Raw genomic sequence first — 81,402 nt, forward strand, 5'->3', positions numbered from 1 at the left:
GAGACCGTCCAGGACAGGAACTCCCAGGCCGCGTCGGCGTGCTCGCTGGTGGCGGAGATGCCCACCGAGTCGCCGCCGACGAACGTGGACTCGCCGCCGTCGGGGCCCGCGATCGGGGTGACGCCGATCTTCATCTCCTTCGGCATCAGGCCGAGCGTGGTCGAGGGCATCGGCATGACGCCGATCTCGCCCTTGGGGAAGAAGCCGGTCCAGGTCGGGCCCTGCTCCTCCTTGGCGGTCGGGCCCGTGGCCTTCTTCTCGTACAGCTCGCGCCAGATCTTGAACACCTCGGTCATGGCGGGCTGGTCGTTGAGCGAGGCCGTGCCGTCGTCGTTCATGACCTGCGCGCCCGCGGCCCAGACCGACGGCCAGAAGGTGAAGACGTAGCAGCCGCCGCAGTTGCCGCCGAAGAAGGTGCCGTGCACCTTGCCGTCCTTGCCCAGCTTCTCCTGGATCGTGGTGGCGTGCTGGGCGAACTCCTTGAGCGTCTTCGGCCCCTGCTCGGGGTCGAGGCCGGCCTTCTCGTACAGGTCCTTGTTCCAGAACCAGACCGACAGGTCCAGGGTGTGCGGGAGCGTGTACTGCCGGTTGTCGAGCGTGCCGAGCTTCATGTGCGAGGGGGCGAGCTTGTCCTTGTACGGCAGCGCCGCGATGCGGTCGGTGACGTCCATGAACAGGCCCTGGGAGGTGTAGTTCGGGACGAAGATGACGTCGGCCGCGAAGACGTCGGGCAACTGCTTGGCCCCGGCCGCCGCCGCGATGCGCGGCTGGTAGTTGTCGGTCGGGATGACGGTGAGCTTGACCTGGTTCTTGTGGCTGCTGTTGTAGGCCTTGACCAGGCGCTCGGTCTGCGTCTGGGTGGCCGCGCGGGTCCACATGGTGATCGTCACGGGACCGTCCGCGGGCGTGGCGCCGTCGCCTCCTCCGCCACCGGGGCTGCCGCAGGCCGCGGCTGTGAGCGCTAACACACCTAGGAGGGAGATCCCGGCCAGCCTTCGTCTCATGATGTGCTCCTGGACTTAAAGGTTTTCGGAAACGTAGAAGAAACGTGGGGCCCTGTCAATGGGTGCTAAGGTGCACAGTGGTTCACCATTCACCGAAAAGGGTTTCGACGTATGGCGGTTAAGCGGGCGACCATCAACGATGTGGCCTCGCTGGCGGGGGTATCGATCGCCACGGCCTCCAAGGCGCTCAACGGGCGCCAGGACGTGCGGGCGGCCACGCGCGAGCGGGTGCTCGCCGCCGCGGCCGAGCTCTCCTTCCAGCCGAACGCCCTGGCCAGAGGGCTGCTGTCCGGGCAGACGCGGACCGTGGGGCTGCTCACCTCCGACAGCGTCGGCCGGTTCGGCATCCCCGTGCTCCTCGGCGCCGAGGACGCGTTCGGGGCCGGGGAGATGGCCGTGCTGCTCTGCGACGCGCGCGGCGACGCGATCAGGGAGCAGCACCACATCAGGGCGCTGCTGTCGCGACGGGTCGACGGGCTGATCGTGGTGGGCGAGAGCACCAACCCGCGGCCGTCGATCAGCAAGGACCTGCCGGTGCCGGTCGTCTACGCGTACGGGCCGTCGGAGGACCCCGCCGACGTGTCGTTCGTCCCCGACGACGTCGGGGCGGCGGCGATGGCCGTCAACCACCTGCTGGCACTCGGCCGGCGGCGGATCGCCCACGTCACCGGGCCCGGCCACTACAAGGCGGCCCGCGACCGCGAGGAGGGGTTCCGCCAGGCGCTGGCCGAGGCCGGCGTCGCCCAGGCGGGGCGGACGCTGTCCGGGGTGTGGTCGCAGCGGTGGGGGCGGCACGCGGCGGAGATGCTGCTCATGGCCGAGCCGGAGATCGACGCCGTGTTCTGCGGCAGCGACCAGATCGCGGCTGGGTTCGTCGAGGCGGTGCGGGAGCGGGGGCGGCGGGTGCCGGACGACGTGGCCGTGGTGGGCTACGACAACTGGGAGGTGCTGTCCACCGAGACGCGGCCCGCGCTGACGACCGTGGACATGAACCTGGAGGTGCTGGGGCGGACGGCGGCGCAGCACTTGTTCGCGGCGATCGACGGCAAGGCGACGCCCGGCGTGCACACCTTGCCGTGCCAGCTCGTCATCCGCGACTCCACCTCACCCCCCGGGGTGTCCTGACACTTCCGGGGGGTGGTGGGGCCGCGTCCGGGGCTGGACCTCAGCCCATCGCGGTGGGGCGGGTCAGGTGTGCGTCAGGAGGCGGCGCAGGTGTACGAGCTCACGGTGGCGGTGCCGCCGGGCCGGGTGACCTGGAAGCCGAAGCCGGTCGAGCCGCCCGCCCCCAGGTTGCCGTTGTAGCCGGCGTTGCGCGCCGTCACCGTCTGCCCGCTGGACGTGAGCGTAGCGTTCCAGGAGCCGGCGATCGTGTGCCCGGACGGCAGCGTGAAGGTGACCGTCCAGCCGGTGACCGGCGCGGTGCCGGTGTTGGTGACCGTGGCCTGCACCACGTACCCGCCGCCCCACTGGCTCTGCACCGACCCGGCGGCCGTGCAGCCGCCGCCCCCGCCCCCGCCGCCGCCGCCGAAGAACGTGGCCTCGCGCGAGGTCGCGGCGATGCCGTTCGTGCCGTTGAAGATGCGCTGCCCCCATGAGGTCAGGCCGGCGGCGTTGAAGTCGGTGACCATGTCGAGGTATTCGACGCCGCCGCCGTTCCCGCTCCACGACCAGCCGATGTAGCCGAGGCCGCGTGACTGCGCCTGAGCCATGATCGTGTCCTCGTCGGGGTCGCCGTCGGAGTGGTTGTGCCCGAACTCCCCGACGACCAGCGGCAGGCCGGCGCTCTGGAAGGCGTTCAGGTAGGCGTTGATCTCGGCGGCCGTGTCGAAGACGCCGTACATGTGGATGGAGAAGACGGTGTTGCGCTGCGGGTCGGCGGCGGCGACGGCCTGGGCGTTGTCGCGCATGGTGAACTGCCAGTCCTGGCCCCAGTTGGGCGCGTCCACCATCAGCAGGTGCTGGAAGCCGAGCGCGCGCATCCGGCCGATCGCGCTGGTGGTCGCGGCGGTCCAGGAGGAGGCGTTGTTGTTGCCGATGGGCTCGTTGCCGATGTTGACCACGATGAAGTCCTCGGTGCCGGTGAGGGCACTCTTGACGCTGCTCCAGTAGTCGACGGCCTGGTCCAGCGTGTACGCCCCGCTCTGCTCGCCGTACCCGGTGGTGTCGTGGTTTTCGAGCACGCATATTAACCGGTTCTGCCGGCACAGGGAGACGACGTTCGCCACGTCGGACGCCCCGTTGGCGGGCCACCGGCCGCCGCTCAGCACCACGCGCACGGTGTTGGCGCGCAGGGCCTTGATGTCGGCGAAGGAGCCGGTCTGGCCGGTGTACCAGGTGTGCGCGTGGCTGACGCCGCGCATGACGAACGCGTTCCCGTTGGCCTCCAGGATTCTCGTGCCGCTGACCCGTAACCCGACCGCGGCGTGCGCGGGAGCCGGGGAGATGAGCATCGAGATCAGGAGCGACAGGAGCGCCGCCGTGGCGAGCCCGAGTCGGTGGGTCATGAGGTGCCCTTCTACTGCCGTTAACCGGTTAGGTCCTGCACGGGCACATGCTCTGCGGAATCAGCAGCGACGTCCAGAAAGTCACCCGAGGACGGTCAGGAACGCCTGGACCGGGGTGAAAGTTTCACTTCGCCGGCTCGTCGGTGCGGGCCGGCGACTCGCCTCCGAGGGCCGACGGCTCGCCCCTGAGCGTCGGCAGGCCCGCCGCCAGAGCCTTGAGCCCGCGGACGAGCGTGGGCAGCAGCACCGGGCAGAGGGCGGCCAGCTCGGGGTCCTCGGCGTAGACCTGGATCACCGTGGGCGGCGGGTTGGCCGCCGGATAGAGCGTGCCGGCCAGGCTGCTCGCGGCGGCGACCAGCTCCATGCCCTCGCGCTCGGTCAGGTCGGTGACGGCCGCGACCTCGGCGCCCAGCTCGGTGGCGATGGTGATGACCGCGCGCTTGAACGTACGGGCGGCCTCGACGGAGACGTTGTGTTCGAGGCTGGTGGAGGTGTGCCCGAGCAGGTCGCAGAGCAGCGGCCGGTCCGTGATCGTCTCGGCCAGCACGGTCGCCGCCTCGCCCGCGCCGGTGGCCGCGCGCAGGCGCGGAGCGGCGCTGTCGGCCCACTGCCGCCACTCTTCGCCGGCCAGCTCCAGGTAGATCTCCTCGCGGGTGCCGAAATAGCGCACGATGTTGGACTTCACCAGCCCGACGGCCTCGGCGACCGCGCCCAGGGTGACATTGCGTACGCCGGAGGTGCGGGCCAGCTCGCGGGCGGCGTCGAGGATCGCCTCGCGCCGCTGCTGTTTGTGCTCGGGCCGCCTGGCCCGGCGAAATGCCGCCCTCGTCATGTCCGTCTCAGCATACTGGTCCTACTTAAGGGAACGCCGTTCACTTGTTAAGGGTACGGTGTTCTGTTAGCGTCCCGACTACACCGGCACAGAAAAGAGATGGCGAGTGACCGAGATCAGGATGAAGGTGAACGGCGACGTCGCCGCGCTCGACGTCGAGCCATGGGTGAGCCTGCTCGACGCGCTGCGCGAACGCCTCGGCGTGACCGGGCCGAAGAAGGGCTGCGACCAGGGCGCCTGCGGCGCCTGCACGGTGCTGGCCGACGGCGTGCGGATCAACTCCTGCCTGGCCCTGGCCGTCCAGTACGACGGCCGCGAGATCACCACGATCGAGGGTGTGGACCATCCGCTGCAGGAGGCGTTCGTCCGCAACGACGGCCTCCAATGCGGCTACTGCACCTCCGGTCAGATCTGCTCGGCCATCGGCATGCTGGCCGAGCACGCGGCCGGCATGCCCAGCGCGGCCGGCGGCTCGGGTGAGCTCAGCCAGGACGAGGTCAGGGAGCGGATGAGCGGCAACCTGTGCCGCTGCGGCGCCTACAACGGCATCGTGGACGCGATCATGGAAGTGGCGGGGGAGACCAGGTGAAGCCGTTCGCGTACGTCAAGCCGGTGGACGTCGAGGCCGCCCTGCGGGCCGTCGCCACCGAGCCTGGCGCCAAGTTCCTCGGCGGCGGCACCAATTTGGTCGACCTGATGCGCGAGGGCATCGAGCAGCCGCAGACCGTCGTGGACGTCTCCGGGCTGCCCTTCGACACCGTGGAGGACCTGCCGGACGGCGGGCTGCGCATCGGCGCACTCGTCCGCAACAGCACTTTGGCCGCCGACCCGCGCGTGCGCGACCGCTATCCGGCGCTGTCGCAGGCGCTGCTGTCGGGCGCCTCCGGCCAACTGCGCAACATGGCCACCGTGGGCGGCAACCTGCTCCAGCGCACCCGCTGCCTCTACTTCTACGACACCACCTCCGCCTGCAACAAGCGCGAGCCCGGCAGCGGCTGCGACGCGCTCGACGGGTTCAACCGGAGCTGCGCGATCCTGGGCGTCAGCGAGAGCTGCATCGCCACCCACCCCTCCGACATGTGCGTGGCGCTGGCCGCCCTGGACGCCGTCGTCGAGGTACGCGGCACCGGCGGCACCCGCCGCATCCCGGTGACCGACCTGCACCGGCTCCCCGGCGACACCCCCGAGATCGAGACCGACCTGGCCCCCGGCGAGCTCATCACCGCGGTCGAGCTGCCGCCGGCCCCGGCGAACTCCCGCTACCGCAAGGTCCGCGACCGGGCTTCGTACGCGTTCGCCCTGGTCTCGGTGGCCGCCGCGCTGGAGGTGAGCGACGGAACGGTGACACTGGCCCGGCTGGCGCTCGGCGGCGTCGCCCCCAAACCCTGGCGCGCCCGCGAGGCCGAGCGGCTGCTGACCGGAGGCCCGGCCGACGAGGCGGCGTTCCGGCGCGCGGCCGAGGCCGAACTGGCCGCGGCGAGTGTCCGCGACGGAAACGCGTTCAAGACCGCACTCGCCACCTCCACGATCGTGGCCACGCTGCGCGAGCTGAGCAAGGAAGGGGCCGTGCGATGAGCATCAAGTACGCCGAGGCCGAGCCGGCGACGACGGACGCGACGAAGTACGTCGGCCGCGCGGTCGACCGGATCGACGGCCCCGCCAAGACCACGGGCGAGGCCCGCTACGCCGCCGAGCACTCCTACCCCGACCTGGCCTACGCCGCGCTCGTGCATGCCACGATCCCGCGCGGCCGCGTCACCGCCATCGACACGGAGGCGGCGCGCGCGGTGCGCGGCGTGATCGACGTGCTCACCCACGAGAACGTCCCGGCCATGAAACCGCCGCGCAAGCCCAGCGTCCTCGACCTCAGCTCGATGGTCTCCGGCACCACGGTCAACTACCTGGGCACCGACGAGGTGCACTGGAACGGCCAGCCGATCGCCGTCGTGGTCGCCGAGACGCTGGAGATCGCCCGGTACGCGGCGTCGCTGGTGCGGCCCTTGTACCAGGAGCTGCCCGCCGCGACCTCCTTCGAGGCGGAGAAGCACAATGCCGTCCCGCAGAAGAGCAGCCTGATCGCCGAGGCGTCGGCGAACAAGGGGGACGCGCCGGCCGCGCTGGCCGCAGCGCCGTACGCGGTGGACCTGACCTTCTCGACGCCGCCGCACAACCACAACGCGATCGAGCCGCACGCCACCACCGCGGTCTGGGACGGCGACCGGCTGACCCTGCACGAGGGCACCCAGAACATCGCCTGGACGCGCCGGCACCTGGCCCTGCGGTTCGGCGTGCCGGAGAAGTCGATCAGGATCCTGTCGCCCCACGTCGGCGGCGGTTTCGGGGGGAAAGGCTCGGTCTGGGCGGGCACCCTGCTCGCCGTCCTGGCCGCACGGGTGACCGGCCGGGCGGTACGGCTGGCGCTCACCCGCGAGAGCGTCTACCACACGGTCGGCGGGCGCACCGCCAGCACCCAGCGGGTCGCCCTGGGCGCGGACGCGGACGGCCGGCTGACCGCGCTGATCCACACCAGCGTGTCCAGGACCGGCCGCACCGGCGGCTCGGGGGAGCAGATCACCGCCGGCTCCCGGCACCTCTACGCCGCGCCCAACATCCACCTGCAGCAGAATGTGGTCCAGCTCGACCTGCTGGCCAACACGTTCATGCGGGCCCCCGGCGAGTCCATCGGCACCTTCGCCATGGAGTCGGCCGTGGACGAGCTGGCCTGGAAGCTGGGCATGGACCCGATCGAGCTGCGCATGCGCAACGAGCCCGAGCGTGATCCGCTGGGCGGGCAGGAGTTCTCGGGGCGGCGGCTGCGGGAGGCGTACGCGCTGGGCGCCGAACGCTTCGGCTGGAGTCGGCGCGATCCTCAGGCCGGGGCCATGCGCGACGGGAAATGGCTGGTCGGCATGGGGGTGGCCACGGCCTACCACCCGTCGCTGCAGATGATGGCGAGCGTGACCGTGCGGCTGGAGGCCGACGGTACGCTCGTGGTGCGCTGCGGCCTGCACGAGATGGGCATGGGGACGGCGACCGTACAGGCTCAGATCGCCGCCGACGAGATGGGCGTGCCGCTGGACAGGGTACGCGTGGAGTACGGCGATTCCGACCTGCCGCCGGGCCCGGGGGCAGGCGGCTCGATGCAGACCGCGACCGCCGCGGCGGGCGTGACAGCCGCCTGCGCCAAGCTCAAGCGCACGCTGACCGGCCTGGCCCGCCGCGCACCCGGCTCACCCCTGCGCGGCACCCGCCCCGCCGACGTACAGGCCCGAGACGGAGGACTCTACGCCGGGGACCGCGGCCTCACCTACAAGGAGATCCTCTCCGCCGCCGGCCGCGACCACGTGGAGGCCGGGGTCAAGGCGAACACGCTGACGTTCATGACCAAGTTCCTGCGCGAGCGCAGGAAGTGGGTGAAGGCGGCGACCGGGGCGCACTTCTGCGAGGTGCGGGTCGACCCCGACACCATGGAGGTACGGGTGTCGCGCTGGCTCGGCGTCTTCGACGCCGGCACGATCATCAACGCCAGGACGGCGGCCAGCCAGCTGCGCGGCGGGATCGTGATGGGCATCGGCATGGCGCTGTCGGAGCACACCCTGATCGACCCGCGCAACGGCCGTGTGGTCAACCCGAGCTTGTCGGAGTACCACATGCCGGTGCACGCCGATGTCCCGCACATCGACGTGGAATGGCTGAACGAACCGGACCCGACCATGCCGCTGGGCCTGCGCGGGATCGGGGAGGTGGGCATCACCGGGGTCGCCGCGGCCGTGGCCAACGCCGTCCGGCACGCGACGGGCAAGCGCGTGGCGGACCTGCCGATCACCCTCGACAAGCTGCTGTGACTCTAGGCTGCTGTGTCGAGGATCTTTGAGGAGGCATCCGCCATGTCACGTCCGCCGTTCCCGCCGTTCACCGAGGAGAGCGCCCGGCTCAAGGTCCAGGCCGCCGAGGACGCCTGGAACACGTGCGACCCCGACCGGGTCGCGATGGCGTACACGGAGGACACGGTCTGGCGCAACCGCGCCGAGTTCGTGACCGGGCGCGACGAGGTGAGGGCGTTCCTGCGGCGCAAGTGGGACAGGGAGCTGGACTACGCGCTGCGGAAGGAGTTGTGGGGCGTGCTCGGGAACCGCATCGCGGTGCGGTTCCAGTACGAGTGCCACGACGCTTCCGGGCAGTGGTGGCGCAGCTACGGGAACGAGCAGTGGGAGTTCGACGAGGCGGGGTTGATGCGGCGCAGGGAGGCCAGCATCAACGACGTGCGGATCACGGAGTCGGAGCGCCGCATCTTCGGCACCCGCCCGGAGTCGGAGCACGGCGTGGACGTACTACCGCTCAGGTGAGATAGCGCAGCCAGAGGTAGGGCGTCGACAACGCCACGGTGACGAACGTGACGACCAGCCCATACCGGGTGAACTGCCAGAAGGAGATGGGCGTGCCGTTTCGGGCGGCGATGCCGATGATCACCACATTGGCCGCCGCCCCCACCGCCGTCGCGTTCCCGCCCAGGTCGGCTCCGATCGCCAGGGCCCACCAGAGCACCTGGGCGTGCTCGTTCCCGCCGTTGGCCTGGACGAGGTCGGCGACGATGGGGCTCATGGTGGCCACGTACGGGATGTTGTCGATCACCGCCGACAGCCCCGTCGAGGCCCACAGCAGCGACATCGTCGCCAGCCCGAGCTGCCCCTGCGTCGCCTGCGCCGCCGCCTTCGAGATCTCGCCGATGACGCCGGTCTCCACCAGTGCCCCCACCATGACGAACAGCCCGGCGAAGAACACCAGCGTCGGCCACTCCACCTCGCGGATGGCGTCCTCGGTCGTCACCCTCGTCGCCGCCACCAGTACGCCGGCTCCCAGCAACGCGACCACGCTCGGCTCGTAGTGCAGCACGGAATGCAGCACGAACGCCGCCATCACCAGCGCCAGCACGACCAGCGACTGCCACAGCAGCCGCCGGTCGGAGATGGCCTCGCGCTCGTTCAACGTCATGATCTCGGCGGCCAGCTCGGGGTCGTACCTGAACGACTTCCTGAACAACCACCTGCACAACACCGCGAACACCGCCACCAGCACCACGATCAGCGGCGCCAGGTGCACGAGGAAGTCGTTGAAGGTCAGGCCGCCGCGGCTGGCGATGATGATGTTCGGCGGATCGCCGATCAGCGTGGACGCGCCGCCGATGTTCGACGCCATCGCCTCGGCGATCAGGTACGGCGCCACCGGCAACGCCAGCCGTTCACACACCAGGAACGTCACGGGCGCGATCAGCAGCACGGTCGTCACGTTGTCCAGCAGCGCCGACGCGCTCGCCGTGATCACCACGAGCAGCACCATCAGCCGGTACGGCCGCCCCCGGGCCCGCTTGGCCGCCCAGATCGCCAGGAACTCGAACACTCCGGTCTGTTTCAGCACGCCGACGATGACCATCATGCCGAGCAGCAGGAAGATCACGTTCCAGTCGATGCCGGCCCGCTCGTCGAAGAACGCGGCGCCGGCGTCGGTGGCGTGGATCAGCAACATGATCCCCGCCCCGCCCAGCGCCGCTGCCACGCGGTGCACCTTTTCGGTGGCGATCAGCGTGTACGCGCCCAGAAAGACGGCCACCGCCACCCACGCCGTGATCGTCACGCGCGCAACCTATCAACCACCAGCCGACGACCCGCACACCACCCGCACGGCGCCGTGGATCACCGCGTAAGCGTCACCGGAACCCCTACCGGGGTCGAGCTCTATCGGGGGACGCGAATCCACCGGGGATCGTCATAACGCTGCTCCACCCCATCCCCCGGCAGAAAATCGGGCGCCGTACACAACACGATCTCCTCCCGAACCTCCAGATACCGAATCAGCCCCGCCGCCACCGACAGCACCGCCTCGACCCCGCCACTCCCTTGCGGCATACGCCCTTCCAGCACCCCCACCACATCAGTGAGCCCGAACTCCTCAGGCAGCAACTCCGCCACCTCCCGGATGAAGCCCTCGGTCACCCGAGCGTGCACCATGACCGTCCCCTTCTCCGCCTCCGCCCCGGCCTGCCCCGACCCGCCACAACTCCCACAGCCACCCGTGTCGCGAGGATTGATGGAGATCTCCCCGGTGCCGAGACACATCACGCACCGGCCGTACTCGGCGGCGTGCCTCGCGGCGGCGTCCCGATCGGCCAGCGGCAGCCCGCAACTACAGGAGAAGGAGTTGTAGGTCCCTTCGGCATAGTCGTGAAAGGCGATCTCGTCGGGTGCGTCAACCCACCCGATGCTGATGACGTGCTCGTCCATAAGGGGTGTCAGCGCTCTCGTTTCCGGCGGTACGGATGCCACGAGGCACCCAAGATAGCCCGCCCCACCACGCCGGATCACCCATTCGCACAAACCCGTCACCCTCGGTGAGCACGATCGAGCTGCGGCTCCTCGTGCGGCCTGCCCTTCAGCTCATGGAACCCCGGAGTGCCCGCCACCAGCAGCGTCCCGTCCCACAGCCGGCCCGCCTGTTCCCCGGTCGGGAGACGCGAGACGACCGGCCCGAAGAACACCACCCGCTCGCCGCCGCCACGGGTGACCGCCACGATCGGGGTGCCCACGTGGTCACCGCCGATCAGAGCCATGCCCTCGGCGTGCGAAGCCCGCACGTCGCCGTCGTACGCGGCGCTCATCCCCGCCTCGGCCAGCTCGACCGGCAGCCCGGCCGTGGCCAGCGCCGTCCGCAGGTCGCCGAGCCAGTCGCCGGCGCCGGTCGTCCACAGGGCTGTGTACAGCCGGCCGAGCGCTTCCTGGCCGTGCTCGCGCAGGGTGGCCGCGCAGACGCGTACGGGGACCCAGAGATAGCCCTCCGGATCCCCTTCCGGATCGTCGTCGCGGCCCTCGTTGAGCACCGACAGGCTCATCAGATGCCAGCGCACCTCGACCTCCCGCACCTCCCGCACCTGCAGCAACCAGCGCGAGGTCAGCCAGGTGTAGGGGCAGGAGGGATCGAACCAGAAGTCGGCGATGTCCATCACCTCAGCATGCCACTCCCGATCTTCCCCACACCGGAACCAGAGCCCTCGAAGCCTCACGGCCCCTCAGCCCAGGCTTCCCCAGCAGACCGCCTTCTCTACAGTTGAGAAGTGCTGACAGCAGGCATCGACCTCGCCGCAGAACCTCCACGCACAGCCGTGGCCTGGCTTACCTGGTCATCCAACGGCGCCCAAGTCACCCGCCTCGAACTCGGGGCAAAAGACGACCTCCTCATCGAAGCCATCACCGCAGCCACCAAGACCGGCATCGACTGCCCCTTCGGCTGGCCGGTCAAGTTCATCGACTTCATCACCGCCCACCGAACAGGCCACGTCACAGTGCCCCAGGACGTACCCGCCCTGATCTGGCGCCACGACCTGACCCACCGCGTCACGGACCAGGCAGTGGAGGCCCGAACCGGCCGCCGCCCCCTGAGCGCCTCGGCCGACCGCATAGGCCACACCACGATGCGCTGCGCCGCCCTTCTCTCCACCCTCGCCGCCCAAGGCCACCCGGTGGACCGCCGCGGAACCGGCGCGGCCGTGGAGGTCTACCCGGCCGCCACCCTCAGACTCTGGAACCTCCCACACCAAAGCTACAAACGCCCCACCGAACTGAACGTGCTCGTAGACCGCCTCAAGAGAGAGGCCCCCTGGCTGGACCTGGCCGGCCACGAAGCCCTCTGCCGCACCTCCGCCGACGCCACCGACGCCGTCATCTGCGCCCTGGCCGCCCGCGCCGCCGCCCTCGGCCTCGCCACCACCCCACCCCCGGAACACTCGGAAACCGCAGCCGCCGAAGGCTGGATCGCCCTGCCCACCACACCCCTGAACGACCTCATCCAGGCGCCCTGACCAGCGCCGCTTCTGTCAGTCCCACCTGCCACCATGCCGAGATGACACCAGACAACGACTACGAAGCCCTCGCCGAAACAGGCGGTTGCATCACCTATGTCCGAGGCCTCACACCGAAGCAGGTCATCCTCAGACTCGGCGGCCACCCCGAGACTTTCACCTCGGCGTCGTTCCACGATCTGTACGACACCGTCCCCGGCTCGTCCGGAGCGCGCCTCGGCATCACATCCATCGGCGACTGGTCAATGATCGTCGAGATGAACTCGGAGTTCGGCCTCACCGGCAGCGTCATCACCCGCTTATCCGCCGGCACCCGCCTCGTCTCCCACTACTGCCTCGACACCAAAGCCCTCGACTACTTCTACTGGCTGGAGGACGGCGACCTCCGCTTCTGCTTCATCGCCCAGGAGGGCTACATGCAGCCCGTGCCCGACGAACTCGTACCGCTAATGCGCGAGATCGACACCCGCTACCCCAGCTTCCCCGACCCCCATGAAGGCCCGATGTTCGTCCTGGCCGAACACCTCACCGGCATCAACCTGACCCCGAGCCTCCTGGAACAGGCCACCTACCTCTCCGGCGTCGTCCCCGCCCAAGAGGAGGACCTCCTGACCTGGTGACCAGCAGCCGTCAGGCCCGACGAGGAGGAACCGCAGAGTCACGGCCGGCAGGAACGACCCAAGCGACATGGGCGCGGCGGACAAGCGAGGGGCCCGCCCGCCGCGCACTGTCACGCGATTCTCCCGCTCAGAATCAGCTCGAAGACCCGCCTCGCGGCAGCGGCCGCCATCCAGGCGGTCTCGTGCACGGTCTTCTCCGCGCGATCTGTACGCCGGACAAAGCCCTGTCCACCGGCAGCACACAGCTCGTACACCACCGCCTGGCAGCCGCAGGTGTGCACGGAAACCCGGATCCGCGGCACCCGCCGAGCCGGCGTGTACCAGGCCACCTGGGCGTGATCAGGTCGGGGCGGCTGGACGTGCCAGCCGTGATAGTCCGGAATCTCGTCGGAAGCGCTCATCAGGTCCTCCCCTCGAAGATCTCGACGAGGTTCCTGAGCGCCAAGTCGACCCGCGCCACGACGAGCCTGCGCACGTGATCGCCTTCATCCGGCAGCCGATAACCGTGCCTCTCCAACACGGCCCGCACTTCTGCCACCAGCAGGGGCGTGAACCGAACTTCTGTGGTTGTGTTTCCCATGGGTCGGACCTCCTCTGTCCGATCAAGGGCCCGTCTCGACGGTCGCATCGCTGAGGCGGGCCCGTTGACTTTGATGAAAACGTCCTTTGACCAGCACGTACGTCCCGTATCCAACGTGCGGTCCTGGCAGAACGTCCTTACTGTGTGTCGCGTGACGATTGATCAGCTCGATCCCATACCGATCTACGAGCAACTCGCGCAGATCATCAGGGAACGTATAAAGGCCGGCGACCTGGAGGAGCGGCACGTGGTGCCCTCGGAGAGCTCCCTGCAGCAGGAGCACGGCATCGCCCGCGGGTCCGTACGGCGCGCGATGGAAGTGCTGCGGGAGGAAGGCTGGGTTGTCACGATCCAGGGCCGCGGCACGTTCGTAGCCCCGAAGGTGGCTTGGCCGGAGAGGTGATGGCGCCCCGCCAGCAGCAGGCTGTGGCAAGGCAAAGCCTGGGACTCACTTAGCCACGGCTTGCTCGTAGGTTCGACATCGGACTGCACTGCGGCCACCAGCAGAGGTGTGAACCGAACTTCTGTGATGACCTTCCTCAAGGGTTGACCTCCTGCTTTCGAGCGCAGCGGCAGGCCCTGGCAAGCATCAGAGCCGCATAGAGCGGGCTCGTCGTCGTGACGCGGAAGGCCTGGCCCTTGCCAGGGATGAAGGGGAACTACGAAGCAGGGTCGCATCTCTACCCTTGTCCATAGGCAGAGGCAAACGTTAGGGGGTAAGGGCGGGCTCCTACAGTTCTGGGTATGGAGGATGAGTGGCAGTTTGATCCCACGAGCCCCAAATCAGCGCAGATAGCTGAGGAAGTGGAGAGGCGCATACGGGCAGGAGAGTATCCGCCGAAGCATCCCATTTACGAGGTGCGCCTCGTGCAGGAGTTCGGGGTGGCGCGTGAGACCGCCCGTAAGGCCACGATGATTCTTCGGGGACGAGGGCTCATCTTCACCGTGCGCGGCATGGGCAGCTTTGTGGCGGAGTCGAGCCAATGGGCTGACTAGCCTGTCCCCACGGATACCCTGGTCAAAGCTGCAACGCAGGATATTTGAGCCGGTCAACTGCCGTGCATTGTAGGAGCCCTCGTCCAGTTGGTTTCTCACTTATCGAAAAGCTGCCCTACAGCTGCGTCTTCGTGCCCTCTTCTTCGCCGGCGCCATGCAGCGGCTCTTCGGTTCGCAGGTCGTTCCAGTGATAGCCACAATCGGCGCAAGGAACACCTTCGAAGGTGTAACGAGGGACGAGCTCCAGATCGCACACTCGTTCCTCCTGGGAACGTGCATGGTAAGCCGTTGCCTTGCTGATCGCGCTGGTCATATCGGAAGCCTCCACGACCCACGTGTAAGGCTCCTCACCATCCTCACGCTCCGAGCCGGCGATAGTGACAGTGAATGCTTTGAGTCGCCCTACTCCGCCGGCAGCTTTGTCGCGAGTGGCATCGAGGCCGTCGCCGAGTGCTTCTTGCATGGCCGCAGGTTACGCCAAGTGGCCACGCTGAGAGATGCCGCTTCCGAACTGCCCCGTCCCGCAGGGAGGCGGCACCCGTAGCAGTCATTTGGTCCAATAGCTTCGGTGCTGCCGAACGTATCGGAGGTCGATGGAGTGCCTCGGGTGAGTTCTCAGCGCACCGATGGCTTGCCCGGTTTTGGCATCTATGACCTTCAGATCATCGGTCAGGTAGATTGCGCCGTAATCGAATCGTAGGTGGTCGTTGGGGCAGAGACAGAGCGCGTTCTCCTCGCGGTCCGGGCCGTTGTGCGGCTCGCCTAGACCCTGGATATGGGCGACTTCGCTGGCAGGGCCACCGGGCAACTCGATTGTTGTGTGGCAGACCTGGCAAACATTGTTGTGCCACTTCTTGATATTTCTCACCACGCTTGCTTTCCGATTCAGTTGCCTCGTGACTCGCTCGGTGCGACTCACGGGATCCGCAGTGGCGGATTTCAACTCCGGATCGTCGGCGCCGATGTCTTGTGGCCTATCAAGTAGGGTCTCTGCGTCGGTGATTTTCTCTAAGCGAAACTGAACCACGCGAAATCCGTCATCGCTTTTTTTGAACCAGTGTCGCACTACACGGTATAAACCGTCGTATCGATAGCCTTTAGTGGGGGAGAATTTGGATTTCGCCTTGTATCCGCGGATCACTCGTACCGGCAGTCGCTCCATTTGGCTTCTGGCGAGGCCTGCGTTGCCCTCGATCAACTCCTGGTCGGCTACCTGGCGTCAGTCCTCTTGCCCGCCATGTCCTGTATAGATTATAATATCCCCTTCATCTCGATCATCCGAGTATCCGCCGTTTAGCACGATGGCATCAGCGCCTTCATCTTCCGTGCCGGAGATCCCGTTCTGGTTGTGTGCGTGGAGCCCGGCGAGACGCAGAGCTTTTCGGCTGACGTAAGGCGTGCCTTCGGGGTTGCCGGGGATCTCGCCGAATGTCCTGATATATGCCATTGCATGATCATGCCATTTGGGCGCGGTGGAGGAGACGGTGACACTGATGTCGGCCCGCTCGCCCAAGCTCGGCCAGGCACTGCGCCAGGCGAAGCGGGACGGGCCGCACTACCTGGTGCTGGACGGCACCCTGATCTGCACCGAGCAGATCAAGGCCGACCGGCCGTACTTCTCCGGCAAGCACCGCGTGCACGGCATGAACATCCAGGTCATCGCCTCACCAGATGGGGCGATCCTGCGGACCTCCGGCGCTCTGCCCGGCAAGGCCCACGATCTGACCGCCGCCCGCATCTGGGGCATCCTGCGCGCGCTGGAACAAGCCGGGATCATCACCCTGGCCGACAAGGCGTATCAGGGAGCCGAGGGCTCGGTGCTCACCCCGTACAAGGGCAGGGGAAAGCCCGAGTCCCAGAAGCAGGCCAATTGCTCCCACGCCAAGCTCCGCGGATCCGGCGAACGCGCAAACGCCCAGCTCAAAAGCTGGAAGATCCTCCGAAAGCTCCGCTGTAGCCCGTCAAAGGCCGGCGACCTCTGCAAGGCCATCGCCGTCCTTCAAACCATTGCGTCACTCAAGCCGTGTGAGCCTGAAATAGGTTCCAGGATGGTCGAAGCATGGAGTATTCAACTCCCCGCCGAGCCGCCGGAACCGAGAGTGTGATGCTGGCGATGATAGCGAAGATGCTCACGATCAACATCATGCTTCAGCACAAGCTTACCGATTGTCTCGCCATCCGTCCGATCAATTACGCTGTAATCATCCTCAATGGTGATCGCCCCATATTTAAAAAGGTCTCGATGGTTGGGGCACAGGCAAAGCATGTTGTCTTTGCTATCAGGCCCCAAGTGAGGCTGCTCTCGCCCACGGATATGCACGGTGGCGGCAATGCGTAGGCCACCTGGTACTTCTAGCACGGTGCCGCATACCTGACATGCATGGTCGTAAACTTGCTTTAGTTCCGTCGCGATCAGCCTGTCCGCATAGACTCCTGGAGCGACCTCTTCCCTACGCCCGGGGGAAAGTTTGCGACTCAGATGGCGTGCCTTAGTCTTTTTGGGCGACCCGTCATCTATCTGCTCAAGCCGGAACTGGAGGACGGTAGGCCCATCGACGCCGCGTTTGGTCCAGTAATCGGCTACCGTGAAGATCCCGTCGTAACAATAGCCAACTGGCGGCGAGAAATCCTTGTGGCCTCCAGCACCACGAATGACCCGAACTGGCAGTCCAGTCATAATGCTCTTGATGAGAGCAGCATTGCCCGAGTCGTCTGCCGACTGGTCTTTGACCTGCACGCCAGTATTAGGATCACGCCCACCATGTCCGGTGTAGATGATCACATCCCCGTAATCCTCATCGTCCTTGTAGCCGCCCGAAACGACGATGGACTCGGCGCCGCCTCGCTCAGCAGTGCCGCAGATGCCTGCCTGCAACGGGCGGTGAACACCTGCGTCGTGCAGAGCTCGACGGCTCTCGAAAATGGTCCCCGGTCGGATCCCTTCGATGACACCGTAAAACTCTTTTGTCGTGATACGTTGCTGGCTTTTATGTGCGCAGTTACGCACCAAGGCGAGTTGCGCTGCAAAGTTCGACTCGCGCTTCTGCGGGATAGGAAGGCCCTTATCCCGCAACGACTCGCGCGCATGTTGGAAAATTGTATCCAGCTCTAGAAACTCAGGCTGTTCCGGGATTCCATTGCTAATGAGATGTATGAGCTCACCAGTGAAGGCTGTATAGGTGTCGAGACCGCCGAGCGCTGTCTTATTTTCGGCCGTCGCCGTCATCAAGTATGTGCCGGTAACACGGGCATTATTAGCGACACGCTCCGTGCTATCTTCGGCGCCCATTAGCGATAGAGCAAGACCACTGTAGCAACAGTCTAGGATGACGATTTTGCGCCGTGCGCGACTCGCTCGCAGCTCGTTTCGTACCGTGTCATAGGCCACCGCACTGTACATGCGGTCCTTATGCGAGTCTACTAGAGTGAGATACAGATCACTCTCCACGGAATGCATCAATCCATGGCCGGCGAAGTACACGATAAGAGTATCTTTCGCCTCTTCTCGAGCCTGCCACAGTGGATCCATCATGGCATCTACCGTGGTGGGATTATGGACAATCGTGCAGTGTTCCGCCGGCAGTCCCCACAGGTCGGATCTTTGAAGGAGACCGCCCAATGTCGTCAGGTTGTTTTCAACGGCAGGGAGAGACGCTAGATAGGTGTACTTGCTCGTGCCAATCAGCACGGCACGCGAAGTTAAGGGATCAGGGAGATTCAATCGTTCTCCTCCAACGCCTTGAGAATCTGAACCACGAGTTCCGACTCCGCTTCAGATACCACGACAGTGGTCCCCCCACGTTCAATGGTCACCTGTGGGCGATGCTGCCGCGTTCCACGCCACCGCGATAGCGCCTCGATGAAGGCGGGCCATTGCAATGCGCTTGTCACGGCCAGTGCGATGAGATCGAGAGTGTCACCCATCTCACCAGGCTCCGGATCCTTAGACTGCAGGCGCACATCCATATAGTCAAGAGCATCGAGGTCCCTCATCAGCCAATCGTAGAGCGACCGGAGTTCCTGCTCGGCAAAATCTCCGCTCATCCGAAGCTTCACCGTTTCATCCATCACAATCCCCACCAATCCACGACGAATCCTCATCCGGGATACTACCGGCACCCACCTCACATGAGCATCAAAACGAGAAAAACGGGCACCTCGCGCAACCCGGCAGTTAGACAGGCTGCGTGACGGCGTCTTCGAGCGTCCACGACGCAGGCGCGATGGCCCTAACATCCTCCCAAATGCAACTACGTATGTCTGTGACAAGGTTGTATTCTGGCAGGCTGGTCGACGCTAGCGCTGCAGGTGATCCCGTGAACATGAAACTGAAGGGGATCTGTGACCAGGAAATACGAGAACGGTTCACCTGGCTCACTGCCAATCGCGCCGAATTTCTTTGAGGTCGGTGGCGTGCACGATGGCTTCTTCGGAGATCAGGCCGCGTAGACAGTCCCGGTCCTGTGGCTCTCGGTGATCACTGCCTGCTCAGTGCCGAGGCGGCTACAGGTTGTACCGGCGGGTGATCTCCAGCGCCTGCTGCTCAGGTACCTCGGCTGGGGTGCGTGTGATCAGCCATCGGAGATCGTTCGGCATGGTTTCGCTCGCATGCATGACCCGCCCGTTGTGGCGATCAAGCTCGCCGTCGAAGGCTTTCGCAACCGGCCCCGTCCAGACCTTGCCGGTGTGGAAGTTCTTGAAGGGCGTATCGAGCGCGTTTCTCATCTCATGGAGTAGGGGCTCGATCGTCTTCAGCGTGTCCTGCAGCACCTCACGCAGCGGATTTGGCACCATCTCGGGCATCGGCTCAGCTCCCCGTCTTCTGGGAGGGGTTGGAGGACGGCGTGCCGGTGACGGCGAGGAGTTTCGGAGCTATCAGCTTCAGGAACGCCACCATGTCGCCGGCGCTATCCCTGCCGGTGGATCCTTGACCGAGGTCGACCAAGAGGCGCGCCTTTCCCCTGACGAGAATCGCGGCGATGTGCGTTTCCTGCTCGGGGTCCTTGATGTAGACCCCGTAGCCGTCGGGCACGATCGCAGGTAGCGGCTTCCCGCCGTCTTTGAGGTACTCATCGACCTGGCCGCGGATCCCCCCGGTATCGAGGGTGATACGCAGTAGCTGTACCCGTTCACCTGCCGGCTGGTACAGGCCGCAGGTGCCGTGGCCGGCCTCGTCGCGCGGCTCCGTGAGAGCGCCAACCACGATGGGATCGCGCACACCTGTCATCAGCCTGGCCGCAGCCTCCGGTACGTGGTTGCAAAGGTAAGGAGGGCCGGCCACTGACGGCAGAGGAGCTGTGTCCACGGCCAGCGGCCTGCCCTGCTGGCATGCCGCTATCAAGATCAGTGCGCAGGCGAGGAGGCCAGCCATCCGTGCGAGGGGTTCATGACTTCTCGAACGGATCCAGCCTTCGACCTTTCGCATGGCGTTCAGGGCTGAGGCGTCCAGTCCAACTTTCTCCATCGCAGGCCGGAGCAGCGGCTCGTTCCTGCGGAGCAATTCTCCAGCACGGCCCATCGCTTTCTCGAACTGGTCTATCAAGACGGGCGGATCCTGGAGAGCTTCTCGCCGAACGGCTTCGGCGATAGATCGCTCGGCTGCGTCATGGGGATTTCCAGCATCTTCGGGGAACAAGTCCGGACCGCTGATCAGCCTAACCTCAGCCCGGTATTGAGCCGAGGATGATTGTGGTACCGGTATGGCGATCGCAGTTGCCGCCAATAGTACGAGAGCCGCTGCGCTACAGGGCGAAACACCGCTTCACGGATGCAGTTCCCCTTTTCATCCGCAGGAGCGGGGTCGACAGTAGCGCCACTGCCTCCTCCGCATACTGCCATGTGGGCGCCGTTGTTCTTTGGGTGGCTAATCGGTGAAGTTGAATTCCCCCGCGTGGACGGCGGCCAGGAAGGCCTGCCACTCGGCCTGGGTGTAGATGATGACGGCGTCCTGGTGCTTGCTGTGTCGGACGGCCACCCTGCCCGAGCCGTCCTGAAGCGGACCGGCCTCGACGCAGTTTCCGCCGCCGTCGGCGCTGAATGTGCTGATGTGCCAGGCGATCTCGGGGGTGGTCATGATCGAGTGGCTCCGTCCCTAGACGTTGGCGAGGCTCTCCGTGACCGTTGCGATCAGCTTCAGCGAGTCCTCGGTGCTGAGAGCTTTGCGTCGTATGCGGTCGTATTTCAGCTTAAGCCTGTCGGCGGCATCTCCCTCGACGTAGATCGCGCCGGCCGGGGTTGGGACGTACGCGACCGCAGGGAAGGGGTGGGCGAGTTGGAAGATGCGGAAGGCGCCGTCCGGGCTGGCGTGGGCTCCCGCGGCGAGCGGTAGGACGCGTATCTCGACGTCGGCGGTCAAGGCGTACTGCGCGAGGTATGTCAGCTGGTCGCGCATGATCTCCGGCCCGCCGATCGAGCGGCGGAGTACGTATTCGTCCAGGATCGTGGAGAGGTGTGGGCCGTCGTCGGTCAGGATCTCCTGTCTGGTGCGGCGGAACTCCAGCCAGCGCTCGACCTGCTCGTCGGTCGCGTCCGGGTCCTCCGCGCGAATGATGGCTTCCATGTAGGCGGGTGTCTGGAGTAGGCCGGGGAGCACCAGGGCGTCGAAGGACGTGATGCTCTCGGCGCGGGCCTCCAGCCAGGCGTAGTCCACGATGCCATGGGACACGTCTCCCGAGTAGTCGTCCCACCAGCCGTTCTGCCATACGTCGCGGCTCAGGCGGACCAGGCCGTCGCGTTCCTGGGGTGCAGTGACGCCGTACAGGTCGAGGAGGGCGAGCACGTCGGAGGTGCGGGCCGGGTACAGGCCGGCCTCGAAGCGACTGACCGTTGAGCCGTCGCGTTGGAGGTACTCCCCGGTCTCCTTGAGCGTGAGGCCCGCGTGTTCGCGTAGTTCTCGCAGATGCTTACCGAGCCACTGGGCCCGAAGCGTCACCCCGCGCTTCCCGCTCATGCTCACCACCTTGATCGGCTGTCCCGAAGGTTACACCTGCACCATGCATCTCAGAGGTGTGCAGGTTTTCGCTGTGCAAGTTTGCACAGCGCATGTCAATATCGAGCTGGTTGCTCTGCGTGACAGGACGCCTGCGGACTGGTGGATGGGTGCTGCCGTGTGACGGTGGAAGGGGCGGGCGATGAACGGGATGACGTGGCGGGGCGACTTTCCCGGCGAGTGCGAGCAGTTGGCGAACGTGCGGCGGATTGCCGGCGCGCTGCTTGAACACTCGCAAGTTCGCGATGATGCGATCGCGTGTCTGGTCGAGCTGGCCGGCAACGCGATTCTGCACAGCAGGTCGGCGCGGGGTGTCTTCACTGTCGGCATTTGGTCGGCCGAGGGTGTGGCGCGGGTCGCGGTGCAGGATGCTGGGGGCTGGGATGAGCCCGTGGTTCGTTCGGGTGGGGAGGAGCTTCTGGCGGAGGGTGGGCGAGGGCTGGCTATCGTCGTCGCGCTCGCTGACAGGCTCGGAGTCGCGGGGGATGAGGATGGGCGGGTGGTGTGGGCGGATCTGTCGTACGCGGGTGCTCAGGGCGGTGGCGTGCTGTGGGAGGAGGTTCCGCTGCTGGAGTCGGTCTGTGGGCGCTGTTGGCTCATCGCAGGGCGGTCGTCGCAGACTGTTTTCTCGGCGGTGGATTGGAAGGGCTGATCGGGTTATTGCTCGCCGGTTGTCAGCAGGATCGGTTTGAGGTGGCGGACGAACTCGATGGCGTCCGCGCGGTGGTCGCGTCCGGGGGCGCCGGGTGTGATCCAGATGGAGAGGCGGCGGCGGGTGTCGGGGGTCCAGGCGTAGGCGTACGTGCGCAATCCGTTGTCGCCCTCGATCTGCGCGGTGTAGCCGGGGCCGAGGTCGGCCGGCAGGTCCACCCCGCGATCGTGTTGTTTCGTGCCTTCCAGCTCCTCCAAAGTCAAGGCCGACGGGTCGTCGAGGGTGATCGACAGCTCCGCTCCGATGTCGTCACCCCCCTGCTTACGGACGACGCAGCGGTCGAAACGTTCTCCCGGACGGCTTCCTGTGGCGAGGAAGTCATCGAGGCCGGTGACTCGCGCGATGGCCTGTCTGGAGATCAGACCGCACTCCAGCGGTTGCGCCGTCACGTCTCCCAGAGGGCGCGTGTCGGGAGGTGGCGGAGAGGAACAACCCGAGATCGAAAGGGCCACTGCTGCGAGCAGCGCGGGGATTGCTGTTCTCATCAACCTTGTCCTCCCGTGCGGGCCGCTTGGGCGAAGCCCTCTTGCACGGCGTTGGAAGGATCGCGGAAGACGGCTCCGGTGTCCGGATGGGTGATCCATTCCGTGTACGCCTCGCGTTGCTCCTCGGTCATCTTGCCCCATGGGATGATTTTGTCGCCGTCCATGAAGTCGCCTGCCGAGCCGCGCGGGAAATTCACGGAAGCATGCGGGTGTGTTCTCGCGGGCACCTCTTTGTCGCCGAAGAGCCCGTGTCGCGTCATCACGTCCGCCGTGATGTCGGTGAACATGTCAATGGTCTGGCCGATGGTCGAGGCGGCCTGACTGCGCGCCGCAGCTCCCTGCTTGCCGGTGAACTGGCCGTACACCTGAGCCTTGCCCTTGTCGAAGAGCATTCCGGCGATCGCCCCCTGAGGGCCGGGAACCAGATCGGCCACACTGGTCACGGCCTCCTTGAAGGCGCCGAACGCCTTGTCATGCTGATCCGCCTTCGTGATGTTGGCGATGTTCCCCGCGTCGGTGATCACATAGAAGGTGCGGCTGAGCCGGTCGATCGTCTGGCCGAAAATCGCTCCATCCGAGCTGGTCATTCGCTTCTCGAGAATCTCCTGACGCTGCTCGTTGATTTCGGCGGTCGTTGCCTCCGGATGGGTCCTGCGCCACTTCTCGAAATCGGCACGGTTCTGCTCGGCGATCTTGGCGGCCCGCTCGTCGAGCACTTCGATGCTGTACTGCCCTTGCGCCGTCACCACCGTCTTGAGCACGCCGGGGTCCGCGAAGGCCCACTTCATCACGCCCTTGAGGCCGTCGCGGTCGAACAGGGCGCCGAAGGGTTGCGTGCCCGCGAGGTTCGTGTCGGGGTCGCGGGTGACGACACCCGGTTTGTGTGCCACTCGGTCCCCCGAGGTGCGATTGACGTCGCTCATGTAGGAACTGAGGATGTTGCCCACGCTCTGGCGGGTGTTGCGGAGGTTGGATTGGACGGCGGGGTTGGACCAGAAGCGCATGGTCCAGGAGGCGATCAGGGCTGAGGTGTAGCCGCGGGACTGTCCCGGTGGCAGGTCATGGTCGCGGAACGTGGTCGTTGCGGCTTCGAGGGCGTGGCCGAGGTCGCTGTCGGTGGCCTCGTACCAGACGCGTTCGCGCATGAGGTAGTCGAGCGGCTTGCGCTTCGGGTCGGTGAAGAAGTCCTGGGCGGCCCGCGGGTTGTTGGCCAGTGCGGCGGCGACGGCGGCCATCGGGTCCTTGTAGGCGGCCGGGAGGTGGTTCGCCGGTTGGGTGGCGGGCATGATGTTGCGCCAGTAGAGGGAGTCCTGCGGCTGCGCGCGCTCGTGGTCGTAGACCTTGGTGGCGACCTCGCGCAGGAAGGCGTCGTCGAACTTGCCGGTGCGCAGGAGCTTGTTGAGGGCGAACGTGGTCTCCGGCGTGTCGAGATGCTTGAGCAACTGGTCGACGTACCCCTTGGGGAGCTTCATGTCGCCGGCGCCCCGCGAGGCGGTGCCGAGGATGGTGCTGAGGGCGGCGGACAGTTTGTCCAGCTCGGCGAGCACTTCCGGGTCGGCGCCCGAGGCCGTGTTCTGGCGGCGGTAGAGCGACGAGAGCAGCTGCTTGAGCTCATGCGGCGGCATCTGGGTGGCGAACGCGACCGCGAAGTACGGGTCGTCCTGGTGTTTGCGCAGCTCGTCAAGGGTTTTCTGGTCGATGGTGCCGTTCTTCATGCCGGTGCGCAGGGCGTCCGCGAGCCGCTTGGCCGTGGCGGCGCCGGCGGCAGGGGTGTCGGAGAGCCATTTCGACTCGTCCGCCCAGAGTGACCTCGACGCGTCGAGCGCGACCTTCTGTGCGGCCAGCATGAGATCGAGCCGGCGTTGCAGGTCGGGGACCTTCGCGCCGATCTGGTGGCCGACGTCGCGGGCCGTGCCCGGGCCGTACAGGGTGAGCTGAACAGTGTTCAACGCCTTGTCCACCTGGGCGCCCACCTCGGGGACGGTTCTGCTCAGCCGCTTCATCAACGAGATGAGCTGCGTCATCAGGGCCGGGTCGATGCCGAGTGGTGTCGGTTCTGGGCTCATCATGAGGCACCGTCCGGGCGGAGGGTGTCCAGCAGGCCGAGGGCGCGGGTGAACATGCCCTTGTACGTCTGGTCCCAGGTCTGGGCCTCGCGGGCCAGTTTGTCGGCGGCTGGGCCTTTCATCGCGCCGGCGTCGAGGAGATGGAGGAGGCCGCGGATGTCGCCGTCATGTTGATCGCGCAACCGTTCGATCTGCCGGCGAGCGGCGTCGATCTGCTCCTGCGTCGCCATCCTGGTCCCCTGCGGCTGCCGACGGGCGAGTTGACCATACGAAGCGTAACGAGGTCAGGGGGCGTGCAGCGGGAGTTCGGCGGGTTGTACACCGAAAAGGGCATGGAGACGCGGTGAAAGGGCGATACGGGTTGTTGCTATCTCAGATTATGGCTGTGCGTTATTGAGTGATTCCGTTCCGTGGTGTCTCTCGTTTCTTGAGCGTGCGGGTTTCCTCTGGGAGTGGACGGCGGGAGACTCCGGGTATGGATGCGAACCCGCTGGTGCGTCAGGTTCTGGATCAGATCGATGGGGACGATCCCCGAGTCAACGAGCTCGTCTCCGCGCTCGTCCGTCATCTGCACGCCTTCGTCGAGGAGGTGCGGCCGACGCCCGAGGAGTGGCTGGCGGGGCTTTCGTTCCTCGTTGAGACGGGGAAGATGTGCAGGCCCGAGCGCAACGAGTTCATTCTGGTGTCCGACATGCTCGGGCTGACCAGTGCCGTGGATGACGTCAACAATGTCGGGCCGGCGAACATGACGCCGTCGTCTGTGGAGGGGCCGTTCCACTCGCCTGCTCCCGTGCGGGAGCTGGGCGATTGGGTGAGTGACGGGCCTGAGCGGGAGCGTGGGGTGCCTACCGTCGTGCACGGGCGGGTGTTCGACTGTGACGGGACGCCGCTCGCGGGGGCGACCGTGGAGGTGTGGCAGGCCAGTGATGCCGGTCTGTATGACAGTCAGGATGACGCGCAGGATCTTGGGAATCTGCGTGGGGTGTTCAGGGCCGATGGCGATGGGCGTTACTGGTTCCGGACTATTCGGCCGAGTAGTTATCCCGTTCCTACTGATGGCACGGGGGGTGTGTTGTTGCGGGCGATCGGGCGGCATCCGATGCGGCCTGCTCACCTGCACTATCGGGTCGCTGCCGAAGGGCATCGGCCGCTGATCACGCATGTGTTTCTGGCGGGGGATCCCTATCTGGGGTCTGATGCGGCGTACGCGGTGAAGGAGGAGCTCGTCCGTAGTCCGCGGGCGCGTACGGAGGGGTGGGGGATGGAGGTGCCGTACGAGGAGATCGAGTTCGATGTGAATCTGGTGCCGGTGGGATGGAAGGAGGGCGCCTGACGCCGCCGGTCGGGTTTGGGGGGTGGCGGGTCGCGGTAAGTGATCTGCGGGTGCGTGCAGAGACTGCGTGGTGGCGTACGGTAATCGTGGGTGCGGCGGGGTGGGAGTAGCGTGCGCCGGCTGGGGGTCGGGGCGGTGGGATCGGTTGGTTGAGGGTGGTTTGAGGGCACGTTCCAGGTCGGTTTGAGGGGCACGTTCCAGGTCGGTTTGAGGGTGTGTTTCAGGTCGGTCTGAGGTGCTTCCGGGTCGGTCTGAGGGCCCGGCGTCCTGGCGGTGTGCGGTCCGGTCGTGGGAAATGCGGTGGGAAACTGTCGTAGCCCGGTGATAGAAAACAGTTTCGAAGCCCGCTCACCGCCTGCATCGGGGAGGCCACGGTCGTGACCGGTAACAGCTCGGAGTTCTCCGTCTCCGGTCAGCGCTACGACCGGCGTGGGCCGGTGCGCTGGATCTGGTCCCACATGCGCGGCCATCCGCTCGTCCTGCTGGGGTTTCTCGGCGGCACCCTGGTCAACACCGTGCTGAACGCCTCCGTGCCGCACTTCACCGGCGCGGCCTTCGACGCCGTGCTCGGCGGGGGCGGGGGTGCGGCGTCCGCGCTGGGGTTCATCGCGCTGATCCTGCTGGTCGTCATCGTGGCGCGCGGTCTGACCGACGGCGTCGCGCGGATGTCGAGCGAGGTGCTGGCCAAGCGGCTCGAACGGGACGCGCGCGACGAGCTGTACGTGAGCCTGCTCGGCAAGAGTCAGACGTTCCACAACCGGCAGCGGGTCGGCGATCTGATGGCGCGGGCCGCCAACGACATCAGGCAGTTGTCGATCATGGTCACGCCGGGCATCGACCTCATCGCCGACTCGGGGCTGACCGGGATCGTGCCGCTGTTCTTCATCGCCGCGATCGATCCGAGGCTGCTGCTGGTGCCCGGCATCTTCGCGGTCTGCTTCGCCTTCGCGCTGTGGCACTACATGCGTCAGCTCAACCCGGTGGCGACCCGTATGCGCGAGCAGTTCGGCGACCTCAACGCCGGGCTCAGTCAGGCCGTGCGGGGCATCGAGGTGATCAAGGTGATGGCGCAGGAGGGGCAGGAACGCGGACGGTTCCGCTCGTACGCGCGCCTCTACCGTGATTCATTTGTCCGCAACGGCCTGGTGCAGGCTCGTTATCTGCCTACGTTGCTGTTCGCGGGTGCGGTCGCCGGGGCCCTTTGGCATGGCCTCTACCTGCAGAGCACGGGCGCGATCTCGGTCGGTGACCTGGTGGCGTTCATGGGGCTGGTGGTCATGCTGGGCTTCCCCACCCAGATGTCCATCTTCACCTTCTCCCTGGTGCAGATCGGCATCGCTTCCGCGCGCCGGATCCTCGACATCGTCACCTCCGACACCGAGCTGCAGCAGCGCGACGACGGACACGCCGCGCCGATCACCGGCGAGATCGTCTTCGACGACGTCACGTTCGGCTACGACGACGGCGGCGAGCCGGCGGTGCGCGGGCTGTCGTTCACCGTCAAACCGGGCGAGACGGTGGCGATCGTGGGGGAGACGGGATCGGGCAAGAGCACGCTGACGAAACTGGTGCCGCGCATCTACGACGTCACCTCGGGGCGCATCCTGGTCGACGGCGTCGACGTACGCGACTGGGACCTCGACTCGCTGCGTTCCCAGATCTCCACGATCGAGCAGGACATCGTGCTCTTCTCTCGCTCGGTCGCCGAGAACATCGCCTTCAGCCTTGGCCAGCGGGCCGACCGGGAGGCGGTGATCAGGGCCGCGGAGGACGCGCAGGCCGCCGAGTTCGTGGCCGAGCTGGACGACGGCTACGACACGGTGATCGGTGAGCGGGGCGTGACGTTGTCCGGCGGGCAGCGGCAGCGGCTGGCCATCGCGCGGGCGCTGCTGACCGATCCGGCGATCCTCGTGCTCGACGACTCCACCAGCGCCATCGACTCGGCTACCGAAGACAAGATTCAGCAGGCCATCGGGCGCATCCTCGACGGGCGGACCACGTTGCTGATCACCCATCGGCTCTCCCAGATCAGGTGGGCGGACAAGGTGCTGTTGCTGCGGCGGGGTGAGCTGGTCGACTGCGGGACGCATGACGAGCTGATCGAACGGAGCCGACTCTATCGGCGGATCTTCGCCCATTACGACGAGGCCGGCGTGGGGGCGGACGGCGGCACCGGACGGTCGGACGAGGTGGGGGCGGATGGCGGCGGCGGACGGTCGGACGAGGTGAAGGCGGAGGTCGGCGCGGGGCGGCCAGCGGGTGTCGGGTCGCAGAACGGCGCACCGCCTGAGGACGGGGCCCCGATTCTGGCGAGTGAGCAGGGAGGTGCTCGCTGATGGGCTTCATCATGGACGGCCTCGACGCCGAGGACTACGACCGCACCTACAACGACCGCGACCTGCTGCGCCGGATCGTCACCTACTTCCGGCCCAAGGCCGGGGCGATGGTCCTGGTGGCGGGCATGATCGTGGCCGCCTCGCTGAGCAACGCGGCGATGCCGCTGCTGGTCAGCTACGTCGTCGACGCCGTCGCCGACGGCACGATCGGCCAGGTCGGCTGGATGTTCGTGGTGGGGGTGCTGCTCGCGGGCGGGCTCGGGTGGGTGTTCAACTTCGTCCGCCAGTGGTTCAGCTCCAGGGTCACCGGTGACGTGGTGCTGCAGTTGCGCGAGGACGCGTTCGACGCCGTGCTTGAGCGTGACATGTCGTTCTATGACGAGACGCCGTCAGGCCGGATCGTCAGCCGGGTGACCTCCGACACCGACGACTTCGCCACCGTCTCCACCCTCACCATGGACCTGATCAGCCAGGTGCTGATGGTGGCGTTCGTGACGGTGCTGCTGTTCGTGCGCAGCGTGGAGCTGGCTCTGCTCACGCTGCTCGTGGTGCCGATCGTGGTGGGCCTGGCGCTGTTGTTCCGGCGGCTGGCCAGAGCGAGCACCCGGCGTGCGCAGCGCTCACTGAGCCGGGTCAACGCCAATCTGCAGGAGACCATGGGCGGCATCGCCGTGGCCAAGAACTTCCGCCAGGAGCAGCAGGTCTACGACGAGTTCCGGCCGATCAACCAGCAGAGTTACCAGGTGACGCTGCGGCAGGGGTTCGTCTTCTCCGGGATCTTTCCCGTGCTGTTCTTCGTGGCCGGGCTGGCGACGGTCGCCCTCGTCTATCTCGGGGGTTCGGCGGTGCTCACCCGTGGGCTGTCCGCCGGCGACTGGTACCTGTTCCTGCAAGGGGTCGCGCTCTTCTGGATGCCGCTGACGTCCATCGCCGCGTTCTGGTCGCAGTTCCAGCAGGGGCTGTCGGCGTCGGAACGGGTCTTCGCACTGATCGACGCTCCGCCCCGGGTGGTGCAGAGCGACGCGCGGCCGGCCGGGGAGCTGGCCGGGCGGATCGAGTTCGAGGGGGTCACATTCGGCTACGACGCCGCGCATCCTGTGTTGCGTGACTTCGATCTGCGGATCGAGGCGGGGGAGAGTGTCGCGCTCGTCGGGCATACCGGAGCGGGTAAGTCGACGCTGAGCAAGCTGATCACCCGGTTCTACGAGTTCCAGGAAGGTCGCCTGCTGATCGACGGCCGCGACATCCGTACCCTCGACCTGACCTCCTACCGGCGGCAGATCGGCGCGGTGCCACAGGCTCCGTTCCTGTTCAGCGGCACGGTCGCGGACAACATCCGCTATCCGCGGCCGGAGGCCACCGATGACGAGGTGCTGGCCGCCGCGTCGGCGGTCGGCGGGGGTGACTGGATCGAGGCGCTACCCAACGGTCTGTCCACTGATGTCGGCGAGCACGGGCGTGCGCTGTCGATGGGGCAGCGGCAGCTCGTCGCGCTGGCTCGGCTGCTCATTCAGGATCCGGCGATCGTGGTGCTGGATGAGGCTACGGCGAGTGTCGATCCGCTGACCGAGGCGCAGATTCAGGAAGGGCTGGACGTGGTGCTGGCCGGGCGGACGTCCATTGTCATCGCCCACCGGTTGTCCACGATCGAACATGTCGATCGGATCATCGTGCTGGACCATGGGCAGATCGTGGAGGAGGGTGATCACGCCACGTTGCTGGCTAAGGGCGGTCGTTACTGCCAGGTCTACAACACCTACTTCCGGCACCAGTCGCCCAACTACCGGGCGGGGGCCGGCTTCGTTCCGGTCAGTTCGGGGTGAGCGGCGGGCCGGTCGGGTTCGGGCCAGGGGGAATGCGGGTCGGCAGGCCGCTCATTCCATGACCAGGAAGCGGCGGTCCAGCCCGGTGATGAGCAGCAGCCGGGCTACGCGCGGGGGAACGCCGGTCAAGGCCAGCGTGATGCCTCGGGCCTTGGCACGGTTTTGCACGCCGACCAGCACGCCCAGCCCTCCCGCCCCGCAGAAGGTGATCTGGGACAGATCCAGGACGAGCAGGCCGGTGCTGTCACCGAGGGCGTCGATCAGCCGCTGGCGCAGCCGGGCTGTGGTGAAGATGTCGATGTCCCCCGACAGATGCACGAGGGTCGGCGCTGAGGCGGTCACCTCGGCGGGCGGGACTGTGTCGATGACGGTCATGGAAGTTCTCCTCACGGGAGAAGCCGAAAAGTGATGAGATGCCTGCCGGCCGAAGATCGGCCCGCCGCCAGTACGGGCGGTACCAGAGCCGCTCAATCCGGCCGGCAGGCGGCACCGGGGTCATGGCGACGTCGTCGGCCGTCCCATGGATGGCTGCGTCGCCTGCCCGATGACCGACCCGCCCTCGTCCTCCCAGCGGGCCGAGCTGTCGGCCGCGGCACGCGGAGGGGGGCCGGCGGGCAGACGGGCGAGGGTGAGGATGGCGTCGATGCTCATACCGGCGATGTCCTGGGTGGTGAGCTTGAGTGTGGCCTCGGCGGCGTCGGCGGCGGTGCCCGAAGGGACGATCAGCAGGACGACCGGCTCGCCGGTGCCGAAGCTGAGAGTGATCACCCGCGGGTCGGCGTGGCGGAACCAGCCGACGCGGACCCGACGCCCGCGCGCCGGGATGCGGCGCGGGATGTTCTGCCACACATCGCTATGCAGGCCGATGCGGAGCGTGACCCGATCCAGCAGCCGGTCCACGGCGGCGATGAGGCCGGGCAGTTCGGCGGTCGCGTCATTGGAGAAGGGCCACCAGGCCCCGTCCACCACAGTCAGCCGGTTCGGCACTGGGCGGAGACTGAGCCGGAGCGCGGAGTCGACCCGAGGAATCGCGGGCGAGGCGCCGCTGAGCGGTGCGAGTTGAGAAAGGAGCGTCGGCGTCATGGTCGCCTGACCTGTCCGGGCCCCCGAAGGAGCCGGTGGTGGTTCGCCGGGGGCGACGCAGACCTGAATGCCAACGTTCGAAAAAGCCTCGGTACCTTCAGTGTACCTCATGACGTCTTTCGACTGGTGGACGTGCGCCTGCCGGTCCGCAGGGGCGAGCCACTCATTGTTTGAGCGGGATCACCCGGTCTGTTCGGCGAGGGCGACGATGATGCCCGCTGGGCCGCGGAGGTAGCAGAGGCGGTGGCTGGTCCCGAATTGCACAAGCTCGCCGACGAGTTCGGCCCCGTGCGGCCGCAGGCGGTCGAGGATGTCGTCCATGTCCTCGACGGCGAACATGACGCGCTGGGTGCCGAGCGTGTTCGCCGGAGCGTGCGGGTCGCCGGCCGGGCTGGACGGCGTGTGGTACTTGGTCAGTTCGAGCCGGCCGTGGCCATCCGGAGTGCGCATCATCGCTACGTCCGTTCGAACCCCCTTGAGTCCTACGATGCGATCCACCGCGCTGTCCTCGAGTGTCGCCTCGCCTTCCAGCTCCAGCCCGAGCTCGGCGAAGAACGCCTTGGCGGCCGGGAGGTCGTCGACGACCATGGCGACATTGTCCAACCGCTGGACCGTCCCGCGCCCAGTGCGGGGGTCAGTGTTCTCCATGATGGTCCTTCCGGGGGTGGCGGGGGTCGGGTTCAGGTGTTCTGGCGTTCCTGCTGCCGTTGCATGAGTTCCGCGATGGCGGTGGGCAGTGTGGTCTCGAAGTCGATCAGCTTGGCCCAGGTCGGCTTCACCACGATCCGGACCATGCCGTCGTAGAGCGCCTTCACGCCCACCTCCCACTCGGCCCGCTGCTCCGGCGTCATCTCGTACGTGCCGTTCCACTGGAAGTACTCGTCCGGGATGCCCTCGACGACGTCCAGCTCCGCGTTGCCGCGAAGGAGCAGGACCCTCGGCGGGTGTGACTCCGTGTCGATCGTCAGCGCGACCGCGGGGTTGCGGCGCAGCGCCGGCAGTTTGCGGGCGTTGGTCGCGGTGCACATGACGATCTCCGTGCCGTTCCAGACGATGCCGATCGGGATCGCCCGGGGGGTGCCGTCCAGTGCGACGAACGCCAGCCTGGCCAGGTCGCGGGCGAGCAGTTCCTGGCTGAGCGGGCGGTTCAGTACCTCGTCGATGGCGTGCTGGTCCATGGGTGGAACCTCTCAGTTGTAGTAGCGGCGGGCGCTGGAGCCCACGCGGGAGATGTCGGTGCCGTAGATGTGCAGGCTGATGGCGATCTCGTCGCCGATGTTGCGGATGCGGTGAATGTCGCCGGGCGGCGCGAAGCCGCTGACCTCGCCGGGCGGGTTGTCCCGCGTGCCGATGGGGGTGAGGGCTTCGTCGAACAGTTCCTCGTGCTCGACGCCCGACAGCACGCCCACGACGCACCAGGTGATGTGGTCGTGGATGCGGGTGGTCTGCCCGGGGCGCCAGACCAGGCCGAGGATGGAGAACGCTCCGTCGGGTTCGACGTGCAGCAGGTGGCCCGCGACCCGGTCGGGCTCGCCGAGGCGCTGGCCGGGGGTCAGGATCTCGGGGCCGGGGAGGTGTGTGCGGAGCCTTTCCGCGACCAGTTCCGCGGTGTCCGTCCAGTCGGTCCGTACGGCCACCGCTTGGCGGATGGCGGCGGCGAGATCGGTGAGCGGCGCCAGGGTGCGGGTCATGGCCACGGTCTCCTTTTGCGGAGTGAGTTCGTCCTGTTCAAGGGTCCCAAGTGGCGACTTATACGTCTAATGACAATGTTGGGAGTAACCCATGCGTATTGTGGATGCATGCTGGATATCCCGAGGTTGAGGGTGCTCGCGGCGATCGCCGCGCAGGGCTCGGTCACCAAGGCCGCCAAGCAACTGAACTACTCCCAGCCCGCGGTCAGCCGTCATCTGGCCCGGTTGGAAGCTGAGACCGGGGCCAAGCTCGTCCAGCGGGTCGGCCGGGGCATCCGGCTCACACCGGAGGGTGAACACCTCGCCCGTCGCGCTGCCGAGATCGTCGGCCGGGTCGACGCCGCTGCCTCGGAACTGTCCGCGATGGTGGGCTTGCGTACCGGCCGGGTGCGGGTCGCCGGGTTCCAGTCGGCGCTCGCGGCGCTGGTGCCGCACGCGGCGGGCACTCTGCGTCGTGAGCATCCCGGCATCGAGCTGCACCTGGTCGAGGCCCATCCGCGGGTGGCGCTCGATCTGCTGCGGGCCGGGGAGGTCGATGTCGCGGTCGTCTTCCGTTACGACGATGCGACCCCGGATGACATCCGCGCGACGCATCTGTTCGACGACCCGATGTACCTGCTCAGCCTGGAACCCGGCCAGACGTTGGGCGGCAATCGCGACGCCGACTGGATCGCGGGTTGCGAGAACTGCCGGCGCGACTTTCTGGAGGCGTGCGCCACGGTGGGGTTCGTTCCGGCCATCGCGTACATCACCGACGACACCATCGTTCAGCAGGCGCTGGTCGCGGCGGGGATGGGGGTGACGACCATGCCGGGGCTGACGTTGCGTACCCACCATGCGCCTGGGATCGAGGTCAGTGTCCTGAGTGACTTTCGGCGGCGGGTTTATCTCGCTTCTTATGGTGATCCGCCGGATCCGCCGGCGACCGCGGCCTTCATCGACGCACTGCACCAGGCCGTTGAGCAGGTCCACCCTGACGAGCCGTCCCCAGCGGATTGACGCATCATGGTCAGGGGTCGTCGCGTAGGGCGCGGAGGGTTTCGGCCTGTTCGGCGGTGACGCCTCTGGCGCGCTGGTCGACGGCTTCCTGAGCGGTGAGGCCGGCGCCTGCCCAGGACGCGGTCTCCTCGAACGGGATCCCGGCCTGCCACCATTCGCGGGCCACCGCCATCGGGGTGAGGCCGCGCTGGATGTAGCGGCGCGCCTCGGCGGGTTTGAGGCCGAGTTCCTGCCACATGCGTGCGGTGGAGGCGTCGATGCCGTAGCCGGCCCAGGCGATGGCCTCGTCGTCCACCCAGTCGGCGTCGAGGTAGCTGTACATGACCAGGGCGCCGGCGTTGCCCGCGCGGCGGATGAAGCGCTGGGCCCGGTCTCGTGGGTCGTCGGTGCCGAAGGACATGAGGCTGGTGAAGGCGTCGCCGGGGGCGGTGGGGTCCTCTGTTCGGCGTGGCTCACGGCCGTGTTTGATGTCGAACGCCTGGTCCGGGGTGAACCCTTTCTCCCGGTACGTCAGTGCTTCGTCCAGGGTGAACTCGTACTCGTGCCAGAGCAGTGCCTCCGCTGCGCCGAGCCCGGCGGCGCGGCAGGTGGCGACGGCTTCGGGGGAGATTCGGGCGGTTGACCACTGCGTGGCGAGTGCGGGGTCGGTGATCCCCGCGTGCCGCCAGGCGGAGGCCTGCGCCGCCGTCAGCCGCCATTCCCACCAGCGGCGGGCCTCGTCGTCGGGGATCCCGGCCGCGCGGTAGGGCGCAGGGTCGAAGTGGTGGGTCATGCTTCTCCGATCTGTACGGTTCGCGCCCACGAAGGGGCCTGCCCGCCTGTGTCGAGCAGCCCGACGAGGACGCGGCTTCGGGCGGGAGGGCGGTCGGGCCACGGGGTGCGTCCGTCGGTGAGTGCGATGATCAGGTCCGGCGGCCCCGACGTGAGTGCGGCGGTGAACCCGGCCCGGAGGTCGGTTCCTCCGCCTCCGCCGAGTCGCAGGTCGGAGATCCGGGCGAGGGGCTGGGGGCGGTACGCCTGCGCGTCGCAGGAGATCACCGTTACGTTGCGTCGCCCGACGCCGACGGCTCGCAGGATGCCCGTCACCTCGGCCAGCGCCTGGCCGAGCATGCTCTCGGTGACCGAGCCTGACGTGTCGATCAGCACGGTGACCGATGGGGTCGGGCGGCGCAGGCTCGGCAGTACGACGCCGGGGAGGGCGGCGGCTCTGCGTGACGGGGTGCGGTAGGTGTAGTCCACCCGGCCCGCTGCCTGGGCCAGGCCGTGGCGGATGGTGGTGGACAGGTGACGCCGCCAGTTGATGGTGGGTTCGAGCATCTCGTCGGCCCAGCGGAGCCAGCCGGCCGGGACGTCGTCGTGGGCGTCGAGGCGTTCGCGGATGCGGCGGGCGGTGTCGAGCGCGGTGAGCCGGGCGCCGGTGGCGGACAACCCGGGTCTGTCGGTCTCCCATGGCCGGGACTGTCCGTCGCATCCGCTTCCGCAGCTGCCTTCCTGCGGCCGTACGGTGTCCGTTCGGTCGAATAGTGCGCGGTGGTACTGCTCGGCGGGCCAGCCTTCCGGGAGCCGCAGCCGTGCCGGTGTGATCGCGTCCGGTGGTAGCGGTAGATCCGTGAGGTCGTCGTTGATCTCCGCGTCGGCGGCCAGGTTCCAGTTCCGGCGCTCCAGGCGTCCGTCCGAGCCCGGGTAGCGGCGGGCGTGGTCCCGTAGCAGGTGGCCGGTCTGGTGAATGAGCCAGAAGCCGACCTCGGGCACGCTCCGACGGTCCAGTTCCTGCACCCCGACGTAGACGTGCCAGGCCGTGTCGACGGGGAAGCGGGCGAGCCCGCCGGGCACCACGATCGGGTCCAGCGCCAGCAGCGCTCCGCTCAGGTACGGCGCTTGCGCCACGGCCCAGACCCGAGCCGCGGCCCACTTCTTCCACAGCTCTGGGGACAGCGACTCACTCATGGAGCAGCCCGGCCGCGCGCAGGATCGGCGTCAGCTCCAGCAGTGCCACGGGGAGCCGTGCCCCGGGTGGGCGGCGGTGGGCGAGGGCGCGGGCGGCCAGGGTGGCGACGTCGGGTGCGGTGCCGGCAGCCTTGGCGATCACCCGCCAGGCGGCGTCCCACAGTTCGCCGCTGCCGTCGGCCACCGCTACCGCCACCACCGACGTCAGTACGGCGAAGGCCCGGTCGCCGCGTCTGGGCAGTTCGAACGCGTCCGGGTCGGCGAGCACCGCCATCGGGTCCGGCAGGTCGAGGCGTTCCAGCCAGGACAGGAACTCCAGCGCCGCCCCCTCCCCGACGGCGCCTGCCACGAGCACGGCCAGCACGTCGGGCGAGGCGGCGATGGCCTGGCAGGCGGCGAGCAGGCGGGCGGCGGCCTCCCAGGATCGGGGGCTGGGCCAGCCCTTGCCGGCGGCGTCGCCCGAGGGCACGTGTAACGCCAGCGTGGGCCGTACCTCCAGGAAGGCCGCCACGACCGCCCGCGCCCGCGCGACCTCCTCAGGTGAGGCCGGTCGCTCGAAGCCGGACAGCGGCGGACGGGGGAACCCGATGGCCAGGCCGCGTGCGATTCGCCTGCCGTCCACCGGCCAGTCGAGGTGTACGAGGCGGTTGGCCAGCGGTGCGGCCAGGTCCCAGCCGTCGGCGGCCTCCTCGGGTGGGTTCGCCGCGGCGACTATACGTACTTTGTCGGGCAGTCGTACGTCGCCGACCGCCCGTTCCAGCACGACCCGGAGCATCGCCGCCTGTACGGCTGGGGGAGCGGTGGTGAGTTCGTCCAGGAAGAGCAGGCCGTGTCCGGCGGCGGCGAGGCGCTGGGCCCAGGCGGGAGGGGCGAGCCGTACCGTGCCGTCGGCGATCACCGGCAGGCCGGCGAAGTCGCTCGGCTCGCGGATCGATCCGATGACGACCTCGACCGGCCAGTTCAGCGACTCGGCCAGGGCCAGGACGGCGGACGTCTTGCCGGTGCCGGGACTGCCCCACAGCAGGACGGGCACCCCGGCCGACACCGCGATCGACAACGCCTCCGCCGCCGTCCCGCCGTGCTCCTCGGCGGTCGGCCGGTCTCGCTCCTCAGGCGCCGGCTCGCCGTGCTCGTCAGGCGCCACGTCCCATGCCTTCCCTCTGCCAGAACGCCCCGAGCCCAGGCACGCCGAGCTGCCGTTTGAGCAGCTCCAGCTCGTACGTGGGCAACTCGCGAAGGACGAGCTCGGCGTTGTCCCGCAACGGATGATCGGTCATCCGCACCTGCCCGGCAGCCGCACAGAACGCCCCCACATCCCAAGGAACGCCAGGGTCCACGACCGTCCCGTCCGCGATCCCGGCCAACTCCTCGGCGGTGGGCCGCGTGGTGATGCCAAGCCTGGTGGTCAGCCGGTCGCCGACCAGTAGCCCGGCCAGGTAGCTGAGGCCGTCCCGGGCGCGGCGGCGGCGCGGATCGGTGCCGTGGACCCAGGCGGTGACGATCTCGGCGACCAGCCGGGCCGCCGCGTGGCTGGGACGGTCGGACGTTCCGAAATCGCCGAGATCCAGCTGGTTCGCGGAGATCACCAGCGCCACCCGGTCCTCGGTCCAGCCGCGGGTGAAGTGGCTCCAGCCCCACGGATACTCGCCGCCGTGCCCGATATAGGGGTGTCCGCCGCCGAAGACGTTGAACACGAACCCGATCGAGACGTCCTGGCTCGGCCCGAGGAGGGTGCCGCCGGACGCCTGGGCCGTGATCATCTGCCGGGCGCTGCCGGGTGACAGCACGCCGCCGCCCCCGCCGAGCAGGGCGAGGACGAACCTGGCGTGGTCGGACGGCGTGCTCAGCGCGGACCCCGCCGGGTAGTCGCCCACGTAGAGCTGGGGGAGCGGCAGGCGCAGGCCCGGCAGGGTCGCGTACCCGGTCGAACGGCGCGCGAGCAGCTCCGCCGGGACGAAGTCGGGATGTTGCGCCCTGGGGAAGACGCTCGACGACATCCCCAGCGGCGCGAACACGTGCTCGCCCACCCACTCCGAGAACGTGACGCCGTCAGGGTTCAGCAGCTCCACGAGCCGCCCGACCACGGCGATCCCGACGTTGCTGTACTGGTACGCGGCCCCCACCGGCCCGGCCCAGAACGGCGTCAGCGCGCCCCCGTACGCGTCCGAGCGCCCGGCCGCGAACACCCGCCGCAGGTGCTCCTCCAGCGGCGGAGGCGGCTCGCGGTGGAAATTGCCCAGGTTGATGCCGAGCCCGCTGCGGTGGGTGAGCAGGTCGCGCAGCGTGATCGGCCGCGGCCCGTGCGGGTTGACGATCGGCAGGTGCTTGTCGATCGGGTCGTCGAGTCCGATCAGGCCCCGCTCCACGAGCTGCAGGGCCGCGACGCCGGTGTACGCCTTCGCGTCCGAGCCCGTGGGGCCGATCGTGTCCGTGGTCATGGGGCGGCCGGTGGCCAGGTCGGCGAGCCCGTACGCCCTGCTCAGCGCCACCTCCGTGCCGACGCCTACCGCGATCGAGAGCCCCGGCGTGCCGCAGTGATCCATGATCTCCGGCACGAACGCGTCCAGCGCCTCGGCCAAGCCATCGATGTTCATGCGTCAATGCTTGCCTTGACGCTCGAACAATGTCAAGGCAAGCCTTGACGGCATAATGGTACGGTGCCCGAGCTACCCGACCTCACCGCCCTGCTGTCGATCGTCGAAGAGCGCGACCCCGACGCCGACCCCCTCACCCGCCTCACCGTGGCCGAAGGGGTGCTGTCCGATCTGCAGGGCATCGGTGACCGGCTGCTCGGCTACCTGGTCGAGCTGGCCAGGGCCGAAGGCTGCTCGTGGTCCGACATCGGCGACCATCTCGGCATCAGCCGTCAGGCCGCCCAGCAGCGTTACGGTCGCCGCTGGTCCAGCCTCACCGTCGCCGACCTGGCGCAGTCGGGGGCGTTCGACCGCTACACGGCCCGTGCCAAGCAGACGCTCGAACGCGCCGAGGCCCACGCCCGCCGCCTGCGGCAGTCCGCCGTCGGCGCGGATCACCTGCTGCTCGCCATCCTGGACGATGCCGACACTCTGGCCGTACGCGCCATCGCAGCCCAGGGCGTGGATCCGTCCGTGATGCGCGCCGACCTCGCCCGCAGCCTGACTGCCGGTTCGGAGGCGTCGGCGACGAGCCCCGCCGGGCCCGGGGCTTCGGAGACGAGCCCCACCGGGGCGTCGGCGGCGGTTCCCATCGGGTCCGAGGCCCGGCGCGTCCTGACGGCGACGCTGGCCGAGACGGCCGAGTTGCGGCACAACTACGTCGGCACCGAGCACATGCTCCTGGGCCTGCTGCGCGACCGGTCCAGCACGTTCCTGCGCGATCACGGGATCGACCTGGAGCCGACGCGGGCGGCCGTTCGCGCGGCCCTGGAGGCGTTCCTACGCTCACGGGAGTCGTGACCGTCACGGCGGCGGCTGCGGATCCGGGTGTGAGTGCGCCAGGCTAGGGTCATCGATAGGTCCGGCCTATGGGAGCGGAGCAGCGTGTGGACGTCCGGCAGCTCGAATACTTCCTCGCCGTCGTCGATCACGGAGGGTTCAGCAAGGGCGCGCGGGCGCTGTTCATGGCGCAGCCCTCGCTCTCGCAGGCGATCAAGGCGCTGGAGAAGGACCTGGGCAGCCAGCTCTTCCACCGCGTCGGCCGCCGCGTGGTGCTCACCGACGCGGGGCGGGCGCTGATCGAGCCGGCCAGGCAGGTCGTGCGCAGCATGGAGGTGGCCAGGGCGAGTGTGGCCGCCGTCCAGGGGATGGTGCGCGGCAGCGTCGCGATCGCCGCGATGCCGTCGCCGGCCGTGGAGCCGCTGAGCAGCATGATCGACGACTTCCGTCGCCTGCACCCGGACGTGCGGGTCGTCGTCAGGGACGCGCCGGTGCCGCAGGCGGTGATCGAGTCGGTACGTACGGGCGTGACGGAATTGGGTCTGCTGTCGGCCTGGGAGCTGCCCACGGTCTCCGACGTGCGCCTGCACCCCGTGGAGGAGCAGCGCTTCGTGCTCGTCGCCGCGCCCGGCGGCCCCTTCGCGCCGGCCCGTACGCTGCCCCGGGAACGCCTGGCCGGTCAGCGTCTGATCGTCGGCGAGCACGGCACCGGCCTGCGCCGCCTGGTGGAGGAGATCCGCGCGTCGGGCGTGGAGGTGTCGATCGCGGTCGAGTCGGAGCACCGGGAGTCGTTCCTGCCGTTGGTGCTCAAGGGGGTGGGCGTCGGCGTGCTGGCCGAGGCGTGGCGGACGCTGGCGGAGCAGGCGGGCGCGCTGGTCTTCGACCTCGACCCGCCGGCCTCGCTGCACCTGGCCATGGTCAGCAGGCAGAGCTGGCTCACCCCGGCCGCCACCGCGTTCCTGGAGACGGCTCGCGCTTATAGGCGCGGCCTATAGATCGGATCGGTGGCTCATCTTGGACGTTTGCGTCGCCCGCCGCTTGAATCGACCCATGACGACGCATGACATCGCCGTGATCCCCGGAGACGGCATCGGGCTCGAAGTCACCCCGGCGGCCCTGGAGGTGGCGCGAGCCGCGGGCCGGCGGCACGGATTCGAGCTCCGGCTCACCGAGTTCGACTGGTCGTGCGAGCGCTACCTGCGCGAGGGCACGATGATGCCCGCCGACGGACTGGAGCGGCTGCGCGGCTTCGACGCCGTCTTCCTCGGCGCGGTCGGCTTCCCCGGCGTGCCCGATCACGTCTCTCTGTGGGGGCTGCTCATCCCGATCCGCCGTGCTTTCCAGCAGTACGTGAACCTCCGCCCGGTACGCCTGTTCGACGGCATCGAGGCCCCCGTACGCGCGACTGACATCGATTTCGTGGTCGTCAGGGAGAACACCGAGGGCGAATACAGCGAGATCGGCGGCCGGATGAACCGCGGCTTCCCCGACGAGATGGCCGTCCAGGAGGCGGTGTTCACCAGGAAGGGGGTGACGCGGGTGCTCGACTACGCCTTCGGGCTCGCCGGTCGTCGCGGCGGATACCTGACCTCCGCCACCAAGTCCAACGGCATCGTGCACACGCTCCCGTTCTGGGATGAACTGGTCAAGGAGCGCGCGGCCGAGCACCCCGGCGTGCGCTGGGACCAGGAGCACATCGACGCGCTCTGCGCAAAGCTGGTGCTGGAGCCGTCCCGCTTCGACGTGATCGTGGGCTCCAACCTGTTCGGCGACATCCTCAGTGACCTGGCGGCGGCCGTGACGGGCAGCATCGGCATCGCGCCGTCGGCCAACCTCAATCCGGAACGCGAGTTCCCGTCGATGTTCGAGCCCGTGCACGGCTCGGCTCCCGACATCGCCGGTCGCGGGGTGGCCAACCCGATCGGGGCCATCTGGTCGGCCGCCATGATGCTGGACCATCTGGGTCACGCCGAGGCGGCCGAGCAGATCGTGGCCGCCATCGCGACCGTGCTGGCCAAGGGTGACGTATGGACGCGTGACCTGGGCGGGACGGCCGGCACGGACGAGTTCACCCAGGCCGTTCTGGCGCTGCTGGTATAGCTGGCACTACCACGGATCTCCCGGCTGCGGGATCGATGACCTTCCGGGAGTTTCCGTAAGTTTGACCACATGATCCCCGTACGTACTCGCCGGTGGACCGGCGCCTCCGCCCTTGCCCTCGCCGTCCTCTACGGCCCGTCCATCGCCCCGGCGCAGGCCGACACCGCCCCCGCCCCGCTCCAGGACGTGCTGGATGACCTGGTCGGCAAGGACAAGTTCCCCGCCGTCCAGGCCTCGGTCCAGGATCGTCACGGCAAGCTGACCGATTACACGGCGGGCGACGACGTGCCGGCCGACGGGTACGTGCGCATCGGCAGCAACACCAAGACCTTCACCGCCGTGACCGTGCTGCAGCTGGTGGGGGCGGGCAAGATCAAGCTGGACGGGTCCGTCGACACGTACCTGCCCGGCCTGCTGCGTGGCAAGGGCGTCGACGGCCGCCGCATCACCGTGCGCCAGCTCCTCCAGCACACCAGCGGCCTGCCCGAGTACACCGACTTCCTGGCCAAGGGCGCCCTGCCGTACCAGCACAGCTACTTCCAGCCGCGCGACCTGCTCGACCTGGCGCTGAAGAAGAAGGCCCAGTTCGAGCCGGGCGACAAATGGGTCTACACCAACACCAACTACATCGTCGCCGGCCTGCTCATCGAGAAGGTCACCGGGCGGCCCGCGATCGAGGAGATCACCAAGCGGACCATCGACCGGATCGGCCTCGCCCACACCTACTTCCCGAACGTCGGCGACCAGACCCTGCGCAGTCCGCACGCCAAGGGCTACCACCGCGACGACCCGGCCAAGCCGCGTACGGACGTCACCATGTTCGAGCCGTCCCAGGCTTGGACCGCTGGACAGATGATCTCCACGCCCAGCGACCTCAACCGCTTCTTCTCCGCCCTGCTCGACGGCAAGCTCCTCAAGCCCGCGCAGCTCAAGCAGATGCGCACCACGGTCAAGGCGCCCGAGCTGGGCCCCGGCGGCCGATACGGCCTCGGTCTCAGCGCCGTCAAGCTGTCCTGCGGGGGCACGGCTTGGGGGCACGGGGGCGCCATTCCGGGCTACTACACGACGAACGCCGCCACCGACGACGGCCGCGCCGCCGCCATCGCCGTCACCCACCTCCCGGAGACCCAGGAGGCCCGCGACCATGTCGAATCCGCCCTCGACGCGGCCCTCTGCAGTCAGTCCTGAGCCGGTGACCTGAGCCGTGAGCCGGTGACAGCGAAGTCTCAGCGGCTCACGGTGCGCCCTGATCGAGGTTCTGTGCGATGAGCTGGGTACGCGCCTCCTCGACCTGGCGCATGATGCGGTGGGCCCCGCACGCCTCGGCGGTGGCGTACGCCTCCTCGGCCAGCGCCACCGCGTCGTCCCGCCGGCCCTGCGCGGTGGCGATGTAGATCAGTCCTACCTGGTCGGCGGCGGCACCGGCCGGCAACCCGATCTTCCGGCGCAGCCGTGCCGCCGCCTCCAGACGCTCCCGCGCGGAGTCCAGCCGGCCTGCGGCATGGTCGGCGATCCCCAGGTGCCGCAGGGCCTCCGATCGGGTGTACGGGTCGCCCGCGGCCGTGGCCAGCTCGTACGCCTGCTGAAGGAGGGGGACGGCGCGGCCGGGGTCGCTCCGTACGACCTGGTGGAAGCACCCCTCCCAGAACACGGACTCCGCCTCGCCCGTCGCGTCGCCCAGGGTCCGGTAGAGGTGGGTGGCCCGCTCGAACAGCTCCAGCTCGCGCGGATCCTCGCACCGGTCGTCGAGGAACCGCGCGTGCAGGATCCGTCCCCGGGCTACGGCGAGATCGGCTTCCACCTTGTCCAGCTCCCGCTCCGCCGCCGCCAGCTCACCGACCTCGCCGGCGAAGACAGCGCGCTCGTAGGACAGCTTGGCCCTCTCGATCGGTCCTTCCACAGCTGCTCCGCTCGCCTCGGCGACACCCCTCGTACGCGGTCCATGAGACCGTGCTCCGACGATCTCGACAAGCTTTCGGCCCCCGCAAGTCCAGGAAGCGCTCATGGCTTGCGGTGGACGATCACCTCGTCGCCGCGTCCCGGATAGGCCATGATGAGCAGTCGCTGGCTGGCCCGCTGCTGCCCCTTCTTGGACAGCCAGGCGTAGTGGACGCGGACGCGGTAGTGGCCCTTGCCGCGTGAGGCCAGGTCGGGGAGCGCGACGCCGGAGAGGTAGTCGCCGAGTATGAGTGTGCCGTCGCGGCTCTCGTACCCGGCCTCCACGACGTGATCCCAGCCCTTCGTCTCGACGGGCGGGCGGCGGTCGTAGGTCTCGGTGGTGACGCACATGCGTAACTCGGTGTTGATGAGGATGATGAGGCGGCCAGGCGCGGTGACGACAAGGTCACCCTCCTCGGCCCGCCGAGAGGGATCATCGTCGTAGTCAGCCTCCTCGTCTAACGCCTCCAGCGACAACTCCGTCCACACCGGCTTCTTCTCCCTGATGGCTCGCACCGGCTTGATCCTCGGCCGGTGGCGGGGAGCCTGGTCGCACAAGGCCTGCTCCTCGGCCTCCCATGCCGCTATCTCGGCCTCCTCCTCGGCCACCGCCGCGTCGAACTCCGCCGCGACCTTCGGGCAGATGTCCTCCAGGAGGTACTTCTGCTGGCGCAGGTTGATGCTGTGCGCCTGCTCGAAGGCCGCCGCCTCGCGGGCGTCGCCGCGGGTGTAGATGCCGCACATGCGGTGCCCGTACGCGATCAGCCGCTGGTCGGGCATGCTCGGACGGAACGGTGGGGCGTCCAGCTTCCGTACGGCGCAGACGAAGGCCCGCTCGCCGGTCGCCGCCGAGTTGTTCTCGCACTCGCTTCTCGTGGTGGCCGGGCCGGGTGTGTGGTCCGACGCGGGTACGAGGGCCAGCAACGCGACCGTGGCCAGGCTCGCCAGGGCCACCTGGTACGGCTTTCGGGGGCGTGGCCGTTCGCCGTACAGGAACAGCAGGATGAGGGCGGAGCCGGTGAAGGCGGCGCTGTGCCAGAGCGGGGAGATGCCTGGTGCGGAGTCGAGTAGCTGTTCCGGAAATATCCGGACACCATAGTCCGGCGTCGTGATCCTGCCCTTCCCGGTGACCGCCTCCACCACCCCGGCGACCGCCGCCAGCGACAACGCCGCGACGACCCCCTGACGCAGCCTCCCCCGGCCCTCGCCACCCGGCCTTCTGTGCCGGAGCACGACAGCCAGCACCAGGGCCGCTCCTCCACCGCATCCGGCGAGGGAGATCAGCAGCCAGAGTTCCTGCAGATACCACCCGGTTCTCGCGAACCACGACGCGATCGCCCCCTGGGGTCCGATCCACAGGAAGACGCCGTTCGTCCAGTTGACCGCAGCCGGCAGCAACGGCAGCCCGACCGCGACCACTTCCCACGGCCGCCACCGGAACGTGCCCATCACGCGCGGCCGTGGAGCCCTGGGCGAGCGCGCGACCTCGATCGCGGACCGGCCGAGCCACACCACGGTGAAGACGTCCAGGAGCATCCGGCTCGCCTCGTAGATGACGAAGGTCCGGCTGATCGGGTAGGCGACCAGCGGCAGGAGGAACGGCCCGGCGGCCATCACCGCGCCCGCCCACAGCGTCGTCCGCCCCCACCGGCCGTCCCTGGCCTGCGCCACCACGATCAGCGCCATCCACACCACCCACGCCAGGCTGCTGCCCGGCGGAAGGACCCCGCGCGCCTCCCCGAACAGGTCCAGCGCCATGGCGACGAGTCCCAGGATCGGCCGGTACAGCCCTACCACCAGCGCGACCAGCCGCAGCGTCCGGGAGACGGTGCTCATCACCCGGTAGAGGAGCACGACGATCGCGATGCGCGCGACGGCCTTGGGTAGGTCGTCGGGCCAAGGCAAACGGTCGGTCAGCTCGATCGCCATCAGGGCATACAGGGCCGCCCGCAGCAGCAGCTGATCGCGGCTTCGGCGGGTTTCGTCGCTCCGGCCTCCCTCGCTCCCCTCGCCGCCGCCGGGTGCTCGGGCAGCGGCGACGGGCGGCGCGTGCCTGCTCATCGTCCCGCCGCTCCGCCGCCCGGGCAGGATCTGCGCCAGCCCCCACGCCTGCGCCAACCCCACCCCGACCAGCATCACCAGCAGGTCCGCGTCGAGCTCCTCCACCGGATCGACGAACACCCGGTACACGAGCAGCACGACGAGCCGGGTGTCGCCGGACACCGCGGCCAGCACAGTCCCCGCGACGACCAGAACGGCGAAGACGGCGACGGCGATCCGAGATAAGGCGTGGCGAGGCACGGGCGGTTCCTGAGGCAGGGGAGGAGCGGGGGGAAGATCGAAACGCCCGAGATTAACGGAGCCGCCCTTGCCAAGTCGATCATCGTTCGGTCGGGATCCACATATGACGAAGGTGGTGCTCGGCTGGTCGGGTGCATGGAAGCCGTGGGGCTGCGCGGCAGGCTGCTTGCGCACGTCAGCCGGCTGGTTCCTCGCCTTCGACCAGAGGCAGGGGGCGGCGGGGGAGGAGGGTGAGGGTGCCGAGGAGCCAGTCGGCCAGGCGGTCGCGTTCGACGAGCAGCAGGGGTTGGCGGGCGTTGAGTGCTTCCTCGCGGGCCTGTCTGGTGAGGTGGCCTGAGGTGACGAGGACGCCCGTATGGCCGGCGAAGGTGTTGGCGAGGGCGCCCAGGAAGTTGCGGACTTCGGGGGCTCCGACGTTGCCGCTGTAGCGCTTGCACTGGATGGCGTACGGTTTTCCGCCGGGTGCGGTCGCCGTGATGTCGACGCCGCGGTCGCCCTTGCCTCCCCGTTGCTGGACGCGGCGGAAGCCGTCGGCGGTCATGCGTTCGGCTATCAGGTGCTCGAATTGGGGACCGGTCATGAGGTCGACCTTGGCCAATTCGGTGTTGGCTGCCAGGAATTTCATGCGACGGGATTGGATGACCCGATATCGGAGGAAAAGGGCGCCGCAGAGGGCTGCGACGGTAAGGAGGGCGATGGTCGTGGCCCAGCCCGGGTTTTCCGCGACGTATTTGACCACGGCGGTGATCGCTATGGCCATCACCCCGATGCCGAGCAGCCACAACCCTTCGTTTCCGCCGGTCTTTCGCCGGCGTCTGCGGTGCCCTGATCGCCCCGATCGGCCTGAGCGTCCCGGTCGCCTCGCCATCAATCCCTCCCTGGAGGTCGGTCTCGCTGGCGATTATGAACGATGGCACCGACAGAATCGGTGCCGAAGAGCACACGGGCGGCGGTATTTCAGTCCGGCTTTTTTGTGAGGAAATTTCGGGTATTTCGATGAGGAAGGAAATGTCGTAAAGGGTCACGCGTTGGCGTTCGGATCGATCCTCAGAACGAGGCGGGCGAGAGAAGGGCAGGGGAATCGGCCAGCAGCCGGAATCGGTCGTCCCGCTGCTGGACGCGGCCGCCGGTGGGGTGCGTGAAGTGGGTGCCCAGCAGCAGGTCATCGGTGCCGGCCAGGTCGGTGAGCAGGCGGTGGCGGGTGGTTCGCGCCTCGGCGGGATCGACGTCGCCGACGCTGCCCATGTCGGGGTAGGCCAGTTGCACGGGATGATGCAGGCTGTCGCCGCTGATCAGCGCGTTGCGGCCGGTGCCGGTCAGCTTCACCGACAGGTGGCCGGGCGTGTGGCCGCGCGTCGGTACCAGGCGGACGCCGTCGGCCACCTCAAGGCCTGAGGCGGGGATGTCGAGCAGGTCGTACAGGCCGTTGTCGCGGATGGGTCGCAGGGAGTCGCGGTGCGTCCGGGCGACTTCCTCGTCGCTTTCGGCGGCGGCGGTCCAGTAGTCCCATTCCCTGCGGTCGGTGAGGTAGCGGGCGTTCGGGAAGGTCGGTGTCCAGCGGTTGTCGACCAGGTGAGTGTTCCAGCCGACGTGGTCGACGTGCATGTGCGTGGTGATCACCAGGTCGACGGTGTCCGGGGCGAACCCGGCGGCGGTCAGCGCGTGCAGCAGCGGGGTCCGCAGGTTGTCGGCGTCGGGTATCTGCCGGGGCTTGTCGTTGCCGATGCCGGTGTCGACCAGGATGCGCTTGCCGTTCGCCTCGATCGCGAAGATGTGTACGTGCATCGCGAAGGCTGTGCCGTCGGTGAAGTCGGGTTGCAGCCAGGGGTGGCGCAAGTGCTCCGGTGTGGCATCGGGCAGCAGCCATTGACTGGTTGCCGGTGACATGTCGATCTCGTCGACTCGGCGCACAACGACGCCTCCGAGGTCCCAGCCCAGGAAGGTCGGGGATATGCGGCTTGTGAGCACTTCGAAGCCCTTCGTCTTGTTTGTCCGCCGGTTCCGCGGATCGACTCTAGGAGCATCGGTGTCTTTTTGTAAGTACGTACCTTTTTGTAAGCTGATGGCATGGCGGTGAGTGAGCAGTTCAAGGACGTTCTCCCCCAGCTTCCGGCAGAGTCTTTCGACAAGGACTGCCCGACGCGGCCGCTGATGGCCCAGGTGACCGGCCGGTGGGGCGCGTTGATCATCGCTGCGCTGGCTCCTGGGCCGATGCGCTTCTCCGGCCTTCACCGGCACATCGACGGCATCAGCCAGAAGATGCTGTCGCAGTACCTCAAGTCGGTGGTGCGGTACGGGCTGGTCGAACGCCAGGTGGAGCCGACCGTCCCGCCGCAGGTCACCTACAGCCTGACGCCACTGGGGCAGAGCCTGGCGCAGCAGCTGTGCGCGCTACTGAGCTGGTTCAGCGCCAACACCCCGGCGCTGGAGGCCGCCCAGCAACGCTACGATGCCGCCGACGCCCCGGCCCGGTGACGTGTCGGACTGCTTGCGACCGCGCCATCGGTCCCCCTGTCGCGGTCTGACCTCTTGCTACGGGCGTGGTTGAGCGGGCGATTCCGGCTCACTCTCTGGGAGAATGCCGGGATCCGGGTGGTCCGGGTGGCCGGGTCGACGTGGACAGACCGTCGAGCAACAGACACAACAGCAGGGAATCGGTCAGCGGGCCGGGGCGGCCCATCGCGTGACCGGTGGTCACCGGAGTTCCTCCGCATCGCCGAGCTCGGCCCGATGCGCGGTCAGGAAGTCGGTCAGGCTGAGCGGATCGGGGTTGAACGCGCGCGCGGCCCCGAGGTTGCGGCGGCCGAGGTAGGACTCGGGGAACTCGGCGTAGTACTGGAACATGTTTCCCAGTTCGTCCGCGCCGGGGAAACCGAAGCCGCGGAACTGCTCGTGGGTGGGCGGGCGGTAGGCCACCGGCTCGCCGAGCACCTCGCCGAGCACCGCCGTCATCTGCTCACCGGTCAGGTACTCGCCGACCACGGGAACCGTGAGGCCGATCGTCTCCGCCGGCTGTCGCAGCACCCATAGCACCACCTTGCCGATGTCGTCGGAGGCGACGCCCGCGATCGCCGTGTCGCCGAGCGGGAGGTGCACGGCGAGTGTCCCGTCCGGGTCGCGTTGCGGTCTGGCGAGGCCGAGCAGATTGTCCCAGTAGAACGACATCAACAGGTACGTGACAGGGAGGCCCGACTTGGCGAACAGGGCGTCGGCGGCCCCGCCCTTCACGTCGAAGTGCGGCACCCGATAGCCGTCACCGAGGACCGGCATGCGGTCGTCGTCGGCCACGATCACCTCCCGGGTGTCCTCGAGCGTCGACCACACGACGTGCCGCAGGCCGGCTGCCTGGGCCGCGCTGATGAGGTTCTTCACCTCGGCCAATTCCCGGGCCGGTGAACGGTGCTCCCAGTACGGCGTGACCAGGAACGCGCCGTAGGCCCCGTCGAACGCCCGGCGCAGGCTGCCCTCGTCGGTGAGGGTCGCCTCCACCACCCGGGCACCCAGCCCGGCCAGCGCCTGCGCCTTGGGTGAGGCGGCGTCGCGGGTCACCGCCCGTACGGAGAGCTCTCCGTCGGCCAGCAGCGCCCGGGCGACCGCGCCGCCCTGCGTGCCGGTCGCGCCCAGCACGGTGATCACTTTGTCGTGAGACATCGACGTTCCTCCTTGTTGGTGCGGATCAGGCGGTGGGGGCGACGATGACGGTCTTGCCGGGCAACGCACCCGCGGCGGCCTGGGCGTGCACGGCCGGCAGCTCCGCGAGGGGGATTCGCTGGGCGACCTCGACGCGCAACTCACCGGTGCTGACGCGAGCGGCCAGGTCGGCGAGTTGGTCGGCGTCGCTGCGGACGAACAGGTCGATCCCCCGCACACCGCGCTCCTCGTCGGAAGGGGCCGGCATCCAGACGGTGGTATTGACGAGGGTGCCGCCGTCACGGATCAGCGTGACCAGTGCGGCCAGCTGCTCCGGAGTGACCGGCGCGAGGTTGAGGACGAGGTCGACCGGCTCGGTCACCGCCGCGATCACATCCGTGGTGGTGTGGTCGAGCACTTCGTCGGCGCCTGCGGCTTTGACACGTTCGGCGTTGCGTGCGCCGGCCGTGGCGATCACGCGGGCACGGACCTCCTTGGCCAGCTGCACGGCGTATCCGCCGACCGCTCCGCCGGCGCCGTTGATCAGCACCCGCTGGCCGGCGGTCAGGTTGCCGTGGTCGAACAGCGCCTGCCACGCGGTCAGGCCCACTAGTGGCAACGCCGCCGAGTCGGTCAACGGGATGTTCTTGGGTGCCCCCGTCAGGATCTCCGCCGGCGCGATCACATACTCCGCGGCCGCCCCGGCCCCCGTCATCGGCAGGAAGCCGATGACCCGGTCGCCGACCGCGACGTCGTCCACGCCGTCACCGAGCGCGTCGACCGTGCCGGCGACGTCGATGCCGGGAGTGTGTGGCAGCTCGACCGGGATCGGGCCCTGCATGTAGCCCGCGCGGATGTTGCCGTCGACGCCGTTGAACGACGTCGCAGCTACGCGGATCCGGACCTGACCGGGGCCGGGGGTGGGCTGCGCGACGTCCTCGTAGCGCAGGACCTCGGGACCGCCGAACTCGTGAAAACGCACTGCCTTCATTGCTGAGCCTGCTTTCGTGAGTGCCGCCACTGTGCTTCGAACGTGAAGCAATGCCTCATTGCTTCGAGTTACGAAGGCGTCCAGCCCCGCGTCACCAGGGCCGCCCGGAGGCAGCCACTGGATCCGCGGTTGCTGGAGACGTGACTCAACTTCGCAGGATCCGGCGCGGTTAGCCTGGGCCAGGCTGGCCCACCTTGATGATGGTTGGTTCCCCGGCGTCTGCGACGATCTCAGCGAGACGCGCCGCATCGGCCGAGCCCGGCGCCGGGGTGAGCATCAGAGCCGCCAAATCGTCGCCCGGGATGGCGAGCAGGCTGCCGACGAGCGTCACGGAGCCGCCGTCCGGATGAATGAACGCGGCACTGCTCTCGTAGGCCGCCACCGGTCGCGGCGTGCGCCACAAGGTGTCGAACAGGCGGCTTCGGCTCCGCATCTCGTCCACCAGCGCGGCGAGCGACGCGTCGGCGGGGTAGCGCAACAGCGCGCTTCCCAGGCGGGCAGCGAGGATCGCCTGATGATCGGTTGCGTCAGCCGTAGGCTGCTGGAAACGACTGAACGGATCGCAGAAGCTGCGCCAGGCGATGTTCCACTCCCACGGGTCCCCGGTGAGATCCCAGTGACCCAGGGCCATGAACGCACTGTTCACGGCGACCAGATTCATCGCCGCATCGGAGACGAACATCGGAGTGTCGGTGAACCGCTCCAGCAGCCGCATCGCACCCGGACCGACTTCGTTCGGCACCTGCCCATCCGCGGCGGCGTACCCGGCCAGCGCGCAGAGCCGCTCGTACTCCGCGCGCCCGATCCGCAACGCACGGGCGATGGCGTTCACCACCCCGGCCGACGGATGGCTGCGCCCCTGCTCCAACCGGCGTACGTAATCCGCAGACATCCCCGCGAGCTCGCCGAGCTCCTCCCGCCGCAACCCTTGCACTCGCCGGCGGCCGACCGGTAGCCCGACAGCCGCAGGGGCCGTACTCTCCCGCAATTGGCGCACCGCGGTGCCGAACTCGTGACGTTCCACGGCCCAAAGTGTGCCTGGACAGTCCAGACAGCGCTAGTGGGCGGCCTTGCGTGCAGTGCCACGACCAGCGGACCGGTGTTGCCGGCGGCTCCTGAAATTGGCGCACGCTCATCGGCTGGATCCGGAAGCGCAGCGACCGAGGATCGTCACTATCGGCGCTACGCGGTGTCAGCGTAGTCCAAGGGAGAGTCCGCCCACCTTCAGCACCCGCGAGCACATCAGCCGTCGGTCACCACTGATCCATTGAGAATCGCCAGGCTGCCTGAGACGCTCTTCTCCGCATAGCGCAATGCCGGGATTACGCGCTGACGTTGTCGGTCGACAGGAAGGCGTTCACCTGCTGCGCGAACTCCTCCGGGGTGACGATGCGCACCCCCAGGCTCTCCGCCTTCGTTCGCTTGGAGCCGGCCTTCTCGCCGGCCACCAGCAACGACGTCTTGGCCGAGACGCTGGAGCTGGCCTTGCCGCCGGCTCGCTCGATCAGCTCGTTGACCTCGTTGCGGGAGAGCTGGGCCAGGGGGCCGGTCATGGTGCCGGTGACGACCACTGACATCGAGACCAGGGGGAGGTCGGCCGACGGTTCCTTGGGCTCGGCCGAGGGTGGGGTGGCGCCGGGTTCGGTCATGTTGACGCCGGCGCGGATCAGCTTGTCGATGAGGGGGGCGAGCTCGATCAGCTCGTCCACCACGACCGGGGCCTTTTCCGGGCCCATGCCCTCCACCTGCTGGATCGCCTCGGTGTCGGCGGCCCGGATGGCGTCCATGGTGGCGAAGTGGCGGGCGACGCGGCGGCTCATCGAGCGGCCCGTGCCGCGCACCCCGAGTGCCGCGAACACCCTGCTGAGCGGGCGCGACTTCGCCTGCTCGATGGCCGCGATCAGGTTGTCGCTGCTGGTCTCGCCCATGCGTTCCAGCCCGAGCAGCTGCTCCTTGGTGAGGAAGAACAGGTCGGCGAAGTCGGCGATCAGGCCGGTGTCGAGCATCTGCTGGATGCGGTTCTCGGCCAGGCCCTCGATGTCGAGGGTGTCGCGCCCGACCGCGTACGTGATGGACGCGATCGCCCGGCAGCCGCGCCCGCGCACGCACCGCCACCGCTCCTGGGAGGTGTCGATGGCGTCGCCGCAGGACGGGCAGACCTGCGGGATCGCGATCGGCTGCTCGTCGCCCGTGCGCAGGTGGACCACCGGCGCCTCGACCCGCGGGATCACGTCGCCGGCCTTGTAGACGGTCACGCTGTCGCCGAGCATCAGGCCGCGCCTGGCGATGTCGGCGACGTTGTGGAGGGTGGCGTAGGTGACGGTGCTGCCGTCGAGCTCGACCGGCTCCAGCACCGCGCGTGGCGCGATGATGCCGGTGCGGCCGGTGTTCCACTCCACGCGGAGCAGCTTGGTGATCTTCTCGGTGGCGGGCAGCTTGTAGGCGATGGCCCAGCGGGGCGCGCGGGAGCTGAACCCGGCCTCGGCCTGGTCGGCGGCCAGGTCACACTTGATCACGATGCCGTCGATGCCGAACGGCAGCTGGGCCCGCAGGCCGGCGATCTCCCCGACGCGTTCCTGCACCCGTTCCAGCGTTTCGGCCGTGATGCCCGCCACCGGCGTGGCGGCGGTCGTCTGCACGCCCTGCGTGGCCACCCACTCCATGATCTGGCTGTGCGGCAGCTCGCGCAGGCGCGTGGCCAGCTCGGAGTCGTCGCCGGGGGACGGCACCACGCCGTAGCCGAAGAACGTCAGCTCGCACACGTAGGGCCGGTCCTGGGCGCGCAGCGTGCCGGCGGCGGCGCTGCGCGGATTGGCGAACGTCGTGCCGTCGTGTGCCTGCCGCTTGGCGCACGCCGCCTCGAACTGCGACGCGGTCATCATCACCTCGCCGCGCAGCTCCACCGTGACCGCCTCGGCCAGCCGGTCGGGGAGGCCGATGATGGTGCCGATGGCGTGGGAGACGTCCTCGCCGGCGGTGCCGTCACCGCGCGTGACCAGCTGGGCCAGGCGGCCGTTGCGGTAGCGGGCCGAGATCGCCAGGCCGTCGAGCTTGGGCTCCACGCTCCACGCCGTGACGGGTCTGCCGAGCCGGCGCTCCAGCCCCGCCGCCCAGTCGGCGAGCTGCTCGGCGCCGAACACGTTGTCCAGGCTCAGCATGGGGACGGTGTGCGGCACGTCGCCCACCACGGCCCCGCCGGCCACCTTGCCGGTCGGTGACGACGGCAGCACCGACTCGGGGTGCTCGTCCTCGTACGCCTGGATGCCGCGGACCAGCCGGTCGTAGGCGTCGTCGTCGAGGGTCGAGGTGCCGTCCGCGTAGTAGGCGGCGGCCGAGTCCACGGCCAGCTGGACGGCCTCGGCGTAGGCCGTGTCGTCGGCCAGGATGGTGATGGGGGGTGTCTCGGTCATGGGTCCATGATGTCGCTCGGCACCGACAATCTGGCCCCCCAGATTCGCCGGTACGCGACGACGGTTCGCAGCCGGTCGATCTCCTGTGAGAGAACGGTTGCTCTCCGGTCGCCGGTCGCCGCCCGTCGCCTGCTGCCGCCGTCTGTCCGGCTCGTAGCTCCTCGGGTGTAGGTCTGAGCTGGGCGGACGCGGGTAGGGCGCAGGCATGGACAGGGATCGGGGAAAACGCGCGCCCGTCATCGTCGTCGGCGCGGGCATGGCGGGACTGGCCTGCGCCGTACGGCTGCACGAGGCCGGTGTGCCGGTACGCGTGCTGGAGGCGTCCGACGGCGTCGGCGGCCGGGTGCGTACGGACATCGTGGACGGGTTCCGGCTCGACCGGGGTTACCAGGTGTTCAACACCGCCTACCCCGAGGCCCGCCGCGTCCTCGACATCGACGCGCTCGACGTGCGGCCGTTCGCCTCGGGGATGATCGTGCAGGGGAGCACGGCCCGGGCCAGGGTGATGCTGCCGTGGCGGCATCCCCGGCACGCGCTGAGCGGGCCGCTGTCCGGCGTCGGCACGTTGCGTGACATCGCCGTGCTCGGCGCGGTCACGGCACGCGACCTCGCCGCGCCGGCCTCCCGGCTGCGCGGCGGGCGCGAACGGCGTACCGACGAGGAGCTGCGCGCGTGGGGCATGTCGGAGAAGATGATCGACTGCCTGATGCGGCCCTTCCTCGCCGGCGTGCTGCTCGAACGTGACCTGGAGACCTCCAGCCGGGTCTTCCACCTGTTCTGGCGGTCGTTCGCGCGCGGCACCATCGGCCTGCCCGCGCTCGGCATGGGACAGATCCCGCGCCAGCTCGCCGACCGCCTGCCGCCGGGCACCATCACCTTGGGCGCCCGCGTGAGCGAGGTCACGGCCGACGGTGTCCGGCTCGCGGGCGACGCCGCGCATGACGGCGTACGGCACGCGGACGGTTCCGTGATCCATGGCCGGGCCGTGGTCGTGGCGACCGACCCCAAGGTGGCGGGTGAGCTGCTGAGGGAGATCGAGGCGCCGCCGATGCGGGCGGTGACCACCTTCTACCACGCCGCCCCGCGCTCACCCCTGGGCGAGCCGATCCAGATCATCGACGCGACCGGCGCCATCACCGACACCCTGGTCCTCACCGACGCGGCCCCCGAGTACTCCTCCGACGGGCGGGCGCTGGTGTCCACGTCCGTGCTGGGGCTGATCACCGACGAGGAGCCGGTCCGGCGGCGGCTGGGCGAGATCTACGGCGACACCTCCGGCTGGGAGCACGTGGCCACGTACCCGGTCGCGGCGGCGCTGCCCGCGATGCCGCCGCCGTACCCGCTGCGCAGGCCCGTGCGGCTGCGCAGCGGGATGTACGTGTGCGGCGACCACCGCGACACCGGTTCGCTCCAGGGCGCCCTGGTCTCCGGCCGCCGCGCCGCCGACGCCGTGCTCGCCGACCTCAGATCGCGCCGCGCGGCCGACCGCGCGGCCCCTGATCGGGCCGTTCGCTAGGAATCGGCAGATCCACGGCACGGCTTGCCTCACGGAAGCGAAGGGGCGCACGTCCGAGCCGTCCAGGACTGCCTGAGGAACTGGCATCCTGTACGGATGCGCCAAGTGACCGTCCTCGGCAGTTGTGGTGCGTTTCCCGAGCCGGGCCGTGCCTGCAGCGGGTTCGCGGTGGACTGGGACGGTTACCGGCTGCTGCTCGACCTGGGTTACGCCACGCTGCCGCGGTTGCTCGCGCACTGGCCGGACGGCGCGGTGGACGCTGTCGTTATTACTCACGAGCATCCCGACCACTGCATTGACCTGCACGGGTTGTTCCGGATGCGGTTCTACGGCGACCCCGGTGGCCCACGGCTGCCGTTGTACTGCCCGCCGGGCGTGCTCGACCGGATCAGCGGCCTGGAGCCCGATGTGGACCTCCACGCGGTCTTCGACGTGCATCCGCTGCCTGGCAGTCACCGGGTGGGGCCATTCGCCCTGACCGGATTGTCGCTGCCGCACTATGTGCCCAACGCCGGTATCCGCGTCGAGGCCGACGGTGTCGCTCTGGCCTACACCGGCGACACCGGTCCGGCTCCCGCGCTCGCCGAACTCGGGCGCGACGCCGACCTGTTCATCGTCGAGGCCACCGACCGCGACGGCGAGGCCGGTCGCCCCATCCGCAATCTGCTGGCCTCCACGGAGGCCGGTCACTGGGCCCGCCGCGCGTGCGCACGCCGGTTGATGCTCACCCACTTCTGGCCGGGCAACGACCGGGCCGCCTCCGTGGCCGCCGCCCGGGAGGAGTTCGGCGGTGAGGTGCTGGCGGCCGAGGAAGGACTCTCTGTCCGGCTCGGGGAGAACCGATCAGTGAGTTGATGATGCCTTCACCGGCCAGGGCGTGCTCGAAGTCGCGGCCGTAGTACTGCATGTCGGCGATCAGGTCCTGGCCGCGGTGGCGGGCCGGCAGGTCGGGGTCGGTGGCGAGCATGCCGAGCAGGTTTGACACTGTCGCACGCCTGGAGCGGGCGAGGTCAGGACGGGTGAGGCCGCACCCGTAGTGTGACGGCCGCGTGCTCGGCCCAGGCCGCCAGGAACCGCTCAGGGCCGAGGTCGCCGGGCGTGTGGCCGATCATGAGGCGGAGCAGCGGATAGTACGTGAGGGAGGCCAGCAGTACGGCCGCGGTGGCCTCCGGATCGGCGCATTCGACGTTGCCCAGCTCCCGCTGCTCCTCGATCCACCGGGCGCCCTGGGCGTACACGCCGGCCATCACCCCCTGCCACATGCCCTCGAACAGCTCGCCGAACCCGTCGAACTCCCGCAGCATGATCCGGATCAGCTCCCGATCCCGCTCGATCACCTCCCACACGGCCCGCGCCATCCGCTCCAGGTCGGCCCGCGGATCGCCGGTCGCGACGGCCGTCTCGCCGCCCCGCTCGACGATCAGCTCCAGGTTGCGCCGCACCGCGGCCTCCAGCAGCGCCTGCTTGGAGGGGAAGTGCTTGTAGAGCGCGCCCGAGCCGGTCGTCAGCCCGCAGGCGGCCTGGATGTCGGCGACCGAGGTGGCGGCGTAGCCGCGCGTGCAGATCAACCTGACGGCCTCGTCGATGAGGCGCTGCCGGGTGACGCCCGGTGTGGATCTCGCCATGGTAAGAGAGTACTCTCTCACTATGCGAGTCTTCATCGCGGGCGGCACTGGCGCGCTCGGCCGCCACGCCGTCCCGGCGCTGGTCGCGGCCGGCCACGAGGTCACCGCGCTGGCCCGCACCCCAGACAAGGCCGCCACGCTCGAACGGCAGGGTGCCCGGCCCGTACGGGTGTCGCTGTTCGACCGGGCGGGCCTGGCGGAGGCGTTCGAGGGGCACGACGCCGTGATCAACCTGGCCACCGCCATCCCCTCGATGAGCCGCTTCATGAGCACCAAGGCCCTGCGCGCCAACCACCGGGTACGCGCGGAGGGCTCCGCCGCCGTCGCGGCCGCCGCCCTCGACGCCGGGGCCGCCCGCTTCGTGCAGGAGTCGGTCAGCATGCTCTACCGCGACGGCGGCGACCGCTGGCTCGATGAGGACGCCCCCGTCGACCACTACCCCCTCACCAGGGGAAATTTCGCCGCCGAAGCCAGCGCCCACCACTTTGCCGAGACCGGCGGGGGAGCGGCCGTCGTGCTGCGCCTCGGCTGGTTCTACGGGCCGGGCGCCTCGCACAGCGAGCAACTGTTCGCCCAGGCCCGCCACCACGTCGCCGTCGTCCTCGGCCGTCTCGGCGGCTACGTCTCCTCCATCCACCTGGCCGACGCCGCTACCGCCGTGGTGGCCGCGCTGGCGGCGCCCGGCGGCACGTACAACGTCGTGGACGACGAGCCGCTGACCAAGCGGGCGTACGCGGACGCACTCGCCCGCGCCGCCGGTGCCGCCCCGTGGGTGCGCGGGCCCGGACGGCTGGCCTACGCGTTCGGCGACCGGCTCACCTCACTCACCCGCTCGCTACGCGTCCGCAACGCCCGCTTCCGTACGGCCACCGGTTGGGCGCCGCGCTACCCGAGCGCCCGCGAGGGCTGGCTCGCCGCAGCCCACACCCTCCTGCCCTGACCGCCCCCGGCCGGTGCCCTTCGGAGCCTGCGCGCGCGTTCTGGATCGGGGTGCTTCCGGCTCTGGCCCGCGCACGTTCTTGAGGAAGATGATCCCGTCGGTCTTGCCCAGTTCGCCGGGGTCGAGCGGGAAGTAGCCGTGGTTGTCTGTGGTGTCCGTCCGCCGGACCGGCTCCGCCTCCGGACCGCGGTTCCCTCAGGGCGTTTCGTCGGATGGCGAGGTCGTCTCGCGCAGGTAGGCGGCCACGCGTTCCTTGCCGCCGTACTCCGCCCAGCCGAGCGGGGTGGCGTCGTACCGGCTGTCCTTGATCGTGACGTCGGCGCCCAGTTCGATCAGGGTTCTGGCCGTTTCCACGTCGTCGTTCCATGCGGCCGCGTGCAGCGGGGTGCCCTCGTGCGGGTGGTCGACGTCGAAGCCGAGGCCGGCCAGCAGCCGTACGGCGGCCGGTTTGCGCTGCTCGGCGGCGCGGTTGATCAGCTCGGGATGCCGGGCGAGCGCCCGCGCCCGCACGTCCGGGCCGAGCGCGGCCACCGCGCCGGCGTCGGCGCGCATGCAGGCGGCGGTGAACGCGTCCATCTCCTCCAGGACGGCGGAGGCGCCCGCCGCGGCGAGGAGTTCCGCCACCTCCGTGTGCCCGTTCAGCAGCGCCAGCTCGTACGGAGTCCGGCCCCCGAACACCGGATGCCCGCCGATCCCGCCCACCTCGACCCCGTGCGCGAGCAGCAGCCGGACCCGCCGCGGCCCCCCGCGCAGCGCCGCCGTGACCAGTTCCTCCCGCAGCAGCAGGCGCGGCGACTGCAGGACAGGCCCCAGCCGGGCGTACCACGGCCCGTCCCCGCCCCGGCCCAGCCCGAACTCCAGCAGCAGCCGCAGGTGCGTGGTGTCGTCGGTGAAGGAGCCGCCGAGGCCCAGGTTGTAGAGGGTCTGGCTGTCGTTGGGGTCGGCGCCGGCTTCCAGCAGCAGCCTGGCCAGGGCGAGCGCTTCGGGGTGCGGCGGCTGGTCCTGCTCTCCGCCGCCGAACGCGCCGGTCAGTGCGGTGAAGGGGGAGACCAGACCGTCCCAGAGGAAGCCGGCATTCGGGTCCGCGCCGTGGCTGAGGAGGACGCGGGCCGCCTCCACATACCCGGAAACCCCGGTCAGACGGGCGTAGGTCAGGTACAGCAACGGCTCCCAGCCGAACGGCCCGCCCTGCGCCCGCGCCAGTCCCGGATCCCCGTCCAGCGTCGCGGCCAGGGCGTCGGCCGAGCCGGTGGCGGCCATGGTGAAGACGTTCGCGGTGGCGAGCTCCGGCTGCCGGGCCAGCAGCTGCGCCGCCTCACCGGTACGCCCGGGATGGTCGGCCCCGTACGTGAGGCAGGCCAGTCGCAGGAACTCCTCCGGCGGCTCCGCTCGCACAGGGACGCGGTGCGGCGAACGGGTGTAACGCTCGACGGTGCCGAGGTGCTCCTTCAGCCGGGGCCAGCTCGCGAACCCGTACATCCGGGCCGTGACGAGCTGCGCGTCCGCCAGTTTGAACGTGCGCGGCGGCCGGGGATGGAACTCGGCGACCAGCCCGCGCGCCTCGGGGACGCCGGCCTCCACCTGGCGCAGGAGCGTCTTGGCCTGCTTGCGGAGCCGTTCGAGGCTGGGGTTGTCGGGCAGCCGATGGACGGGCACGATGGCCTCCTTTCCGTCTGGCCTGCCGTCCGCATGCTCAGGCCGGAAAAGAGGTCGGGCCGGGTCTTACCGAAGGACATCAGGTGGGCTTGGCCCTTCCCGCGGACCGGGGGCGCCCTGAAGCACCGCCCACCAGCATACGCCCGGTCAAAACGCGCGCCGGCGCCTCCGGGAGAGTCTGCCCTTGATGAGTCGTACGTCCGTCGAGTCGCCCGCCAGATCGGCCACCCACCCGGCCACCGTCCGCAACGACGGCTCGACGGCCTGCTCGCCCGACCACCACCAGCCCCTCTCCCGTGGCGGCTCGGCGGCCAGCCCCGCCGCCGCCAGGCCCGGCGGGTGCCCGGACCGCTCCCACAGCTCCTCCCACTGGCCGCGCCGCAGACGCAGGTAGAGCAGATCCTTCAGCTCGGAGAGCACGCTGAGGTCGCGGATCGAGGTGGCCTCGGACAGGTCGAGCGCGTACAGGCGCGGACACGACAGCAGCGGCGACAGGTCCACGGGACGGACGGTGCGCAGCGTCAGGAAGCGCAGCGTGGCGTGCTCGGCCAGCGGCGCCAGGTCGATCCGGTCCATGGCCAGGTCGAGCAGCTCCACGGGGGTGTCCTGGAGCGGCGCGAGGTCGGCGCCCGGGCAGTTCTCGACGTTCACCTGCCACAACATCGGCGCGCCGCGCACGGGGGCGAAGTCGGCCCAGGGGGCGTTGCGGATGGAGAGTTTCTGCACATGTTGGTGCAGGCCCCGCATGGAGGCGGCGTCGGTGCCGGCGATCGTGAGTTCGTCTGGTCTGTCGGGCTCGTGCTCGTCCTGGCCGTCGATGTCGATCCGGATCCGCCGGCCCTGCCCCACCTCGTACGAGCCCGCCCGCAACGCGTTGACGTGCCGGCGCAGCAGGCCGGTCACCGAGTCGGCGACGTAGACGGGGCCGTCGTCGTGGTGCCTGCCCATGCGGATGACCTGGCCGGGACGCCCGCCGGGGCCCGGGGCCAGGTCCACGGCCAGGTAGTCGCCGTGGGGGTCGGTGGCGAACGGGATCCAGTGCGGATGGTCCGAGGCGCGGCGGACCGCCAGCGGGGGGCCGCCGGTGCTGGTGACCAGCGGCCGGCGCAGGTGGTGCCGCCAGGCGCGGCTCGCCGCCCACGTGCGGTTCTCCGGGCGGCTGATCTTCTCCAGGTGTTCCAGGCCGAACCAGTGGTGGCCGGCCAGCAGCCCCTCGCCGCCGTCGCCGTCCACGTGGGCGTAGAGGGCCTGGAGGTCCTCGGGGAGCGGGACCTGCAGCCGCGCCTCCAGCCACCGGCGATGGTGCTCGGGCAGCGCGGGTGGGGGCGCGTAGGTGTCCTTGCCGCGCAGCGCGCGGTCGCGTCCGCGCAGGTACGCGCCGAGCAGGGCGACGGCCTCCTGCGGGTTGCCCGCCGGGGTGGCCATCGACGGGCCCGGCTGGTACGTGCCGGGGTCGGGCGGCAGGACGCCGGGGCGCAGTACGTACAGGAAGCCGCGGTCGTCCTCGCGCACCAGCGACTCGCTGACCACCGCCTCGAACCGGCCCCTGGCCTCGACGGTCAGCTCGATCGAGAGATGGTCGCCGCTCGCTCCGTAGTGGGTGTGGACGGCGCACAACTGCGGATGCAGGTCGATGCCGTCGCCGTCTCCCGCCGGGTCGAACCGGAAGCCGTGGTGGCCGGACCCGCCGTCGCCGGTGGCGTATCCCCGCACCTCGGCACGCCGCCAACCCGCAGGTGCCGCATCGGTGATCTTCTCAGCCATGGCACGGAGAACATCGTCAATCACTCGGCACACCTCATCATCGGACAATGAGCCTTTCTAACACGCTCCGGGGCGGTCCCGAGCCGGTTGCCGGAGGCCCGTCGCCGCCGGGGGAGAAACGGCAGCTGACAGTGCCCGGCAGCGGCTGACAGCGATCCGGCAGAGCGGCCTGACACCGTCCCTTTCCATGAACGAACCCACTACGGACGTCATCGTCGCCGGCGCCGGTCCCACCGGCCTCACCCTCGCCGTGGACCTGGCCCGCCGCGGCGTCTCCTGCCGCGTCGTCGAGCAGGCCGAGCAGCCCGCAGGAGGCTCCAAGGGCAAGGGCCTGCAGCCGCGGACGCAGGAGGTCTTCGACGACCTCGGCGTGATCGGCCGCGTTCTGGGCGTCGCGACGCCGTACCCGCCGGTGCGGGTCAGGCTGGGGCGGGTGCCCGTGTGGCAGACCCGCATGCACAGGCCCGCCAGGGCGACGGACGCGGTCCCGTACCCGACCGTGCTGATGCACCCACAGTGGCGTACGGAGGCGGTGCTGCGCGAACGCCTGGCGGAGCTGGGCGGGAAGGTGGAGTACGGCACCGCGCTGACCGGCCTGGACCAGGACGCCCACGGGGTGCGCGCCACGCTGGGCACGGGGGAGACGGTCAGAGCGCGCTACCTGGTCGCGGCGGACGGCGGCAAGAGTCCGGTACGCAAGTCGCTCGGCATCGGCTTCACCGGCGAGACCCGCGAGGAGGAACGCGCCGCCCTGGCCGACGTGCGTGTGGAGGGGCTCGGCCGGGATCACATCCACGCGTGGGCGCGGCCGGGAAAGGGCTTCGTGGCCCTCTACCCGATGGCCGGCACCGATGCCTTCCAGCTCCTCGCCCCGCTCAAACCAGGGGTGGAGCCGGAGGACACGCCGGCCTGGTACCAGCGGCTGTTCGCCGAGCGGTCGATGCTGCGCGGGGTCCGGCTGACCGAGCTGCTGTGGTCGTCCCTCTACCGGGTGAACATCCGTCTCGCCGACCGCTACCGCGCCGGGCGCGTCTTCCTGGCCGGCGACGCGGCCCACGTGCACTCGCCGGCGGGCGGCCAGGGGCTCAACACCGGGGTGCAGGACGCGTACAACCTGGGGTGGAAGCTGGCCCGGGTGCTGGCGGGGGCGCCGGAGGGGCTGCTGGACACGTACGAGGAGGAGCGGCGGCCCGTCGCCGCCGGGATGCTCGGCCTCAGCACGGACCTGCACGACAGGAAGTCAGTCAAACGCGACGAGGAGACCTACCAGCTCTCGCTCTCCTACCGGGGCGGCTCCCTGGCCGGGCACGGCGGCGACCGCGTCCCCGACGGCGGGGTCCGGCTGGCGGACGGGACGGAGGCGCGCATGTTCGACCTGCTCAGGGGCCCGCACTTCACGCTGCTGGCGGCCGAGCCGTGGAGCGGGGGCGGGCCTGAGGTGCGGGCGTACCGGGTGGCGGAGCCGTACGGAGGGGAGCGGTACACGCTGATCCGGCCTGACGGTTATGTCGGTATCTCGACTTCTTCGGCGGATGATCTCGCTGGTTATCTGGCCATGGTCGTATAACGCCGACCCCGGTGAGCTGCGGGGAAGCGGTTCTCATGAAGTTCTCAGGCGAAGTTTGTAGCACTTTCAACATAAATTTATGACTATGGGGCGATGGGGCACGCGCCGCAGGAAACCGGTGCGGCCGAGGCTCTGGCGGATCGGGGAGCCGTGGCCGGGCGAGCCCGGCGCTTCGCCGTCGGGGGCGCCGCACTCGCCGCGCTCGTCGTCGTGGCGGTGCTGGCGTACTGGCTGGGAGGCCGCGGCGGGCAGATCGAAGGGGCCGCGCCCAGGCCGAGCCCCACGCCGACGCCCACCACGACGCTCACGGTGCCGGACGTCTTCAAGCTGGTCGGGCCGTCGGTGGTGGTCATCCAGGCCGGCCGGTCGCTCGGGACCGGGGTGATCGCGGCCGACGACGGCACGATCCTGACCGCGCACCACGTCATCGACGGCGCCAAGGACGTGAACCTGACGTTCGCCGACGGCACCAAGGCCAAGGCCGCGGTCTCGTCCTCGAACCCCAAGCTCGACGTCGCCACCCTCAAGCCCGCCAAGCTCCCCGAGATCGTCGTCCCCGCGACGCTCGGCGGCGGCGTGAGCGTGGGCGCGCCCGTCGTCGCGATCGGCAACCCACTCGGCCTCACCTACAGCGTCTCCACCGGCGTCGTCTCGGGACTCAATCGCACCGCCGACCGGAGCAAGGAGGACGGCGACCTGAAGGGGCTCATCCAGTTCGACGCCTCCGTCAACCCGGGCAGCTCGGGCGGCCCGCTCCTGGACGCCCGCGGCCTGGTCGTCGGCATCGTCGTCTCCATCGCCGACCCGGGCGGCGACGAGGCGTTCGCCGGCATCGCGTTCGCCGTGCCGATCGGCCTGGCCCTGGGCGGGGGCACCGAGGGCGACGGCCCGCCCGGCGACGGGCCGCTGATTTGACCGACGAGAGGGAACACCGCATGACCTCGACCAACCCGTCAGACCACCCGCTCGAACAGGTGCTGTTCGAGGTCAAACGCACCATCGTCGGACAGGACGTACTGCTGGAGCGCATGGCCGTCGCCCTGATCGCGGACGGCCACCTGCTGGTCGAGGGCGTGCCGGGCCTGGCCAAGACGCTCGCGGTCAGGTCGCTGGCCGCCGCGATGTCCGGCAGCTTCCAGCGGGTCCAGTTCACCCCCGACCTGGTGCCCGCCGACCTCGTCGGCACCCGGGTCTACCACCAGCACTCGGGGGAGTTCAGGACCGAGCTGGGCCCGGTGTTCGCGAACCTGCTGCTGGCCGACGAGATCAACCGCGCCCCCGCCAAGGTGCAGAGTGCCCTGCTGGAGGTGATGCAGGAGCACCAGGTGACGATCGGCCGCGAGACGTTCAAGGTGCCGGAGCCGTTCCTGGTCATGGCGACGGAGAACCCGATCGAGTCGGAGGGCACCTATCCGCTGCCCGAGGCGCAGGTCGACCGGTTCATGATGAAGGTGATCGTCGACTACCCGGCGCAGGCCGAGGAGCAGGCGATCGTCGCCAGGGCGCTGCGCCCACCCGAGCCGCCGCAGCCGATGGTGACGCCCGAGGGCCTGATCGCGATGCGGGCGCGCGCCCAGCAGGTGTACGTCGATCCGGCCATCGTCGACTACGCGGTACGGCTGGTCGGCGTGACCCGCTCGCCCGCGACCGCCGGGCTCGGCGACCTGGAGCGGTACGTCACCTACGGGGCGAGTCCCCGGGCCTCCATCGCGCTCGTCACCGGGGCCCGCGCGCTGGCGTTCCTGCGCGGGCGCGACTACGTGCTGCCGCACGACCTGGCCGAGCTCGCGCTCGACGTCCTGCGGCATCGCCTGGTGCTGTCGTACGAGGCCCTGGCCGACGACGTCGATCCCGACACGATCATCACCAGGGTGCTCGGGGCCGTCAGGGCGCCCGACGTCGTCCTGCAGAACCGCTGAGCCGCCATGGCAACCGCCCCAGAGAAACTGCTGCTCCGCCTGGAGTGGAAGGTCGTCCGCAGGCTCGACGGCCGGCTCCAGGGGGCCCACAGGACGACGTACCGCGGCTCGGGGATCGACTTCACCGGGCTGCGGCCGTACACCGAAGGCGACGACGCCCGCCACATCGACTGGAACGTGACCGCCCGGCTGGACGAGCCGCACCTGCGCGTGTTCACCGAGGACCGCGAGCTGACCGTGTGGCTGGTGCTCGACCGCTCGGCCTCCATGGGGGCGGGCCGGCCGGGGCGCGGCAAGCACGACGTGCTCGCCGAGCTCGCGCTCGTCCTGACCCGGCTGTTCGGGCGGGGCGGCAACCGCGTCGGAGCCGTGCTGTTCGACACGGGGATGTTGCGCGTCGTGCCGCCCGGCACCTCCCGGCGGCACGCGCTGCGGATCGCCGCCGAGCTCCAGAGGACGTCGGGGACGCGCGGCGGCAGCACCACCGACCTGGCGGAGATGATCGACGCGGCCGGACGGCTCGCGCGCCGCCGCGCGCTCGTCGTCGTGCTGTCGGACTTCATCGGCGAGGGCGACTGGGAGCGCTCCCTGCGGCGGCTGGCCCGCCGGCACGAGGTGGTCGCGCTGCGCATCGTGGACACCGCCGACGACGTGCTGCCCGAGGCCGGGCTGATCGTGGTCGAGGACGCCGAGACGGGCGAGCAGCTCGTCGTGGACTCCGCCGACCCGCTGCTCCAGGTACGGTTCCGCGCCGCCGTGGACGAGCGCGACGCCCGGCTCACGGCGGGCATGCGCCGGGCCGGGGTGCCGGTGCACCGCATCGACACCGACCGCGACCTCGGAGAGGCGCTCGTCGAGGTCGTCGCCAGAACCGGGAAGCGGACGTCATGACGGCGCTGATCATGACGGGGCCGATCACTGGGCCGATCGGGTTCGCCGGGGAGGCTCCATGACGTGGTCCGCTCCGTTGCTGCTGGCCGTCGGGCTGCTGGTCACGGCGGCGCTCGCCTACGCGGCCGTCGTCTCGGCCCGCCGCAGGAAGGCCGCGCTCGCCGCGGCCGGCCTCGCCGTGCCGGGCGGACGCCGGGCGTACCTGGGAGTCGGCCTGACGATCGCCGGCATCGCCGTGCTCGCCATCGCCACCGCCGGGCCGGCGGCCATGGTGCCGGTCCCGCGGGCCGCGGGCACCGTGATCCTGGCCATCGACGTCTCCAACAGCATGAGCGCGGACGACGTCGCGCCCACCCGGCTGGCGGGCGCGCAGCGGGCGGCCCGCGCGTTCGTGGCGGCGCAGCCGGACAGCGTGGACATCGGGGTCGTCGCGTTCGAACGGGGTGCGCTCACCACCGCCAGGCCCGACGCCGACCACTCCGTGGCGCTGAAGGCCATCGACCGGCTGAAGGTCGCCGGCGGCACCTCGCTGGGAGCGGCCATCACGGCCTCGCTGACGGCGATCACCGGCAAGCAGGCGGCCCTCGGCCGCGACGGCGCCCCGCCGCCCGACCTCGGCTACTGGCCGTCGGCCACGATCGTGATCTTCTCCGACGGCCAGAACCAGGGCAACGACGTCGAGGACGTCGCGGCCCTGGCCCAGCAGGCGGGCGTGCACATTCACACCGTCGGCGTCGGCACCACGGCGGGCGCGGCGGTCAAGGTGGACGGGTACAACCTGCAGACCTCGCTCGACGAGGACACCCTCACGCTGATCGCGCAGACCACCGGCGGCGAGTACCACCCCGCCACCGACACCGCGCGGCTCGACGGGGTCGCCGGCACGATCGACCTGCGGCTCACCGTCTCCGACGAGCCGCTGCCTCTCGCCGGCGGGCTGATCGGGCTCGCCCTCGTACTGCTCACCGCAGGAGCGGCGCTCACCGTGCTCCGATCAGGACGGGTGATCTGAAATGACGTTCTCATGGCCGTGGGCGCTGCTGTCCATCCTGATCATCCCGCTGATCCTGGGCATCCGCTGGTGGGCGCTGCGCCGCCGGCGGCGGGCCGCCGTCCGCGTCACCTCGATCGCCCTCGTCCGCAGCGCGCTGCCCGGCCGGACGCGGTGGATCCGCAAGATCCCGCCCGCGCTGTTCGTCACCGGGCTCGCCCTGCTCGCGGTCGGGGCCGCGCGGCCGCAGGCGTCGGTGCCCGTGCCGCAGACGGCGGCGACGATCCTGCTCGCGCTCGACACCTCGGGCTCCATGTGCTCGACGGACGTGGACCCCAACCGCCTGACCGCCGCCAAGAAGGCCGCCGCTGACTTCATCGAGTCGCTGGAGGGCGGGCCGCGCATCGGCCTGGTCACGTTCGCGGGCAGCGCCGGCCTGCTCGTCCCGCCGACCGACGACACCGACGCGCTGACCGAGGCGCTGGAGAACCTCACCGTCGCCCGTGGCACCGCGATCGGACAGGCCATGCTGACCTCGCTCGACGCCATCGCGGAGGTGGACCCGTCGGTCGCCCCCACCGGCGCTGACCCCGGCACCGGAGCCGGTGAGGGCCACGCCGCCGCCGCGATCATCGTCCTCACCGACGGCGCCAACACCCAGGGTGTGGACCCGCAGACCGCCGCCCAGGAGGCGGCCCTGCGCCGGGTCCGCGTCTACCCCATCGGCTTCGGCACCACGACTCCGGCCCCCATGGTCTGCGAGAACTCCCAGTTCGACGGCCGCGGCTTCGGCGGGTGGGGCGGCGGCTGGGGCGGTGGCGGCGGCTTCGACCGGGGCGGACGCAACATCCGCATGATCGACGAGCCCGCGCTCAAGCAGATCGCCCAGACCACCGGCGGCGCCTACCACCGCGCCGAGAACGCCGACCAGCTCAAGACCGCGCTCGAAGCCCTGCCGGGCAGTTTCAGCGTCATCAGGCAGCGGGTCGACACGGCCGCCGCCTTCGCGGCCGGCGGCGCGATCTTCATCGTCACCGCCCTGTCGCTCTCCCTCTGGTGGAACCGCCCCCGTACGCCTGCTCGTTAATTGGGGGGTCAGTCGCCGGAGACCAGGCGGGCCGGGAAGCCGCCGGTCGCGATCGGGCCCCAGCGGTCGATGTGCAGCCGGATCAGGGACTTGTCCTGGCGGCGCATGGCCTCGCGGTACTCGTCCCAGTCGGGGTGCTCGCCGGCGATGCAGCGGTAGTAGTCCACGAGCGGTTCGAGCGCCTCGGGCATGTCCAGAACCTCCGCGCGACCGTCCACCTGCACGTACGGCCCGTTCCAGTCGTCGGACATGACGCAGATCGACGCGCGGTCGTCACGGCGGGCGTTCACGGCCTTGGCGCGGTCGGGATAGGTCGAGACGACGATCCTGCCCTCCTGGTCGACGCCGCAGGAGACCGGCGAGAGCTGCGGCCGGCCGTCCGCGCGCGTGGTGGACAGCAGGCCGTGGTGGCGAGGACGGAGGAAGTCGAGCAGTTCGGGCAGTTCGACGCGGCGGGCGGTCGCGATGCTGGGAGCCATGACACTTGCCTTTCCTTAAGGACGTGGCTCAGATCCTTCCACTCCTGACGCGAGGAACACCCGATCCGAAACGGGGACGTAACAGACGTCCTACATGCTCGGTATCACCCTCCGCCTCCGTTAGGAGAATCATGAGCGTGTCGCAGACGTACGGACGACGGAACTTCCTGCGTGTGGCGGCGGCCCTGACCAGCGCGGGCGGCGCGGTGCTGGCCGGCGCTCATCGTGCCGCAGCCAGTCCGACGCTGCCGAAGGAGATCCTGCAGCCCCGCAAGGGGCCGATCCACGGCAGGCACTACCTCCCGTCCACGACCGAGCAGGTCACGTGGGGGTACGTGCCCGCGCTGGGCAGCGAGCCGGTGCTGCGGATCAGGTCCGGCGACACGGTCACCGTCGACACGGTCTCGCACGAGGGCATCCTGGAGGACCAGGGCCGTGACCCCGTCGCCTACTTCGCCCGGCACGGCGTGCCCCGGTCGGACGTGCTCCAGGACGCCATCGCCATCGCTCGCGACTACGACCGCACGCCCAGGGACTTCGACCTCGACGGCCCCCATGTCGTGACGGGCCCGATCCACGTGGCCGGCGCGCGGCCCGGCGACGTGCTCAAGGTCGAGATGCTCTCCATGCTGCCCCGCGTCCCGTACGGGGTGGTGTCCAGCCGCCACGGCAAGGGGGCGCTGGCCCGGCAGGCGAACGGCGGCGCCCCCGACGGCATCACGCTGGAGGAGGTCATGCCGCCCGTGGCCACCGACGGCCGCCCCACAGGAGATCCGCTCAGGTACGGCAACGTCTCGGTGTTCACCCCGGTCCGGCGCGGACGCAAGGGCGTGGCCAGCGGCGTGCTCAAGCGCGGCAGGAAGGGGGAGGTGACGTTCCCGCTGAACCCGTTCATGGGGGTGATGGGCGTCGCGTTCGCCGAGGCGGGCCGGCCGACCGACCCGCTGCTCAACAGCATCCCGCCCACCCTGGGCGGCGGCAACATCGACATCGCCCACCTCGGCGCGGGCGCCACCTTCTACCTGCCGGTCTTCGCCGAAGGCGCGCTCTTCTACACCGGCGACCCCCACCACGCGATGGGCGGCGGCGAGGTGGCGCTGACGGCGATGGAGGGCTCGCTGCGGGCCACGTTCCGACTGACGGTGTGCAAGAAGGGCTCGGGGGACGCCCCATCCGTCGCCTTCCGCTACCCCTTCGGCGAGACGGAGGACGCCTGGCTGCCGATCGGCCTGTCCGACCCGGACGGCTCCAGGAACGGCCAGGTGAACGACCTGGACGTGGCCATGCGCCGCGCAGTCGTCAACGCGCTCGACTTCCTGGAGCACGACCAGGGGATGGATCGCGCCGTCGCCTACGCCTACCTGTCGGCCGCGACCGACTTCGAGATCTCCCAGGTGGTGGATCGGACCACCGGCGTGCACGGTCTCATCCGCAAGGAGCACTTCTGAGCAGGGTCTACGTGATGTGGCGGCGATCACATTCGGTGTGTGGATTCGTCCACAGATGATCCGTTGCCGTCTCCGTAATGTCTCTCTTGCCGGAGCACCCCGGTGGAAGAGACAAGGGGAGGAACCCGAAATGCGTAAGACCTTCGCGATCGCGGCACTGGCTGGTTCGATGGCCATCACCGGTCTGGCTCTCAGCCCGGCTGCGGCTCAGGCGAGCACCACCACCACGACCACCACGGCGTCGACTCAGTCGGTGGTGAGCTGGGGGAAGTTCTTCTCCAGTGACCACAAGGCGTACACGTTCGGCAAGACGTGGAAGTCGCACGGCAAGGTGTTCACGAAGTGGTACGGGGTGGACAAGGTCGGCGGTAAGAAGGGCTGGGTCTGGTTCGAGGTCTACCAGGGCGGTCACTGGAAGAAGTTCAACAAGTCCTGGGACGGCGAAGTCGTCGGCGCGTGGAGCGGCAAGGGCATCAAGAAGGTCTACACCTTCACCTGCTGGGCCGGGAAGTTCGACAACTGCGGCAAGAAGTACCGCATCTACTGAAGACCGGTCAGGCCGATGCCGACCAGCACGAGTCCGGCCGCGCAGGCCACCGTCCGCAGCGTGTTGAACGCGGTCCAGCGCGGCGAGTACTCCTTCCAGGACATGGTCCCGGCGTCGATGGCGTTGTTCATCGGCACGTTGATCACCATCGTGACCAGGAACGAGCCGACGAAGTTGACCGCCGCCGCGGCGAAGAACCAGACGGACGACGCGACGAACCCGGCCACCAGCGCCGCCACCGGCGAGCCGAGGAACACGAGATACAGCCACGGGTTGAGGATCTTCCTGTTGATGCCGCGCATCGCCTCCTCGGCCCTGGCGGGGTCGAGGGTGTTCAGGCCGGGCATGACGGACATGGAGAAGGTGTAGAAGAGGCCGGTCAGGGCGCCGTGCAGCACGAGAGTGATGAGCGCGAGTGCGAGCATGGTCATATCGTGACCGCGCCGGCCGGGACGGTCCATGGTCGTCCCGCTCAACCCCATACGTGAGCGTCCACACGGCACCCCGAGAGTCCTGGGGGGACCGCTACCTATGTCAGCGGGTGCCGTCGATGAAGGCGCTCCGGTGCTCCTCCGCCCACGAGGCGAAGGTGCGCGCGGGCCGTCCGGTCAGCTCCTCCACCACCGGCGTCAGCTCGGCCGGCCGCCCGTCGCGGCTCTCCCAGTAGTCGAGCAGCGCGTCGCCGACCGGGCCGTCCACGTACGGGCCCGCCTGCTCCTTCCACTCCTGCCTGCTGACCCGCTTGATCACGATCTCGCGCCCGATCGCGCGGGACAGCGCCGCGATCTGGTCGGCGAACGTGAGCGACTGCGGCCCCGTCATTGTGTACGCCCGGGTGTACGCCCGGTTGTACGCCCGGCCCCCGAGCGCGCCGGGGTCGGCGAGCACGGCGGCGGCCACGGCGGCGAGGTCGGCCTCGTGGACGGCGTCCACATGCGCCTCCGGATAGGGCAGCGCGACCGGCGTCCCCGCCTTGATCGTCCGGGCCCAGGCGAAGGCGTTGCCGCAGAAGGCACCGGGCCGCAGCAGCGTGCTGCGCACCGGTGCCGAGGTCAGGGCCCGCTCCGCCTCGACGTGAGATCTGGCCAGCGGGTCGGCGTCGGGTTCCGGGGTGAGCACGGACGACGACGACAGCAGCACGATGTGCTCGACCCCGGCGTCGGCCGCCTCCTGGGCGAACTCCGCGGCGTACGCGGGCTCGGCGTACAGGAAGACCGAGGTCACGCCCGCGAGCGCGGCGGCGAAGGTGGACGGGTCGCGCAGGTCGCACCTGACGATCGACGGGTCGGCGGGGGTGGAGGAGGCGGGGCGGACGGGCAGGCCGCGCTCGCGCAGCAGCCCGATGAGCGCGGTGGCGACGGCGCCGCGGGCGCCGGTGACGAGGGTGGTCATCTTTCTGAGGTCCCTTTCAGTGGTGGGCGTGCGCCCGGCGTGGCAGCAGCCAGACCAGGGCGCAGCAGGTGCCGAGGCCGAGGCCGACGACCAGTACGGGCGGCACGAGGGCCCAGCCTCGGCCTGGAGGTAGAGGGCCAGTACGTTCAGCAGGCCCGCGACGGCGGCGTGGAAGACGACGCTCAGCACGAGTCCGGCGGTGAACCCGCGCCGGAGCAGCAGCGACGGCTCGATCAGTGGCGCCCGGGCCGTGACCTGGCGCAGGCAGAACAGCGCGGCGAAGGCCAGCCCGCCGGTCAGGCACAGCAGCGGGCGCGCCGACCAGCCGGCGGCCGAGCCGTCGATCAGGCCGTAGAGCAGGCCGAGCATGGCCGCGCCGAGCAGCGCGGCCCCCGCGGCGGCCACGGGGGTGCCCCGGTCGCCGAGGCGCCCGCCGGTGACCAGCAGGACGCCCATGGCGAGCGCGTAACCGGCGCCGAGCCACTGGACGAGCGCCTGCCCGCCGCCGAGGTCGGCGACGATGGCGGGGGCGGCGAGGTTGGTGATGGTGCCGTCGAGCAGGTCGAGGGCCGCGGCGGCGATGACGACGACCAGCACGGCCCACGGCCGGGCCGGCGCCTCGGGGGCGCGCGGATGAGCATGAGGTCTCCGGATAGAATGAGAGCGTCGCGCAAAGGTTGTGCCACGCAAAGATTGTGTGGCGCAAATAAATGTGGAGCACGGAGCCGCCCATGTCAAACCGAGCCGAGACGTTGCAGCGAGTCATCGCGGAGAGCCAGCGCCACTACGCGGCCTACACGCTGTTCAACCAGGCCATGGCCGACCGGCTCGGCCTCCACCCCACCGACCTGCAGTGCGTTGCCCTGCTGGAGCTGGAGCCGGGCCCGGTGAGCTCCGGTGCCGTCGCCCGTTTGACGGGCCTGACCCCCGGTTCGGCCACCCGCCTGGTCGACCGCCTGGAGAAGGCCGGTCTCGTCGTCCGCCGGCCCGACCCCGACGACCGCAGGCGGGCCCTGGTCGCCCTGGCTCCCGAGGCCAGGACGCGGATCAGCGACGCCTGGGAGGTCCCGGGCACGGCCTTCGGCGAGGTGCTGGCCCGTTACGACGACGCGGAGCTGGAGCTGATCGCCGACTACCTGCGCCGCGCGTCCGAGGTCGGCCGGGCTCAGGCCGAACGTCTCACTGCCCGGGAGTGACCCCGTCCGGCCGCTCGGTCAGGCGCAGGCGGATGTCGTTCTCGGCCCACAGGACGAATCGCTCGACCGGCACCACGGGATGCCCCTCGACCGGTTCGAAGCGGAAGCGTTTGAGCAGCACCGCCAGCACCAGCTCGGCCTCGAGCATGGCCAGGCCGGCTCCCTCGCAGCTGCGCGGGCCCAGTCCGAAGGGGATGAACGCGTACCGGGGGCGCCTGGCCTGCTCGGCGGCGGTGAACCGCTCAGGGATGAAGGCCCGCGGGTCCGGCCAGTAGCGCGGGTTCAGGTGCACGGCCCAGAACGGGTAGAAGATCGTCGTGCCGGCCGGGATGTGGTGGTCGCCGAGCGTGAGGTCCTCGGTGGTCTCGCGGGCGCCGTACGGGCCGGGCGGGTAGAGCCGCATCGACTCCTTGAGCGCCATGTCGAGCCGGCTCAGCTTGCGCAGGTCGGCGTAGTCGGGCGCGGGCCGGTCGCCCAGAACCTCGTCCAGCTCAGCCGCCACCCGGGCGGCCGGGCCCGGATGCCCGGCCAGCAGGTGCAGGGTCCAGGAGACCGCGACGCCGGTCGTGTGGTGCGCGGCCAGCATGATCATCAGTACGGTGTCCCGCACCCTGGCGGGGCTCAGGCCCTCCTTGACCAGCGCGGCGACCAGATCACTGCCCCCGTCGGCCGGCCCGTCCGTCCCCGCCCGGTTTAGCACGCCGTCCACGACCTCGCGCAGGTACGCCAGCGCCCGCTCCGCCCGCGCCAGGTCGTCACCGCGCTCGAACTGGCGGCCCAGATAGCCGGTCAGCACGGTCTCGAACGCGCTCACCACCCGCGCCGGCTCGTCGATGCCGCCGCCGAGCGCGTACTGGCAGATCATCCGCAACGACAGCTCACTCAGGTCCTGCTGCAGCTCCACGGGCCCGTCGGCGGCGCGCCGCGCCCACCGATCGGCCAGGTCGACGGCCAGGGCGGTGAAGCCGGCGAAGTGGGCCTCGTGCGAGCGCCGCCCGGCCAGCGCCGACAGCAGGGCGCGGCGCAGCGGCCGGTGCTCGGCGGCGGGCAGGGTCTGCAGGTTGCCCGCCTCGCACAGCGGGGTCAGGAACTCGAACAGTTGGTCCGGCCGTTCGTTGACCGCGGCCGTGGCCTCCAGCAGCACGGGGTCGGCCACCGATACCGCCGTCAGCCCGCCCGGCAACTGGAAGCGCACCACGGGGCCGTACTGCTCGTGCAGCCGGAGCTGGTAGGTGTGCAGGCCGCCCGCGGCCCCGATGTCGTCGCTGCCGTCAGGGGGTCTAGGGATCTCGCGCACAAGGTCACGTTCTCCCGGCCTCCCCGCCGTTGGCAAGGCGCGCGTACGTCACATCCCCGGAGTAGTCTCGCGGCGTGGCGCGTTTCCTGTGCTTCGCCTGCCGCCGGCCGATCACCGCATCTGTCAGGAAGATCCCGCTGCCGCCGTGGAAGGAGTCCCCTGAGGGGGCGACCGAGTGGTATGAGCGGATCAAGGAGCCGCGGATGCCGCGCGGCACGTACGCGGCCAACCACCGCCCGGGCGAGTTCTCCGGCGAACCGCCCGGCCTGGTCATCCATCCCGACGACGCCATGGGCATGTGCCTGCACCCCGACCTCGTCCGGCGAATGGGCTGCTGCGGGATCAACATGCGGGGCGGGCTGCCCAACCTCGTCTGCGAAGGTTGCGGCGCCGAGCTGGCCGTGCACCAGGCCGACTGTTACACGGAGAACCAGGTGACGCTGGTGACGGAGGCCGTGATCCTGTCGTACGCCGGCGACTGAGCCGCGTGGAAAGCGGTTGCCGACTGCGGCCGACTCGTTGGAAAGCGGTTGCTGACCGGGGCGAAAGGGATCATGTAAGGTGAGCCGGGCAGCCCCCCACCGGCCTGGAGTCACGCCGTGCCGCACATGTCCCGCCGCCAGGTTCTCTCCCTTCTCCCCGCCGCCGGCCTGCTCGCCGCGGCCACCCCCGCCTCCGCGCGCGCCGCCGCGGCCGTCGACCATCCACGCGTGCTCGCCAACACCGTGGCGATGCTCGCGGGCACCCCCGAGGTCAACGTCCGTCCCGAGCTCGCCGGCAAACTCGCCTCGATCCTCGCCACCGCCAGGCAGCGCCTGACCGCCATGGACCAGGCGGGCGACGGCGAGCTGTTCGCGGGCCTGCGGCTCGGCACCGACGACGTGCAACTGCGTCAGGCCTTCCAGTACCTCTACGAGATCGCGCTCGCCACCCGCACCCCCGGCAGCGCGCTCGAAGGCGACGAGGCGGCGCGGCGACGGGCCGCCGACGGCCTGGTGTGGCTGCACGAGCGTTACTTCGGCGACCAGTCCGCCGGCTACTACGGCAACTGGCACAACTGGGAGATCGCCATCCCCACCCACGTGAGCAGGACCCTCGCCCTGCTCGGCGACCAGGTGCCAGAAGGTCTGACGGCCACCTACCTCGCCACGATGGACGCCTACCTGCGCAACGGCAAGAACGGCGACGTCGACCTCGACTCCCGCTTCCACACCGGCGCCAACCTGGCCGACATCACCGCCAACCGGATCCTCCAGGGCGCGCTCACCGGCGACGACGCCAGGGTCGACAAGGCCATCTCCGACCAGGCCACCGTCTTCGCCACGATCGACCCGTACGACCTCCAGCACGGCGTCACCGACGGCTACTACCGCGACGGCTCCTTCATCCAGCACCACCGCGTCGCCTACACAGGCTCCTACGGCCGCGCCCTGCTCAGCCGCGTGGTGCAGACGCTCAAGATGCTCGAAGGCGTGGGCGGCGGCGCCTCGGCCGACCTGCCCGCGGTGGTCTACCGCTGGGTCGCCGACGGCTTCGCCCCGCTGATCTTCGAGGGCTGGATGATGGAGATCGTCAAGGGCAGGGCGGTCGTGCGCCCCGCCACGGGCTACACCGACGTCGGCGTGATCGCCGAGGCCGTCGCCGACCTGACCGAGCACGTGGACGACGCCGGCGCGCTGGCGCTGAAGAAGTACCTGAAGTTCCTGCCGGCCGCCGACCAGGCCGCCTTCGTCTCTCCCGGCAGCATCGCCCGTTACGCGGCGATCCGCGCCGATTCCTCCGTCCCGGCCGCCGACCTCAACCCGGCCGAGCGCAGCGTGGCGTTCAACGCCATGGACAGGACCGTGCACCGCCGTCCCGGCTACGCCTTCGCGCTGGCGCGCAGCTCCGACCGGATCAGCAAGTACGAGTACATGAGCGGCGAGAACCTCATGCCCTGGTTCCAGGGCGACGGGGCCTACTACCTCTACCTCTCGGGCGAGGACCAACGCGAGGTCTTCGGCGTCGACTACTACACGACCGTCTCGCCGTACCGGCTGGCCGGGGTGACCGCGCCGGTCGAGGAGCGGCGGACGGTCCCCGAGTCGTACGGCGGCCGCCTCTGGTACGAGAACCCGGGACATCCGCTCAACTTCACCTCCTCGTCGGAGTCCCAGAACACCTACGTCTACTTCCCCGTCTCGGGCAATTCCTTCTCCGGCGGCGCCACGCTCGGCGCGTACGGCGTCAGCGGCATGATCCAGACCGACGACGCCGCCTACACCGCCAAGCAGGCGGGCATCCTGCCGGACGACTTCGTCGTCTACCGCAACGCCCGCGCCACCAAGTCGTGGTTCCTGCTCGACGACGAGATCGTGGTGCTGGCGGCCGACGTCTCAGGCCAGGGCGGGCGCGACGCGGTCACCACCGTGGACAGCCGCATCGCCGCCCCCGGCGACGCGGTCACGGTCACCGGCGAGTCGTGGACCGGCCGGGACTGGCGGCCCGGCGACAGCGCGCCGCCCCGCTGGCTCCGCTACGCCAACGGCACCCGCGGCACCGCCGTCGGCTACGCCTTCCTCAGCCGGCAGCCGGTCAGCGCCGGGCTGGAGACGGTGACCCGCAGCCGCAGGGTCGTCCGCACGGCCAACCCCGACACCAGCGTGACCAAGAACGTCTTCACCGCCTCGATCACGCATCCCGCCAAGGGCGGCCCCACGTCGCTCGCGTACGCCCTGGTGCCGAACGCCGACGGGGCCCGCCTGCGTGCCTACGCCCGGGGGCCGCTGACCGTCCTGGCCAACGACCGGCACGTGCAGGCGATCCGGCACGAGGGGCTCGGCATCGTCGCCGCCAACGTCTTCACCGGCGGCCCCCGGCACGCCGGCCGCCTGCTCATCGACGGCCCCGCGTCGGTGATCGTCCGGTCCGATTCGCGCAGGTCAGGCGGGCGTACGACCGTCGCCGTGTCCGACCCCACGATGAAGCGCGACCGCGTCACGGTGATGTTGCTGGGGGCGTCGCTCAGGCTTGACGGCGCGGACGAGGGGATGACGGCCAAGCGGGTGCCCGGCGGCACCTTGATCCAGGTGACGACCCGCCACGCCTACGGCCGCACCTTCACCGCGAACCTGCGCTGACGATCCAGGACTTCGAGGCCTTCGCACGGCCTTCGGGAGGACTTTGCGGGACTTCGCGGGACTTCGCGGGACTTCGCGGGATAAGTGGTCATTTGGTGAGCACTTATCCGCGCAAGATGGAGTCATGCACATCTTCACCGACGCCGCCGCCTGGCGATCCTGGCTGGCCGACCACCACGACTCGGAGACGGAGGCGTGGGTGGTGCTGGCGAAGAAGGGCACGACGGAGCCGACCAGCCTCGGCTACGAGCAGGCGCTGCAAGAGGCGCTCTGCTTCGGCTGGATCGACGGCCTGACCCGCAGGCGTGACGCCGCCACGTACCTCCAGCGCTACACCCCGCGCCGCTGGCGCAGCGCCTGGTCGAGGTCGAACGTCGAACGGGTGGCCCGGCTGCGGCAGGAGGGCCGGATGGCGCCGGCCGGCCTGGCCGAGGTCGAGCGCGCCCAGGCGGACGGCCGCTGGAACGCCGCCTGATCATTGGTGATCAGCAGGCCGAACCTTGATCAAATCCTGCGGCGACCTTGCCCCGCAGGACGGCTCGTGGCCGGGTGGCGCGGGCCAAGCTTGCCGTGACAGGTTCCGGCCTCGGGCAAGACAGGCAGGTTCTCATGGTTGGACGATCCGCCGCCGCCCTCGCGTTGATCGGCGTCCTGGCGTGGCCCGCTCCGGCGCACGCGGTGACATTGGAGCAGCGGCTCGCCGCGCTGTCCGCGTTCACCCAGCCCACCGCGTCCAGCGCCGCGGCCTGGTACGGCGCCTGGGCCGACCCGGGCTCGTGGACCGACTACGGCTTCGACTGGTCCACCGACCTGTGCTCGCGCAGCCCCGACCGGCCGCTCGGGTACGACTTCCGGATGCCGTGCGCGCGCCACGACTTCGGCTACCGCAACTACAAGGCCGTCAAGCACTTCCCGGCCAACAAGGCCCACGTGGACGAGGCGTTCCTGTACGACATGAACCAGGTGTGCGCCGGTTACGGGGGCGCGCGCAAGCTCGCCTGCGACCGGCTCGCCTGGTCCTACTACCAGGCGGTCCACCGCCTGGGCGGCCTCGACCTCAAAGCCGACCCCGCCGACGAGCTGGCCGCCGAGCCCGCTGCCTGAGCCCGCCGCCGAGCCGGCCACCTGAGCCCGTCACCTAGCCCGGTCACCTGAGCTGCGCCGCCTGAGCCGCGCCGTCAGCCCCGCCACCTGCTGTGGGGAAGTTTTGGTGCTCCAGTTGCCCCCACTGGAGCGATGCCAGGTTAATGGCCGATCGTCCGGTTTGTATAGGTTTCGCATCACGTTCCTTTCGCCCGCCCTCCCTCGCCGCCTCCACTGTTGACTTTATGTAGTCAATCGATTACTAATCGTGGAGTCAATGTTCGCGGCAGGAAGGATCCACCCCGTGCGACGTGCTCTCACCGGCCTCGCCCTCGCTTGTTGCGCCCTCGCCCCGGCGCTCCCGGTCCACGCCGCCGTCCCGGCCGGTAACGCGCCCTCCTGCGTGGTCGTCTGGCAGACCACCGGCACCATCACCAAGACCGGATACGCGCGCAACAACTGCGGCCGGACCCTCCGGCTGAAGATCATCTGGGCGCACGGCACCGACGGCGAGTGCCGTACCGTCGGCTCGGGCGGCACCATCTGGTCCAAGGTCGCCCGCGGCGTCAGGACGTTCGACGGCGCCAGCAGCTGCTGACCTGCTTCTTCCGGCTCCCCGCCTCCCGGCGGGGGCCGGCTCAAGAGCGGCTTCTCCTGGTACGGAGCCGCGCGGCGCCGACCTCGGGCAGGGGGCGCGGGAAACGGCCGGCGGAGAGCCACGCGGCCCCCGAGGTGTCGGCGCGCACGCCGATGTTCTTCAGCCGGTCCACGAACTGCCTGCGCGACTTCGCCGAGCCGTCGAAGAGCACGTGATCGACGCCCGCGATGTCCGTGGCGTGTTGCCCCTCCCGGCGCGCCCGCAGCCGGGCCGCGTCCCAGTCGACCACCTCGACGCCCAGCGAGCCGAGGAAGACTTTCATCGCCTCGACGGCTTCGTGCCAGCGCCCGTGCGCGAGGAACACCTTACGGCGATTTCGCCACCTCACGGGTCAGTGACCTTTCCGCGGAGACTGCGCGGGAAAGGTGAATTCGCTCAGGCTCGGAGCGCCTCGATCACCCGTTCTCGGCTCGCTGGCCGACAGCACCTCTATCCAGTCCGGCGCCGTCTGGGAAAGCGCGTTGTTGCGTTCCTCCAGAATTTCCACCGTCTTTCCGATCGCCTCTTCGAGATCCTTCTCGTCGAGAATGGGCATGGCGTTGTGCGACTTGGATTCGATGACGTTGAGCAGGATCTCCATCTCCAGGGAATCGGTGCCGGAGATGCGCTGCAGGACGTCTCGCAACTGTTTGGCTCTCATCTTCTTCTTCATGCGCGGTGCTTTCCTCCGCCGGCCGGCCGCAGCGGCTGCAGCAGCTCACGCAGACTTCCCCTGGCCTTCTGCAGGTGACTGCGCACGGTGGACGGGCTGATCCGCAGCTCCGTGGCGATGCTCTTGACGTCGTGGTCCAGGATGTAGTGGCGGATCGCCACCTCCGCCTGGCGCGGCGGCAGCCGGTCCAGCGCCCAGCGGACCATCGCGGCGCCGATCACCTGTTCGTCGGGGGGTTCTTGGGCGAGTTGCGCTCCGGGAGCCTCGTCCTCCCTGGTCAGATCGGTGGCCCGTTCTCGTGTCAGCTTGCTCGTCTGGAGTCGCCTCCAGACGTTGATCGCGATCCTGATCACGTACGCCGTGGGCTGTTCGGCACCGCAGACCTTCTGCCAGTGGCGGAGCGCGAGCACCATCGTCTCCTGGGAGATGTCGGCGGCCAGGTTGTCGTCCTGCGTGCGCAGCCGCATGATCGCCAGCAGGGCCGGATAGGTCTCCTTGAAGAATTCGGAGAAGTCGTCCAGCAGGCAACTCATATGGGCGCCGGGTGAATCCGACGCGCCCCAGGTCTGCGGCAGGTCGAGCTCGTCGGACCGGCGCGGGCCACCGGTGTTCCTGGGAGGGGTGGCCAGCAGGACGGGCGCCACGTCGTCGCTCGTCGCATCGTCGCTTGTTTCCGCCAAATCACTCGCTCCTAGCGTGATTGCGTGCGGGGCGCGCTACCCCTCCGCGGTCAGGTGGCCTCAGGACGACCTCGTCCCGATACCCCATTGAGTCCGCGGCGACCCCGGAATGTCTACGTGGAGTAACGCATCGACGATGGTTCGCTCATCGATGTGCCGCATTCACGTATCTAGGGCCGATGCGTTCTCGGCTGGTGGGACGCGGGGCGCGTTGATGCCGGTCGGTTGAGGGGCACCCCGAGGTACAGATGGCAAACGCGACCCCTGAAGATCGTTGGGTGTCTACGCCAGTCGATCAAGAACAGGGGCCGCGTTCGCGTGCCATCATCCCCGATCGACGTGCTCGCCCGCCACTTGGAGCACGTCACCGTCGCCGACCTACCGGGCGACATGCCCGATCTGCCGACCCTGGCCCAGGTCCTGGACGCCATCCCCGATCCGCGCAGCCGTCGCGGACGCCGCTATCGACTGGGCCCACTGCTGGCGTTATCCCTGCTCGCCGTCCTCAGCGGAGCGACATCCCTCGCTAAGATCACCCGGTTTATCGCAGGGTATGACCCCGAACTACGCGAACGAGCCGGTTTGCCCGGCACCGTGCGACTGGCCGCCAGCACCCTGGGCCGCCTGCTCGCCCGCCTGGACGGCGACGCCTTCGACACCGCCACCTGCGGTTACCTGGCCGTGCTCGCCGCCGGCGCGCCACCCATCACCAGCCCGTCTCCAGCCCGGACTCCGCTCACCGGCCTGGCCGTGGACGGCAAGACCCTGCGCGGCAGCCGCACCACGGGCGGCACCGCGGTTCATCTGCTGGCGGCCACGCGCCACGACACCCAGACCGTCGTGGCCCAACGGCAGATCGACGCCAAGAGCAACGAGATTCCCGCCTTCACGCCGCTGCTGGCCGGGCTGGACCTCACTCACACGGTGATCACCGCCGACGCCCTGCACACCCAGCACGAGCACGCCCGCCACATCATCGCCGCCGGCGGCCATTACCTGTTCATCGTCAAAGGCAACCAGCCCACTTTGCAGCGCCGGCTCAAGGCCCTGCCCTGGCGGGAAGCGGTCCTGAACGACCGCACCGACGAGCAAGGCCACGGCCGCCGCGAGATCCGCCGCATGAAGATCTGCACCGTCCGCCCCGGACTGCCCTTCCCGCACGCCGCCCAGGCCATCCAGGTCAAACGCCGCCGCACCGACCACCGCACCGGCAAGACCACCATCGTCACGATCTACGCCATCACCAGCCTGTCATCCGGAC

At 69.4% G+C, this 81,402-nt stretch carries 83 protein-coding genes and 2 pseudogenes (1 of these 85 cut by a window edge); 38 read left to right on the plus strand and 47 right to left on the minus strand.

Annotated elements, in window-relative coordinates; all coding sequences use genetic code 11:
• Positions 1-1,004, minus strand: partial view of a sugar ABC transporter substrate-binding protein gene (locus AB0C28_RS37365; protein ID WP_357853108.1) — the 5' portion only. Its footprint begins 271 nt before the window's first position; only the first 1,004 of its 1,275 coding nucleotides appear in the window; the start codon lies at positions 1,002-1,004; its stop codon lies beyond the left edge, outside the window.
• A gap of 111 nt (positions 1,005-1,115) precedes the next feature.
• Here AB0C28_RS37365 and AB0C28_RS37370 point away from each other — a divergent pair, with 111 nt between their 5' ends.
• Entirely contained in the window at positions 1,116-2,129 is a 1,014-nt protein-coding gene (locus AB0C28_RS37370) for a LacI family DNA-binding transcriptional regulator (protein ID WP_358080258.1), read from the plus strand.
• A gap of 74 nt (positions 2,130-2,203) precedes the next feature.
• Here the strand turns inward: AB0C28_RS37370 and AB0C28_RS37375 are convergent, their stop codons facing one another.
• Positions 2,204-3,511 carry a cellulase family glycosylhydrolase gene (locus AB0C28_RS37375; RefSeq protein WP_358080259.1) on the minus strand — a complete coding sequence of 436 codons (1,308 nt, stop codon included), beginning with the start codon at positions 3,509-3,511 and terminating at the stop codon, positions 2,204-2,206.
• Positions 3,512-3,635: 124 nt separating this feature from the next.
• Complete coding sequence (locus tag AB0C28_RS37380; RefSeq protein ID WP_358080260.1) at positions 3,636-4,343, minus strand: TetR family transcriptional regulator; 708 nt, start codon at positions 4,341-4,343, stop codon at positions 3,636-3,638.
• A gap of 121 nt (positions 4,344-4,464) precedes the next feature.
• Here AB0C28_RS37380 and AB0C28_RS37385 point away from each other — a divergent pair, with 121 nt between their 5' ends.
• From AB0C28_RS37385 to AB0C28_RS37400, 4 genes are read left to right on the plus strand one after another with little or no spacing between them, the layout of a single operon-like run.
• Positions 4,465-4,932, plus strand: a complete 468-nt coding sequence (locus AB0C28_RS37385; RefSeq protein ID WP_357853488.1) for a 2Fe-2S iron-sulfur cluster-binding protein — start codon at positions 4,465-4,467, stop codon at positions 4,930-4,932.
• Positions 4,929-5,918: a xanthine dehydrogenase family protein subunit M gene (locus AB0C28_RS37390; protein ID WP_358080261.1), complete on the plus strand. Its 990-nt coding sequence runs from the start codon at positions 4,929-4,931 to the stop codon at positions 5,916-5,918. The genes AB0C28_RS37385 and AB0C28_RS37390 overlap by 4 nt, the downstream gene beginning before the upstream one ends.
• Positions 5,915-8,188 carry a xanthine dehydrogenase family protein molybdopterin-binding subunit gene (locus tag AB0C28_RS37395; protein WP_358080262.1) on the plus strand — a complete coding sequence of 758 codons (2,274 nt, stop codon included), beginning with the start codon at positions 5,915-5,917 and terminating at the stop codon, positions 8,186-8,188. The genes AB0C28_RS37390 and AB0C28_RS37395 overlap by 4 nt, the downstream gene beginning before the upstream one ends.
• Positions 8,189-8,230: 42 nt before the next feature.
• Entirely contained in the window at positions 8,231-8,689 is a 459-nt protein-coding gene (locus tag AB0C28_RS37400) for a nuclear transport factor 2 family protein (RefSeq protein WP_358080263.1), read from the plus strand.
• Here AB0C28_RS37400 and AB0C28_RS37405 read toward each other — a convergent pair.
• The 3 genes from AB0C28_RS37405 to AB0C28_RS37415 all read right to left on the minus strand — a co-directional run bounded on the left by AB0C28_RS37405 (position 8,682) and on the right by AB0C28_RS37415 (position 11,337).
• On the minus strand, positions 8,682-9,974 hold the full coding sequence (locus AB0C28_RS37405) for an ArsB/NhaD family transporter (protein WP_358080264.1): 1,293 nt from the start codon (positions 9,972-9,974) through the stop codon (positions 8,682-8,684). The genes AB0C28_RS37400 and AB0C28_RS37405 overlap by 8 nt on opposite strands.
• 101 nt (positions 9,975-10,075) lie before the next feature.
• On the minus strand, positions 10,076-10,621 hold the full coding sequence (locus AB0C28_RS37410) for a hypothetical protein (protein ID WP_357853083.1): 546 nt from the start codon (positions 10,619-10,621) through the stop codon (positions 10,076-10,078).
• Positions 10,622-10,719: 98 nt separating this feature from the next.
• Complete coding sequence (locus AB0C28_RS37415; protein WP_357853081.1) at positions 10,720-11,337, minus strand: disulfide bond formation protein DsbA; 618 nt, start codon at positions 11,335-11,337, stop codon at positions 10,720-10,722.
• 111 nt (positions 11,338-11,448) lie between these two features.
• Between AB0C28_RS37415 and AB0C28_RS37420 the strand changes: the two genes are divergently transcribed.
• Together AB0C28_RS37420 and AB0C28_RS37425 are read left to right on the plus strand one after the other, a co-directional pair.
• Positions 11,449-12,192, plus strand: coding sequence for a DUF429 domain-containing protein (locus AB0C28_RS37420; RefSeq protein WP_358080265.1), 744 nt, complete (start codon positions 11,449-11,451; stop codon positions 12,190-12,192).
• A gap of 41 nt (positions 12,193-12,233) precedes the next feature.
• A complete protein-coding gene (locus tag AB0C28_RS37425) occupies positions 12,234-12,812 on the plus strand; it encodes a DUF6461 domain-containing protein (protein ID WP_357853075.1) in 579 nt (192 codons plus the stop codon).
• 110 nt (positions 12,813-12,922) lie between these two features.
• Here AB0C28_RS37425 and AB0C28_RS37430 read toward each other — a convergent pair whose 3' ends face one another.
• Positions 12,923-13,213 (minus strand): hypothetical protein, encoded by a 291-nt coding sequence (locus tag AB0C28_RS37430; RefSeq protein WP_358080266.1) that lies wholly within the window; start codon positions 13,211-13,213, stop codon positions 12,923-12,925.
• Complete coding sequence (locus AB0C28_RS37435) at positions 13,213-13,392, minus strand: hypothetical protein (RefSeq protein WP_358080267.1); 180 nt, start codon at positions 13,390-13,392, stop codon at positions 13,213-13,215. The genes AB0C28_RS37430 and AB0C28_RS37435 overlap by 1 nt, the downstream gene beginning before the upstream one ends.
• Positions 13,393-13,543: 151 nt before the next feature.
• On the opposite strand from AB0C28_RS37435, the gene AB0C28_RS37440 reads away from it, so the two are divergent.
• Positions 13,544-13,795 carry a GntR family transcriptional regulator gene (locus tag AB0C28_RS37440; RefSeq protein ID WP_357853066.1) on the plus strand — a complete coding sequence of 84 codons (252 nt, stop codon included), beginning with the start codon at positions 13,544-13,546 and terminating at the stop codon, positions 13,793-13,795.
• Positions 13,796-14,136: 341 nt separating this feature from the next.
• A complete protein-coding gene (locus AB0C28_RS37445) occupies positions 14,137-14,388 on the plus strand; it encodes a GntR family transcriptional regulator (RefSeq protein ID WP_357853063.1) in 252 nt (83 codons plus the stop codon).
• A 115-nt stretch (positions 14,389-14,503) separates the two neighbouring features.
• On the opposite strand, the gene AB0C28_RS37450 is transcribed toward AB0C28_RS37445, so the two are convergent.
• The 3 genes and pseudogenes from AB0C28_RS37450 to AB0C28_RS37460 form a co-directional block, all read right to left on the minus strand.
• On the minus strand, positions 14,504-14,851 hold the full coding sequence (locus tag AB0C28_RS37450) for a hypothetical protein (RefSeq protein WP_358080268.1): 348 nt from the start codon (positions 14,849-14,851) through the stop codon (positions 14,504-14,506).
• An 84-nt stretch (positions 14,852-14,935) separates the two neighbouring features.
• Positions 14,936-15,415 (minus strand): HNH endonuclease, encoded by a 480-nt coding sequence (locus AB0C28_RS37455; RefSeq protein WP_358080309.1) that lies wholly within the window; start codon positions 15,413-15,415, stop codon positions 14,936-14,938.
• Positions 15,395-15,835: pseudogene (locus AB0C28_RS37460) on the minus strand (YDG/SRA domain-containing protein); the annotation flags it as partial. The gene AB0C28_RS37455 and the pseudogene AB0C28_RS37460, both read right to left, overlap by 21 nt.
• Positions 15,836-15,860: 25 nt before the next feature.
• Between AB0C28_RS37460 and AB0C28_RS37465 the strand changes: the two are divergent.
• Positions 15,861-16,391: pseudogene (locus AB0C28_RS37465) on the plus strand (transposase family protein); the annotation flags it as partial.
• A 65-nt stretch (positions 16,392-16,456) separates the two neighbouring features.
• On the opposite strand, the gene AB0C28_RS37470 reads toward AB0C28_RS37465, so the two are convergent.
• The 6 genes from AB0C28_RS37470 to AB0C28_RS37495 form a co-directional block, all read right to left on the minus strand.
• The gene (locus AB0C28_RS37470; RefSeq protein WP_358080269.1) at positions 16,457-18,076 is read right to left on the minus strand and encodes a YDG/SRA domain-containing protein; all 1,620 of its coding nucleotides are present in this window, start codon (positions 18,074-18,076) and stop codon (positions 16,457-16,459) included.
• A gap of 29 nt (positions 18,077-18,105) precedes the next feature.
• Positions 18,106-18,456, minus strand: a complete 351-nt coding sequence (locus tag AB0C28_RS37475; RefSeq protein WP_358080270.1) for a hypothetical protein — start codon at positions 18,454-18,456, stop codon at positions 18,106-18,108.
• A gap of 435 nt (positions 18,457-18,891) precedes the next feature.
• On the minus strand, positions 18,892-19,191 hold the full coding sequence (locus tag AB0C28_RS37480) for a hypothetical protein (protein WP_358080271.1): 300 nt from the start codon (positions 19,189-19,191) through the stop codon (positions 18,892-18,894).
• 4 nt (positions 19,192-19,195) lie between these two features.
• A complete protein-coding gene (locus AB0C28_RS37485) occupies positions 19,196-19,930 on the minus strand; it encodes a hypothetical protein (RefSeq protein ID WP_358080272.1) in 735 nt (244 codons plus the stop codon).
• Between the two features lie 321 nt (positions 19,931-20,251).
• A complete protein-coding gene (locus AB0C28_RS37490; protein ID WP_358080273.1) occupies positions 20,252-20,461 on the minus strand; it encodes a DUF397 domain-containing protein in 210 nt (69 codons plus the stop codon).
• Positions 20,462-20,479: 18 nt separating this feature from the next.
• The gene (locus AB0C28_RS37495; protein WP_357853039.1) at positions 20,480-21,337 is read right to left on the minus strand and encodes a helix-turn-helix transcriptional regulator; all 858 of its coding nucleotides are present in this window, start codon (positions 21,335-21,337) and stop codon (positions 20,480-20,482) included.
• Between the two features lie 181 nt (positions 21,338-21,518).
• Between AB0C28_RS37495 and AB0C28_RS37500 the strand changes: the two genes are divergently transcribed.
• Positions 21,519-22,028, plus strand: coding sequence for an ATP-binding protein (locus AB0C28_RS37500; RefSeq protein ID WP_358080274.1), 510 nt, complete (start codon positions 21,519-21,521; stop codon positions 22,026-22,028).
• Between the two features lie 5 nt (positions 22,029-22,033).
• Here AB0C28_RS37500 and AB0C28_RS37505 read toward each other — a convergent pair whose 3' ends face one another.
• From AB0C28_RS37505 to AB0C28_RS37515, 3 genes are all read right to left on the minus strand, one after another.
• Positions 22,034-22,477, minus strand: coding sequence for a hypothetical protein (locus AB0C28_RS37505; protein ID WP_357853033.1), 444 nt, complete (start codon positions 22,475-22,477; stop codon positions 22,034-22,036).
• Between the two features lie 95 nt (positions 22,478-22,572).
• The gene (locus AB0C28_RS37510; protein WP_358080275.1) at positions 22,573-24,642 is read right to left on the minus strand and encodes a DUF6571 family protein; all 2,070 of its coding nucleotides are present in this window, start codon (positions 24,640-24,642) and stop codon (positions 22,573-22,575) included.
• Positions 24,639-24,869, minus strand: coding sequence for a hypothetical protein (locus AB0C28_RS37515; RefSeq protein WP_346106565.1), 231 nt, complete (start codon positions 24,867-24,869; stop codon positions 24,639-24,641). Before AB0C28_RS37515 ends, AB0C28_RS37510 begins: the two co-directional genes overlap by 4 nt.
• Before the next feature lie 245 nt (positions 24,870-25,114).
• On the opposite strand from AB0C28_RS37515, the gene AB0C28_RS37520 reads away from it, so the two are divergent.
• The 3 genes from AB0C28_RS37520 (at position 25,115) to AB0C28_RS37530 (ending at position 30,131) form a co-directional block, all read left to right on the plus strand.
• On the plus strand, positions 25,115-25,972 hold the full coding sequence (locus AB0C28_RS37520; protein WP_358080276.1) for a dioxygenase: 858 nt from the start codon (positions 25,115-25,117) through the stop codon (positions 25,970-25,972).
• A gap of 377 nt (positions 25,973-26,349) precedes the next feature.
• Entirely contained in the window at positions 26,350-28,308 is a 1,959-nt protein-coding gene (locus AB0C28_RS37525) for an ABC transporter ATP-binding protein (RefSeq protein ID WP_358080277.1), read from the plus strand.
• Positions 28,308-30,131, plus strand: a complete 1,824-nt coding sequence (locus AB0C28_RS37530; protein WP_357853021.1) for an ABC transporter ATP-binding protein — start codon at positions 28,308-28,310, stop codon at positions 30,129-30,131. Before AB0C28_RS37525 ends, AB0C28_RS37530 begins: the two co-directional genes overlap by 1 nt.
• A gap of 51 nt (positions 30,132-30,182) precedes the next feature.
• Here AB0C28_RS37530 and AB0C28_RS37535 read toward each other — a convergent pair whose 3' ends face one another.
• The 5 genes from AB0C28_RS37535 to AB0C28_RS37555 all read right to left on the minus strand — a co-directional run bounded on the left by AB0C28_RS37535 (position 30,183) and on the right by AB0C28_RS37555 (position 32,905).
• Positions 30,183-30,506 (minus strand): STAS domain-containing protein, encoded by a 324-nt coding sequence (locus AB0C28_RS37535; protein WP_357853019.1) that lies wholly within the window; start codon positions 30,504-30,506, stop codon positions 30,183-30,185.
• A 120-nt stretch (positions 30,507-30,626) separates the two neighbouring features.
• The gene (locus tag AB0C28_RS37540) at positions 30,627-31,325 is read right to left on the minus strand and encodes a DUF5994 family protein (RefSeq protein WP_358080278.1); all 699 of its coding nucleotides are present in this window, start codon (positions 31,323-31,325) and stop codon (positions 30,627-30,629) included.
• A gap of 69 nt (positions 31,326-31,394) precedes the next feature.
• On the minus strand, positions 31,395-31,817 hold the full coding sequence (locus AB0C28_RS37545) for a VOC family protein (RefSeq protein ID WP_358080310.1): 423 nt from the start codon (positions 31,815-31,817) through the stop codon (positions 31,395-31,397).
• A 77-nt stretch (positions 31,818-31,894) separates the two neighbouring features.
• A complete protein-coding gene (locus AB0C28_RS37550; protein WP_357853010.1) occupies positions 31,895-32,392 on the minus strand; it encodes a pyridoxamine 5'-phosphate oxidase family protein in 498 nt (165 codons plus the stop codon).
• Positions 32,393-32,404: 12 nt separating this feature from the next.
• Positions 32,405-32,905, minus strand: a complete 501-nt coding sequence (locus AB0C28_RS37555; protein ID WP_357853007.1) for a cysteine dioxygenase family protein — start codon at positions 32,903-32,905, stop codon at positions 32,405-32,407.
• A gap of 108 nt (positions 32,906-33,013) precedes the next feature.
• On the opposite strand from AB0C28_RS37555, the gene AB0C28_RS37560 reads away from it, so the two are divergent.
• The gene (locus AB0C28_RS37560) at positions 33,014-33,904 is read left to right on the plus strand and encodes a LysR family transcriptional regulator (RefSeq protein ID WP_357853004.1); all 891 of its coding nucleotides are present in this window, start codon (positions 33,014-33,016) and stop codon (positions 33,902-33,904) included.
• A gap of 10 nt (positions 33,905-33,914) precedes the next feature.
• Here the strand turns inward: AB0C28_RS37560 and AB0C28_RS37565 are convergent, their stop codons facing one another.
• The 4 genes from AB0C28_RS37565 to AB0C28_RS37580 are packed head-to-tail and all read right to left on the minus strand — an operon-like array spanning position 33,915 to position 38,445.
• Entirely contained in the window at positions 33,915-34,676 is a 762-nt protein-coding gene (locus AB0C28_RS37565; RefSeq protein ID WP_357853001.1) for a hypothetical protein, read from the minus strand.
• Positions 34,673-35,851, minus strand: coding sequence for a VWA-like domain-containing protein (locus tag AB0C28_RS37570; protein WP_357852999.1), 1,179 nt, complete (start codon positions 35,849-35,851; stop codon positions 34,673-34,675). The genes AB0C28_RS37565 and AB0C28_RS37570 overlap by 4 nt, the downstream gene beginning before the upstream one ends.
• Entirely contained in the window at positions 35,844-36,995 is a 1,152-nt protein-coding gene (locus tag AB0C28_RS37575; protein ID WP_358080279.1) for an AAA family ATPase, read from the minus strand. Before AB0C28_RS37575 ends, AB0C28_RS37570 begins: the two co-directional genes overlap by 8 nt.
• Positions 36,985-38,445 (minus strand): serine hydrolase domain-containing protein, encoded by a 1,461-nt coding sequence (locus AB0C28_RS37580; protein ID WP_358080280.1) that lies wholly within the window; start codon positions 38,443-38,445, stop codon positions 36,985-36,987. Before AB0C28_RS37580 ends, AB0C28_RS37575 begins: the two co-directional genes overlap by 11 nt.
• A 63-nt stretch (positions 38,446-38,508) precedes the next feature.
• On the opposite strand from AB0C28_RS37580, the gene AB0C28_RS37585 reads away from it, so the two are divergent.
• The 4 genes from AB0C28_RS37585 to AB0C28_RS37600 all read left to right on the plus strand — a co-directional run bounded on the left by AB0C28_RS37585 (position 38,509) and on the right by AB0C28_RS37600 (position 42,552).
• Positions 38,509-39,285, plus strand: coding sequence for a Clp protease N-terminal domain-containing protein (locus AB0C28_RS37585; protein ID WP_358080281.1), 777 nt, complete (start codon positions 38,509-38,511; stop codon positions 39,283-39,285).
• A 68-nt stretch (positions 39,286-39,353) separates the two neighbouring features.
• On the plus strand, positions 39,354-40,259 hold the full coding sequence (locus AB0C28_RS37590; protein ID WP_358080282.1) for a LysR family transcriptional regulator: 906 nt from the start codon (positions 39,354-39,356) through the stop codon (positions 40,257-40,259).
• 55 nt (positions 40,260-40,314) lie between these two features.
• Positions 40,315-41,364: a tartrate dehydrogenase gene (locus AB0C28_RS37595; RefSeq protein WP_358080283.1), complete on the plus strand. Its 1,050-nt coding sequence runs from the start codon at positions 40,315-40,317 to the stop codon at positions 41,362-41,364.
• A 69-nt stretch (positions 41,365-41,433) separates the two neighbouring features.
• Positions 41,434-42,552, plus strand: a complete 1,119-nt coding sequence (locus tag AB0C28_RS37600) for a serine hydrolase domain-containing protein (protein WP_358080284.1) — start codon at positions 41,434-41,436, stop codon at positions 42,550-42,552.
• A gap of 46 nt (positions 42,553-42,598) precedes the next feature.
• On the opposite strand, the gene AB0C28_RS37605 is transcribed toward AB0C28_RS37600, so the two are convergent.
• From AB0C28_RS37605 to AB0C28_RS37620, 4 genes are all read right to left on the minus strand, one after another.
• On the minus strand, positions 42,599-43,264 hold the full coding sequence (locus AB0C28_RS37605; RefSeq protein WP_358080285.1) for a hypothetical protein: 666 nt from the start codon (positions 43,262-43,264) through the stop codon (positions 42,599-42,601).
• A gap of 101 nt (positions 43,265-43,365) precedes the next feature.
• Complete coding sequence (locus tag AB0C28_RS37610; RefSeq protein WP_358080286.1) at positions 43,366-45,603, minus strand: hypothetical protein; 2,238 nt, start codon at positions 45,601-45,603, stop codon at positions 43,366-43,368.
• A 175-nt stretch (positions 45,604-45,778) separates the two neighbouring features.
• Positions 45,779-46,387: a restriction endonuclease gene (locus AB0C28_RS37615; RefSeq protein ID WP_357852974.1), complete on the minus strand. Its 609-nt coding sequence runs from the start codon at positions 46,385-46,387 to the stop codon at positions 45,779-45,781.
• A 263-nt stretch (positions 46,388-46,650) separates the two neighbouring features.
• Positions 46,651-47,490 carry an MBL fold metallo-hydrolase gene (locus AB0C28_RS37620; RefSeq protein WP_357852971.1) on the minus strand — a complete coding sequence of 280 codons (840 nt, stop codon included), beginning with the start codon at positions 47,488-47,490 and terminating at the stop codon, positions 46,651-46,653.
• A gap of 180 nt (positions 47,491-47,670) precedes the next feature.
• On the opposite strand from AB0C28_RS37620, the gene AB0C28_RS37625 reads away from it, so the two are divergent.
• The gene (locus tag AB0C28_RS37625; RefSeq protein WP_357852968.1) at positions 47,671-48,078 is read left to right on the plus strand and encodes a helix-turn-helix domain-containing protein; all 408 of its coding nucleotides are present in this window, start codon (positions 47,671-47,673) and stop codon (positions 48,076-48,078) included.
• A gap of 219 nt (positions 48,079-48,297) precedes the next feature.
• Here the strand turns inward: AB0C28_RS37625 and AB0C28_RS37630 are convergent, their stop codons facing one another.
• From AB0C28_RS37630 to ligA, 4 genes are all read right to left on the minus strand, one after another.
• Positions 48,298-49,254, minus strand: coding sequence for an NmrA/HSCARG family protein (locus tag AB0C28_RS37630; RefSeq protein WP_358080287.1), 957 nt, complete (start codon positions 49,252-49,254; stop codon positions 48,298-48,300).
• Positions 49,255-49,279: 25 nt separating this feature from the next.
• On the minus strand, positions 49,280-50,224 hold the full coding sequence (locus AB0C28_RS37635) for an NADP-dependent oxidoreductase (protein ID WP_358080288.1): 945 nt from the start codon (positions 50,222-50,224) through the stop codon (positions 49,280-49,282).
• A gap of 169 nt (positions 50,225-50,393) precedes the next feature.
• Complete coding sequence (locus AB0C28_RS37640; protein WP_357852960.1) at positions 50,394-51,248, minus strand: helix-turn-helix transcriptional regulator; 855 nt, start codon at positions 51,246-51,248, stop codon at positions 50,394-50,396.
• Positions 51,249-51,546: 298 nt separating this feature from the next.
• A complete protein-coding gene (gene ligA, locus AB0C28_RS37645) occupies positions 51,547-53,634 on the minus strand; it encodes an NAD-dependent DNA ligase LigA (RefSeq protein ID WP_357852957.1) in 2,088 nt (695 codons plus the stop codon).
• 205 nt (positions 53,635-53,839) lie between these two features.
• Between ligA and AB0C28_RS37650 the strand changes: the two genes are divergently transcribed.
• Entirely contained in the window at positions 53,840-55,150 is a 1,311-nt protein-coding gene (locus AB0C28_RS37650) for an NAD(P)/FAD-dependent oxidoreductase (RefSeq protein ID WP_358080289.1), read from the plus strand.
• Between the two features lie 96 nt (positions 55,151-55,246).
• Positions 55,247-56,005 carry an MBL fold metallo-hydrolase gene (locus AB0C28_RS37655; protein WP_358080290.1) on the plus strand — a complete coding sequence of 253 codons (759 nt, stop codon included), beginning with the start codon at positions 55,247-55,249 and terminating at the stop codon, positions 56,003-56,005.
• A 155-nt stretch (positions 56,006-56,160) separates the two neighbouring features.
• Here the strand turns inward: AB0C28_RS37655 and AB0C28_RS37660 are convergent, their stop codons facing one another.
• Complete coding sequence (locus AB0C28_RS37660; protein WP_358080291.1) at positions 56,161-56,775, minus strand: TetR/AcrR family transcriptional regulator; 615 nt, start codon at positions 56,773-56,775, stop codon at positions 56,161-56,163.
• A 22-nt stretch (positions 56,776-56,797) separates the two neighbouring features.
• Here AB0C28_RS37660 and AB0C28_RS37665 point away from each other — a divergent pair, with 22 nt between their 5' ends.
• Positions 56,798-57,715: an NAD-dependent epimerase/dehydratase family protein gene (locus AB0C28_RS37665; RefSeq protein WP_358080292.1), complete on the plus strand. Its 918-nt coding sequence runs from the start codon at positions 56,798-56,800 to the stop codon at positions 57,713-57,715.
• Between the two features lie 195 nt (positions 57,716-57,910).
• On the opposite strand, the gene AB0C28_RS37670 is transcribed toward AB0C28_RS37665, so the two are convergent.
• Both AB0C28_RS37670 and AB0C28_RS37675 read right to left on the minus strand, forming a co-directional pair.
• The gene (locus tag AB0C28_RS37670; RefSeq protein ID WP_358080293.1) at positions 57,911-59,371 is read right to left on the minus strand and encodes an ankyrin repeat domain-containing protein; all 1,461 of its coding nucleotides are present in this window, start codon (positions 59,369-59,371) and stop codon (positions 57,911-57,913) included.
• A gap of 147 nt (positions 59,372-59,518) precedes the next feature.
• Positions 59,519-61,135, minus strand: coding sequence for an SMI1/KNR4 family protein (locus AB0C28_RS37675; RefSeq protein ID WP_358080294.1), 1,617 nt, complete (start codon positions 61,133-61,135; stop codon positions 59,519-59,521).
• A gap of 187 nt (positions 61,136-61,322) precedes the next feature.
• Between AB0C28_RS37675 and AB0C28_RS37680 the strand changes: the two genes are divergently transcribed.
• The 6 genes from AB0C28_RS37680 to AB0C28_RS37705 all read left to right on the plus strand — a co-directional run bounded on the left by AB0C28_RS37680 (position 61,323) and on the right by AB0C28_RS37705 (position 67,590).
• Entirely contained in the window at positions 61,323-62,702 is a 1,380-nt protein-coding gene (locus tag AB0C28_RS37680) for an FAD-dependent oxidoreductase (RefSeq protein WP_357852937.1), read from the plus strand.
• 93 nt (positions 62,703-62,795) lie between these two features.
• Entirely contained in the window at positions 62,796-63,617 is an 822-nt protein-coding gene (locus AB0C28_RS37685) for a trypsin-like peptidase domain-containing protein (RefSeq protein WP_358080295.1), read from the plus strand.
• A gap of 20 nt (positions 63,618-63,637) precedes the next feature.
• Positions 63,638-64,621, plus strand: coding sequence for a MoxR family ATPase (locus tag AB0C28_RS37690; protein WP_357852931.1), 984 nt, complete (start codon positions 63,638-63,640; stop codon positions 64,619-64,621).
• A gap of 6 nt (positions 64,622-64,627) precedes the next feature.
• On the plus strand, positions 64,628-65,512 hold the full coding sequence (locus tag AB0C28_RS37695) for a DUF58 domain-containing protein (RefSeq protein ID WP_357852929.1): 885 nt from the start codon (positions 64,628-64,630) through the stop codon (positions 65,510-65,512).
• Positions 65,513-65,570: 58 nt separating this feature from the next.
• On the plus strand, positions 65,571-66,524 hold the full coding sequence (locus AB0C28_RS37700) for a VWA domain-containing protein (protein WP_357852926.1): 954 nt from the start codon (positions 65,571-65,573) through the stop codon (positions 66,522-66,524).
• Between the two features lies 1 nt (position 66,525).
• Positions 66,526-67,590 carry a VWA domain-containing protein gene (locus AB0C28_RS37705; RefSeq protein WP_357852923.1) on the plus strand — a complete coding sequence of 355 codons (1,065 nt, stop codon included), beginning with the start codon at positions 66,526-66,528 and terminating at the stop codon, positions 67,588-67,590.
• Positions 67,591-67,598: 8 nt separating this feature from the next.
• Here the strand turns inward: AB0C28_RS37705 and AB0C28_RS37710 are convergent, their stop codons facing one another.
• A complete protein-coding gene (locus AB0C28_RS37710; protein ID WP_357852921.1) occupies positions 67,599-68,069 on the minus strand; it encodes a PPOX class F420-dependent oxidoreductase in 471 nt (156 codons plus the stop codon).
• 131 nt (positions 68,070-68,200) lie between these two features.
• On the opposite strand from AB0C28_RS37710, the gene AB0C28_RS37715 reads away from it, so the two are divergent.
• Both AB0C28_RS37715 and AB0C28_RS37720 read left to right on the plus strand, forming a co-directional pair.
• Entirely contained in the window at positions 68,201-69,517 is a 1,317-nt protein-coding gene (locus AB0C28_RS37715; RefSeq protein ID WP_358080296.1) for an acetamidase/formamidase family protein, read from the plus strand.
• A 130-nt stretch (positions 69,518-69,647) separates the two neighbouring features.
• Complete coding sequence (locus tag AB0C28_RS37720) at positions 69,648-70,064, plus strand: hypothetical protein (protein WP_358080297.1); 417 nt, start codon at positions 69,648-69,650, stop codon at positions 70,062-70,064.
• Here AB0C28_RS37720 and AB0C28_RS37725 read toward each other — a convergent pair.
• Both AB0C28_RS37725 and AB0C28_RS37730 read right to left on the minus strand, forming a co-directional pair.
• A complete protein-coding gene (locus tag AB0C28_RS37725; protein ID WP_357852915.1) occupies positions 70,058-70,489 on the minus strand; it encodes an anthrone oxygenase family protein in 432 nt (143 codons plus the stop codon). The genes AB0C28_RS37720 and AB0C28_RS37725 overlap by 7 nt on opposite strands.
• A gap of 109 nt (positions 70,490-70,598) precedes the next feature.
• Entirely contained in the window at positions 70,599-72,053 is a 1,455-nt protein-coding gene (locus AB0C28_RS37730) for an NAD(P)H-binding protein (RefSeq protein WP_358080298.1), read from the minus strand.
• A 134-nt stretch (positions 72,054-72,187) separates the two neighbouring features.
• Between AB0C28_RS37730 and AB0C28_RS37735 the strand changes: the two genes are divergently transcribed.
• Complete coding sequence (locus AB0C28_RS37735) at positions 72,188-72,652, plus strand: MarR family transcriptional regulator (protein WP_357852910.1); 465 nt, start codon at positions 72,188-72,190, stop codon at positions 72,650-72,652.
• Here AB0C28_RS37735 and AB0C28_RS37740 read toward each other — a convergent pair.
• Complete coding sequence (locus AB0C28_RS37740; protein WP_358080299.1) at positions 72,636-73,949, minus strand: cytochrome P450; 1,314 nt, start codon at positions 73,947-73,949, stop codon at positions 72,636-72,638. The genes AB0C28_RS37735 and AB0C28_RS37740 overlap by 17 nt on opposite strands.
• A 74-nt stretch (positions 73,950-74,023) precedes the next feature.
• Between AB0C28_RS37740 and AB0C28_RS37745 the strand changes: the two genes are divergently transcribed.
• The 5 genes from AB0C28_RS37745 (at position 74,024) to AB0C28_RS37765 (ending at position 78,749) form a co-directional block, all read left to right on the plus strand.
• Entirely contained in the window at positions 74,024-74,431 is a 408-nt protein-coding gene (locus tag AB0C28_RS37745) for a hypothetical protein (RefSeq protein WP_358080300.1), read from the plus strand.
• Between the two features lie 126 nt (positions 74,432-74,557).
• On the plus strand, positions 74,558-77,068 hold the full coding sequence (locus AB0C28_RS37750; RefSeq protein WP_358080311.1) for a polysaccharide lyase family 8 super-sandwich domain-containing protein: 2,511 nt from the start codon (positions 74,558-74,560) through the stop codon (positions 77,066-77,068).
• A 124-nt stretch (positions 77,069-77,192) separates the two neighbouring features.
• A complete protein-coding gene (locus tag AB0C28_RS37755; RefSeq protein WP_358080301.1) occupies positions 77,193-77,543 on the plus strand; it encodes a hypothetical protein in 351 nt (116 codons plus the stop codon).
• 134 nt (positions 77,544-77,677) lie between these two features.
• Entirely contained in the window at positions 77,678-78,172 is a 495-nt protein-coding gene (locus AB0C28_RS37760; RefSeq protein ID WP_358080302.1) for a phospholipase, read from the plus strand.
• Positions 78,173-78,455: 283 nt separating this feature from the next.
• Positions 78,456-78,749, plus strand: coding sequence for a hypothetical protein (locus tag AB0C28_RS37765; protein ID WP_357852896.1), 294 nt, complete (start codon positions 78,456-78,458; stop codon positions 78,747-78,749).
• A 40-nt stretch (positions 78,750-78,789) separates the two neighbouring features.
• Here the strand turns inward: AB0C28_RS37765 and AB0C28_RS37770 are convergent, their stop codons facing one another.
• The 3 genes from AB0C28_RS37770 to AB0C28_RS37780 are packed head-to-tail and all read right to left on the minus strand — an operon-like array spanning position 78,790 to position 80,141.
• Positions 78,790-79,137 carry a hypothetical protein gene (locus tag AB0C28_RS37770; RefSeq protein WP_358080303.1) on the minus strand — a complete coding sequence of 116 codons (348 nt, stop codon included), beginning with the start codon at positions 79,135-79,137 and terminating at the stop codon, positions 78,790-78,792.
• Positions 79,138-79,140: 3 nt separating this feature from the next.
• Positions 79,141-79,461 carry a hypothetical protein gene (locus AB0C28_RS37775; RefSeq protein ID WP_358080304.1) on the minus strand — a complete coding sequence of 107 codons (321 nt, stop codon included), beginning with the start codon at positions 79,459-79,461 and terminating at the stop codon, positions 79,141-79,143.
• Positions 79,458-80,141: a sigma-70 family RNA polymerase sigma factor gene (locus AB0C28_RS37780; protein ID WP_358080305.1), complete on the minus strand. Its 684-nt coding sequence runs from the start codon at positions 80,139-80,141 to the stop codon at positions 79,458-79,460. Before AB0C28_RS37780 ends, AB0C28_RS37775 begins: the two co-directional genes overlap by 4 nt.
• 318 nt (positions 80,142-80,459) lie before the next feature.
• Here AB0C28_RS37780 and AB0C28_RS37785 point away from each other — a divergent pair.
• A partial coding sequence (locus AB0C28_RS37785; protein WP_358080306.1) for an ISAs1 family transposase occupies positions 80,460-81,402 on the plus strand: 943 nt, incomplete at its 3' end.

Source organism: Nonomuraea sp. NPDC048892 (assembly GCF_040649735.1).
Taxonomy (GTDB): Bacteria; Actinomycetota; Actinomycetes; order Streptosporangiales; family Streptosporangiaceae; genus Nonomuraea; species Nonomuraea maheshkhaliensis.

What these genes read in the sequence shown, in the direction of transcription:
- AB0C28_RS37370 (WP_358080258.1), top strand. Translation starts at nt 1,116, where the DNA reads ATGGCGGTTAAGCGGGCGACCATCAACGATGTGGCCTCGCTGGCGGGG.
- AB0C28_RS37375 (WP_358080259.1), bottom strand. Translation starts at nt 3,511, where the DNA reads ATGACCCACCGACTCGGGCTCGCCACGGCGGCGCTCCTGTCGCTCCTG.
- AB0C28_RS37380 (WP_358080260.1), bottom strand. Translation starts at nt 4,343, where the DNA reads ATGACGAGGGCGGCATTTCGCCGGGCCAGGCGGCCCGAGCACAAACAG.
- AB0C28_RS37385 (WP_357853488.1), top strand. Translation starts at nt 4,465, where the DNA reads ATGAAGGTGAACGGCGACGTCGCCGCGCTCGACGTCGAGCCATGGGTG.
- AB0C28_RS37395 (WP_358080262.1), top strand. Translation starts at nt 5,915, where the DNA reads ATGAGCATCAAGTACGCCGAGGCCGAGCCGGCGACGACGGACGCGACG.
- AB0C28_RS37400 (WP_358080263.1), top strand. Translation starts at nt 8,231, where the DNA reads ATGTCACGTCCGCCGTTCCCGCCGTTCACCGAGGAGAGCGCCCGGCTC.
- AB0C28_RS37410 (WP_357853083.1), bottom strand. Translation starts at nt 10,621, where the DNA reads ATGGACGAGCACGTCATCAGCATCGGGTGGGTTGACGCACCCGACGAG.
- AB0C28_RS37415 (WP_357853081.1), bottom strand. Translation starts at nt 11,337, where the DNA reads ATGGACATCGCCGACTTCTGGTTCGATCCCTCCTGCCCCTACACCTGG.
- AB0C28_RS37425 (WP_357853075.1), top strand. Translation starts at nt 12,234, where the DNA reads ATGACACCAGACAACGACTACGAAGCCCTCGCCGAAACAGGCGGTTGC.
- AB0C28_RS37430 (WP_358080266.1), bottom strand. Translation starts at nt 13,213, where the DNA reads ATGAGCGCTTCCGACGAGATTCCGGACTATCACGGCTGGCACGTCCAG.
- AB0C28_RS37435 (WP_358080267.1), bottom strand. Translation starts at nt 13,392, where the DNA reads ATGGGAAACACAACCACAGAAGTTCGGTTCACGCCCCTGCTGGTGGCA.
- AB0C28_RS37445 (WP_357853063.1), top strand. Translation starts at nt 14,137, where the DNA reads ATGGAGGATGAGTGGCAGTTTGATCCCACGAGCCCCAAATCAGCGCAG.
- AB0C28_RS37450 (WP_358080268.1), bottom strand. Translation starts at nt 14,851, where the DNA reads ATGCAAGAAGCACTCGGCGACGGCCTCGATGCCACTCGCGACAAAGCT.
- AB0C28_RS37475 (WP_358080270.1), bottom strand. Translation starts at nt 18,456, where the DNA reads ATGGATGAAACGGTGAAGCTTCGGATGAGCGGAGATTTTGCCGAGCAG.
- AB0C28_RS37480 (WP_358080271.1), bottom strand. Translation starts at nt 19,191, where the DNA reads ATGCCCGAGATGGTGCCAAATCCGCTGCGTGAGGTGCTGCAGGACACG.
- AB0C28_RS37490 (WP_358080273.1), bottom strand. Translation starts at nt 20,461, where the DNA reads ATGACCACCCCCGAGATCGCCTGGCACATCAGCACATTCAGCGCCGAC.
- AB0C28_RS37495 (WP_357853039.1), bottom strand. Translation starts at nt 21,337, where the DNA reads ATGAGCGGGAAGCGCGGGGTGACGCTTCGGGCCCAGTGGCTCGGTAAG.
- AB0C28_RS37500 (WP_358080274.1), top strand. Translation starts at nt 21,519, where the DNA reads ATGAACGGGATGACGTGGCGGGGCGACTTTCCCGGCGAGTGCGAGCAG.
- AB0C28_RS37510 (WP_358080275.1), bottom strand. Translation starts at nt 24,642, where the DNA reads ATGATGAGCCCAGAACCGACACCACTCGGCATCGACCCGGCCCTGATG.
- AB0C28_RS37515 (WP_346106565.1), bottom strand. Translation starts at nt 24,869, where the DNA reads ATGGCGACGCAGGAGCAGATCGACGCCGCTCGCCGGCAGATCGAACGG.
- AB0C28_RS37520 (WP_358080276.1), top strand. Translation starts at nt 25,115, where the DNA reads ATGGATGCGAACCCGCTGGTGCGTCAGGTTCTGGATCAGATCGATGGG.
- AB0C28_RS37530 (WP_357853021.1), top strand. Translation starts at nt 28,308, where the DNA reads ATGGGCTTCATCATGGACGGCCTCGACGCCGAGGACTACGACCGCACC.
- AB0C28_RS37535 (WP_357853019.1), bottom strand. Translation starts at nt 30,506, where the DNA reads ATGACCGTCATCGACACAGTCCCGCCCGCCGAGGTGACCGCCTCAGCG.
- AB0C28_RS37540 (WP_358080278.1), bottom strand. Translation starts at nt 31,325, where the DNA reads ATGAGGTACACTGAAGGTACCGAGGCTTTTTCGAACGTTGGCATTCAG.
- AB0C28_RS37550 (WP_357853010.1), bottom strand. Translation starts at nt 32,392, where the DNA reads ATGGACCAGCACGCCATCGACGAGGTACTGAACCGCCCGCTCAGCCAG.
- AB0C28_RS37555 (WP_357853007.1), bottom strand. Translation starts at nt 32,905, where the DNA reads ATGACCCGCACCCTGGCGCCGCTCACCGATCTCGCCGCCGCCATCCGC.
- AB0C28_RS37560 (WP_357853004.1), top strand. Translation starts at nt 33,014, where the DNA reads ATGCTGGATATCCCGAGGTTGAGGGTGCTCGCGGCGATCGCCGCGCAG.
- AB0C28_RS37565 (WP_357853001.1), bottom strand. Translation starts at nt 34,676, where the DNA reads ATGACCCACCACTTCGACCCTGCGCCCTACCGCGCGGCCGGGATCCCC.
- AB0C28_RS37570 (WP_357852999.1), bottom strand. Translation starts at nt 35,851, where the DNA reads ATGAGTGAGTCGCTGTCCCCAGAGCTGTGGAAGAAGTGGGCCGCGGCT.
- AB0C28_RS37580 (WP_358080280.1), bottom strand. Translation starts at nt 38,445, where the DNA reads ATGAACATCGATGGCTTGGCCGAGGCGCTGGACGCGTTCGTGCCGGAG.
- AB0C28_RS37590 (WP_358080282.1), top strand. Translation starts at nt 39,354, where the DNA reads ATGGGAGCGGAGCAGCGTGTGGACGTCCGGCAGCTCGAATACTTCCTC.
- AB0C28_RS37595 (WP_358080283.1), top strand. Translation starts at nt 40,315, where the DNA reads ATGACGACGCATGACATCGCCGTGATCCCCGGAGACGGCATCGGGCTC.
- AB0C28_RS37600 (WP_358080284.1), top strand. Translation starts at nt 41,434, where the DNA reads ATGATCCCCGTACGTACTCGCCGGTGGACCGGCGCCTCCGCCCTTGCC.
- AB0C28_RS37620 (WP_357852971.1), bottom strand. Translation starts at nt 47,490, where the DNA reads ATGTCACCGGCAACCAGTCAATGGCTGCTGCCCGATGCCACACCGGAG.
- AB0C28_RS37625 (WP_357852968.1), top strand. Translation starts at nt 47,671, where the DNA reads ATGGCGGTGAGTGAGCAGTTCAAGGACGTTCTCCCCCAGCTTCCGGCA.
- AB0C28_RS37630 (WP_358080287.1), bottom strand. Translation starts at nt 49,254, where the DNA reads ATGTCTCACGACAAAGTGATCACCGTGCTGGGCGCGACCGGCACGCAG.
- AB0C28_RS37635 (WP_358080288.1), bottom strand. Translation starts at nt 50,224, where the DNA reads ATGAAGGCAGTGCGTTTTCACGAGTTCGGCGGTCCCGAGGTCCTGCGC.
- ligA (WP_357852957.1), bottom strand. Translation starts at nt 53,634, where the DNA reads ATGACCGAGACACCCCCCATCACCATCCTGGCCGACGACACGGCCTAC.
- AB0C28_RS37650 (WP_358080289.1), top strand. Translation starts at nt 53,840, where the DNA reads ATGGACAGGGATCGGGGAAAACGCGCGCCCGTCATCGTCGTCGGCGCG.
- AB0C28_RS37655 (WP_358080290.1), top strand. Translation starts at nt 55,247, where the DNA reads ATGCGCCAAGTGACCGTCCTCGGCAGTTGTGGTGCGTTTCCCGAGCCG.
- AB0C28_RS37660 (WP_358080291.1), bottom strand. Translation starts at nt 56,775, where the DNA reads ATGGCGAGATCCACACCGGGCGTCACCCGGCAGCGCCTCATCGACGAG.
- AB0C28_RS37665 (WP_358080292.1), top strand. Translation starts at nt 56,798, where the DNA reads ATGCGAGTCTTCATCGCGGGCGGCACTGGCGCGCTCGGCCGCCACGCC.
- AB0C28_RS37675 (WP_358080294.1), bottom strand. Translation starts at nt 61,135, where the DNA reads ATGGCTGAGAAGATCACCGATGCGGCACCTGCGGGTTGGCGGCGTGCC.
- AB0C28_RS37680 (WP_357852937.1), top strand. Translation starts at nt 61,323, where the DNA reads ATGAACGAACCCACTACGGACGTCATCGTCGCCGGCGCCGGTCCCACC.
- AB0C28_RS37685 (WP_358080295.1), top strand. Translation starts at nt 62,796, where the DNA reads ATGGGGCACGCGCCGCAGGAAACCGGTGCGGCCGAGGCTCTGGCGGAT.
- AB0C28_RS37690 (WP_357852931.1), top strand. Translation starts at nt 63,638, where the DNA reads ATGACCTCGACCAACCCGTCAGACCACCCGCTCGAACAGGTGCTGTTC.
- AB0C28_RS37695 (WP_357852929.1), top strand. Translation starts at nt 64,628, where the DNA reads ATGGCAACCGCCCCAGAGAAACTGCTGCTCCGCCTGGAGTGGAAGGTC.
- AB0C28_RS37700 (WP_357852926.1), top strand. Translation starts at nt 65,571, where the DNA reads ATGACGTGGTCCGCTCCGTTGCTGCTGGCCGTCGGGCTGCTGGTCACG.
- AB0C28_RS37705 (WP_357852923.1), top strand. Translation starts at nt 66,526, where the DNA reads ATGACGTTCTCATGGCCGTGGGCGCTGCTGTCCATCCTGATCATCCCG.
- AB0C28_RS37710 (WP_357852921.1), bottom strand. Translation starts at nt 68,069, where the DNA reads ATGGCTCCCAGCATCGCGACCGCCCGCCGCGTCGAACTGCCCGAACTG.
- AB0C28_RS37715 (WP_358080296.1), top strand. Translation starts at nt 68,201, where the DNA reads ATGAGCGTGTCGCAGACGTACGGACGACGGAACTTCCTGCGTGTGGCG.
- AB0C28_RS37720 (WP_358080297.1), top strand. Translation starts at nt 69,648, where the DNA reads ATGCGTAAGACCTTCGCGATCGCGGCACTGGCTGGTTCGATGGCCATC.
- AB0C28_RS37725 (WP_357852915.1), bottom strand. Translation starts at nt 70,489, where the DNA reads ATGCTCGCACTCGCGCTCATCACTCTCGTGCTGCACGGCGCCCTGACC.
- AB0C28_RS37735 (WP_357852910.1), top strand. Translation starts at nt 72,188, where the DNA reads ATGTCAAACCGAGCCGAGACGTTGCAGCGAGTCATCGCGGAGAGCCAG.
- AB0C28_RS37750 (WP_358080311.1), top strand. Translation starts at nt 74,558, where the DNA reads ATGTCCCGCCGCCAGGTTCTCTCCCTTCTCCCCGCCGCCGGCCTGCTC.
- AB0C28_RS37755 (WP_358080301.1), top strand. Translation starts at nt 77,193, where the DNA reads ATGCACATCTTCACCGACGCCGCCGCCTGGCGATCCTGGCTGGCCGAC.
- AB0C28_RS37760 (WP_358080302.1), top strand. Translation starts at nt 77,678, where the DNA reads ATGGTTGGACGATCCGCCGCCGCCCTCGCGTTGATCGGCGTCCTGGCG.
- AB0C28_RS37775 (WP_358080304.1), bottom strand. Translation starts at nt 79,461, where the DNA reads ATGAAGAAGAAGATGAGAGCCAAACAGTTGCGAGACGTCCTGCAGCGC.